Source organism: Devosia epidermidihirudinis (assembly GCF_000971295.1).
GTDB classification, from domain to species: Bacteria; Pseudomonadota; Alphaproteobacteria; order Rhizobiales; family Devosiaceae; genus Devosia; species Devosia epidermidihirudinis.
Genome location: NZ_LANJ01000045.1, coordinates 1 through 115343, shown reverse-complemented (window position 1 = coordinate 115343; position 115343 = coordinate 1). Strand labels below are relative to the sequence as shown.

Sequence of the window (115343 nt, the reverse complement as noted above, 5' to 3'; positions counted from 1 at the left end):
GACGCCACTGTGCCTTAGGTGGCTCATAGCCCACCGGACGCAGCAGGGAAGGGACCTGCGTGGTGTCGATGGCAAAGTGCTGGTTGCGTCGCTCCACGGCTGGGACAGCAGAGATCAGGCGCTTCGTATAAGAATGCTGTGGGTCGGACAGCACAGCCTGCGCTGCGCCGATTTCAACGATCTGGCCGGCAAACATCACCGCAATGCGATGGGCAATGCGCTCGACCACGGCCATGTCATGGGAGATGAACAGATAGGCCAGGCCGAACTCGCGCTGCAAATCGATCAGAAGGTCCAGCACCTTGGCCTGTACCGACACATCGAGCGCTGACACGGCTTCGTCGAGGACGACCACTTCGGGGTTCAGCATCAACGCGCGGGCAATGCAGAGGCGCTGCCGCTGGCCGCCTGAGAACTGGTGCGGATAGCGCGTCAATGCATCTTCGGGCAGACCGACGCGGTTGAGCAGGAATTTCATCCGCTCGCGCAGGGCCTCATCCTTGTGCTGACCATTGGCAATTGCAGGCTCTGCCAGCAACGCTTCGACATTGAGGCGAGGATTGAGGGAAGCGAACGGGTCCTGAAACACCATCTGGATCGGCCGACGCGAACGGCTCGATCGGACGGTGATCTGTCCGCGTTTGCGCGCATTGAGATCGAGAACCGCGCGCGCAGTCGTCGATTTACCAGAGCCACTTTCACCCACAATGCCCAGGGTTTCCCCGGGCATCAGGTCGAAATCGACGCCGTCCACGGCGTGAACAGCGCCCTTGGAACCAAACAGGCCACGGCCAATCGAAAAGCGCACCACGAGATCATCAACAGTGATGACCGGATCGCTATCCTCGGTACGGGGGCTATCGGTGCGTGTGGCGCGGCCGGCGGTAAAATGCGGCACGGCGCTCAGCAGATGCCTGGTATAGTCGTGTTGTGGGGTATCGAGCACCGTTGCGGTGTCACCCTGTTCCACAACCAGCCCGCTCTGCATCACCATGATACGGTCGGCTATGCCGGCGACGAGGCCAATATCATGGGTTATGAAGATCATCGCCATGCCGGTTTCATCGCGAAGTTCAGCGAGCAGTGCCATGATCTGGGCCTGTACTGTCACGTCGAGCGCGGTGGTCGGCTCATCGGCAATGAGCAGTCGTGGACTGCTGGCCAGGGCCATGGCGATCATCACGCGTTGACGCATGCCGCCCGACAACTGGTGCGGGTAGTAGCCCATGCGCGATTTGGCGTCGGGAATACGCACGCGGTCGAGCATGGCCAGCGCGCCGTTACGCGCAGCCTGCCCGCGGAGCCCGCGATTGATGCGCAATGCTTCTTCGATCTGCGCCCCAATCGTGTGGACCGGGTTCAGCGAGGTCATCGGCTCCTGGAAGATCATGCCGACGTCACGACCGCGCACATGGCGCAGGGCGTGTTCATTTGCTCCAGTGACGTCGAGTGCCGTGCCATCAGCGCGCTGCAGCATAATCGAGCCGGAGGTGATGCGGCCGCCGCCGAAATCGACAAGGCGGTTGATCGAGAGAGCCGTCACCGACTTACCCGAGCCGCTTTCGCCGACAATGCCCAAGGTCTGGCCCGCGGCGAGGTCAAAACTGACGCCGCGCACGACTTCATTGGCAACGGGATCGCTGCCAAAGCCGACACGGAGATCACGAACGGAAAGCAAAGGGGTCATGCTGTCCTCCCTTGCGTGCGAGGATCAAGAATATCGCGTAGTGCGTCACCGGTCAGGTTGAAGCCCAAAATGCCCAGCATAATGGTCAGCGCTGGGAACAGCATGAGCCAAGGTGCCTGCTGCATCAGGTTCTTGCTTTCTGCCAGCATCAGGCCGAGCGACGGCGTAGGCGGCTGGGTGCCGAGACCGAGGAAGGACAGACCAGCTTCGGTGAGCAGGGCCCAAGCCAGGGCCAGCGTCACCTGCACGGCAAGTGGCGCAACCAGGTTAAGCAGCAGGTGGCGGGTCAACACATAGCGCTGCGAGCTGCCAAAGGTGCGTGCCGCATCGACGAAGTCGCGCTGCTTGAGCGAAAGGGCAGGGCCGCGCACCACACGCGCAAAGATCGGCGTGTAGACGATGGCGATAGCCGTGACGCTGGTGAAGGTGCCGGGACCGACAATGGCGATGATCAGCAGCGCCAGGAGGATGGCGGGGAAAGCCAGGAGGACATCCATGATCCGCATCATGAGCCCGTCCCACGGGGCGCCCCACCAAGCCGACAGCAGCCCGATCGTGGTGCCGGCCAGCGCGGCGCAAGCCACGGCGGCAAAGGCAATATTCAGCGACTGGCCAATGCCCAGCATGAGCCGGCTGAACGTGTCGCGGCCCAACAGGTCCGTGCCCATCCAGTAGGTGGAGCTCGGTGGCTTCATGCGGTCGATGGCAAACATCTTGAGGGCGTTATGCGGGGTCAGCCCAAGCGCCGCCAGCAAGGCTGCGAGCAGGTAGAGGCCGATGATGATGACGCCAATGCGGCCCGATGGGTGGCGGAACAGGGCGGAAAGAATGCGCATCAGCGACCTCCCAGACGAATACGGGGATCGAGCACGGCATAAGCGAGGTCGACGAGCAGATTGACCACCAGGAAGTTGAACGCGATGAAAAGGACGGTGCCCTGCACCAAGGCATAGTCGCGCTGACCAATGGCATCGAGGACCAGTCGGCCGAGGCCCGGCAGCGCAAAAATCTGTTCGACGATGACGGCGCCGCCCAGCAGATAGCCGAACTCGACCCCCGACAGGGTCACGACAGGGATGAGCGCGTTGGGTAGCGCATGGTGCCAGACGACACTCATCGTCGAAACGCCCTTAGCGCGAGCTGTGCGGACATAGTCCTCGCTCAGCACGTCGAGCATGGCGGAGCGCGAAATACGGGTGACCGATGCCGCAAAGGCAAAGCCCAGTGTAATCGCGGGGAAAATCAACTGACCAAGATTGGCCAGAGGGTCCTGAAACAGCGGGGTGAAAGTGCCCATTGCTGGCACGAAGCCGAAATAGACCGACAGCACGAAAATGATCAGCACGCCAAGCACGAAACTAGGCGTGGATTGTCCGATCATGGCGAGCAGACGAACGCCGAGATCGCTGGGGCGACCATTGCGAGTAGCCGCAAGCACGCCCAGCGGCACGCCGATCGTCAGTGCGATCACCATGGAGAGCAGCGCCAGTTCCAGCGTCAGAGGGAAGCGCTCAAGGATCACCGTCATGACGGGCTTGGCGTAGATTTTAGAGATGCCCAGGTCGCCCTGGAACAGGCCGCCGAGCCAGCTCAGATATTGCGACCAAATAGGTTTATCGATGCCGAAATAGGCAGCCAGGGACGCACGCTGGTCGGGAGTCAGCATACCGGCTTCCGTGCCCAGCATGGCGGTAATCGCATCACCCGGAATCAGGCGGATCGACAGGAAAACCAGGACCGAAACGCCCAGTAGGATCAGCGGAAACGTCAGTAGGCGTTTTGCCAGATAAGTCATCGGTGCTGGTACTCGTAGAGAAAGGGGCTGGCTTTTGACCAGCCCCGTCTGAAAGCTACTGGATGGAGACTTTGGTCAGACCAAACAGTGTGCCGGTTGGCGATGGTTCAAAACCGGTCACGGTCTTGAGCTGTGCGGTGTAGGTGTACGAGGTCGACAACCACAGCCATGGCGACTGCTCAGTCAGATGCTGCTCAAACTGGTGGAAGATTTCCACGCGCTTGGCAGGATCAGTCTCGGCCTGGCCCTGACGCATCAGGCTGTCGAGCGTGTCGTCCACGAAGTTCGAAACCTGGAGCAGGTTGCCGTCCTTGGTGAAGTAGCGGTTGTACATTGGATATGGGTCTGGGCGGCCACCGTTCTGGGCAACAGCCATGTCGAAGTCACCCTTGAGCCAGGTGTCGACATAGACCGACAGTTCCATCATCTGGATGTCGAGCTTGACGCCGATTTCAGCCAGCTGGGCCTGCAGCACCTGCGCTTCGGACGCAGCAACTGGTGGCTCGCCATTGGCGGCGATCACCTTGGCGGTGAAGCCACCGGACATGCCGGCTTCTTCCATCAACTGCTTGGCCTTGGCCACGTCCTGCTTGTAGCAGAACAGGGTGTCTGGATCTTCAGCGAAGGCCGGGGCGGTCAGTGGGCCGGTGACCTTGCCTTCACCCGCCAGCGCCGAGTCGACGATTTCCTGACGGTCGATGGCGCAGGACATGGCCTGACGTACCTTGAGGTTATCCATTGGTGTGCGCGATGGGTTGAGCTGCAGCACGTTGTAGGCAAGGCCGGAAATTCGGTTGAGCTGCAGGTTTGGCTCGTTTGGCACCAGCGTTGCGACCAGTGGGTCATTGATCAGCGCGAAGTCAGTCTGGCCGGCGCGCAGCGAGGCAAGAATTGCGGTCTCGTCTGGCAATACCGTCACTTCGATGCCGTCGATCGCCAGCTTGCCGCCAGCCCAATCCGCATTGGCGCTGAGCACTTCCTTGGCGTTTGGCTCCCAGGAGTCGAGCTTGAACGGGCCTGAGCCGACAGCCTTGGTGGCAATCGTGTCTGCGGTGATTTCGCTCGCAGGTAGAACTGCAGCATTGATCGTGGCCATCGAGGCCAGGATCGGCACGTCAGCCGTGCTCAGATGGAACACAACGGTCTCGGCGTCCGGCGTGTCGATGCTCTCGATCGAGAGGAAGTTCGAGCGCGCAGCGGCAGCGGTGGCTTCGTCGAGCAGGCGCTCGAAAGAGGCTTTGACGTCAGCAGGGGTGACCTGCGCGCCATTGCTGAACTTGGCTTTTGGATCGAGCTTGAAGGTCAGCGTCTTGGCGTCTGGGGCAAATTCCCAGCTTGCGGCGATCGCTGGAACCACGTTGAGCTGGGTGTCGAGGCGCACCAATGGCTCATAGATCAGCTCCAGCAGGCGCAGCGAAGAGAACGCAGTCTGCTTGTGTGGGTCGAGCCCGGTTGCGTCCTGTGCCCAGGCCATACGCAGGGTTGCAGCCTCGACGGGCAGGGCGAATGCCGCCGTCGAAATCGCGGTGGCGACGAAGAGCCCCGTGACCAGTTTGCGCGAATGAGTCCAATTCATTGTCGTTCCCTCCAGTTCTGCCTGCCCTCCACGGCAGACATCAATTAACTATGGTGCACTGCCGTCAATGGCATGGCGCAAAAAGCCGCCAGCCGATTGCAGTGCGTTGCGTGCCGCCTCGACATCGAGGCCGGTAAGGTGGACCAAAATGGCCAATTTGACATCGTTGCTGGTCAGCTCGAGCGCATGCTCGGCCTCCTGCGCAGTGCAGTCCGTGGCCTGCATGACGATGCGAACGGCGCGCGCCAGCAGCTTTTCATTGCTGGCATGCAGGTCGATCATCAGGTTTTGATAGGTCTTGCCGATCCGGATCATGCTGGCTGTGGTCAGCATGTTGAGCACCAGCTTCTGGGCGGTGCCAGACTTAAGACGCGTGGATCCGGTCAACACTTCCGGGCCGACCAGGGGGGAGATGGCGATGTTGGCGATCTCGGCGATGGTCGATGTGGGGTTGCAGGATAGCGCGACCGTGACCGCGCCAATTGAATTTGCATATTCCAGCCCGCCAATCACGTAAGGCGTGCGTCCGCTCACGGCGATGCCAACGAGCACGTCATTGGCTGACAGTTTGATGGCCTTGAGATCTTCGGCACCGAGTTCGGCACTGTCTTCGGCGCCTTCAATGGCGCGGAGCAGGGCAGGTGGCCCACCAGCGATCAGTCCGACAACCATACTGGCTGGCACGCCAAAAGTTGGCGGGCATTCGGAAGCGTCCAATACACCAAGTCGGCCGCTGGTGCCTGCGCCCATATAGACAAGCCGACCGCCGGCATTGAACGCCCGAACCGTTGCTTCGACGGCAAGAGTGATCGCGGGGATGGTGCGCGCAACAGCGTCTGCCACCGTGCTGTCTTCTCGACTCATCGTCGCAAGGATGTCGGGTACCGACATCTGGTCGATCTTCATGCTGGCTGGATTGCGTTCCTCGGAAACCAGCTGAGCCAGTTCGCCCATCAAGGCGCGGCGGTCTGTTATCTCAGCGTTCATCGGGACCATTCCATGCTGTCATACTCGTGCAGAGTGGGCCAAGCCTAGGAAGTTCACTGTCATGTTGTCAATGATTTTCAGAAATCTGGTCACAGCTGAATATTTGTTTCATAGTGACCGAGATCGCAGCACTCCGCCCTAGCCAAAAAGTGCGGAGTCGGGGTACATCCAGCGCGGTGGAGACGTGACCTTGGGCATTCAGTCGAGCATTGAGAATTCGGTGGCGAGCTTCACGCCCACCATGCGCCGCGTTGCCGACGTCATCCGCGCCAATCCCTCTATTGTCCTCGACCAGACCATTTCAGAGCTGGCGGCGTCCTGTGGCACCTCAGTGGCGTCGGTGGTGCGATTCTGTCGGGCATTAGGGCTGACGGGTTATGCGCAATTGCGCATGTCGCTGGCGACCGAGCTTGGCCGCGAGGCGCAGTTTGGACCAGGAATGACGCTGGGCGCCGAGATCGCGAAATCGGACACGCTGCAGGAGGTGGCCTCGAAAGTGGCCCGGCTCGAAATTATGGCGATCGAGGAAACTGTCTCCAGTCTCGATTTTGCAGCCGTGGAGCGTATCGTCACTGCGCTCGACAAGGCGCAACGCATCCTGCTGTTCGGGGTCGGCGCCAGTCACTTCGTGGCGCAGGATCTGCACCACAAGCTGTTCCGTATCGGACGCAACGTTTTCGTCATGGCGGACTCGCACGAGGCCTGGTCGGCAGCCTTGCTGGCCCCACCCAACACCGTGGCCATAGGGTTCTCCCATTCCGGCGCGACGCCCGACACCGTCCGATACCTTGAGATCGCCGGGCAGGCCGGGGCGCTGACTGTTGCGATTACCGGCTCACCAAACTCACCACTGGCAGACGCCGCCGACGAAATTCTGGCGACCCATGCTCGTGAAAGCCATCTTCGCGCCGGCGCCATGGTTAGCCGCATCGCGCAGCTGAGCATCGTCGATTGCTTGTTCCTAGGCGTCGCACGACTGAGCTACGATGAATCCATCGAAGCGCTACAACGCACCCGCGACATCACTCACCCTACCGCCATCAGCTAGCCGGCCAGCTTTCGCGCAATTTGCTAGCAAACCTATGGCGTGGCTGCGGTAACCGGGAACTCGAAATATGTGTCTGGGAATGGTTCGTCGACTAAGGTGTAGTGCCACCATTCCTCGGCGTAGCGTTTGAAGCCGTGGCGCTCCATAACAGTAGCCAGCTTTTCCCGGTTGGCGGCGGCGGTGGGCGTGACACCTGCGGCGCCATGGTGTGCCTTCACGTCAAAGCAGTCATAGCCCGTGCCGAAATCGAGAATGCCGTCGGCAAAGCGCGCGGTTTCGGGCAATGTGCAATCCGCCAGTTCATCGCCCTTTTTCCAGGGGTTTGAATAGGCTTGGTCGAGGGGGCGGATGGCGAGATCCACGGTGCTGCCGCGGCTGTGGCCCGATCGATTGGCGATATAGCCGAGGTCAAATAGGTCGGCCTTGTCAATACGCGGATAAAACTCCGCCTGCATCGCCAGCGCATCCATGTCGTTCGCCCACGCTGCGAAATCGGCAACCGCACGCACGGGGCGATAGCAATCATAGAGCCTAAGGCCCAGCCCTTCTGGCTCGAGATCATTGGCGACCGCCAGCAGGGCCGCTCCGGCCTCTCTGGTCAGGATGCATTCATGGGCATCATAGCCGTCGATGGGGCGGCCGACGAAGTTGTGGCTGCCGAAATAGCGGATGTCTTGCTCGATACCAGACGCAATTGCACTTAGCCGGACGAATCCTTCAGGAAGGTCAGCCGCCAGCGCTGGAAGAGCCAGAAGCTGGATGCCCAAGGCGGAGAACATGAGCTTGGCACGGTGATCCCAGCGGTTATGGCTTAAGGGCATATCGACGTCCTGATCGGTTTGGGAGTGCAGCTCACCGCGTGGCTGCACGAAACTGGAAAGGCGCCGGATTGGCGCCTTTCTCTGTGTTTGCGATGGATGTCCGTCCTCAGGGTAGGCGGCAATCTGTCTCCGGGCCGATCTGCTTCATCAGCGCTGCCACGGCCGCTTCCAACTGCGGGTCGGTGTTGATGCCAACGGTGTTGGGGTCGAAGGGCACCGCGACATCGGGTTCGATCACGTGGTTTTCGTAGTAGGAGCCATCGAGGCGTCGGCTCGGCAGGACCGGAATGGCGTAGTTAAAGCCCGGCACCAGCTTGCTGGCATTTTGGGCCACATAGGTGCCTGTATTGAGCACCGTGTCGCCCACCAGAATGCCAATCCCCGCGTCCTGATACGCCTGCGGGAAGATTGCCGCGTCGGAATAGCCGAAGCTGTCGACCAGCACCGCGCTTGGCCACACCCAGCGGTTGTTCGGCTCGGTCATGGTCGGGCCGCCAGTACGACCAACCTGAGCGTAGGCTGTACCCGACAGCAGCGTGGTCAGTTCCCGGGTCAGATTGCCCCCGCCATTGGATCGCACATCGATCAATGCCGCTTTGGTCAGGTTGCGCGATGAGGTCAGAGTGCCCAGAACATTGAGGTACGAGTCATTATCCATGCCAGCCACGTACTGATAGGCAACGCATGCGTTGGACAGGCGATCAACCATAGCGGCGCGCGCATCAAGCAGACGCGCCCTGGCAAGTTGGATCTGGCTGCCATAGCTGATTGGATCGACATAGATGAAGCGCTCTCCATCCTGTCCCTGATCGAGGACACCAATCAAGGCGCGCTTGCCGAGGTTGACATCAAGTAGCCGTTCCAGGCCGCCCGCCTCGGGAACAGGCAGACCGTTGATCGAGGTAATGATATCGCCCGCATCAATGCCCAGACCCGCGCGGTCCAGTGGCCCGCCTGGCAAAACCGCAGCGACGCGACGCCCAGGGCCCTCATAGCCATAGTCGAGGTAAACACCCAAAGTGTCGTTATGCGTGCCAAGGCCGATATGCGTGCTCTCGGAGCCCGCATAATTGGTGAACAGATGCGATGCGGAGAGCTCACCATACATGGCCGAAACCAGTTCAGTCAGCTCGCGGCTTGTGGCTATCGAGCCGAGATAGGACCTGTACTTGGCGCCGATCGCATCCCAGTCGCGACCTTCCAGTTCCCGTTGATAGTAGCGGTATTTCAGATCGGCCCAGGCCTGTTCGAAAGCGGCTTCACGCCGGCGATCTGGATTGACCGTGGTGAAGATTTTTGCTGGTGAGGTTCTCACCCCGCTGGGGTCATAGAGCGGCACCGACAGCACAGTGTGATCCAGCTTGATATCAAGCTGATACTGGTCCCGCACGAACGATACGGCCTGCCAGCCTGGCGCCTCGATGGTCTGCAGTGCCGTGAGATTGCCGGTGCGCAGGTCAAGCAGTTCGAGCTCTAGCTGGTCGGGGGCGGGTGCCGTCACGAGTAGCAGGTTGGAATAGTCATCCAATGGCGCAAAATAGACGATCGAACTGGCATCATCGGTCAATCGCTGGCCCAGCCGCGCCGACCGCACCGTCTCGATCGGGTAACGCAGCGGCTCGTAAAGCGCATCTTCTTCATCGGAAGGGCTGGTGGGGAAGACACCTTCGCTGATGTCCAAGAAGTCTTGTCGTGCGGCTTCGGACAGGAAGATGCGGTAGAGATCTTCCGACGTGCCGTGCAACTGCGCTGAGCGCAGGCCGAACAGATCGGTCGCGCCAATGACCTGTGTGCCGTCGAGGCTCCAGACGCCGCGTGCAAAATTGTTGACGCCTTGGCTGATCATCTGCGGCGGCCCGCTGCCATCGGCGGGAACAATGGCGATTTTTATCGCGTCGCTACCGCCCTGATAGCGCCACTGAACCATTATGTCTTCAGAGGTCGGCGACCATGCAAACCATAGGTCCCCGTCGCCATAAGACGAGTTGTAGTCCGTCTCGGCAAACAGCGCCGCTACCGTGCCGCTGCTAAGGTCCAGAACCTTGACCTCCCGGCGGTCGGAGATGAACGCTAGGAGTTTGCCGTCTGGCGAGAATTGCGGTTGGAAGGCATTGCCCTCTTCGGGAACATAGAGCGCGATTTCCTGATACTGGATGGCGAGCGGATCATCGCTGCTTTCGATTTGCAGGTCGACAGCGTAAATGCCCCATTCGTGACCGCGCTGCCCGGCATAGACCAGCGTCGACCCGTCTGGAGAAAACGCGACATCCCGCTCTTCGCCCGGAGTCGCCGTAATCTGGCGATAATTGCCTTCGCGATCGAGCAGGAAAACATCCGCACTGGCCACCAGAGCCATGCGTTTGCCATCCGGCGAAGACACGAAACGCGTCGCCTCACCGGTGGGGAAATTGGCGTCGAGAGACGCGCGCTGGTCCAGTGTGAAGATTTCGATGGCCTGAGGCTTCGCGTCCGCTACGCTCTGGACGTAGATACGGCCGTCATAACCAAAGGCAATCGTGCCGTTGTCGGCGACCGAGAGGTCGCGCACCGGCGCGCCCTCGAAGAATGTCAGCTGCTTTTCGACCCCGGTGACGATGTCGAGTTGCCAGGCATTGAGCCAGCCAGACCGCTCGGAGAGATAATAAAGGGCTGCCCCGTCCTTGCTCCAGACGGGGTTTACCCGGTCGATGCCATCCCGGCCGAAGACGTCTTCGTGACGGCCCGAAACGGCATCGTAAATCCAGATCTGACGGGCATTGGCCGCAACACGATGCTGTCGTTCGTCGGGATCGACCGAAGGATTGTAGACGTAGGCCAGCTTGTCCTGGGCTGCGTTCCATTGTGCTTCAAGAGCGTAGTTCGGCAGCACCAGGGTTTCGCGACCGGTTTGGGTATTGGCAGCGTAGAGCTGCGGCTTGAAGGACAGCGCGCCCTGTACGCTGCGCTCGGCGTCACCCAGGCCCAGTGAGGTATAGAGAATGGACTTGCCATCCGGCGTAAAGCTTGTTGGCACTTCATGGGCAGAAGACCAGCTGAAGCGCTGAAGAGTACCGGAGAAATCGGCGACGTAGATATCGTCATTGCCGCCTATATCAGAGGCGAAGGCCAGCCTTTCGGAATCGGGGGACCAGACGGCTCCATAACTGTACGAACCCTGTGCCGTGAGCGAGACGGCCAACCCACCCTCGGCAGGCACCACAAAGATCTGGCCACGATGGGTAAAGCTGATCGTTTCGCCATCTGGCGACAGGGCGGCGAAACGCAGCCAACGCGGTGCCTCGCCCGTGGGTTGAGCATGGGCAGAGGTCATCCCGACCATCAGCGCCAAAAGCGAAATAGCGCTCAATTGTTTCAGCATCAAAATTCTCGATCTGCTTGTTAGTCAGTATTTCACAGTCGCTTCCGACTGCAGGGCCAGTTTGTCCAACGGCTCGCGCTGGCTCGCTGGGTTCCGGGAACCCCGGAGGCACGCGATCAATGGTGAGTTTGCCACGCTAATGAACCGTGAATTCCATGCGTTCAGACTGCGTGAGATTGTTCATGACCCCCATGACAAGGCCGGTGCCAAAGTGCACCTTGGCCGCAACTGGCCTACCTCAGAGTTAGCCTGTGCAGGGGGAGGTCAAGAACAATCGTCTGAACGGGTTGAAATCGCTCAATAATCTCAAATTCGGAGAGAATACTGTTCCGGGCGTCTCACGTTGGGGCGCGGTGTGGGAGGGAGGAGAGGACCGCTACTTCAACGCTGCCAACCAGTGGCTCCAGGCGTGCTCACCGTCAATTTCTGCCTCGGCCGCAAGCGCATCCGCGGCCATTGCTCGATAGGCGCGAGGCGACATTCCAAAGCATTGGCGGAATGATTTGGTAAAGGCCGAAGGGCTGGCAAAGCCCCAAGTCTCAGCAATCTCACCAACCGAGAGGTGGTGCCGGGCAGGATTGGCGAGATCAGCCCGGACGCGATGCAGGCGACGAAGGCGAAGATAGGATACAAAGCCGCCCACCGGTTCCATGATGCGATATAGCGTGGCGCGTGAGATTGAAAAGTGGCGAGCCACCACAGCGGCTGACAGGGCCATATCATGGAGCCAGTCTTCGACATATCGTTTGACGGCAAACAATGTGGCCGCTCTGACTTGCTCGACCTGATCTTCCGCGACGAGGCCATTGAGAGCGGCCGCCGCCAGCGCAACAGTCGCGTCCTGCACCGCGTGCATTTGCGCGACCGTCATGTGGGGAGCTGCCCGGTAGAGCGCTTCGACATGAGCTCGCACCAGTCCGGCAAGGGGCTGAGAGGCGTCATGTCGCCTGCCGCCGTGCGCATCAGGCGCCACCAGCAGGGGAGCCAGCACACGGCGGGGGATGCCGAGATCAATGCTGCGATATCGGGTGGACTCTGTCGCGATCGGCTGTGTCATGTCGACAGTCAGCAGATCGCCATTGCGCAGGATGACGTCATCGCCTCGCGCGGCAGCGCGGCGCTGGCCAGATATGTAAAATTGAAACGCGTAATAGTCGATGCCGTCCTCGGCGATGCGCGCCATTTCCCTGGCGGTGGACTGCGCAGAACTGCTCACTGTACCAAAGACCAGATCGCCGCCGTGGTACAAATCGACAACGGCAGAAAAAGCCTCGTCGTCTACAGAAAGAATGTCCCACACCGGGGTGGCAGCATCACTCCACTGCCTAAGTCTGGCGCGCTCGGGCAGGCGGCGCGTGTCAAAAAGTGATCGCGAAATTAAGGTCAAGCCTGCCGCTCCAGGACACTATCTATTGCAGGTTCGGTGCACCGTCTTCTCGACCCCGGTCAACCGGCGCGCTGTCCGGAGGAACCCAGACATCCCGCAGACGAACCCATACTAAACTGCCACTTTCTCCCTACTAAGTAAGGGAGAAAGTTCTATCAGGACACCAAAAAGCCGGTTGCAGCGCGTTCGGAAAATCCATTCTAAGAAATGGAATGGCGTTCGTCCGGCTATCAACTGCCCACCCCAAAGCGGTGGAGCGTGCGGTAGAATCCACTTGCTTCGAACCGTACCGTACGGTACGCCTGCCTCAATTGGCCGAAATCGTTCGGCGTATGAGGGATTGGGCCGTGCCACTGACCATCAAGGTCAACGAAGAGACATTCACCCCCCGCCAGCAGGCTGTGCTGACGGCGGCGCTGGATTTGCTCGTCGAGAATGGCGATGGTCTGACCATGACTGCCGTGGCGCGCCGTGCCTCGTGCAGCAAGGAAACCCTCTACAAGTGGTTTGGCGATCGTGATGGTCTGCTCACGGCAACAGTGCAGTGGCAGGCCGCCAAGGTGCGTATGCCGCAGGTGGATCGTTCTCACCTCAATGCCAAGGCCCTGCGCCTCAGCATCGAGCAGTTTGCGCGGGATCTGCTGACAGTCATCACCGGCGAAGTTTCAATTACGCTCAATCGGACTGCTGTGACCCACGCGGCGCAGGAGAAAGACAGCCTGGGCACCATCGTTCTTGACAATGGCCCGATGGCAATTCGCCGTCGCCTCAAGCCTATTCTTGAGGCAGGGCGCGATGCGCGGCTGCTGCGTTTCGATTCCAGCGAAGACGCCTACCGTACGTTCTTTGGCCTCGTTGTCCGCGACGTTCAGATCCGCCTTTTGCTGGGCGACAAGTCGCTGACCCAGGCCAACGTAACCGACAATATAGAAGCGGATGTCAAATCCGCGACCGACCAGTTTTTTGCCCTCTATGGGGCGAAAGCCACCCTATAACACCGCATTTTCAGGGAGAAACCCATGCGCGTTTATTACGATCGTGACGCCGACCTCAACATCATCAAGTCCCGCAAGGTAGCCATCGTTGGTTACGGCTCGCAGGGCCATGCCCACGTGCTGAACCTGCGTGACTCGGGCGTCACCGACGTCGTCGTTGCGCTGCGTCCAGGCTCCCCATCGGCCAAGAAGGCCGAGGGCGAAGGCCTCAAGGTGATGTCGGTTGCTGACGCATCGGCATGGGCAGACGTCATCATGATGCTGACCCCAGATGAGCTGCAGGCAGACATCTACAAGCAGCACATCGAGCCAAACATCCGTGACGGCGCAGCGCTTGCTTTCGCACACGGCCTGAACGTGCACTTCAACCTGATCGAGCCTAAGTCGACCGTTGACGTGATCATGATCGCGCCAAAGGGCCCAGGCCACACCGTGCGCGGCGAATATCAGAAGGGTGGCGGCGTGCCATGCCTGATCGCCGTTCATCAGGACGCATCGGGCAATGCCCATGACATCGCTCTGGCTTACGCTTCGGGCGTTGGCGGCGGCCGTTCGGGCGTCATCGAAACCAACTTCCGCGAAGAATGCGAAACCGATCTGTTCGGCGAGCAGGCAGTGCTCTGCGGCGGTTTGGTCGAGCTGATCCGCGCTGGCTTCGAAACCCTGGTCGAAGCTGGTTATGCCCCAGAAATGGCCTATTTCGAGTGCCTGCACGAAGTGAAGCTGATCGTCGACCTGATCTACCAGGGCGGCATCGCCAACATGAACTACTCGATCTCCAACACCGCTGAGTGGGGCGAGTACGTCACTGGCCCACGCATCATCACCTCGGAAACCAAGGCCGAGATGAAGCGCGTGCTGCACGACATTCAGTCGGGCAAGTTCACCTCCGACTGGATGCAGGAAATCAAGGCTGGCGGTTCGCGCTTCAAGGCAACCCGTCGTCTGGCCGACGAGCACCAGATCGAAGCCGTTGGCGCACAGTTGCGCGACATGATGCCATGGATCAAGGCCGGCGCGCTGGTCGACAAGGCCAAGAACTAAGATATTCAGACGGGGGCTTCGGCCCCCGTTTTCTTATGCGGGGGCGGCTCGCTCTGAGGGCGCCGCGCAAAGTCCGGCGCATGCTCCGGGCGCGGGCCGAAGGCGGCAAAGCGTGCGGTGAAGCCAGAGATCGCCGGCAGGATGCGGAGCAGGGCCACAGCAAGCTTTGGTGGCCCGATACGTTTGCCCTCAAAGGCTGGCACGAAGATCAGGCGGTGCAGGATGCGCTGCATTCGCTGGATCAGAACTGTCGGCATCCAGCGTCTCTTCTGTATGGCGGCCAGATCGGCATCCGTCACATTGCCTGCGAGCAGGGGGGCGGCCAGAAGCGCTGCCGCTGCCACTGCATCCTGAATGGCCAGATTGATCCCGACGCCACCTGCGGGAGACATGGCGTGGGCGGCGTCGCCGATGCAGAGCAGACCGGGACGATGCCAGGTGTCGAGCCGATTGAGCCGCACGTCGAGCATGTGCAGATCATCCATGGATTGCAGCGTATCGAGCCTGTCGGCAAAGTCTGGGCGCATGGTGGCGATGCGCTGGCGGAACCGTTCTATGCCTTCGGCGTGCAATCGTGCGTCGGCGCCTTTTTCGGCAAAATAGGCGACCTGATAGAAGGTCTCGCGGGTGAAGGTGAGCATGAGGTCGCGGTCGCCGAAGCGCGGCGTCAGCGTCGCCACGTCGCCCATTTCATCGGAATAGCGGGGCAGGCGGAACCACCAGGTATCAAGCGGCACCTTGAAGTCGCGGGGCACGAACTCCGCCGCGTCGCGCACGATGGAGTGGCGCCCATCGCAGGCGACCACCAGGTCGGCCGATATCTCACCTTCTGCGCCAGTGCGGTCGCGCCAGCGTGCGCCGCTGACCCGGTCGCCGTCGAAGCTCAGGCCGGTGACCTGTGTGTTCATCCTGATGGAAAAACTCGGCTCCAGCTTGGCGGCTCCGACGAGGAAGTCGAGGAAGTCCCATTGCGGGATCATGGCCACATAGTCATAGGGTGGCTTGAGGCGGGCGAAATCGACGAGCAAAAGCGTTTGCCCGTCGGGCTGGGGCAGTTCGAAGTTCTGCAGGCGCGTCTGGGGAAGCGCGCGGAAGGCGTTGCCCAGACCCAGCTCATCCAGCAATTGCACTGTCGCGGCATGCACCGTGTCGCCGCGAAAGTCGCGCAGGAAGTCGGCGTGCTTCTCCAGCACCGTCACTGCAACGCCCGCCCGCGCCAACAGCAAGCCAAGCATGATGCCTGCCGGGCCGCCCCCGGCAATCAAACAAGTGGTCCGCTCCAAAGTGCTGTCCTTTACTGTTTGCGGGCCAAATCATCTGCCGATCTTCCCATTCGGTAAAGCCACTCTACTCAGCGTGCTCTCGCTGTTCTAAAGCTTGTTGAACAGATCGATTTCGAATCGTGGGGAAGAGGCGGCATGGCACTGGAAGACGATATCGCACTGGTGAAGCGTCAGGAGCAGGACCTGGTTTTGCCGGAGTTCAATGAGGACGTGGCGTTTGCGCTTGGCAATTCAATTCGCGCGCGGGCGCTGGCCGAAAATCTCAGCATCGTCGTCGACATCCGCACCTGGGATCGGCAGATGTTTTTCGCCGCGACCGCGGACACGAGTTCAGACAATGCCGAATGGGTGCGCCGCAAGATCAATTCGGTCCGCCGCTTTCAGCGTGCGAGCTATCGCCTTGTGCTGGAGCGTGGCGAGGAGCCATTTTCGCCACAGTCGGGCGCTGATCCGGCTGATTTTGTCATCGCTGGCGGTGGGTTCCCCATTCGGGTCAAAGGCGCAGGGATCATCGGGTGCCTCACCATTTCGGGTCTGCCGGGGCGTGATGACCACTCGGTTGCTGTCGCCGCGCTGTGCGCGCACCTGGGGTTGAGCGTCCCAGACTACGCCCTGTCGCCGGCATAAGGTGTTGTGATGAAGCTCAATTATCTGCTGCTGGATGTGTTTACGCAGGAGCGGCTGAAAGGGAACCCGCTGGCCGTCGTCACCAAGGCCGAGGGCCTTTTGGACGACGAGATGCAGGCGATTGCGCGAGAGTTCAATCTCAGCGAGACGGTTTTCATTCTCAAGCCAAATGCCGAGCGCAACACGGCATCCATCCGCATTTTCACACCAGAAACCGAATTGCCTTTCGCCGGGCATCCAACGGTCGGTGCGGCGGTGGTGCTGGGTCTGCAGAACAAGGTCAGCGCGGTCCGCCTGGAAGAAAAGATCGGTCTGATCACAGCGCTCTTTGAGAAGAGCGACAAGCGTTCCGGTGAGGCCCGCTTTGCCCTGCCACGTCTGCCTGCGCGCCTGGCATCGCTGACGGACCGGCTGGGCATTGCTCAGGCCCTTGGCATCGAAGTTGAAGACATTGGCTGCGATGTGCTGCAGCCCGCCGTGTTCTCCGCTGGCGTCACGTTCCATCTGGTGCCGGTGCAAAACGCCGAGGTGCTGCGCCGTATCAAGGTCAATACGGGCATCTGGAGCAGCGTGTTTTCGCACGATCACAATTCAGCCTATGTGTTCACACGGACCCCGGATGAGTCGGACAATGATCTGGCCGCTCGCATGTTTGGCATGGATGTGGGCGAGGATCCCGGTACGGGTTCTGCCGCAGCCGCGCTGATCGGGTTGCTCGCCGAGCACGCGGACTTGTCCAACGGCCAGTCTGACTTTGTGCTGCGGCAGGGCCACGAAATGGGCCGACCATGTCGCATTAGCCTGCAATTGCGCACCGAGAACGGCGCCCTGATCCATGGCGGTATTGGCGGACATGCGGTCATTGTGGGCGAGGGGACTCTCGATCTTGATCCGTAAGTGAGTGGGCGTCGTGGTTTACGCGGCGCCGTTCATCAAAAAATCACGCTGCGTGGCCGCTTGGGGTTGCGCAGCGGTCAAGTTTGACGCATTCTTCAATTAAATCGAGACCGCACCCATGCAGCGCAACCGCGCAAAAGCCATTGCAGTGACTCAGCGTCAGGCCCAGCAGGCCCGGCTGATGATTGCGGCTGCCATGCTGCTGCTTCCTGCTGCACTCCTTCTCCTTCTTATCAGCCCCTGATCACCGGCAGTTCGCACGAGCGGACGGGTCGTCAGGGGATATCGCCATAAGCCGAACAGTAAATGTCCGGCCTGCAGAGCTGTAAGCTCTGGGCCGATCCGATAGGAAATATTCAATGTCTGCCGAATCCAACAAAGACCGCGTTTTCATCTTCGACACCACGCTGCGCGACGGCGAGCAATCGCCCGGCGCGACCATGACGCTCGAAGAAAAGCTGCAGGTTGCCGAAGCGCTGGACGAAATGGGCGTCGACATCATCGAAGCCGGTTTCCCCATCGCTTCCAACGGTGACTTTGAAGCCGTTGTTGCCGTCGCCAAGCAGGTCAAGCGTGCGACCGTCACCGGCCTCGCCCGCGCCATCACTGCTGATATCGATCGTGCAGCAGAGGCCGTGCGCCACGCCAAGAAGGGCCGTATTCACACCTTCGTTTCCACCTCGCCGATCCATCTGGCCCACCAGATGAAGAAGACCGAGGACGAGGTCATCGAGATCATCGCGCGCACCGTGGCCCAGGCCCGCAACCTGATCGACGATGTCGAGTGGTCGGCCATGGACGCGACCCGCACACCGCTGGAATTCCTCAAGCGCTGCGTCGAGACCGCCATCAAGGCCGGCGCCACCACCATCAACCTGCCTGACACGGTCGGCTATGCCGTTCCCGACGAGCATGAAGCGATGTTCCGCACCATCATCACCTCGGTGCCCGGTGCGGATAAGGCGATCTTTTCGGCTCATTGCCATAACGATCTGGGTTTGGCTGTCGCCAACTCGCTGGCTGCTGTGCGCGGTGGCGCGCGTCAGGTGGAATGCACCATCAATGGTTTGGGCGAACGCGCAGGCAATGCGGCACTCGAAGAGGTCGTGATGGCGCTGCGCACCCGCGCCGACATCTTGCCCTACCACACCGAAATCGAGACCACTCATCTGGCGCGTGCTAGCAAGATCGTCTCGGCGGCGGCCAATTTCCCGGTGCAGTACAACAAGGCTATCGTCGGCAAGAACGCTTTTGCGCATGAGAGCGGCATCCATCAGGATGGCATGCTCAAGAATGCCGAGACCTATGAGATCATGACGCCCGCCAGCGTCGGCATCAAGGAAACCACCTTGGTGATGGGCAAGCATTCCGGCCGCGCGGCCTTCAAGGACAAGTTGAAGGAACTCGGCTACGAGCTGGGCGACAATGCCTTCCAGGAAGCCTTCGTGCGCTTCAAGGATCTGGCTGACCGCAAAAAGCATGTTTATGACGCCGACATTGTCGCGCTGGTCGATGATGAAGTCGGCTCGGTCGGCGATCGCATCAAGCTGGTCGATATGGAAGTCGTCTCCAAGACCGGCGGTGTGCACAAGGCCAACATGACCTTGTCCATCGATGGCGAGGAAAGCTCCGTGTCCTATGAGGGGACCGGTTCAGTCGACGCCATTTTCAACGCCATCAAGCAGGCCGTTGGCCAGCAGCCACATCTGGTGCTCTATGCTGTTGATGGCGTCACCGGCGGCACCGACGCGCAGGCTTCGGCCCATGTGCGCCTGGAACTGAACGGCCGTATCGTCTCCGGCAACGCCGCAGAGCCCGATACCCTTGTCGCTTCGGCTCGTGCCTATCTCAATGCCTATAACCGCCTGCTGATCGAACGCGGCGCTGCTGCTCAAGGCGCAATGGCGGGCTAACATATGTCCCCGTGCCCCGACCCAGCGCGGCCGGGGCAGGGAGGAGAATATGCGATATGATCTGATCGCGGTGAAAGACCCGGCCGATTGGCGGGCCTTTCACGATATTCGTCGGCAGGAGCTGTTTGAGGCCAAGGGGCGATTCGGGATCTACAACGAGAACCATCCCGACGATCACGCGTCCTTCGCCCACCCCTATCTTCTCAAACTCGATGGCGTTCCGATTGGCACAACGCGCCTCGACGTCCGTAGCGACGGCACGGCGATCTTTCGACTTGTCGCTATTACGGCTGCCGAGCAGGGAAAAGGACATGGCCGCGCGATGGAGCGGTTGGTCGAAGAGCGCGCCCGGGCACTTGGTGCGACCACGCTCTACGTCAACGCCGCGGACACGGCTGTGGGGTTCTATCGCAATACAGGCTGGACCGAACATTCCTGGGATCCGATCGAGCTGGTCAATATCTCAGTCAATGCGGTGCAGATGACCAAGCAGATTTAGCTACCCGCGAAGTCCAGCCAGCACTTCACCAAGCGCTTTATCGAACGCTGCCAGATCGGCATCAGTGCCGGCGCTCACGCGAATGCAGCGGCTCAATCCGTCCACGGCAGGCTTGCGCACGAAGATGCCGCGTTGTGCCAGCCCATCCAGAATTGCCTGTGCGTAGGCGCCGTCACGGCCGCAGTCGATGGCGACGAAGTTTGTGGCCGTTTCCAGCGCCACCAGGCCATGTTTGCGGGCGATGGTGCCAATGGCGTCGATAGCGCGCCGAACGGCCGCCAGTGAGCCTTGCAGGTGCTCGCTATCGGCGAGGGCGGCGATGGCTGCGGCTTGCGCCAAATTGGAGATACCGAAGTGGTTGCGAATGCGGTTGAAGGCCGAAATGTTCGCCGCTTCGCCCAACACATAGCCCACGCGGGCACCAGCAAGCCCGTAGGCCTTGGAGAAGGTGCGCATGCGGAGCAGGTTCGCCTGCTGGGCGTCAAAGGCGGGCAGGGTGCCTTGTGGCGCGAATTCGCCATAGGCCTCATCCAGGATGATCATGGTGGTTTCTGGCACCGAAGCGATGAAGCGCTCTATGGATGCCGAATCCCACCAACTGCCCATCGGGTTATCCGGATTGGCGAGGTAGACCATCGCCGCCTGCGTTTCGTGCGCCGCCCGCGCCAGCGCGTCGATGTCTTCGCGATCGTCGATATAGGGCACGGTGTGCATGGCCGCGCCGTAGCCGGCGATGTGATAGTTGAACGTGGGGTAGCCGCCCAGCGAGGTCACCACAGTTGAGCCGGGTGCCGCGAACAGGCGCACCGCCATCCCCAGAATCGCATCCACGCCTTCGCCCGGCATCACATTGGCCGCATCGATTCCGAGATGGTTGGCGATGGCCTCGCGCAGATCGTGATTCTCGGGGTCGCCGTAGTGCCAACTTTCCTGCGCCGCTGCGGCCATTGCCGCCACGACAGAGGGGGCGGGGCCAAATGGGCTCTCATTGGCACCTATACGCGCCACCAGCTCTACTCCGCTGCGTCGGGCTATCGCCTCAGGGCCGACGAAAGGCACTGTTTCAGGCAAGGCGGCGGTGATGGGCGACAGGCTGGGACGGGGCATTGTTAACGACTCGACGTGCGGGATTTCACCCTAGCGGCTAACGCGTGGGCGAGGCCAGCACAGGCGAGGCCGGTTTTGCACAGGCACAATTTGCCGCGATGGTCCGCTCTGCCCCTGAAACCGGGCGTGTGCGGACCGCTCCGAGATAGATGGCATTTTAAACAAATGCGACGCATTCCGGCAGGGTTTCAGAAGGCATGGAAAGGCACCTTCACCGCTGTGCCGAACCTCACGGCGCCCCCAGATTTGATTCTCTCCTAGGAGCTTCGCGCATGCCGCCAACCTATGTTCTCGCCCGAGATCACCTTCAGCGCGCCGCCACAATTCTGCAGGGGCCGGATAGCCGCTCACGTCAGTTGCGCAACATCATCGAACGCACCATTGGCCTGATGGATGATCTGCAAAAAGAGACAGCGTCTATGCCAGAAAACGTACTGGATCTGGCGGCGTTTCGCGCCCGGCAGGCTCAGGCGCGCTTCGAATAGTCTTTCTCGTTCAGGCGTCCGAGCATTTCGGGCGCTCTGTTGATCGGCTGTCAGGATGGATCCTGTCAGTCTGCGGCCTTGCCGCATCTTCCTAAATCACGAGCCGCCGCGGGTGCTGTTTTTCAGCGCCAGCGGCGTCGTGCTTTTTGCTGATTGGTTGACGCACGACAATTCACAGGGGGAGGCGAAAAAATCTTCATTCGCGCTAAGCCCCGGATTTTGGGGACTTTTTCGCCCTGCGACATTCTTTCAAAGCCGCAATGTGAGGAAAGTGTCATCTGGCGCTAGACAGCCGAGAATCCCTTTGCTAGACAGCGCCTACTTTGGAAGCCCCGGCAACGGGCGAGTAGCTCAGCTGGTAGAGCAGACGACTCTTAATCGTCGGGTCCACGGTTCGAATCCGTGCTCGCCCACCAAAGCCTTCTAGGATGTGGCTGTTATGCGGTCGTCCTTTTTGGGCTCCATGTTCCACTTTACCCTATTTAGCTACCATCGCAGACTTGGTCTTTCATGGTTCGCCCTGCGGCTGCTGAATGATTGCTCAAGGTAGGCGTAGAGGCCTCGCCTGATCTCGCACTCGCGCGGAGCGCGAGCAGCTATTTTCCGGACTGTTGAGAGAAGATCAAAAAGACCTGAGAGCTCAGCCACCACGGCAGGAACGGGATAGGGCTTTTTGTCATACTGAGAAGCTGGAAGTGTCGCTCAAGTGTGCGGCGCAACTGCCGATGGTCAAAGCCTTTGTGTGAAGTCAGAATGTTCTCTGCCCGCACCACGTTTCCTCCAAAAAGGCCAATCGCTAGTTCCTTGAAGGAATAGTCGCTCCTCCGTCGAAAAAGAATGGAGCGGCTTGCCTCTTTGATTGGCAGGGCCAAACCTTGCATGACGGGGACGGACACGATGATGTGCCCACCTGGTTTGCATACTCTCCTTGCCTCATCGATGAAGCTCTGCGTGTGTCCTTCGGACAGATGCTCCATCACTTCGTAGGCGCAGATCACGTCCATGCTTTGGCTTGGGAATGCAGACATGGCTGCCCGTGATTCGATGTTCGGATAGGCGAGCTTCATGATTGGCTCAAAAGCGGTCAGTCGAAGGTCCGGGCGCCGCAAGCTTAAGCGGTGTAGAAAGTCGCCCTGTCCGGCCCCAAAATCCAGAAGGGCGCCATTTTCTGGTGTGTAGAGCGCAGCTAAGTCCAACGACTTTTTGTATCTTGATCGGTGAGCGAAACGCGCGATGGGGTTAGGGTTGTCAAACGTCTGCTTCGAATAGTTGATCTCTCGAGACAATGTTTGCGCCCAGTTTCGATTTGCTTCTCGGCGTCGTGAGGAGTGACTAGTAGTTTAGTAGGCGTGCTGTCATCCTCAAGATAGTTTCGTGAATTTACTTTATTCTTGGCCGTTTCTCGTATTGACGGAGACGCTTGCCGCGCAAAGCCGCAGCCATCGTTCAGACGGCAACTCGTAGTCTGTCACCAACCTGTCAGATTGCCCGCAAACCACCAGAAATCCTGAGACTTTCGTCGTTCTGTGTCCGGTTGTGCTTCCCACTGTCGGGGCAGAGGGATATAGCCGAACGTCTGTGCCTCCGACATCTCACAAGGACTCTCCGCATGTTCGGCTTCGATCCGAGTTTTTTCAGCTCGCTCCTACAGGTCATTATGATCGACCTGGTTTTGGCGGGCGACAACGCCGTCGTGATCGGGCTGGCTGCGGCCGGCTTGCCGTCGGACGTGCGCAAGAAGGCCATCCTGATCGGTATTATTGCCGCTACCATCATGCGCATCTGCTTCGCGCTGATCACCACGCAGCTGCTCTCGCTTGGCGGGGGGCTCCTGATCGCCGGCGGCATTCTGCTGCTTTATGTGTGCTGGAAGATGTATCGCGAGCTCAGCGAGCCGCATGATCACGAAGCCGAGGCTCAGGAAGCGCTCGAGAACGCCGATCTCAACGCCGATGGCACAGTTGCCGGCCGTGCGCCCAAGAAGACGCTGCGTCAGGCTGTTATCCAGATCATCATTGCTGACGTTTCGATGTCACTTGATAACGTTCTGGCTGTTGCTGGCGCTGCGCAGCACCACCTTGAAGCGCTGATTTTTGGCCTTGGTCTCTCGGTCGTGATGATGGGCGTGGCGGCGACATTTATCGCGGGCCTCCTTACCAAGCACCGCTGGATCGCTTGGGTTGGTCTGGCCATCATCCTCTACGTGGCTGCCAAGATGGTCTACGAAGGTGCCGATCAGTTGCTGGGCTACACCCTGCCAACCATTCCCTTCGTCTATTCCGGCCATGTGGTCCCCACGCATTAGTCTTTGGTAACCAAGTCCCAGTTTTGCGGCATTTGTTTCGCCCAGCTAGGGAATTACTCATCTTGCCACGATAGCTTTCCGCTCGATAGTTTTGAGCGGAAAGCCTCTTTTGATGTCCGTGTTAGCCGATAGACTGGTCCATGCCGAAGTGGAGGTGCCTTCTGGCGCTCGCGGCGGCGTGACAGCCCTTCGCCTCGACACCAAAATCGTCAGCGGTGCCGAATGGGACCGCGTCATCGCCGACTTCGATGAGGTCTGCCAGGAGCAGCTCCACGTATTTGCGTCTACGCGCTGGCCCGGGGTCACCCAGGAGCCAATGCTGTTTCTGCTCAATGGTGAAGTCGTCGGCGGCTCCCTGATGATGGTGCAGCCCTTGCCACTCCGTTTGGGCAACATCGCCGTGGCGAAATGGGGGCCGATGCTTAAGGACAGTCGTCGTCCTGATGCAGCGTCCATCCATGCAGGCATGATCGAGGCCCTGGTTGCCGATTATGCCGATGCGCGCGGGCAGATGCTGTCAGTGTTGCCAGCAGCATCGATCGATCCCGAGAATCATGACTACCAGCGCCTGATTGCGCGTGGCTTTAAGCGGGGCAGCGAGCTTGGCTTCCCCAATCGCTACATCGTCAACCTGCGTCTCGATGATGCTGCCCAGCGCCGCAGCTTCGACCAGAAATGGCGCTATCACTTGACCAAGTCCGAAAAGGCCGGGCTTACCTTCGAACATGCCGGGCCTGAACGGTTCGGTGAGTTTGAAGAACTCTATACGGCCATGACGGACCGCAAGCAGTTTGTCGACCACTCGGCCTATGACACCGTTTCGAGTCTGATGGCGCTCGATGACCCGCTGCAGCCTGAACTGTTTTTCGTTCGGCACGAGGGTGTGGTCGTTGGGGGTGGGTTGATCTTTAAGGCGGGCGACCGCGCGGTTTATCTCTATGGCGCCACCAATGATCAGGCGCTGCCCCTGCGCGCCGGTTACTTCCTGCATTGGAACATCATTCGCTGGCTACGCGATAACACCAGCGCCACTTGGTATGATCTGGGCGGCACCGATGGCTTTCAGGGCCTGCATCAGTTCAAAAAGGGCATGGTCGGCAACGCGGGCGTTATTCGTCCTGTCCCGCCGGTCGCCAACTACGCCAGCCACAGACGGGCCTACCTAGTGGGCACGGCAGCTTTTGCTGCGCGTGACGCGGGTTACAAGATCAAGCGGGTCATCGACGGTTGGCGCAATCCGAAGACGAAGTCGAATCAGACACCAACCAAAGACAGGGCAGGGCAATGAGCCTCACCAGACGGCTCGCCTCGCAATCTACCATCATTTTCGGCGCGCGGCTTGCCGGCGCGGGGTTGATCTTTGTGGTGCAGGCGTTGATCGCCCGCATCTGGGGACCGCATCTGCTGGGTGAGTACCTCATTGTCACCGCGACCGTGAACCTGATCGCGGTTGTGATGCCATTGGGCTTTCACACGGTTGGTACGTACTTCTCGTCAGAATACCGTGCGCGCGGTGAGCGCCGCCAACTCTGGTCGTTCATTGCGCATGCCTATGGTCACGTGATTATCGCGCTGCTGCTTTTGTTGCTGCTCGGCAAGCCGGTCATCGCGCTGTTGGGGCACGGCGAAAGCGCGTTGTCGCAACACTTCCTGCCCATCGTGATGCTCGCCTTTGGCGCGGCGCTTGTCTATGTCAGCGGCGCGCTGCTGGTGGGTTTCAAGCGCCCGTTCGCAGGGTTCTTCGCCGACGCAGTGTTTCGTCCGCTGATTGTCCTTTTGGCCTTTGGTATCACGGCGAGCTTTTCCGAGCCTGCCGAGGGCTTTGCCACCATGCTGTGGTACATCGCCATCGGCAGCTGCATCGTCTCGATGATCCAGTTTGGCATTGTTATCGTCGCCATGCGCGAGATCCCTGATACGGCGCCGGCCCGTCCGAGTGAGCGGCGGCGCTGGTGGCGCTTTGCGGTGCCATGGGTGCTGATCGCACTGGCCACCGACTTCTTCTTCGACATCGATCTTCTGCTGCTCAGCCAAAGCCTCAGTCGGGAAGAGCTCGCGATTTTTGGTGTGGCGACGCGCATCTTCTCGCTGATGTCGTTTGGCATTTATGCGGTTTATGCGGTCACCATGCCCGACATGTTTGAGAGCGAAGCCAATGACGATCGCGCTGCGTTCAATCGCAAGGTCGGTGACGCCAATATGGTAGCGAGCGCGTTGTCCATTGTGCTGTTCGTGCTGGTTCTGATCGGCGCGCCATTCGCGCTTATGGTGTTCGGCCCGGCTTTCGCGGCTGGCGCGGCGCCTCTGGCAGTGCTGTCGCTGGCTCTGGTGATCCGCTCAGTTATGGGCCCAGCCTCGCTGGTGCTATCCATCCACGATCGGCCTTACGCCAGCCTGCCGTCTGTGGCGTTCGGTATCGTCTCGCTGGCAGTGGGCAACTGGCTTTTGGTGCCCTGGTTCGGGCTCATGGGCGCGGCGCTGTCGGCCATCATAGCGATCACCGTGTGGTCGGTGGGTCTTTGGTACATCGCCCTGCGCACGGCCAAGCTGGACGTGTCGATCATGCAATGGTTTCGCAATCGCAAGGCCCTGACGGTCGCTGCGGAATAAGCCGCGCCGCCTCTAACCCCATCCTCGGACCACTACCGTGCAAACGCCATCTTTAGGCGGCGCAGCAGCTTGTTCTTGATCCCGCCACTTGTGCCGTGGTCATAGCCATCGACTGCCTTGGTCAGTGGTCGTTCGTACAGCTGATAGTCCTCGCCAAAGATGTGGTTCTCCAGCGTTGCGATGTGCTTGTAGCCCGTGCGCGTCATGATCACCGCGGCGGCGTCGTTGCCCTCCTTGGTGTAGGTGGCAATCTTGTGGAACCGTCCATTGTCCCAGTGATTTATGAAGGTCTTCATTGCCCACACGACGCCAGATGCACGGCGGTATTCCGGGAAAAGATAGCTCCAATAGAGCCACAACGTGCCCAGCTCTGGGCCGGAGATCATGAAGCCGACGACTTTGTTGTCGCGTTCGAAAAGCATGACGTGATGCGGGTCTGCATCAATCAGGGCTGCAAGATACTGCTTGGACAGCCTGGCGCTCTCATAGGCTTTGAAGGTCGCGCTGTAGTATGGCGTCTCGGCAATGACCTCGGCCAAGCGATTGCGAACGAGATCGAGGTCTGAATATCGGGCAGGCCGATAACTTGGTTTGCCTGGCGCGGTGACTTCTACGGCTAAACTTGACGCTACGGTATCGGTCATGACGGGCTCCCGCTCCGTTGAACCCTCACAATAGCAGAGCATTTCTGGGCCCCGAAGCGCTCTCCCTCCCGGCAGTTAACGCAGGGTGGCTAAAGTTGCAGTTTCAGGGACTTGCGGGCTGGAGGGTGGCTCAGTAGAACGGTGCCGGGAGAGATAAGGGAGGAAGCCTATGAGCGAGCAGCTCGTATTCCAGCCAAGTGCGGCTGCGATCGCACGCACCCATGTAACCAAGACTCAGTACGAGAGCATGTATGCCCGTTCTGTGTCGGACCCGAACGGGTTCTGGGCAGAGCAGGCCAAGCGCCTGGACTGGGTGCAATTTCCGACAAAGATCAAGAACACCAGTTTCGCGTATCCTGATGTGTCGATCAAATGGTTCGAGGATGGCGTTCTTAACGTCTCCTACAATTGCCTTGATCGTCATCTTGAAACGCGCGGTGACCAGACTGCCATTGTGTGGGAAGGCGATACGCCCGGCACCGATGGCAAGGCCACCTATCGCGAGCTGCATGATCGCGTCTGCCGCTTCGCCAATGTGCTCAAGGCCAATGGCGTCAAGAAGGGCGATCGCGTCACCATCTACATGCCCATGGTCATCGATACTGCCGTGGCGATGCTCGCCTGCACGCGTATCGGCGCCGTTCACTCGGTGATCTTTGGCGGCTTCTCGCCTGACTCGATTGCCGGCCGCGTCATCGACTGCGGCAGCAAAATCATTCTGACCGCCGACGAAGGCCGTCGCGGCGGCAAGACCATCGCGCTCAAGAAGAATGTCGATGAGGCGCTGGCCAAGACCGAAGGCGTTGAGAAGGTCATCGTCGTCAAGGTCACCGGCAATCCGGTGAACATGGTCGAGGGCCGGGATATCTGGTACCACGACGCAGTGGCGACCGTGGATGCCGATTGCCCACCAGAGCCGATGAACGCGGAAGATCCGCTGTTTATCCTCTACACCTCCGGGTCCACCGGCAAGCCCAAGGGCGTGCTGCACACCACTGGCGGTTATCTCGTCTATGGTTCGCTGACCCACCAGCTGAGCTTTGATTATCGCAATGGCGAGGTTTACTGGTGCACGGCTGACGTCGGCTGGATCACCGGTCACACCTATATCGTCTATGGTCCGCTCGCGAACGGCGCGACCACGCTGATGTTCGAGGGCGTGCCAACCTATCCGGATGCCTCGCGCTTCTGGCAGGTCGTGGAAAAGCATAACGTCAACATCTTCCACACGGCGCCAACCGCGATCCGTTCGCTGATGGGCGCTGGTTCGGAATATGCCGACAAGTACCCGATGCCGTCGCTGCGCCTGCTGGGCACGGTCGGCGAGCCGATCAATCCGGAAGCCTGGACTTGGTATCGCACCCATGTCGGCAAGGACCGCTGCGAGATCGTCGATTGCTGGTGGCAGACCGAAACAGGTGGCCACATGATTGCACCTTTCCCCGGCGCCATCGCCACCAAGCCCGGTTCGGCCACCGTGCCGTTCTTTGGTGTGCAGCCTGTTGTGCTGTCGCCAGAGGGGCGCATTCAGGAGCAGACCAAGGCCGAAGGCGTATTGGCGATCAAGGACAGCTGGCCCGGCCAGATGCGCTCGATCTATGGCGATCACCAGCGGTTCGTTGAAACCTACTTCACCCAGTACAAAGGGTACTACTTCACCGGCGACGGCTGTCGTCGCGATGAAGACGGCTATTACTGGATCACCGGTCGCGTCGATGACGTGCTAAACGTCTCCGGCCACCGTCTCGGCACTGCCGAGGTTGAAAGCGCGCTGGTCAGCCACCCGAAAGTCAGCGAAGCCGCCGTTGTTGGCTATCCGCATGATCTCAAGGGGCAGGGCATCTATTGCTACGTTACCCTCATGGCTGGCGAAGCAGGCGATGATGCGCTCAAGGCCGAATTGCGCACTTGGGTCCGCAAGGAAATCGGGCCGATTGCGACACCGGACCTGATCCAGTTCGCGCCCGGCCTGCCCAAAACCCGCTCGGGCAAGATCATGCGCCGCATTCTGCGCAAGGTTGCAGAAAATGACTTCGGTACGCTCGGCGATACCTCGACGCTCGCTGATCCTGCTGTGGTCAACGATCTGATCGAGAACCGCCAGAACCGCTAGGCTCAGGCAAATCTATGACCCGGGAGCAATCCCGGGTCATTGTTTCGACGCCTTTTGACGTGCATCGTTACCCCACGATTCATGTCTGGATATTGCCTTGACCCGTTCCCTGCGCTTTCTGCCCGCCGCCCTCGCTCTGATGCTGTCTGCTACGGCGGCACAAGCGGCGAGTTTGGAACAGATGGCTGGGCAAATGATTGTGGTCGGCTTCAAGGGAACGTCAGCAGACGCGCCTTCCGTGAAAGCCCTGCGCGACGAGATCGCTGCGGGTGAAATCGGCGGGGTGATGTATCTCAAGACCAACATCACCTCCCTCGCTGATGTTTCGGCCATGAACGCCGAGTTCCGCGCAGCCTCGCCAGAGTTGTTGCCCTTCATCACGCTGGATCAGGAAGGTGGCATGGTGGAGCGCCTCACCAGCGCTGTCGGTTTCACTGAAATCCCCAATGCTGAAACCATCGCGGCTGACAACACGCCCGAACAGGCTGAGGCCATCTACGCCAAGATGGCTGAAGGCATTGCCGAGCTGGGCTTCACCGTCAATTTCGGTCCGGTTGCCGATATTAATTTGAACCCTAAAAACCAGATCATCGCCAGGTTCGGCCGGGCCTTTGGCAAGGACGCCGAGACCGTTGCCAGCTATGACGCTGCCTTTATCAAAGGCCACCATGCGGCGGGGCTGCTGACCGCCCTCAAGCATTTCCCCGGCCACGGCTCGTCCACTGGCGACAGTCACGAGGGTTTTGTCGACATCACCAACACTTGGAAGCCTGAAGAGCTCGAGCCGTATCGTGCGCTGCTGGCCGATGGGGATGTCGACATGGTGATGGTGGGCCATCTCTACCACGCCGGTTACTCTGATGCGGACCAGCAGACGCCGTCTTCCCTCTCACCGCAATGGATCACCGGCGTTCTGCGCGACGAACTCGGATTCAAGGGCGTCGTCATCAGCGACGATCTCGAGATGGGGGCCATCCGGAAGCATTTTACGCTGGAAGAGACGGTCGCGCAGGCGGTTCGCGCCGGGATGGACGTGCTGCTGTTTTCCAATACGGCAAAATACCGTCCGGGTCTGGCGACGGAGATTCGCGATATTTTGGTCGCCGAAGCTGAGAGGGACCCCACCTTCGCGGCGCGGATCGAACAGAGTTACGACCGAATTGTCGCGCTAAAGAGCCGGATTCACTGAGAAAACGCAGCTCCGGCACTTTCCCCATCTTCTCGCGAGCGGTGGTTTCCTCTTGGCTCAACCACAGATAGGATGCGCGACCGTTGGCCCCGGTAATGGGGTGCAGGAGACGATGCTTGATGGCGGATGACCGCGAAGTCCGACAGGTCCGGGCCATATTCATTTCGGACGTACACCTGGGCATGAAGCCGATCCGGGTGGGACAGCTCATCGAGTTCCTTCGCGCGCACGACGCTGAGACGATTTATCTGGTTGGCGATATCGTCGATGGCTGGCGCCTCGCCAATTCCTGGCACTGGCCTGCCGAGTACAATGTGCTGATCGAGCTGCTGCTCGACAAAGCCAATGCCGGTACGCGCGTCGTCTATCTGCCTGGAAACCATGACGAATTCCTGCGGGAATACCTTGGGACCTATTTCGGCGAAGTCGAATTTGTCGACCGTACGGTTCACACCACTGCGCAAGGCAAAACCTACCTCGTCATCCATGGCGACCAGTTCGACGTCGTGGTGATGAATGCCAAGTGGCTCGCCCATGTTGGCGACTGGGCATACAATGCGGCCCTGCGCGTCAATATCGCGATCAATTGGGTGCGTCGTCGCCTTGGTCTGCAATATTGGTCGCTCAGTGCCTGGGCCAAGCAGAAGGTCAAGAACGCAGTTTCCGTCATCGGCCGCTTTGAAGAGGCGCTGGTGCATGAGGCCAAGGAATCGGGCGTTGATGGCGTCATTTGCGGCCACATCCATTTCGCCGACATGCATGACCGCCTGGGCATCCACTACATCAATACGGGTGACTGGGTAGAGAGCTGCACGGCCATCGTCGAGACGCCGGAAGGTGAGTTCGAGCTGGTCAAGTGGACCGAAATGGCTGCGGGTGAGCCGCGCAAGTTCCGTCTACGCAAGGCGGCCAGCTAAGCAAAAAATACTGCTTTTCGAGCAAAGTGCGCCCTTTAAGTCGCGGATGTCTTTGGACTGACACAATTGAGGCTATTGCACTTGCCTTAGCGCTGAAGTGGATGCACCAAAGCTACGGGCGCTGATTTGCCCGGAGTTCATTTCATGTCGTCGGCTCTCTCGCGCTTGGCCAGTCCCGAGCTGCGTGCCTCATTGTTCCAGTTCTCAATGTATCTTCCGGGCGCGGTCGCCTCGGTGTTTCTGGGGCTGTGGCTGGATGAACATGGCCTGCCGGCCGATCAGATCGGGCTGGTCAACTCCGTTCCCATTCTCGTTCTGCTCGCCGCCAATCTTTACATTGGCCGACTTGCTGACCGCGCCAATGACTGGCGCACTGTCATTGCCATCATGGCCATATTCGGCGCCGTGGTGTCTTTCGCGCTGATCTTTGTCACCGAGTTCTGGGGCATCGTGCTGGTGTGGACCCTGTGCACGCTCAGCAACGGTTCCATCGCTCCGCTCATTGATGCTGCCACCCTGCGCATGACGCGCCGCAACGGCACAGATTTCGGCGTGGTGCGCGCCTGGGGAACCGTCGGCTACATTGTTGGGGCAGGTGGCATTGGCATGTTGCTGTCGGTGTGGGGCGCTGATGCCTTCGTGCCGCTGGTCATCGCCATGATGGTGCTGCGGGCGTTGCTTAGCCTGCTGTTGCCGCGCTTCCGTGCGCCAAGCCAGAAGGCAACGCTTGCTGCCACCGAGCGCACGCGCCTCAAAGATTCACTCAAGCTCTGGTTTATCCTGCCGCTGCTGGCCTTTGCGCTGGTCAATGCCTCTAACGCACTGATCGGCGGCTTTGGTGCGCTGCTCTGGCATGAGAATGGCGTGCCGGGCTACTTCATCGGGCCGCTGCTAGCCGTCGCGGCCACAGGCGAGGCTGCGTTGATGTTCGCCTGGCGCCGCTTCGGTGGGCGCATCACCGCGCGCAACATGATCTTGGCTGCCTGCGTCGCCTCGCTGATCCGCTTCACCATCATGGCGTTCAATCCGCCCGTGGCCGTGTTGTTCGTCACCCAGCTGATGCATGCCATCAGCTTTGGCCTCGGCTATTTCGGGGTGGTGCATTTCATCGCCAACTGGACCAACGAGTCGAACGCCGCCGAGGCACAAGGCTTCGCCACCATGCTGCAGCAGGGCGCGTCGTTCTCCCTGCTCACGGTATTCGGTTTGTTGGTGGTGCAGTTTGGGGCCGCCTCGTTCTTTGCCTCGTCGCTTTTGGCTGTGCTTGGAATTGGCTGCGTGCTGCTGTCGCTTCGGATGATGCCACCGCGCGAACTGCGTTGACTGGACCTATGAAATCGATATGGCTGTTCGATAACGCCCTATTGATTGTGGTCGGCGACAGCCAGACCCGCACCGAGTTCGACCATGGCATTGCCCGAGGCCCGTCTGCGTCCGTCGCCTGAGCTGAGAACCACTGCGTTCTACTTCACCTACTATATGGGCCCCGGCGCCGCCGTGATGTTCCTGCCGATCTGGCTGAGCGAAAAGGGCATAGGGACCGAACAAATTGGTCTGATCAATGCGGTTCCAGTTTTCGCCATCCTGGCGTTCAATCTGATCATTGGCCGCGTCGCTGACCGCGCCAAGGATTGGCGGCAGGTTATCGTCATCGGCGCACTGATCGCGGGCATCGTCCCGATTGGACTGTTTTTCGTCAACGAGTTCTGGGGCATCCTGTTGTTCTGGACGCTGGCTGCGCTCCCAGGCGGAGCGGTGACGCCCGTGCTCGACGCGGCCACCATGCGCATGACACGCCGCAACGGCAGCGATTTCGGCACGATCCGCGCCTGGGGCACGGTGGGCTACATGCTGTTCAACGCACTGACGGGGTTCCTCGTGGTGTGGTTTGGCTCGGCGATCTTCGTGCCGCTGTTTGTCGGTCTCGCCCTGTTGCGCGCCGCCGCTGCACTGCAATTGCCCGCCTTCCGCGCACCTGCCGATCAGGTCACCGTCGCCTCGGTACGCCCGGTCGCTGGCAAGCTGCGTGAAGTGATCACCAAGCCGTGGTTCATCCTGCCGCTGATCGGATTCTCGATCATTTTCGGCACCCACTACATTCTCAATGCCTTTGCCTCGCTGCTCTGGAAGGAGCAGGGCATTTCCGAGAACATCATTGGTCCGCTGATCGCACTTGGCGCGTTATCTGAAGCCGGCATGATGTTCCTGTGGAGGCGCTTTGGCGGCCGGGTTTCGGCGCGCCACTTGATCCTGGCATCCGCAATCATGTCAGTTCTACGCTGGACCGCCATGGCCTTTTCGCCACCCGTCTGGGCTCTGGTCCTGCTGCAACTCACCCACGGCATAACATATGCCCTCGGATATCTCGGCTGCGTGCATTTCATCGCAAACTGGACCAGCGAAGACATCGCGGCGGAAACCCAAAGCCTTTTTACGGTGTCGCAGCAGGTCATGTCGGTTCTCGCGCTGGTCAGCTTCGGCTGGCTCGTCGGCCTTTACGGCGCGCATGCTTATCTGATCGCGTCGGCAGCCGCAGTGGTCGGTGCGCTGTGCATATGGCTGTCCCTGCGCATGATGCAGCCGAAAGAGGATGTGGCCGTCGGGTAGGTGGGATTGGTGCGGAGACTATCTGGTTGGGGGCATCAATGGGGTGCAAGCTCGCGTCGCCGCTCTATCAAACCCTCCGTAGTCTTTGAGAGCCAATCGAACCATGAGCGCCTGACGCTCGCCTCCAAATTCACATTCCCCCCAGACCCACACCCACAATCGCTGCCCACGGACTTGATCCGTGGGCCTCTCCGACACGGCAAGCGGTGACAGTGACCCGCGGATCAAGTCCGCGGGAAGCGTCAGTGGGTGTGGCATGATTGCGGCCACGCCCGGACATGGACCTGCCAAGATCTCCCCCACCCACATTAGCGCCGCCTCCAGTCCCACTCTTCCACAAACAAAAACGGCCCCGGTTTCCCGGAGCCGTCTGATTTGTCTTGTCGCTGAACTTTAGTGCAGGCGGCCGCTGGCGTGGGCCAGGGTGGTGTAGACCTTGCCGCGATCGGACAGCAGGTACTCGCGGGTTTCCGCGGCAGGGCGAGGGCCGGCGGCGGCGCGCTTCAACAGCTGTTCGAATTCCGACATATAAGCCTGCGCGGTGCGGGCGAATTCGGGATCGCGCTGCAGCTTCTTGCGAACCTCGTCATAGGTGCCCTGACCGGCCAGCGTGTAGATGCGGCGGGAGAACACATTGGACTCACCAGCCTGATAGCGGCCCCAGGCATCGGACAGCGCACCGTCGTCGATTGCGCGGGCGATCTCTTCGGTCAGGCCGGACAGGCTTGCCTGCTGTGGCTGGGCACTCTGCTGCTTGGCCGAGGCGTTGCGCAGCACATCGCGGAGCCAGCCGCCATTGTCGGCCTGCGGCGCTTCCGCTTCGGCTTCAGCAACGGGCTGCGGCTCTGGCTGGCGCTGGGGTGCTGGCTGACGAACGGGTTCCTGCTGACGGATTGGTTCGGGCTGACGCTCCATGGTGCGGATCGGGTCGACCAGTGGCTGACGGGCTGGTTCGCGATAGGCGTCGCGAACTGGCTCCTGGCGGGTCGGTTGATAAACCGGTGCTTCATCGCGCACGATTTCTTGGCGTGGAGCCGGAGCAGGGCGCTGTGGGCGGCGGTCGTTGAAGTCGTTGGTTGCTGGCTGACTGCGCACGATCGCGTTGAGCTCGCTGAGCGCTTCGATCTGCTCGGCCACGACGCGGCGCATGGCAGCGGCGCTGGCGCGGGTTTCTTCGGGCAGCTCATTGACGCCGCGAGCCAGTTCGGCGCGGGTGGATTCGAGCTCGCTACCCACTTCACGGGCCGTCTCGCGCATGGCGCGGGCGGTGTCGTTGAAGCGTAGGGTGGCTTCTTCGATGGCGCGCTGCATTTCAGCGACCATCTGCTGTTGTGCCTGCTGCAGGGCAGCATTGGCACGGCGGCCTTCGGCATCGGCGGCGCCGCGGAACTCACCGAGGCGGTCGGTGACTTCACCCGAGGTTTCGTCCAGAGCCTGGCGGAAGGTTCCGGTAGTCTGGTCGATGGCGTTGCGGAGCTGGCCGGTGTTGGACGCGATGGCGTTGCGCACCGAGATCGAGCTGTCGCTGATGGTGTCGGCCAGCGTGCTGGTCGTGGTGGTGAGCACGTCGGTGACATTGCCAGCAGTGGTTGCCAGTACGTCGCTGACGCGGTGGGCGTTCTCTTCCAGCGTCGAGTTGACCAGATTGGTCTGGTCGTTGAGCGTCATGCGAACCTGCGATGCGGTCTGGCTGAGGGCCAGGGAAGCAGCTTCAGCAGCGCGCTGAACGGCGTTGTCGACCTGGCTGGCATTGGACTGCAGCGAGGTGGAGAAGCGTTCGTTAGTCGCGTAGAGCGCATCGTTGACGTCCGCAGTGGTGGTCTGCAGCGCTGCGGTGATGGTGCCGGTGGTCTGCTCCAGGGTCTGAACCACAGTGCCGGTGGTTGCCGTCAGGGCGTCGTCCATGGCGCGACGGGCGCCGATCAGGCGGCGTTCAGTGTCATTGACGGTATCGGCGATGGTCTGGGCGAACATGCGCATGCGGCCATCGATATCGTCGGCACGGCTGGTGAAGCTCTGGGCCAGAGCATCCATGGCGCCGCGACGGTCTTCGAGGGTCTCGAGAGCCAGCTCGCTTGTGGTCGACAGCGTGTTCGACGCGGTGACGATCTGGCCAGCTTCGGCGTCGAGCTTACCGAGCACGGTGGCGAACTCGTCGACCATCGAGCGGATGGTGGCCTGAAGGGCACCGACATGCTGGGTGACCATTGCGCCGGCCTGTTCGGTCTGGCCGATGGCGTCGCGCACGGTGTTGGAATAGCTCGACGTCTGCTGGGCGACGCTGGTTTCCAGGTTCGCCAGATTGGCCGTCGAGGCATCCAGAACGCGCTGCAGCAGCAGGTTGGAGTCGTTGAGCTTGCCGAGCGCCGAGGTGACATCGGTGAGGATGCGCGAGGTGGAAACCGCCATGATGGCTTCGGCTTCCTTGGCATTCTCGCCGAGTGCATCGCGGAGCAGGTTGCCATGGCTGGCAAGAGCGCCCTGCAGCTGTTCGGTCCGCTCGTTGACCAGTGCGGAGAACGTGCTGGTGTGGTGCTCGACGGTGCTGTTGATGGTGTTGAGGCGGGTCTCGATATTGCTCACAGCATCGACAGCCTTGACCGAAACGATCTGATCGATGTCGGTCGCAGCAGTCCGGATCTGCTCGAGCGCATTGCGGACAGCAACATCCATGCGGGTTGCCGTGTCGGCAACGTCGGTGGAGATGGCATTGGCCGCAGAAGTGATGCGCGTCGCAATGGTTTCTTCGATGCGGTCCGCGCCGGCTTCCAGATCGGCCATCGACTGGGTGATCGAGGTGCTGATCGAGGCATTGAGCGATGCAAGGCGCTCTGCGGTGATGTCGGCGCGCGCCGTGATGGCCTCGGGCAGGGTGCCCAGGCGCTCGTCGACCATGTCGGTGATGGCCTTGCGAGCCGAGTTGACGCCAGTCTCGATGAGGTCGGCGGCAAGGCGTGCGCTTTCGCCCACGGTGGAGCTGGCGGCGTCGATGCGGGCGGTAACGCCATGCTCGGCGTCCGAAATGCGGGCGATGGCGCTGTCCAGGCCCGTGCCCAGATTGGTGTTCACCTCGGCCACCTTGTCGGCGATCACAGCCGACATGGCGGTGACGCGTTCGGCCATGGTGTCGGTCACGCCGCGCAGCGATTCCTCGATCTTGGTGCGCGCGTCTTCGCCCTGCGTTGCGATGGTGTCGGCCAGTTCGGCCGTGCGCAGGCTGATCGTCTCACCCATGGAGGTGGTGTGATTGGCCAGTGTATCGCTGAGCTGCTGAGTGCGACCGCCGAGGGCTTCGCTGAGCTGCTGGGTACGAGTGCCAACGGTCTGAGCCAGCTGCTGGGTGCGGGCGTCCAGCTCGCTGCTGAGCGATGCACTGCGGGTCGAGAGTTCCTCGGACAGCGCAGCCGTGCGGCTTGCCAGCTCGCCGCTCATGTCGGCGCTGCGTGCAGCCAGCTCGTCGGTCAGGCGGGTGCTTTGGGTCGAGAGTTCTTGGGTCAGGCTGGAACTTTGCGATGCCAGTTCGCTTGTCAGCCTGCTGCGCTGGGACGACAGCTCGCTGGTCAGTTCGCTGCTGCGCGCTGCCAGTTCGTTGGTCAACTCGGCGCTGCGTGTCGCAAGTTCGCCCGTCAGTTCAGCGGTGCGTGAGGCCAGTTCATTGCTCAGTTCGGCACTGCGCAGAGCCAGATCGCCGGTGAAGCTCTCTGCACGCTCGGCCAGGTCGTTGCGGAACGAAGCAGCGCGTTCGTCGAAATGGTTGTTGAAGGCGTCGGTGCGCTCGTCAAGCTGGTTGGCCAGCGTGCTGGTGCGACCGTCGATTTCCAGCGACAGGGCAGTGGTCTTTTCCGACAGCGTGTCAGCAAGGCGCTGTGTGCGGCCATGGATGGCCTGGTCGAGGGCCTGGGTGCTCTCGGTCAGCGTGTTGCCGAGTTCGGTGGCACGGGTCTCGATCACGCTGTTGATCTCGGCTGCGCGGGCGCCCAGCAGATCGTTCATCTCGCGGGTGCGGGCAGCAACGACTTCGTCGAAGCGACCAGACTCTTCGTTGAGCGCCATTTCGAGAACGTTGGCGCGGGCGGCAAAGCTGGTGCCCTGTGCGTCGAGACGCTTGATCAGGGTGTCACCCTTGTCGCCGATGACGCCGTCCAGGGCCTGCAGGCGCTGGTCGAGTTCGTTGGCGATCTCGTTGAGGCGGGCATCGAAGTGACCGAGCGAATCCGTGCCGGCGGAAGCCAGCATGATGCGGGCGCGTTCCGAGCTATCGTCCAGTGCGCCGTTGATTTCGATCAGGGTCGACTGCAGGCGGCTATCCATCGAGTTGAGCTGGATGGAGACCGACTCGTCGAGCTGGCGGGTGAGGGCGGAGAGCAGCACTTCGGCTTCGCGCGAGCGGCCGGTGATGTCTTCGGCAATGCGCTGGCCGATCAGATCGAGACCACCGGTGACTTCGTGGCCACGCTCACGCAGCTGTTCGAGCAGCGAGGAGCCGCCTTCGGTCAGCAGGTTCGAAATGGCCATCGTGCGCTCGTCGAGCGCCGAGGTCAGCTGGCTTGCCGTGTTTTCCAGAAGACCGGCAAAGGCTGCACCGCGTTCGTCGAACGAACCGGACAGGCTCGCTGTCTGCTGCTCGATGCGGCGGGTGCGCTCATCGATGGCGTTGGTCATCACCTGCGCCTGGCTGTCGAGCGCGCTGGTCAGCGAGTTGATGCGGCTTTCCACATCGGCATTGATCTGGCTGGCGCGGTTGTCGAGCGAGTTGGTCAACGTCGAGGTGTGATCGTCAAAGGTCAGCGACAGGCGACCGGCGCTGGTGTCGAGCGCGCTCAGGAAGTCGGTGGTGCGATTGTCGACCAGCGCCACGAAGGTCTCGGTACGCTCGCCAAACGAATTGGTCAGCGTATTGCCCGCGGTCTCGAGGGCGCGCGTCAGGTTACCGCCGCTTTCCACGATGGTGCCGGAAATGCGCTGGCTGATCATATCCAGATCGAAGACGAGGCCGGTGTGGCTCTCGGTGATGGCTTCGCGGACACGCTCGGTATTGGTCAGAACGCTTTCGCGCTGGCTGGCCAGCTCGGCGATCAGCGCACGCATGCGCGATTCATTGTCCGAATAGGTGCGTTCGAGCGCGGTGACCTCGTTGTGGATCATCACTTCGAGCTCGCCGGCGCGCGACAGGGCGCGCTCAAGGCCATCGCCCAGTGCGTTGACTTCGCGGCGCACAGCCTGGCCGACTGAGGCAACCTTGTCGGCAGCGGTGACTTCTGGCTCGGCCAGACGGATAGCCGCCTGAGTGATCGAGGAGGCCGCATTGCGCAGGTCCTGCGCGCGACGGAACAGGGTAGCTACGGCAAAGATGCCGAGCACGGGCAGGGCCATGATCGCGACCAGGCCGATGAAATCGATGGTGCCGGCAAACTGACCGAAATTGGACAGCTGCGGGCCATAGCGCAGGTAGCCGCCAACGCCGGAGACGGCGAGCCACAGCGCCGACAGCACAGTGGCCGTCCACATTGGGGCGGTCGAGGAGCGGGTCTGCAGGTTGTAGAGAATTTTGGAGGCCGGGAAGCGATCGTCATTGGCGATCGGGCCGGTCTGCTGGGCGATCTTGTCAGCCGTACGCAGGCGCTCGGAGCGCGCGCTGGAGTCATTGGCCTTCTTTTCAGCAGGTTGCGCGGGCGCACTGTCGAGGTTGAAGACCGAGTCCTTTAGCGCATCCTCCACGGCCGAAAAGGCCAGTGCGGCTGGATCGTTAGATGGGGTCGGGTTCTTCGCCATACTCTTTACAACTCTCGCATCGGCTGGTCAGCACAGGGCGGAAAAGGCGAGTTGACTATGACGTTCACCCGTTGCCGGGAAAACCGCCATTTGGAAACAATTCGATGCAAAAGCCCCGCATCGTCTCCCCAACTCTCGCCGCCGCAAGCTGGTTCAAAGCCCAGTAATACATTCAATTTGATGCAAACCGAGCGCTTTCTTACCCAAAGGTTAATTTTTTGGGGGAGAAGCGTGGGTCTCATCAAACGGGAAAGAACGGCGAAGATGTGGCTTAATCACATGTTCACCCAGCCATCCTAGGGTGCTGAATACGGCATTGTCCATTAACGACGCGTAGCCGTGCGAGTAATAGGATTAGCCAGCATGGCGCAGAATTCAGCGGCTGTTGAAAAAGTCGTTCATCTACAACCCAATCGGGCATCGCGACCGATCGATCTGGTCCATCTAGCCAAGCAGTGCCTTGGCGATGAGCACCTCGAATATGAAATCCTCCGCATGTTCGACACGACTGTGCAAAACTATTTTGCCCGTCTCGAAGTCGCCAGCAGCCAGGACGAGCGCGCCATGGTGTTGCACTCCATCAAGGGTGCTGCTGCCGGAGTAGGGGCCTGGACGCTCTCTGAACTCGCCAAGCTGAGCGAAAGCGACATCCTGGCCGGCCGCGAAATGGCGCCCGAGCATATGTCCGACATCGCCATCGCCATCGAAGAAGTCCGCAGCTTCATCGCCCACATGCTGAGCAACGAGCCGAAGTAGTTTTGGCGTCGGTAACGGGGGCGTGCCACGCCCTCGTCCTTCGACAAGCTCAGGATGAGGTCCGTTGGGAGATCGTGGCGTGATAGCCTGAGAAATGCGGGATATCCCAGCGGACCTCATGGTGAGCCCGTCGAACCACGAGGTCGTGGCGCCTTTGCTCGGGAAAGCTCTGGCAATTTCTCGTACTGCCCGGCAATCAGCGCTTCTTTTTTGCGCCGAGACCATCCCTTGATCTGGCGCTCCCGCGCAATTGCTTCGAGAGCACTTTCGGTGCTCTCCACAAACCTGAGCGACACCGGTCGGCGTGAATGGGTATAGCCCTCGACCACTCCGGCGTTGTGTTCCCACACCCGCTGATCGACAGGTTTCCGCGTCAGCCCCGTATAATATGAGCCGTCCGCGCATTCGAGAATGTAGACCGTGAATGCCATGCCACGCCCTCGTGGTTCGACAAGCTCACCATGAGGTCTACTGGGATATCGCACAAGTCTGGGGCTTTCGGCGTCGGATCTATCATCAGACCTCATCCTGAGCTTGTCGAAGGACGAGGGCGTGGCAAATCCCCACAATCCCCCAGTTTGACGCAAAGCCTCCGCTTGCCTTATAGAACGCGCAATATTTGACGCGATGCGCCGCCTTGGGTGGGCGCCCATAGGCCAAATCTCCATGAGCATGACAAAACAGGCGTCGCCGCAAGACCGCGCCACCGCCGAGCCATTCCGTACCCGCCGCACCTTTGCGATCATCTCGCACCCGGACGCCGGCAAGACCACGTTGACCGAGCGCCTGCTCGCTGCCGCTGGGGCGATCCAGTCTGCGGGTCTGGTGCGCGGCAAGTCAGGCGTGCGCGCCACGCGGTCTGACTGGATGGAAATGGAGCAGCAGCGCGGCATCTCCATCACCTCTTCCGTGATGACCTTTGAATATGACGGGCTGACGCTGAACCTGCTCGACACGCCTGGTCACTCGGACTTCTCCGAGGACACTTATCGCACCCTAACTGCTGTCGACGCTGCGATCATGGTGATCGACTCTGCCAAGGGCATCGAGGCGCAGACCCTCAAGCTGTTTGAAGTCTGCCGTCTGCGCGATATTCCGATCATCACCTTCATCAACAAGGTGGACCGTGAAGGTCTGGCGCCACTCGATCTGATCGACGAGATCCAGAGCAAGTTGGCGCTCGACCTGACCCCCGTGCTGTGGCCCGTCGGGCAGGGCGTGGATTTCCGTGGCTATATCGACCTTCTGGAAAAGCGCGTGCTGAGCCCCCAAGGCAAGACCATCGCTGAATACAATGAGATCGAAGATCTGCTCGACAACGAGACGCTGGTGGACGATCCAACCTTCATGGTTGCGCTCGAGACGCTTGAAATGGCACGCGCTATGCTGCCTGCCTTTGACCTCGATACCTTCCATGCTGGCCATTTGAGCCCCGTGCTCTTCGGTTCGGCTCTCAAGGGCATCTCGGTGGCTGAACTGTTGCGCACACTGGGCGAGTGGGGCCCTGAGCCTCGCCCGCAGCCAGCCATTCCAGCGCCGATTGATCCGTCCGAAAAGAAGGTCACCGGCTTCGTGTTCAAGGTGCAGGCGAACATGGACGCCAACCACCGCGATCGTATCGCCTTCGTCCGCCTGTGCTCGGGCACGTTCACGCGCGGCATGCGCCTGAAGAATGTGCGCTCGGGCAAGGATATGGCTGTGTCCAATCCGATGTTCTTTTTCGGCAATGACCGCGAACTGGCCGAGCAGGCTGTAGCGGGCGACATCGTGGGCATTCCAAACCACGGCACGCTCTCGGTTGGCGATACGCTGACCGAAGGCGCGACGATCAACGTGACCGGCATTCCGAACTTCGCGCCGGAAATCATTCGGCGCGTGCGCCTCACGGATCACATGAAGACCAAGCAGATGGCCAAGGCGCTATCGGATCTCTCGGAGGAGGGCGTTACGCAGGTGTTCCGCCGTGTTGTCGGCGCCGACTGGATCGTGGGCGTGGTGGGTCAGCTGCAGCTCGAAGTGCTCTCGTCGCGCGTCGCCAAGGAATATGGCGTGCCGATCACCTTCGAGAGCCTCAATTACGAAGTGGCCCGCTGGATCGAAAGCGATGATGCCAAGGAACTGGAACGCTTCATTGCCGCCCAGAAGATGAACATTGCCGAAGACCGCACCGGGGCGCCGGTGTTTCTGGCGCAGAACGCTTGGTGGGCCGACCGTGCCAAGCAGGACTTCCCCAAGATCAACTTCCTGACTACGAAGGAACGGCATTGACCGCCCCCGACCGCATCGAAGAGCTGATCAGCGCCACCAAGTCCGCTTTTTTGGATGGTTCACTGGTGCGTCTCCGGCTCGCTGGCTATCACGGCAGCGAGCCCGATCTGAAGTCGGTCGACGTCAAGAAGATCACGGTGAAGGGCGGCGACAAGTTCAGCTTCACCTTCCACTACAAGACACGCGACATCATCAAGAACCTGATCCAGCCCGAAGCGCTGGGCAATCTGCGGATTGCGCTCAAGGATGAGTTCCGCAGCGCGCAGCTGTCGACAACCGGCTTTGACATGGCCTTCGAGCGCAATGGCGACAAGATCCGCCTCAAACGCACCAAAGTCGTCGGACGAGAAGCGGTGTCGACTGACCATAATCGCGCCAAAAACCACCCGCTGGCGGGGGGTAACAAGCCCTATCTCAATGCGCTGGGGATCACCGGCAAGGATGGCGTCGTGCGCAATGATGCGCAGGATAAGTTCCGCCAGATCAACAAGATGGTCGAAATCTTTGCGCCCTTGATTCAAGCGATCAAGGCCGACAAGCCGCGCATCGTCGATATGGGCGCGGGCAAGGGCTACCTTGATTTCGCACTCTACGATTACCTCGCCAATGTCGCCAATCGCCCGGCCGAAGTGGTTGGCGTCGAGATGCGCGACAAGCTGGTGACAGACGGCAATACGACAGCCGCCGAGTCCGGCTTTGACGGACTGAGCTTCGTGCCCGGCACGATTATCGACTACGACGCCAGCGGCGCGGATGCGGTCATTGCGCTCCATGCCTGTGACACGGCCACTGACGATGCGATCTTCAAGGGGATAGCTGCCGGGGCTTCGCTCATTGCGGTTGCGCCATGCTGTCACAAGCAGATCCGCCGCCAGATGGAAGCGGGCAAGGCCGAGGATAAGCTCGACGTTCTGCTGCGCCACGGCATCTTCATGGAGCGTCAGGCCGAGATGGTCACCGACGCGCTCCGCGCCCTGTTGCTGGAGCTCAATGGTTACAAGACCAAGGTGTTCGAGTTTGTTTCGGATGCGCACACGCCCAAGAATAATCTGATCGTCGCCGAAAAGGATGGTCGCGCTGGCCGGGACCGCGACGCGATCCTCAAACAGATCGCCGATACCAAGGCGATGTACGGCATCGAGCGGCATTATCTCGAGGGTTTGCTGGGCCTCTAGGCTTGCCCAGTAGACCTCATCCTGAGCTCGTCGAAGGAGGAGGTCGTGGCACCTAAGCCTTCACTCGTGCGGCCTCGTGGTTCGACAAGCTCACCATGAGGTCTCCGCGGTTCCCGCTCATTGGTGAGCAGGTGCGTCAACCGATCCCAAGGGCAGGGTTCCTAAATTGAGCCCCAGCCCCTATATCGGTAGGCAACAGCAAGCCCATCGAGTGCCATGACCAAGATTACTTTCGTCCAGCAGGACGGCGAACGCATTGAAACCAACGTCCCGAACGGTTCCACCGTTATGGAAGCGGCCATCATGAATGGCGTGCCTGGCATCGTAGCCGAATGCGGCGGCGCCTGCACCTGTGCCACCTGTCACGTCTATGTTGATGACGCCTGGGTCGAGACCGTCGGCGGGCCATCCAACATGGAAGAAGACATGCTGGACTTCGCCTTCGACGTTACCGCCAAGAGCCGCCTCAGCTGCCAGATCAAGGTCAAGGACGCCCTCGATGGTCTGGTCGTCCACGTTCCGAGCCGTCAGGGCTAAGGCACTCGGCCGTACCCGGCCAACGCCAATCTCCCTCCCATCGTCATCACCCGGCTTGTCCGGGTGATCCATCTGCTCTCACAGACCGAGGCGATGGATTGCCCGGACAGGCCGGGCAATGACGATTGGGAAGGGTTTGGTCGTATCAGAGGGTCAGCGAGGCCAAGTAACTGTGCGGTGCCCTCTCATCGCCATCACCCCCACCGCCATCGTCATCACCCGGCTAGTCCGGGTGATCCATCTGCTCTCACAGCCCGGGGAATGGATTGCCCGGACGGGTCGGGTAATGACGCTCGTTTTGAGAGCGCCGCACTTCTGACCAAGAGTAAAATTTTCTCCGCTCTATCCCCCCACAGATTCATTTAGCGGCATTGCGGCATTCCCACTTGCGGCGTTCCACGCAGCGGGGTTGCAGGGAAATATAAAAGCGATTGAATTTCAACGCCTTGCTGAGCAGGGCCGTGTTGGACTATTTTCCCGACTAGTCACAACAGGGTTCCAATGGGTCAACTCAACACATTTCCGTTGAGCTACAAAGTACAGGGTCAGCGTATCGTTATCGTCGGCGGTGACGAAGAAGCCCTCAACAAAGCCCGGTTGGTCACTAAGACTACTGCTCAAGTCGTGATTATCTCCCGCCATATCGAAGCTGACTTCAGCGGCTTTGACGTCGAGCTGACCGAGCGCGCTTTCGCGCCGTCCGACCTTGATGGTGCTGCGTTGGTGTTCGTCGCCGAAGAGGGAGACGATGCCGAGCTGGCTAAGGCCGAAGCGCGCAGACGCGGCATTCCGCTCAATGTGGTGGACGTTCCCGCCGAGTGCGATTTCTACACCCCGTCGATTGTCGATCGCGCGCCACTGACCGTCGCCATTTCCACCGAGGGTGATGCGCCCGTATTGGCGCGGCTGGTGCGTGCCCGCATCGAGGCCATGCTGTCGCCCCGCATCGGCAAAATCGGCAGGCTGGCCGGGAGCTTGCGTCAGCGTGTTGAGAGCCTGATTCACGATGGCGCGGCCCGCCGTCGATACTACGAGGATCTGATCACCTCGACCCGCGTTGAAGCCTCGATTGAGACTGGTCTCGAAGCTGCGCGGCTGGATGCCGAGAGTCTCCTGGACGACCACGCCGCGCGTGGCGCGGCCAGGGGCGTTGTCTGGCTGATCGGTGCGGGTCCGGGTTCAGAAGATCTTCTCACCCTGCGCGCCCAGCGCCTGCTGCAGGAAGCCGACGTCATTGTGCATGATCAGTTGGTGCCCGATGTTGTGGTGCAGATGGGGCGTCGCGACGCCGAGCAAATTTCAGTCGGCAAGGCCAAGGGTCACCATTCCTTCAGCCAGGCACAGATCAATACGCTGATCGTCCGCCTTGCCAAGGAGGGCAAAAAAGTTGCCCGTCTCAAGTCAGGCGACCCCATGATCTTCGGTCGCGCAGGCGAAGAAATCGCCGCGCTCCGTAAGGCCGGCATTGCCTATCAGATCGTGCCCGGCGTCAGCGCTGCGATTGCCGCTGCTGCCGATACGGCAACGCCCGTCACCCTGCGCAAAGTCTCGAGTGGCTTCATCATGGCAACGGCTCATGGTGCAGACGACAGCGAATTGAACCACTGGGCTGCGCTCGCCCAGTCGGGCCTGACCTTGGCGCTCTATATGGGCAAGTCCATCGCGCCGGAGGTTGCGGAGCGGCTGATCGGGCAGGGTGCCAATCCTGCACTGCCCATTGGTATCGTGGTCAACGCCGGTCGTGCCGATAAATCCACCTATTCCGGAACCCTCGGATCACTCGCGGCCAATGCCGTGGCGTTTGTCGATGGTCCGGCAATCATTTTCGTAGGCGAAGCCGTTGAGGCCGGGGATTGGGCAGATGCTGCCCAGCTCTCCGGTATGAGCTTCAAGGTAGCATAGCAGCATGGAAATACTGACTGGCAATGAGCTGACATCGGGTGGGACGGTCTATCTCGACACCCACAATAACTGGGTCGAAGACCTGCAGGCCGCCCGCGTGTTCGCCAAGGAAGAGGAGCCCGAGCGCGACGCTGCCCTGGCTGCCACCAAGGGCGGTGGCCGGGTGATCAGTCTTGAGATCGAGGAAGTCACGCGCGACGGCGACGCCATCGTGCCCAAGCGCCTGCGCGAGCGTATCCGCGCCGCGGGGCCCACTGCGCCACTGACACTGAACGGCGAGATCTATGACCGCCAGCACCTTGGGGAGGACGGTCATGTATCGATATGATGAGTTTGACGCGGCTTTCGTTGCTGGCCGCACTGCGCAGTTTGCCGATCAGGTGCAGCGCCGTCTGAGTGGCGAGTTGAGCGAGGACCAGTTCCGTCCGCTCCGCCTGATGAACGGGCTCTATCTGCAGCTGCACGCCTATATGCTGCGCATTGCCGTGCCCTATGGCACGATGAATTCGCGCCAGATGCGCAAGCTGGCCCATATCGCCCGCACCTATGACCGTGGCTATGGCCACTTCACCACGCGCCAGAATATCCAGTTCAACTGGCCCAAGCTCAAGGATATCCCTGATATTCTGGGCGAGCTGGCGAGCGTGGAAATGCACGCCATCCAGACCTCGGGCAATTGCATTCGTAATACCACGACCGACCAGTTTGCCGGGGCCGCTGCCGACGAGATCATCGACCCACGCCCCATTGCCGAAATCATCCGGCAGTGGTCGAGCCTGCACCCCGAATTCACCTATCTGCCGCGCAAGTTCAAGATCGCCATGACTGGCTCGCCCAATGACCGGGCGGCGATCCGCTTCCACGACATTGGCTTGCAGGCTGCGGCTAATGCCGCGGGTGATATCGGCTGGGAAGTTTGGGTTGGCGGTGGCCTTGGCCGGACGCCCATGATCGGCAAGCTGATCAATAGCTTTGTGCCCAATGAACACCTGCTGGCTTATCTCGAGTCCATCATGCGCGTTTATAACCGCTATGGCCGTCGGGATAACAAGTACAAGGCGCGCATCAAAATCCTGGTCCATGAAGAGGGTCTTGAGACAATCAAGGGTCAAGTCGAGGCCGAGTTCGCCGAAGTGCGCGGTGGTGTGCTGACGCTGCCTGCTGATGAAGTCGACCGCATCACCACCTATTTTGCGCCGCCCGCCTTCAAGGCGCAGTCTGCCGAAAAGATCGATGTGGCCTACCAGTCCATCATCGATCCCGCCTATGGCCGTTGGCTGGACAACAACATCAATTCGCATCGCGAACCCGGCTATGCCTCGATCACGGTGTCGCTCAAGCCCGTTGGCGGCGCCCCCGGCGATGCGACCGATGCGCAGATGGATGTCGTCGCCGATCTGGCTGAGCGCTATTCGTTTGACGAGTTGCGCGTGACCCATGAGCAGAACCTCGTGCTGCCCCATGTCGCCATTGCCGATCTCCGCGCCGTCTACGATGCGCTCGTCGCAGCCAAGCTGGCTGATGGCAATGCGGGGCTGATCACCGACATGATCTGCTGCCCGGGCCTCGATTTCTGCGCTCTGGCGAATGCTCGCTCGATTCCGATTGCGCAGGAGATCACGCGCACCTTCGCAGCGCCCGAGCGTCAGGCTGAAATCGGCGATCTCAAGATCAAGATTTCGGGCTGCATCAATGCCTGCGGCCACCACCATGTCGGCCATATCGGCATTCTGGGTGTCGAGAAGAAGGGCGGCGAGCTCTATCAGATCACGCTGGGCGGCGACGCTACCGAGGCGGCTTCCGTGGGCAAGATCATTGGTCCCGGCTTTGAAGCCGAGAAGGTGCCCGGCGCCATCGAGACGTTGGTCGATACCTATATCGCCAAGCGCACCAGCGCCGAAGAAACCTTCATCCAGGCCTATCGCCGCCTGGGTGAAGCCCCCTTCAAGGAGGCCCTCTATGGCAATGCTTGATCTGTCCTTCACCTCTCCCCTGAGGGGAGAGGTCGGCGCGACCGCGCCGGGTGAGGGGTTCAGTGTTGGTTACGGGTACGCGCCTTCGGCGGACGCTGAACCCCTCACCCCAGCCCTCTCCCCTCAGGGGAGAGGGGGCGATGGAGCCGTACCCGCTCAGCTAGAGGTTCATTATGGCGCAGCCTAGGATCCAACAGGCCCAGCCAGCGCACGACAAGCTACGCGCGCTGGGCATTCTTGCCCTCAACGGCATGTTTGACGAAATGGACGCAGTCGGTGTGCTGCGGCAGGCGTCGAACGAGTTGCTGGTTGGCGACATTGCCATCGTGTCCTCGTTTGGCGCTGACTCTGCCGTGCTGCTGCATCTGGTGGCACAGGTCGATCCGTCCATGCCGGTCTACTTCCTTGAGACGGGGAAGCATTTCCAGGAGACGCTGGACTATGTCGAGACGCTCAAAAAGCACCTCGGCCTGATCAATGTGCACGCGATCCATCCCAATGCCGAGGACGTAAAGCGTTTCGATCCTGCCGGCACGCTCTGGGAGACCGATCCGGACTCCTGCTGCCATATCCGCAAGACCGAACCGCTCGAGCCGATCACTGAGCAATATGGCGGCTGGGTCACGGGTCGCAAACGCTTCCAGACCAAGGAACGCGGCGTGCTGCCGCATTTTGAGCTGACCAGCGATGATCGCATCAAGGTCAACCCTTTGGCCTACTTTACCGACGCCGACGTCAATCAATACAAGATCGACCACGCCTTGCCCGAGCATCCGCTGTTCGCTAAGGGCTATAAGTCCATTGGCTGCGCGCCTTGCACCTCGGTGGTTGCCGAAGGCGAGGACCCGCGCGCCGGACGGTGGCGCGGCCTCAACAAAAAAGAATGTGGCATCCACTATGATTTCAACGGAGCGATTGCCTCGCCGATGACTGCTGCGACCCGACATACGCTGTGGAAGGATGGCGCCTTTATCGCCGATCCATTCCATGAATGGGCCGAGGACAGCGATCCGGCGACTGCGAGCTACAAGCATGTCCCCTTGCCGGTGTTTCTGGCCAATCGGGCAACGTTCCTTGCCAATCCGCATCCACTTGGCCTGTTGGTCTCGCCTGGCGACAACATCGAGACGGTTGCAGACGATCTGGGGCGGTTCGCGTCCGTCGCGATCAAGTTCCCTGCATTCACCGATGGGCGTGGCTATTCAACCGCCCGTTTGCTCGCTGAACGTTACCAGTATGCTAACGAAATCAGGGGGGTGGGTGACGTTTTGCAGGACCAGATTCCGCTTATGCGTCGTTGCGGAATCAACGCTCTTGTTGTGACCCACGAGCCATCGCGTCAGGCGCTGATCGAAAATCGTCTCCCCGAGGTCGCGGTGTTCTATCAGCCCGTCGGCGTCACCGAAGTGCCCCTGGGCACGCGCCCCTTCCTTCGCCGCGTCTCCTGATGTAAGTGGATCGGGTTCGTCAGGATTTCCTTTCGAGGACGTCCATCCATCACCGCGTCATTCCCGCGCAGGCGGGAATTTCTCTCGTCACAGACGGAAATCCCTGCTTTTGCTGGGATGACGCTGATACAAGTTACGGGTTTGGCCCGCAGAAGCTGAGTTTGAAATGAGCACTGAAATCGTCACCGATGTCGTCGTTATTGGCGCGGGCCCCTGTGGGCTGTTCGCGGCCTTCGAACTCGGTCTGCTCGACATCAAATGTCATTTCATCGACATTCTGGACCGCCCCGGCGGGCAGTGCGCCGAGCTGTACCCAGAAAAGCCGATCTACGATATCCCCGGCTTCCCTGTGGTCACAGGCCAGCAGCTGACCGACAATCTGATGGCCCAGATCGCGCCATTCTCGCCTGAGTTCCACCTGAACCGGATGATCAACACCATCCAGAAGCAGCCCGACGGCTCGTTCCGCCTTGAGACCGATGCCGACGAAGTCTTCCACGCCAAAGTCGTGGTGATTGCGGCTGGCGGTGGTTCTTTCCAGCCAAAGCGCCCGCCAGTAGAGGGCATCGAAGCGTTTGAAAACAAGTCTGTTTTTTATTCGGTTCGCAAGATGGATGACTTCCGCGATCAGGACGTCGTTATCGTTGGCGGTGGCGACTCCGCGCTCGACTGGACGCTCAATCTACAGCCTATCGTGCGTTCGCTGACGCTTGTGCATCGTCGCGACGCCTTCAAGGCGGCTCCCGCTTCGGTCAACAAGATGAAAGAGCTGGTGATGGAGGGCAAGATCAACTTCCTGCTCGGCCAGATCGCCAAGATCGACGGCGAGAACGGCCAGCTGAACCATGTTCATCTCACCACTGATGCCGGTGATCTGTCGGTTCCTGCCACGCGCTTGCTACCCTTCTTCGGCCTGACGATGAAGCTTGGCCCGGTCGCCGATTGGGGCCTTGAGCTCAACGACAACACCATCAAGGTCGATACCGAAAAGTTCGAAACTTCGGTCCCTGGCATCTTCGCCATCGGCGATATCAACTGGTATCCCGGCAAGCTCAAGCTGATCCTCAGCGGCTTCCACGAAGCTGCGCTTATGGCGCAGGCCGCCAAGGCGATCGTCTCGCCCGGCGAACGCGTGGTGTTCCAGTACACCACCAGCTCGACCAAGCTGCAGAAGAAGCTTGGCGTCGCCTGAAGTCTTGTAGACGGGACTGCCCGACCATACTAAACCGCATCATTCCCGCTTGCGTGGGAATGAACTTATCCCCGTGCTGCCGGAGGCCGCGTATGATTATCCACGTCACCGACCAATCCGGTGAAAATCACGAGCTCGAAGGGCTCGAGGGTTGGCGCGTGATGGAGGTCATTCGCGACTGGGGCCTCAACATCAAAGCCGAGTGCGGCGGCGCGCTGAGCTGCGCCACCTGCCACGTCTATGTCGACAAAGACTGGATGGAAGTGGTCGGCGCGCCCAGCGATGAGGAAGAGGACATGCTCGACAGCGTCGGCGATGTCCGGTCCAATTCCCGCCTCAGCTGCCAGATCCTGTGCAGCGACGCGATGGACGGTTTGAAACTGACCCTGGCGCCGAGCGCAGCCAAGGACTGACGTTGCTTCAGCCGTTTCGCTCATAAAATTCACAACCACCGTTGCTTCCCTCGTATTTGATCCGAGGGTCTCTGGCTGCCTGTGCCGTGTTGAGAGTGGCCCTCGGATCAAGTCCGAGGGCAGCGGCGGTGGGTGGGGTGACGATTATTCAGCCGCGACGCTCAGCGTACGGTGCTCGCCATGGCGGTCGATCCAGTCGGCGAACTTGTCTGCAAAGCCCGCCAGGAAATCGCGAGATTGATCGTTGGTCACGTCGAAGTGCTCGTCGATGATGCCCGGCGTGAACTGGAAATAGACCTCTGGTTGCCCCATCACGACGAAGCCCAGCAGGGGCATTGTGGTGCGGAGCTGGTTCTGCCCTGCGGCAGTGCCGATGCCGCCCGGGCTGGCGCCTGCGATAGCCAGTGGCTTGCCGGTCCACGAGTTCTGCCCATAGGGCCGCGAACCCCAGTCCAGCGCATTCTTGATCACAGCAGGGAACGAGCGATTGAACTCGGGCATGACGATGAGTACGGCGTCGGCCGCAGCAACGCGGGTTTTGAGATCGGTCACGCTGGCGGGCGGGTTGTCCCATAGGTCGTTGTTGTAAAAGGGCAGGCTGCCGATATCGAGGAAATCGAACTTCAGGCGCTCCTGGGCCAGCTTTTCGATAGCCTTGGCCAGAGCCTTGTTGATGGATTTCTCGCTCAAACTGCCGAGCAGGACGGCGACGTTCTTCATGTCAGGACCTATGGTATCGTTTGGTGACTGACGCTATATGAGTGACTGTCTATTGCGTCGCAAGACCGCACTTTTTCGAACGTCAGGCACTAAAATGAAACTGGATGAAACGCACAATGATTGCCGCCCGGTAGGGGAGATCCTCAACCAGATCGGCGGCAAGTGGACGGTCCTCATCATCAACCTGCTGAGCAACGGCCCCAAGCGTTTTGGCGAGATCAAGCGCATGATCGGCGGGATTAGCCAAAAGATGCTGACCTCGACGCTGCGCGATCTGGAGATGGACGGGTTCGTCACGCGCACCGTCACGCCATCCATCCCGCCGCGCGTCGACTACGAGCTGACCGAGCTGGGCTATGACCTTCAGGTGCCGCTCAAGGCACTTGGCGCATGGGCGGTCGATAATCGGCCCAAGGTGCTGGCTGCGCGCCGGCAGTATTTCGAGGCCCATCCGGACGCGATGCCCATTCGCAAGAGCAACGTCGCGGTGCTCGCTGCCGAATAGCTATTTGGCAGCGTCGCCGGTGACCTTGGTCAGCTCGGGGATGAAGTCGCGCACCATCGGCTGCTTCTGCGTTTCAAAGGGCAGGGGCCGCACCACGCGCATTGCCGCAATACCGACGCGTACGGTCATGAGGCCGTTGACCACGCCCTCGCCCAGTCGCTGGGACAGCTTGGCAGCCAGACCTTGCCCAACCAGTTGCTCGACGATGCCATCGGTGAGAACCAGCCCACCAGTCACAGCAAGGTGCGCCAGAATGGCTCCAGCGAGCCGCCAGAAGCCGAAAAAGCCCGGTCGTGCTCCGTAGAGCGCAGCGATGGCCCCCGCCAGCCTGACGCTCTCGTAGACGACGAAGGCGATGTCGACGAGTGCCCTTGGCGAAACAGCAGTCACAAGCGCCACCCGTCGTGCCGAAGCGGCAGTCAGAATCTTGGCGCGCGCGTCTAGGGGCGCCATCAGGCTGCGCTCGGCGAGGGCGACGATTTCGTGGCCATCGAACAGGTGGTCGACATTGTCGGTCACTGTTTGTCGCGCGCGCGCCAGATCGGGGCGGTCGGCATAGATATGGCCGAGTCTATCGATGACGTGCTTGGCTTGGTGTTGATCGTTCTGCTGTGTCGCCAGCGCGGCGTCACGCTTGAGGGCATCCAACACCCGCAGGCGACGGAGGGCGAAGACCTCTCGGGCGATCAGCGCCAGAATGGCAATGACGAACAGACCCAGCACCACAAGGCTGGCCCAGCCGAGCCATTCGTTGCGGGCGAAGAGATCGCGGATCAGCCGGTCCGCGGCAAGGCTGATGCCTGCGGAAACCAGAATGCCGCCAGCCGTCCAGGCTGTGCGCCCAATCCAGCCCATGCGGCGGGGTGGCAGCGCAACCAGGGCGTCATTATCTCCGGGTTCAAACTCGGGCTCCACCACGACCACGTTTGCCGGTGCAAAGGCGCGGGGGAGGCGGATGGCCTCATCGGTGCTGTTGGATGTGCCGATAGGGCGAGCGATCGGGCGTTTCATGCGAGCCGGTCTCCGATCAGATAATCGAGGGCACGATCAAAGCGGATGTGGGGCAGGACAACGTCACCCGCCGCGTTGAGCTCCAGCTTTTGCGGCGGGGTGAAGCGCAGGAAGTTCAGCGCGACAGGCGTGCCGTCCTCAAACAACGAATCCGGGCGCTCAGGCAAGTCGCCGGGAAACAACGCAATTTCAGTTTTGCCGTCGTAGCTGACGCCATCCAGCGTTTCACCTGCCATTGGCGTGCCGATGATGGTCGGCAAGGTTTGGCCGGCCTCGCTGATTGTGCCTTCGCGCGTCGCCCTTATCCCCGCCAGTGCAATCGAGCGGGTCTCGGCCCCGGCAAAGCGCGCGCGCTTGGAAGCGCTGGCGACAAGACGGTTGAGGATAGCTTCGAGGCGGTCATGGCTGGTGTGGTGCACATGATCGGCCTTGGTCGCGGCAAACAGGATGCGATCAATCCGGCGTACAAAGGGACGCAGCAACGGATTGGTTTCGCCCTGCCGGAAGCAGCCGAGCACGGCGGTCAACGCCGTTTCAAGATCGGCGACGGCCGCTGGCCCTGCATTAAGGGCCCGCAGGGTATCCACCAGCACGATCTGACGATCCAGCCGCGCGAAGTGATCCCGAAAGAATGGACGGACGATCCGATCCTTATAGGCCTCGTAGCGGCTTTCCAGCATGGCATAGAGGCTCGTGCCGCGCACGGCCTGACGCTGGGGCGGCAGCGGCGCGAATGTCAGTGCGGGAGAGCCCTCGAGGTCGCCTGGCAGCAGAAAGCGCCCCGGTGGCAGGGTCGACAGCGCGCCATGTTCGCGGCTGCGGCGCAGATATTCGGTGAAGGCTGCAGCGAGGCGTTCCGCATCGACGTCATTGGCGTCTTTAAGTGGATCGATCTCGGTCAACAGATCGAGGAACGGACCGGCCTCCTTGCCCGAACCGGGGCGGTCAGCGCGGTCCAGCGCCTGTACGCTCCATTCGGCAAAGCTCAGGCCTAGCAGCGGCAGATCCAGCAGCCATTCGCCGGGGTAATCGACGATATCGAGGTTGAGCGTGGATGGTCCGGTCATGCCGGAATACCACTTCTTGGACTGGAACTTCAGCACGACACGCAGCTGGGAAATGCGCCGCGTGCTTTCCGGCCAATGCGGCGCCTTGCCGGTCAGCGCAGCCAAATGCTGCTCATAGGCAAAGCGCGGAATGGTCGCGTCCGGATATTCGGCCAGTTTCGCGCCGATCAGTCGGCCCTCAGCCAACGGCGCAAAGCCGGGGAGGCGACCGCCTGTCAGTAGGTTATGCACCAGAGCCGTGATGAAGATGGTTTTGCCGGCGCGGCTGAGGCCGGTCACGCCGAGGCGAATGGTTGGCGTTATGGCACCGGTTGCCGCATCGGCCAGATTGGACAGGGCAATGCCCAGTTCATCGACCACGGTTGTCGGAGATTGTGCCAAGCCGCTGTTCCCTAACTCGTTTCGCACAAGGTAGGGCTTGGCCGCCCCAATGCAAGGGCGGCCAGTTGCTTATGCGCCGATCTTGTTCAGATCGTAGGGCGTGGTCTGGTAGATTTCGTTGATCCAGTTCTGGAACAACAAGTGGGCGTGGCTGCGCCAGCGGTTCTCCGGCTGGGCGGTTACGTCGCCGTTGGGAAACAGGTTCGCCGGTGGCGGCGTGTTGAGGCCCGCCTTGACGTCCCGCTCATATTCGTCGGCCAGCGAGCGGTTGTCGTATTCCAGATGATTGAGGAAATGCACCGCGCGGTGGTTCTCGTCGCCCAGCATGGACACGCCGACCTCGGCATTGTCGATCAGCACCTCGAGATCGTTGCCGATCGTTGTGCGGTCGATATCATTGTAGCGCGACACCGGGATCATCGGGCTGTCGGAGAAGCCGCGCAGGAATGGCGAGCGCGGGTTCTTCACCTGGTGGCGGAACACGCCAAAGGCCTTTTCGGGCATGCGGTAGCGCTTGGTGCCGTGGAAGTGGTGCAGCGCAGCCTGTGCGCCCCAGCAGATGAACATGGTGTGGTGCACATTGGTCTGCGTCCAGTTCATGATCTCGATCATCTCCGGCCAGTAGCGCACTTCCTCGAAAGGAATGTTGGCGATGGGCGCACCGGTGACGATGAAGCCGTCGAACTTCTTTTCCCGAACCTCTTCCCAGGTCTTGTAGAAGCTCTTCAGGTAATCCTCGGACGTGTGCTTGGACTGGTGATCAGTGATGCGCACCAGCGTCAGGTCCACCTGCAGTGGGGTCGAGCCGATGAGGCGCGTGAACTGGGTTTCCGTCCGCTCCTTATTGGGCATCAGGTTCAGCAGGCCGATTTCGAGCGGGCGGATGTCCTGTCGCGCTGCGCGCGCAGAATCCATCACATAAACGCCCTCGTCCTCGAGGGTCTTGCGGGCAGGCAGGTCGTCTGGAATTCGAATAGGCATATCAGCCCCTTGGGCAGCAATGATGGGAAAGCGATTCAGGCGGGCGCGTCTCCACGGAGGAGGCGCGCTATCGCATTCGCTTCTCGATCGCAGCAGCCATTAGATCGACGAACTCATCACCATCGCGAACCATTGCCAGGTCCGATGCCTCGACCACATAGCCGAATTTGTCTGCCAGCGCCTGATAACGCGGCAGACGGTCATGAAGCAGTGCTTCAAAGCCCCAGGCGCCAAACCCGGCCGGGTCGACGTCGCAATCCTCGGCGATCTTATTCAACGCCTTGTACTCCGCCCACTTCTCAACGAGAAAGTGCGGCTGATAATACATCGGTTTGGGGCTCTTCTTAAAGCGCCGTACCAGCTCGCTGGCATCTTTGTCGGTGCCGCGAATGTAGAGCAGGGCGGTCGACGCCGTCAGCGTCTTGATCACCGGGTCTTCGGGATCGTTGTGGTCGATCACCTCGATCAAGGAGCCACCGGTATCTGCGATAAAGTCATCGTAATCATAGAGCGCTTTGGCGCGGTCAATAAAATACGGAACATCCTGCAGAGCTGCCAGTTCGGCAACGCGATGCTGGTCCTGACGACGCTGATACTCGGCCAGCGGCAGGCCACCCCTCTCGGGATTGCCGGGCGTGCCCAGGTAGGTCGACAGCGGGTCGAGATTGTCGAAGGTGATATTGGACGACAGGTAGATCGAGTCCGAACGCAGAAGTTCGGCCAGGAACGGCACCTTCATGGCTTCGCGCTTGAAGTTGTCGACGATGTATTCGCCCATATAGCGCGTGCCGATGCGGTAATCCGCCGAGTAGTGGAACCACTTGCTGGCGCGCAGCATGTTGGACAGCCGTGTTTTGCCAACGCCAGCCATGCCGAACACGGTCACCGCGCGGCGGGGGGCTTTGACAAACTCATCGGCGGACTTGAACAGCATCGACTGCCTCGGAAATAGCGCTCTTGCGTTTAGAACAGATGCCCCGCGCAGACAAGCAGGCGGCAAAATCTGCCGCGAACTCGGACTCATTTGCCGGGATGCTGCCTTAATCTAGTGCGTGTCGGAGAAAAATGTAAGCAAAATCAATGCGTAGTGCAGTTGGCACTATGTTTGCATTGATGAGGCCTGAACGCGTCCTGAGGCGCGAAAAGGGCTTACGGAGTTTCAGATGGGCATTTATGGCGCTCTTTCCGCTGCGGTGACTGGCTTGCGGGCCCAGTCGCACGCGCTCGAGAATATCTCGGGCAATATCGCCAATTCGCAGACCACTGGTTACAAGCGGATTGAGACGGATTTTCTCGATCTGATCCCCGATGCGCCTCTGTCGCGTCAGGTGCCCGGGGCCGTCATGGCGCAGTCGCGCGGCACCAATGAAGTTCAGGGCGATATCAAGACGGTGTCGAACGAGACTTTCGTTGCTCTGAATTCCAATGGCTTCTTCATTGTTGAGCCTAAAATCGGCCAGTCGGACGGGAATTCGGTGTTTGCTGGTACCAATTTCTATACCCGTCGCGGCGATTTTCAGATCGACAAGGACGGCATGCTGGTCAATGGCGCTGGCTACTACCTGAAGGGTCTGCCGATCGATCCGAAGACTGGCAACGTGTCCGGCTCAGTTCCTGAGGTTATCAAGCTTTCCAACAGCTTCCTGCCGGCCCAGCAGACCACGCGCATCAACTATCAGGCAAACCTGCCGCAGATGCCAAAGACATCGGCGTACAATGCTTCCACGCCAAACAGCGAGCTGCTCAATGCTGGCGCCAATGGTGGAGCTCCAGCGAAGCGGGCGGGCAATGCTGTTTCTGGGCCAACCGATCCAGCAGCCAGCAACGGGTTCGCGGCTGGTACAGATATGACGTTCACCAGCAACACCACGCCAGCACAGACTTTCACTGTAAGCTTTGTTGCGGGTCCAGCAGGTCCTGGGCAGGTGCAGGTTGATGGCGGCGCTACGGTTGAAGACGTGCTGGCAAGTGTGCAGTCTCTCCTGCGGGGCTCCGGCAAATCGGCATTCGCATCTGCCAATGTCGGGCTGACAGGGAATGCCATCGAAGCTTCGCTCGGCAACAACCGCGTCAACAATCTGACGATTAGCGGGTCGAATACGTCGGGCCTGAACGGAACTGCTACCCGCACCGCGGCCGTCGCGCCCGCAACGATCTCTGGCGCTGATGACGTCAACTTCCGTGCCGGGTCTATCGCCGGTGGTGCGATCACCGTATTCGCGGAAAATGGTGCGCCAGCTGCCGTGCAGATGCGCTGGGCGAAGGTCGACAGCGCGGCCTCCGGCGGCGAGGAGGTTTGGGCCCTCTACTACATGTCGGACTCGTCTGCTACGGGCGGCGACACCATGTGGACTCGTGTCAATCAGGACTACAAGTTTGCCTCAAACGGCTCCTTGGATCCCTCGTTTGCCGCAACAACGATCACAGGTCTCAAGGTCAACGGCGTGACAATCGGTAACGTCGAACTCCGCCATGAAACTGTTGGCATGACGCAGTTTGCCGACGTCAACGGCACCGTTAGCGCAAAGGTCAACCAGAACGGTTACAGCGCGGGTGAGTTCGTCTCGGTGGCCATCAATGATAATGGCCGGGTCGTTGCGACTTATTCCAACGGCGAACGCATGGATATGGCGCAGGTTGTGACTGCGGAATTCAACGCCGTAAATCAGCTCAAGCGCCTGGACGGCGGCGTGTTTGCGAGCACGTCCGAGTCAGGTGAGGCGATTGTCGATCTCTCTGGCGGTGGCATCATCGGCGGGGCTCTGGAAGCTTCGAACACCGACATCTCCGATGAATTCACCAAGCTGATCGTGACCCAGCAGGCCTATGCGGCAGGCACGCGTATCGTCAGTGCGGCCGACAAGATGCTGCAGGAAGCCCTCAACATGATCCGCTAAGGCGGGGTCCAAGAACTGGGTTCGAGGCGGTGCCTCGAGCCTGATCCTTTTGTAGGGAGCCCAAGATGGGTTTGACGACGTCACTCACCAATGCTGTGTCCGGCCTGCGGGTCAATCAGGCATCCATTGATATCCTGAGCCGCAACGTCGCGAACTCGGGCACGCCGGGCTATCACCGGCAGGCCCTCAACGTCGTCGACTACAATTCGCAAACAGGTTCCTATGCGCGCGAGGTCGGTACTGACCGCGCGTTCAATACAAGCCTGCAGACCTATTACACCCGTCAGGTCTCTGACACGGCCAACTCCAGTGTGCAGGCGAGCTACCTGAACCGCCTTCAGAGTTTTCTTGGCAAGCCGGGCTCTGCCGGGTCGCTGGATACCCTGCTTGGCAAGCTGCAGAACTCCCTGCAGGGGCTGGCGACTAGCCCTGACGATTACACCGTCCGCGCACAGGCAGTGCAGCAGGCGCAGAACATGGCCGAGACGCTCAATCGGCTGTCGGGCTCCATTCAGGAGCTTCGTCAGGAAGCCGAAGGCCAGATTGCCACCAACGTCAACAACCTCAACGGCATGCTCAATTCCCTATCGGAAGTGAATGGCCGTCTGATGGACCTTGGCATGACCGATGGCGCGCGGGCAGCGCTGCTCGACCAGCGCGATCGCCTGGTCTCGTCCGTTGCCGAGATCATCGACGTGAATGCCGACTATCGCCCCAATGGCACCGTGGCGCTGATGACCCGGTCAGGCGTTGGCTTGCTCGACCAGGGCGTGTCGCGGTTCTCCTTCTCCAGCGCCGGCAATCTGTCGCCAAATTCGACCTTTGATCCGGACGCGTCCAAAACGCGCGTCGGACAGCTGACACTCACGACGCCGTCGGGTTTGACCATCGACCTGGTGGCACAGGGTGTCATCCAGGGCGGGGAACTCGGCGGCCTGTTGACGCTGCGCGACAAAACCCTTGTTGAAGCACAGGACCAGCTCGACGAGATCGCGTCTGGCCTCGCTTTGGCATTCTCGACGAACCCCGCCAACGGCAAGCCATACAGCGATGGCGTCAGCAATGGTTTTGACATCGATCTGACCAAGCTGCAGCCAGGCAATGATGTACTGTTCACCTATTCGGAGAACGGGGTCGACAAGCGCGTTCGCCTGATCAACGGGCCTCCGGCGCCCGCCTATTTCGACGCAACGGGTCAGCAGGTTGTTACGCTTGATCTGGCCGGGGATCCCGCCGCCGTCCAGACCACGCTGGCGGGGCTTTTTCCCGGTCTTGATATCGCGGCGACGGCTGGCAATTTGCGCATTCTCGATGACGGCGCCACAGGACGCACTGACGTCAAGTCGGCGGTGTCGCGCAGTACGTCCACTGCGCTGCAGGGTGACGGTCTGGGCTTCAACCTGTTTGTTGACCAGAGCAATGCCAACTACACCAACAGCATCAACGGCAACCCGCCACAGAAGCAGGGTTTTGCGGCTCGCATTTCGATCAACTCTGCAATTCTGGCGGACAATCGGCTGCTGGTTCAGCATGAGCAGAGCGCGACCCTGGGTGATGCTGATCGCGCAAATTTCCTGATCGCCCAGCTCAAGGACATGAAGTTCGTATCGGGCGGTAGCCCGGCGGCGAATAGCGGCAAGTTCCAGCTGAGCGGCAGTCTCAGTGAGGTTGTCGGCCAGGTGATCGGCTTTCAGGGGGCGTCGATCGGCTCGGCGCTCACCAAGTTTGAAGACCGCCAACTAACGCTGAACACCATCGTTGATCAGATGGAGTCGAATTACGGCGTCAACGTCAATGAAGAGATGGCGCGGCTGATGGAGTTGCAAAACGCCTATGCCGCAAATGCCCGCATCGTGTCGGTGGTCAAGGAACTGCTCGACGCCCTCTACCGTGCGACCTGAGGATTAGTGACATGATCGTCAACAAGACGATGTTTCCAGTGCAGACCGGTTTCGGCGTCATCTCCAAGATGCGCGACCGCTTTGATGCCTTGCAGGTGCAGTTGGCCACGGGGCAGAAGGCCGGCACGCTGTCCGAAATGGGGCGCGATCTGCCAGTCTCGCTATCGGTGCGCTCACGTCTCGACAAGATCGAGGGCTATTCGGCCAATATCGATACCGTCAATCTGCGCCTGGGTTTTCTCAACAATACCATGGCGCGCTTCGACAAGCTCGAAGCCGAGGCCCGGAACGCCTCGATCCAGGGGCAGTACGGCACCAACAATATCAACATGGCGACGCTGCCGGGGCTCTCCAATGCCCGGTTCGACGAAGTCGTCACCATGCTCAACCTCGACGTCGCGGGGCGGTATCTGTTCGGTGGCTCCAATACGGACAAGGCTCCGCTGCCCAGCACAACCGAACTGCTTGAAGGGCAGGGCGGCCGGGACGGTTTCAAGACCGTTGTGGGTGAGCGCAAGGCCGCTGATGCCGGTGTGCTCGGCAATGGACGCATGACGACCGGAGTCTCAAACGGCTCAGTCAGCCTGACGGAAGACGGCCAGCATCCATTCGGTTTCAAGATCCTGCGTGTTACCAGCACCGCGCCTGCCACTGTGGTGGATACCGGCACGCGCTCGGCCTCTGCACCGGTCACGCCGCCCGCAGTCCAGACAGGCAACACGAACTCGATCACCTTCAATGCCGGGGGCGAGCAGATCAAGCCGGGCCAGACGATCACCATTGGCTTGGGATTGCCCGACGGGCTGGACACCCAGATCACGCTGACCGCAATTGCGCCCGAGGATGCGCCTCCCGGCCCCGGTCAGTTTGTTGTCGGCCTCGATGCTGATGCAACTGCGGTGAACTTTGAGAAGGCACTCGGTGAGTCTCTGGTATTTGAAGCCAGTACGAGCCTGGCAGCCGCCTCGACGTTCGCTGCCTCCGAAATGTTCTTCAACGGCCCCGGCGAGCCTGCCTTGCGCGTCGACGGGGATCCCGCGACGGCGCAGGGCCTCCGTTTGGCGACGTCGTCCGACACGGTGCAATGGTATACGGGGCAGACCCCTGCTGTGTCGGCACAGGGCATGGGCCGCCTGGGCATCTCGACGGAGAACAGCACGGTGACCCTGCAGGAAGCCGCGCCGAGTTCGTCGAAATATGGCTTCCAGATCAGTGGCGCTACCATCTCTCCATCGACCTCGCAGATTACCACAAGCCACACCGCCACCAATCCAAGCAGCACCAGTGTTTCCATGCCGAGCAATGCTGGTCCCGGTGATCAGGTCACGCTGACGCTTACCGAACCTAACGGTACGTCACGCACGGTCACGCTGACAGCGGTGCAGGGGAAAGCTGGGGCTGGGCAGTTCAGCATTGGTGCAACGCCAGATGAAACTGCGGCAAACTTTGCCGCATCGCTCGAAGTCGCGGTAACCAACTCTGCCGTGATGGCTGAAGGCAATCCGCGCCAGTCGGTGACGGCACAGGTGGATGACGCAACGCGCGTCAACTACGGCATCCAGGCCAATGAATCCGGCATGCTGCGCTTGATGCGCACGATGGCGTCCTTGTCGGTGGAGACCTATTCTGAGAGCGATCCAAGTGCCAAGGGCCGTTATGACGCCATGGCTGTCCGCCAACAGGCGCAGATGTCGGAAAGCCACAATTCCGAGGCTGGCTCCATCGAAATTCTGACGATGGAACTCAGTGTGGCGCAATCCACGGCCAATAGTGCGACCGCGCGCCACACGAGCTATCGGTTGCAGCTGGAGAACATGCTGAGCGACGTCGAAACCGTCGACAAGGAATCTGTTGCGATGGAGATTCTGGCGCTGCAGACCCGCCTGCAGGCGAGTTTTCAGACCACGGCGATGATCGCCAAGCTGAGCCTCGTGAATTACCTCTGAGGCCAGAAACACAGACAAACGAAAACGGCCCCGGATTTCGATCCGGGGCCGTTTTCGTTTGTTTGCTTAGTTGCCGCGAAGGCCTGCGGCGAGCTGCCGATTGATGTTGATCAGAGGATCAAGGCGCTGGGGGGCTACTGGGTCCAGCAGGATTTCGCGGGTTTCATTCAGAATGAAAATGCCGAGGTTGGCGATGTTCTGGCGGGCGATGGCGGGCAGGGCGTTGTCCTCGCGCGTCACTGACGTCATGAAGATGGTCCAGAGCTTGCGATTGAAGGTCAATGCGCTCTTGAGGACCTGCACGTCGTCTGGCCAGTTATCTCGGAGAGACTGCATGCCCGCCGCCGACTTCATCAGCAGAGCGGCTTCGCGCTCGCGGGGAGTTTCAACTGCCTTTGCCGTCGTCTGGTAAGCTACCGCGCCGTGTTGATGCATGATCAAACAGGTCCTGTTCGTACTGGATCAGCTCTTTGGCTGTCTTGAGAGCTTTGTACAGTTCCCCCGTTAAGATGGAGTTATTGATACGGTCCGCAATTGATAAAGTGGACGGTGCCGCCGCCACGAAGTCGTTGACAAGCGCGAAGTATTGCTCCTGCAGGTCCTTGGTTTCATCGCCAATATACATCAGCTGGACGGCCAGATAGACGCGCCTGGCGGGCGTATCCGCGGTCGCTGCGGTCAGGATGTCCTTCTCCCGTAGAACGGGCGCTGTGCCCTCTATGAAGAGGCGGGCGCGCTGGTCGGCATTGGTGATGATGCATTGCCCCACGAGCAGTTTTTCGCCGGGCTTCAGTTCGACCTTCAGTGCCAAGTGCAACTCCTGTTGCGCGATTGCTAGCCCCGTATCCTAGCCTGAATTGTGGGGCTCTGTCGTTGGGGGAGGGGCAACGAAAAAGGCGGGCCCGAAAGCCCGCCTTTATCTTTGGATGTGCGCCGATTAACGGAGCAGCTGCAGAACGCCCTGGTCGGCCTGGTTGGCCATCGACAGGGTCGAGGACGCCAGCGACTGACGGGTCTGGAGAGCCATCATGTTTGCAGCTTCCTGGTTCATGTCAGCCAGGGTCAGGTTACCAGCACCGGTTTCAAGGGTGTTGATCATCGCCTTGGTGAAGTCCTGACGGTTCTGCACGATCGACAGGTTCGAGCCGAAAGCCGAAGCCTGTGAGCGGACAGAGTTCAGTGCGCCCTTAACCTGGTCCAGGAAGGTGTCGATGCCGGCGTCGCTGTCCAGATCCTTGGCGGTCAGCGTGGTGGTCAGCTTAAGGTTGCCTGCGTTGACAGCCTCTTCGCCTTTGGTCTGGATGTCGATCGACGAGGTGCCGGTTTCGTTGAAGGTAATCTTCAGCTTGTCGCCACGCAGCAGGTTGATACCGTTGAACGAAGCATCATCGGAGAGCTTGTCCAGCTGGTCGCGCAGTTCGTTGAACTGGTTGGCCAGATCGGAGCGAACCTTGTTGCCGTCGATCTTGTTGGCGCCGGTCGAGGTGCCATCGATCACGCCATTGGCCGACACGCCGCCGAGGTTGAGTTCCTGGGTCGACAGGTTCTCGATACGCAGCTTGCCGTTGTCGTTGGACGCGCGCACTTTGCCCTTGAGACCTGCGTGATTGTTCAACTCGTTGACCAACTGGTCTACAGTCTTGCCGGCTGCGGCGGTGCCTGGGACTGCTGGAGTGCCGGGAACTGCAGGCGTACCTGGAGTGGCTGCTACACCGTTGGTCGTCGCGGCGGTGGTGAACCCAAAGTCAGCTACGTCGTCACTAGCTGTGAAGTTAACGCCATCGGCACGAGAAACAGTCAGCTTACCGCTGGCGTCGAATGTTGCGGTGAACCCGTTGCTGCTGAGAGCGGCCTCAATGTCCGCCTTGCCCGAAGCCGCGCCTGCGGTAAACGTTACGGTTTCAGAACCCGCAGTGAAGGTGATTTTCTTGCCATCGAGCGCGGCAACTGCAGCGTCGTCTGCGAATGTAAGGCCGTCAGCGCTTGCTGGAGTCGCGGCTGCGCCTGGAACAGCTGGCGTGCCCGGAACGGCCGGAGTGCCAGTTGTTGCAGCAGAGCCCAGTGCAATGGTGATTGGAGTGCTGCCGATTGCGCCGCCTTCAAAGGTCAGGTTCTGGGCTGACGTCAGGCCGGTGCCGATTTCAAGCGAAGCGGTCTGGAACGACTTGTCCTGGCGAGCCTGGCGCAGGGTCGACTGCATGGATTCCAGGTTCTTGGTGATGGAGGTCAGGCCGTTGTTAGCAGCTTCAATGGTCTTGATGCCATTGGCCATCGAGTCCATCAGCTGGTTCAGGTCGCCTGCGCGGCTGTTCAGCGATGCTGCGGTAAAGAAGTTGGTTGGGTTGTCGAGCGCCGAGTTGACCTTGTTGCCGGTCGACAGGCGGTCCGAAGTCTTGGACATCAGCTGGGCCGTATTCTGCAGCGAGCTGAGGTTGGAGCGGACGGCTTTGGAGAGATTGATTTCTGCCATTTCAAGTTCCCTTTCTAGGATACTCGTATTTTCGACGCCTCTTCTGAGACTGGCGGCAGATTGAACCTGGCCCTATAAAAATCCGTTAATTCTATCGTTCGGTTGCATTGAAAATGCGGGATTTAGCCCCGGGGTTAACAATGGATGAGCGCAAAAGCACAATACCCGCGCAGGCGGTTGCGCGGGTATTGTGCTTTAAGAGTACAATCGTGGACTAGACTTGCAGGTTCCTGAGCCGGAGCTCGGAGCCTTCGGGAATGTCACTGGTGCCGATGCGGGCGTAGAGCTCGCTCAAGGTCTTGGGAGTGGGGGCCAAGGCGCCCGAGAGCACGGCTGCGGCGAAAGTCGTGCCGCTGCCGCCAGTCTGCACGGGCGGCTTGGATTCATTGTTGGTCTTGGCAGGGGCTTCGACCGGCGTAGGTGGGGCGATGCGCTCAACAGCAAGATTTCGCTGCGGTGGCCGAACGAATTCGTTTTGGCTCGCTGCACTGACAGGCCGGTCGGGAAGAGTTGTTACAAACATGATTTCGTCCCTCGAACGCACTGATAGCGCTGCACGTTAGGACGATGAACATTGCAGGTGACTTTATCGCCATCCCGCAAATTGAATCAAATTGCCTGCAACTAAAGCGAACGGTTGATGGCAATGCCGCGAGCGGCGCTCCCTGGGTCTGCCGCAATCGTACCGGCGCGCCCATACGTCTTTGCCTTGTTCTGCTGTCCAACAACTTTAGCCACGTCGGTCAGGATGTCCTCCGTGACGGTGCGGGCGGTTGCCAGTACACGCAGGTTCTCGGCCATTTGAGTCGCAAGGCTTTCATGGCCAAGCTTGAGGCGCTCCACGGCCGTAGGCGCTTCAGCACGGAGGCGGTCGCCTTGGCGCTGAACGGAGCGCGCAAAGCCAACATAGTCCTGCGCCAGGCGCGCCTTGTCAGGTGTGAGGGTGCTGGCCTGCCGCACATGGCCGGCGCGGAGCAGGGTGGTTTCCTCGTTCATCACGTTGACCAGAGCGGACAGGGCGGCCTCGGCCAGCTGGCAAAGCTCGTTGGCAGGTAAATTGTCGAGAGCTGCAAGGCGGTTTGCTGCGGTCATTTATAGTATCCCTGAAACGGCTTGATCGTGTTCTGGTTGTTGGCGGCCTCCTGCATGGCGAGCAGGTCAGGCAGCAATTGTTCGGCAATGCCCAGTCCGCCATTTTGCGCCATGACGGCAGCAAGCTGTTCGGACTGTATGGAGCGCCAAGTCTCCTCGCCAAAACCGCCACCCATGGCGCTTTCGTCTGTCTTGAGGCTGGAGAACATTTCCTTGGTAAGCGTGTTGAGAAACACGCCCTCGAATTCTTCGGCCTGCTTTTTCACCCGATCGATCTGCGTCGCGGTGAGAGACGAGCCCGGGGCCCTGATCGCGTCGACCATCACAGCACCTCGATTTCGGCTTGCAGGGCGCCAGTGGCCTTGATGGCCTGGAGGATGGCGATCAGATCGCGCGGGGAGATGCCGAGCGCATTCAGGCCATCCACCAGCTCCTGCAGGGTCACCGATTCATGGACCACGGACAGAGCGGTGTCGGACAGGTTGGCGTTGAGGGTCGTGTTGGGCTCGACTGCCGTCTGGCCGTTGCTGAATGGCGCGGGTTGGACGATGGTCGGGTTCTCGGCGATCGTGACGGTCAGGTTGGACTGGGCCACGGCAACGCTCGAGACGCGCACATCCTTGCCCATGACGATGATGCCGGAGTTTTCGTCGATGACGATTTTGGCAGGCTGATCGGTTTCGATCATCAGCTGCTCAATGTCGGTCAGCAAGTCGACGATATTGCCGTTGAAGCCGCGGGGCAGGGTGATGCGCACCGTGGATGGATCTTCCGGGGTCGCTGTCGGTACGCCGATGAAGTCATTGATCGACAGCGCGATGCGGCGGGCCGTGGTCAAGTCCGGGTTGCGCAGTGACAGGCGCAGCGACGTTTGCGAGCCGAGGTGGAAATCGATCTCGCGCTCGATCAGCGCGCCAGACGAGATTCGACCAGTGGTGGGCACGCCAGAAATGATGGTGGCGGCGTCGCCCTGGGCCTTGAAGCCGTTGATGCTCACCGGACCCTGAGCGATCGCATAGACTTCGCCATCGGCGCCGAGCAGAGGCGTAACCAGTAGCGTACCGCCTTGCAGGCTTTTGCTGTCGCCAAGCGCAGCAATGGACACGTCCATGCGCGAACCCTGGGTGGCGAAAGGGGGCAGATTGGCAGTGACCATGACGGCAGCCACGTTTGCCGTGCGGACGTTTTCGCCGGCGGTGTTGACGCCCAGACGTTCCAGCATCGACTGCAGCGACTGCTTGGTGAAGGGGGAGTTGTTGAGGCTGTCACCCGTACCGTTGAGGCCGACGACGAGGCCGTAGCCAACCAACTGGTTCTCGCGAACGCCTTCCATATCCACGATGTCTTTGATGCGCGCGGCCGCTGCAAAGGCATCGCCAACGGGCATCAGCACCATTGCGGCGGTCAAAAGGCCCGCCAATAGTCTGTGCATCAGTGGTTTGGTCATCTGGTCGTCCCCGTTTCCGGGCCGCATCATCCCCATGACGCGGCATTCGCATCAGGTATTGCGAAAACCGTGCCAAGTCCGGAATGTCCCGGAAATCATGGGTTTCGTGCGTGGCTTGGGGCTGGTGCAGTTATGGCTAAGCAATTCTTGCCGGGCGTGTTAATGCCTTGTTAAGGCCTTGCGGCAGAATTTGCCGGGGTAAGCACGAACTGATTTGAGTCTCCACTTGCGCATAGAAGGCAGCTCACGAACGTCAGGTGTCAGTAAGGGTGGCGCAACCGGCCGTAGCGGCACGGGTGCGGGCTTTTCGCCGATTGGCGCAGATGGCCCGGCGCGGGTTGCGTCTTCGGCGCCTGTTGCCTCCATGGCGGGGATCGACGCCATCCTGGCGCTACAGGCTGTGGATGGTCCGCTCGAGGGGCGCCGCAAGGCAGTGCGCCGCGCTTCCTCCCTGCTCGACACACTCGATGATATCAAAGCTGATTTGTTGGTCGGGCGGATCAGTGTTGACCGGCTGGATAGTCTTGTTGCCACGCTGTCTGAGCTGCGTGAGCATTCGCAGCCGGGGCTCGATGCAGTCCTCGATGATATTGATCTGAGGGTTCGTGTAGAACTCGCCAAATTCGGGCGATTTCCTGACGCCTGAGCCGCGTTCATCAAAATGTTGTCAATAAAGGGCTATGCGCCTGACACGCGAGTGCTTTCGCATGATATGCACCGCGCACATGCGCGCTTGCGAGGGGAGTCGCACGCGCATATATAGGCCGCCTGAGGGGCGCATTGGAGTTGAGTCTGCTGATGTCTTCGGTTGCTGAAGTAATTGAATACCGGCCCAGTGACGACGAGCCGTTTATGAACCCGCGCCAGCGCGAATATTTCCGCGCCAAGCTCAACGCTTGGAAGGAAGATATTCTTCGGGAAAGCCGCGGGACACTCGAAAATCTGCAGGAAGAGAGCCAGAACCATCCCGACATGGCCGATCGCGCCAGTTCGGAAAGTGACCGGTCTCTTGAGCTGCGGACACGTGATCGCCAGCGTAAGCTGATTTCCAAGATCGATGCCGCCATCAAGCGCATCGATGACGGAACTTACGGCTTCTGCGAGGAAACTGGTGATCCGATCAGTCTGGCCCGGCTTGATGCCCGCCCGACCGCGACGCTGAGCCTGGAAGCTCAGGAAATGCATGAGCGTCGTGAGAAGGTCTATCGCGACGAGTAATCGTCGAGGACCCTGTAAATTAAAGAGGCCCGCATCGCTGCGGGCCTTTTTGTTTGCCGTTACTCGCCCATAGCATGGGCACGTTCCTCGGCCGTTGGTGGAGCCTTGTTCTTGGGGCTGCGCAACAGGAACACGATGGGGAGGGACAAGAACGTCACGATCATCATCAGCTGGAAGTCGTCCAGGAAGGCGAGCATCGCTGCCTGCTGGGTCATCATCCCGCTGAGGGCGCCTGCCACGTTCTGCAGCCCGCCACCGGCCGCAATGAAGTCGCGTAGGGGGCCGGAGTCCAGTGTGAGGCGTTCTGCCAGCTCGCCGTAATTGATGACCTGCATCTGTGCCAGCACGGTGGTGACCAGTGAGATGCCGACGCCCTGGCCGACATTGCGGACCAGGCTGAACATCGAGGTGGCTTCCACGCGGTACTTCGACGAGATGGTCGCGAAGGCCAGCGAGTTCAGCGGCACGAAGACAAAGCCCATGCCAAAGCCCTGCAGGAGACCCGACACGACAATCGGTGTCGTGCTCATGACGACGGTGAATTGCGTCATCATGTAGAGCGAATAGCCCATCAGTAGCGTACCTGCGATGATCAGGATGCGCGGATCATATTTGCCCACCAGGCGACCGACGATCACCATGGAGAGCATGGTCCCGATGCCGCGTGGTCCCATCAGGAACCCTGTTTCGATCACAGGGAAGCCCATCAGGTTCTGAAGCATTGGTGGCAGCAGGGCGAGGCCGGAGAACAGCGTGATACCCGTCACGAAGATCAGGACCAGACCGGTGACAAAGTTCCGATCCTTGAACATGGCCATGTCGATGAATGGATTCGAGCTGGTGAAGCAGTGGATGACAAATACCCACAGCCCGGAGATGGACAGCAGCAGATAGAGCCAGATCTCTGGCGACTCGAACCAATCCAGTCCCTGTCCACGATCCAGCAACATCTGCAGCGACGCCACGGCGACCGCGAGCATGCCAAAGCCGAAAAAGTCGAACTTGCGGATCTTGATGACCGTATTGGGCATCAGGGCAAACAGCATGACAAAGGCGATGATCCCGACTGGCAGGTTGACGAGGAACACAGCGCGCCAGTTGAACGTCTCGGTGAGCCAGCCCCCCAAGGTTGGCCCGATGATTGGCCCAAACATGATGCCGGCCCCGAAGATGGCCATCGACTGGCCAAGCTTCTCGCGCGGGTTGATGTCCATCATGGTTGCCTGTGCCAGTGGCACCAGCATAGCGCCGCAGACACCTTGGATGACGCGGTAGAGCACCATCTGGGTCAGGTTTGCGGCGATGCCACACAGCAGAGATGCCACGGTAAAACCAACGACAGCGCCGAGCAGCAAGGTGCGCCGACCAATGCGATCGGAGAACCATCCCGTCAGTGGCGTCGCGATGGCCGAAGCCACGATGTAGGATGTCAGGACCCAGTTGATTTCGTCCTGCGACGCGCCAAGGCTGGCGCGCATATGGGGCAGGGCGACGTTCGCGATGGTGGTGTCGAGCACCTGCATCACCACGGCCACCATGATGGCCGCGGTCAGTAGACCCTTGTTTTTGACGACAACGGCGGGCGCCGAAATCGCTGGTGCGGGGGCCACCTTACTCGGCCTTCGTTTCTGCTGCGGTGTCGATGCGGACGCCGGCGCTCATGCCTGCACGAAGCAGCTGCTGGTCGGTGCCTTCCAGCGAAATGCGGACTGGAATGCGCTGCACGACCTTGACCCAGTTGCCAGTGGCGTTCTGCGCGGGGATCAGTGCAAATTCTGCGCCGGTCGCTGCGCCAATCGATTGGATGTGGCCCTTTAGTGCAACGCCGGGGAAGGCGTCAACGGTGACTTCAGCGGGCATGCCGATGGTCATCCCCGTCAGCTGCGTTTCCTTGAAGTTGGCTTCGACCCAGGACTGTTCGGTTTCGACCAGGGTTGCGATGGTCACGCCCGTGGCAACAAACTGGCCCACATTGAGGCTACCAACCTGGCTGACGATACCTGCGGCGGGGGCGACAACGGTCGTCTTGTCCAGATTGCGCGCAGCGTTGTCGCGCGCTGCCAGAGCGGCACGCACGGTTGGATGTTCGTCGGTCTTGATCGAGGGATTGCCGCCCAAGGCCGCGGTGGCATTGGCCACATCCTGCTCCTCAAGAGCCACGGTGCTCTGAGCGGTCTGGAGAGCAAGGCGTGCGTCGTCGAGGCTGGCAATAGCGGTCACGCCCTGTGTCTGCAGCGCGGTCTTGCGGTCCCAGTCCTTTTGGCGAATTTCCAGCGTTGCATTTGCCGACTGCAGCTTGGCCTTGGCGACTTCCAGGCCAACGCGCAATTGTTCGACGTTGACGCGGGCAGCTGCCAGGGCGGCGTCGGCCTGGTTCAGTGCGATGCGGTAGGGCTCAGCGTCGATGGTGAACAGTGTATCGCCGGCTTTGACGGCTTCGTTGTCCTTGACCGCGACCGAAACGATGCGCCCCGCAACGTCAGATGACAGCGAGACCTTGGACTGCTGCACATAGGCGTTGTCGGTGTCGATAAAACGACCACCGGTCAAATAGAAGTAAGCACCGCCACCCAGCAGGATGACCGGTAGACCCACCATCAGAGCCAATCGGCCAACTGAACGCTTCTTTTTAGGAGGCGGCGCTTCAACGGTCGCTGCATCTGGGGAGGCGACGGGTTCGGCTTGCTCAGTTGCGGACTTTTTCACGGGAGCATTCATCTTAGGCGTCCTCTGCTTCGGCTTCCTCGCCGAGAAGTTTGTCCCGCATCCGTCGCAGCACGCCCTCAGCAATCGCAGCGTCTTCGCTCGAAATGTCGGCGAGGGCGTTCAAATACATGGTCGCGCCCACTTCGCGGGCTGATTTGTAGACTTCAGCGCCGGCCTCGGTGAGCCGGGCCATCTTGGCGCGGTTATCAGAGGGGTCGGAATAACGGTCGATCAGGCCTCGTTTTTCAAGCCGATCCAAGACGCCTGAAAGAGTCATCGGGTCTGCATCCATGGCCTGTGCCAGGGCAACCTGGGTTACAGAGTCCCGCAAGGCTATCTGCGCCAAAGCGCGCCATTGCGGCAGGGTGATGCCATGAGCCCGAGCTTCGATTTCAAAGCGGCGTTTCATCAGTTTGGCGACCTCATGAACGAGGTAGCCGAGCGGCGCATTCTCCTTGAAGCTTCCGCCCAAAGTGCGAGGGTCGTTTTTCATAAGCGCACATATAATAAGCGTACTTATCAAGTCAATATGACGCCAAAGCACACTTGCTATGCAGAAAACGAAACGGGGCCTGAGGCCCCGTGGATGCGGTAATTGGGCTGCCTAAATCAGAAGCCTAAGACGGTGGTTAGGCTCGACTGGCCATTGCCGTTGTTGGCGCAGGAGCCGTTGGTGTTCTGGCCGAACTGGAACAGCCCGCAGCTATTGTTGTTGCCGGTTTGTTGAACGGTGCCGTTGTGGCCATTGCCGTTCTGGACGATGACGCCATGGTTGCCAGAGCCGAACTGGCCAATGCCTGCGGAATTGCCGGAGCCATTCTGGCTGACATTGCCGCCAGTGGCGGACATGCCCTTGAAGATCGAATAGAGCTGCAGCCCGACCCCGAGGACCTTTTGCTGCTTGGCATTGGTGGGGGTGTAGTTGATCGAAATCTGCCCGGCGGCGTGGGCGGGGGCGGCAAGGGTCGCGGCGCCGAGCGTGGCGATGATCAGTGCGGTGGCGACAGTCTTGATGGTGCTTGTGGTCATGACGGTTCTCCTGGGCGGTTTGTTCGCTGGTCTCCTCCAGCCGTGAATTGAGGCTAGCGGTGGTGGGCTGAACCGGTTTGGAGCACGTCGTTCAGACTCTGTTTAGGTTTAGGTGGCGGGCACGAAAAAGCCCCGGCGCGGGCCGGGGCGGGGTGAGGCTGGGGCATGGAGTTCAGCTATGTGCGGCGCAGTCTATGGTCTTGTTACCAAGTGTAACGGTGAAGCTGACCGTGGTCTTTGCACTGGCATTGAGCTGGACCTGGCCGACGATGACGGGTTCGGCGGCACGAGCGGTGAAGTTGCCGCCCTGATTGATGTTGGAGCTGCCCGAAGGTCCCGAGCTCCGGACGCTGAACTGGTAGGTGCCGTTGGCATTGACGTCGGAGAGGATAATGCCCTGCAGCGACTGAACATTGCCGTTGAGTGTAGTCTGGATCGAGCACTGGGTTGGGCCGGTGCTGGCATTGGCATAGGCCAGGTTGCCGCCGATGAGGCCGACGCCGAGTAGGGCCGGGATGGCGAGAAGCTTGGTGGTGATCATTTCAATCTCCTGATGTGAATGACCGGGCGCCATTGGCAACCCGGCCGTTTCGCAATTCAAGCGGGATCAGGGGCAAACCTGGACGAACGCGGTCACGTTGCCGCTACCGGCCTGGGTGACATTGGCCGAGCAACCCTTGCCGACCTGCACGCCAGCGGTGACGTTGCCGTAGCCGTCCTGGGTGATGACGGCGTTGTGGTTGTTGCCGAACTGGCCGATGCCGGCGGCATTGTTCCAGCCGTTCTGATAGGTGGTGCCGGTATTCTTGTTGCCCTGCTGGCCGATCGCGCTGGTGTTCTTGCCGCCGCTCTGCTGGCTGAAGGACTTGTTCCAGTTGCCCCACTGGGTGGTACCGAACTTGTTGTTCCAGCCGTTCTGATTGCCGCCGACCTGGTTACCCCAGCCGTACTGGTCGATGTAGATGTCGTTGGCCATTGTTGGGGCGGCGGAAGCAGCGATGACGAGTGCGGTGGCGGCAGTGATGATGAACGAGCGGATCATTTGGTTTCTCCTGTTGGGGCGGTCCCTCCGACCGCTTGCTTGATGCCAACAGGTGTAGCCGGGTGATTTGGAACGCCCCCTGACGGGGGAGTTCAGAAATCGTTCATCATGATGACAGCGCGATCTCACGTGTGATCCCGATATTGTCGAGGAAGTCTCGGTCGTGGCTGACGACAAGCAGGGCCCCATCATAGCCGCGCAACCCGGCCTCCATCTGCTCGATGGCGTGGATGTCGAGATGATTGGTGGGTTCGTCCAAAATCAGCAGGTCGGGCGGGTGATTGCCGCCGATGGTGGCGGCGAGGCCGGCACGCAGAGTCTCCCCGCCACTGAGCGTACCGACCAGCTGCAATGCTGCATCGGCACGGAACATGAAGCGGGCGAGGGCAGCACGGCGGGCGTTCTGGTCGGCATCGGGATCGAGCAGCGCCATGTTGTCGGCAATGCTGAGCTCGGGATCGAGCAGGCTGACGGCCTGATCGAGCAAAGCATAAGTGCCGTTGATGCGCACGGTTCCGCTAGTGGGCACGAGCCCACCAGTCAGCAGACGGAGCAGGCTGGTTTTGCCAGAGCCATTGGGGCCGGTGATGGCGACGCGTTCGGGGCCGGTTATGGCGAGGGAGAAGCCCTTGATGATCGGGCTTTCGGGATCGGGTCCGCCCGATAGGCCATCGGCTTGCAGTACGGTGCGACCCGCGGGCAGGCCGGTGCTGGTCAGTTTGATCGAAAGGGGAGTGAGGACTTCGACTTTGGACCGGGCCTCGCTGGCGGCTTCCGCCGCGTTCCCACGCTGGCGGTTGGCCAGTTTGGCATTTTCACCGCTGGTCTTTTCAGAATTGTCCTTCATGCCGCCGAGCAGGATGCGGGGAATATCGCCCTTGGCGGCCTTGCGGGCACCAGCGCCGTCCTTGCGCGCCTTTTTCTCAGCCAAGGCCTGTATTTTGCGGTCGATCTCACCGACCTTGCGTTCGGCTGAGGACAGTGCGTGTTCGGCGGCGGCGAGTTCGAGCGCCTTGCGTTCGGAATAGTGGTCCCAATTGCCGCCATAGGTGGTGGCGCCCAGGCTCGTCAGTTCGACGATGGCGTCCATTTCGCGCAGTAGCGAGCGGTCGTGGCTGACCACGATGGCGCCGCCGCGCCAGCGCGCGAGCAGATCGATCACGGCCTGCCGCCCTTCGGCGTCGAGATTGTTGGTAGGCTCGTCAAGCAGGATCATGTCAGGCTCGGCCAAGAGGAGCCGGGCGACGGACAGGCGGGTGCGCTGGCCACCGCTCAGGCTGGAGAGGGGGCGGGCGGTGTCATAAATCGGCAGGCCAACCTCCCCAAACACCGCTTCGATCCGGCTGGGCAGAGTCCAGTCGGCGTCGCCGGCGTCTTCCACCGAGCCGACGCCCTGTTCGAGACGATCCAGCATGGCGAGCTGGTCGGTGACATCAAGGCCCGTGGCTACAGTGTCATCGGGGGCGACCTGAACCGTCTGGGCCAACATGCCGATGGTGCCGGTAATGGTAACCGAGCCGGAGGCAGGGGGGATTAGTCCGGCAATGATACGGAGCAGGGTGGATTTGCCCGTGCCGTTACGGCCGATGAGACCCGTGCGTTCGCTGCCGAACGAGAGGTTGAGATCGGTGAAAAGCGGCTGATTGTCAGGCGTGCTGTAGGAAAGATTGTGCAGTGAGATGGCGGCGAACATAAGCGGATTCCAGGTGAGCGATGCGGGCGAGGCAGTCGTTCATCGTGAAATCCATGTGTACCGTCCGGTCAGTGCTGCGTGTGCGGTGAAAATAGGCGAGAGGGCGGGGATGTCAAGGTTGGGTGTTTCCGGGGCCTCTTGCCACGACCTCGTCCTTCGACAGGCTCTGGATGAGGCCTACTGGAATTGATGGGCCTTTGCTCCGTCATTGCCCGGCTTGTCCGGGCAATCCATTCCACGTGCGGTGAGAGAAGATGGATCACCCGGACGAGCCGGGTGATGACGATTGTGGGGGCTTTAGGGGCGGCAGAAACTGATTCCGCCGTCCCACCTAACGCTTTGATCCAGCTGTACAACTACGCCAAGTAGCGATTCTTCAAGTGCGCCTTGAAGAAGTCGGCATTGAGGGGTTCGCCGGTGGCGCGGGTGATCAGGTCTGGGGTGGACCAGCGGGAGCCCTGGCTCCAGATGTTGTTGGCGCGCCATTGGTTGACGCCAGTGAAATCGCCGGCGCGGATGTCGTTGCGCAGGTTGGGCTGGGCCTTTTCGAGGGCCGCCCATTGCTGGGCGGCGATCATGGCCCCAAGCGTATAGCTCGGGAAATAGCCGAAGGCGCCGCCGGGCCAATGGACGTCCTGCATCGGGCCGTCTTTGGGGTCGTTGATTGTCGAGATCCCGAGATATTCGGTCATCTTGGCGTCCCAAGCCTCCGGGATCTGGCTGGCTTCGAGCTTGCCATTGACCAGATCCTGCTCGAGTTCGTAACGCAGGATGACGTGCAGCGGATAGGTGACCTCGTCGGCATCGACGCGGATATAGCCGCGCTGTACGAAGTTCACTTCGGCCAGAATATCTGTGATGTCCCAACCGGGAATGGCATCAGGGCCGAGATGCTGATGCACCAGCGGCAGGGCGAATTCCCAGAACTCGGGACTGCGCGACAGCTGCATTTCCACGAACAGGCTCTGGCTTTCATGAATGCCCATGCCGCGCGCCTTGCCGAGCGGCCAATGCGACCACTCCTTGGGCAGACCCTGTTCATAGAGGGCGTGGCCGGTTTCGTGTAGCACGCCCATCAGCGAAGACAGGAACTCGTCGGTACGATAGCGCGTAGTCATGCGCACGTCGGTCGGCACGCCACCGCAGAAGGGGTGATGCGAGACGGCGAGCGAGCCATGGGTGAAATCAAAGCCAACGGCGCGCATAGCGGCCAGGCCAAGTTCGCGCTGCTTTTCAATCGGGTAGGGGCCGTTGAGGCTCTTGCGTGGCCGCTTGGCGAGGCGTTCGTCCTGTGCCGCCAGCGCCTCAGGCACGAAGCCCTTGAGGAAGGCCTTGAGGTCGCCAAACACGGTGTTCAGCTCGGCAGTGCGGTTGCCGGGATCGTATTGATCCATCAGGGCGTCATAAGGCGCGAGCTTGAGCGCATCGGCGCGAAGCTGAGATTCCTCGCGGACCAGCGCAATGACGCCTTCTAGAGCGGGCAGGAAGCTGTCCCAATCGCCCTTGGCGCGCAGGTCGCGCCAGAGCTGTTCGGAACGCATGGTGGCGGCGGTGCGGCGCTCGACGAACTCGGTGGGAAGGCAGGTGGCGTTGATATATTGGCGCTTGAACTCGCCGAGGGCGAGGGCCTGGTCTTCGCTCTCGGGCTTGGCGGCCTCGATCCAGTCGGCGATTTCGGGCGCGGTGGCCTGGGCGTGGTACATGCCGGCCAGATTGGACATGGCCTCGGCGCGCTTTTCGCCACCGCCAACCGCCATATGGGTCGCCTCATCGGCCCCCAAAATGGACAGCGCGTGTTCCAGCGCTTCAAGCTTGCGGCCGAGATCGTCGAGTTTCTGGAAGGACATGGCAGACTCCGAGATTAAGCCCAAAGGTTTTCCATAGCTCGGCGCCGGGAGCAAGACATGCCGATAGGCCCGCCGGGGTTGCCGGACGGTGCGGATGAAGCCAACAGCGTGCATGCGGCGAGCTGCGCCTCATGGTTTTTGTAATAAGTGAAGCGAAACTCGCCGCACGCAATGGGTTTTCGCAGTTGGCGGCATCCTTTGTCGGGGGCCTTCCCCGTCTCCGGTCCACGCAACCCACGGGGTTTACGAACATCCCCCGCTCCCATCTGCCCCCCACGGCCGGTTCGCGCGACCCGCTGCTATCGTGAGGTGGTGAGGGGAGTATGCGGCGGGGTGGCGGTGCGGGGATAAGTTTTTGGTTGGGGATCGGAGTACCCCCTCCTTGCCTCCCCCTGATAGGGGGAGGAATCTGGCTGGTGCATGGGGATAGCAAACACTTGATCTGTTCCTCCCCCCTTTTAGGGGGAGGTAAGGAGGGAGTATTCTTTGCCACCACAAAAGGGGAGAGGCGCAGCCGGGGGACTGCGCCTCTTGAGGGGCTCTATTCTGGAGCCGGCCGGCCCGCACCAATCGGGGGAATGTGCGGAACCGGGAACTGGGAGCCTTAGAAAGGCAGGATCGCGTCCATCACCTGCTGGCCGTAGCGCGGCTGCTGCACATCGGTGATCTGGCCACGGCCGCCGTAGGCGATGCGGGCTTCAGCGATCTTGGAGGAGCGGATGGTGTTGTTGGCCTGAATGTCGGATGGGCGGACGATGCCGGCGACGATGAGATCGCGGACTTCGAAGTTCACGCGCACTTCCTGGCGGCCCTCGATGACCAGATTGCCATTGGGCAGAACCTGGGTGACGACGGCGGCAACCGAAGTGGCAAGGCTTTCCGAGCGGTTGACCGAGCCATTGCCCTTGTTGTTGATGCCGGAGGTGAAGTCGACGGCGGCCGATGGATTGATGGTGCCGCCCGAAGCGTCCTTGATGGCGTTGCCGAGGATGCCGCCCATGCCGGCCGAATTGCTGGAGGCGCGGGTGGCCTGGGTCGTGTTGGCAATCTTGGCGCTGTCATCGATGGTGACGATGACCGTGAGGATGTCGCCGATGCGGTGGGCGCGCTCATCCTTGAAGAAGCCTTTGGCCGAGGTGCGGTAAAGCGAATTGGCCTGATAGGTATCGGCAATCGCTTCGGGCATAGGCATGTGGATCGGCTGGTAGCCGGCCATGGTGGTTGGGTCCTGAATGGCCGAAAGCGGTGGGGCATTGCCCACATTGGCCAGGCGGTCGGTGGTGTTGCAACCTGCCAGCACGGCGGTGAGCGTCAGGAGTGTGGTGAGCTTGAAGAGGTTCATTGGTCGGTTCTCCTGAGTCTCAGAGGCCAGCGAGGGCCAGCGGGTCATTGCTGACTTCCACGGCGCCTGCGGTGAGAGCGGTAGCGCTGATGACGCGCTTGGACATGAGGTTGAGCACCTGCACCGGACCGCCGGTGGCGGCGCTGGTAATGGCCTGGCCGCGCACGGTCAGGGTCATTGGGCCCTTGCGGAAATAGATGGTGACGAGATCGTTCTTGGCGATGGCCATGGGAACGGAGATGTCGGCTGGCTTGAGCATCATGCCATCGCGGCTGGCGCGGGTCAGCGCCTTGCCGACGACGTCTTCCATGCGGGAGATGCCTGTGCTTTCAGCAAAGCGAAGAGATACCGGACGCATCTCGATATTGGCCGGGGAGAGGATGGCACCAGCGGGGAGGTTGGTGGTGAGATGGGGAGCGGTGATCATCAGCTCGATATTGCCGTTGACGTCGATGGGGCGTTCGACGCCGGCCACGACGAAGCGGGCCACGAAAGCGCCTGTGCCGGGGAGATAGCGCAGGCTGGAGACGGTGACGGGGTTGGCCACGGCCTCGGCATTGATCGGGGTGAAGGCGGACGAGAACATGGTGTCCGCCGACATGCCTTCAGTGATGATGCCGCGGCTGATCAGGTCGCGGGTGATGACATTGGCCAGATAGGCCTCGTCGATCACGGTTGCCGCGCGGGTGACGCGGACGCTTTCCAGACCATCGGTGGCGAAGGCGTCGAGACCGACACGGGCGGTTGCGGCGCGAACCGCAGCCAGGGGAACCAAGCCGCTGGTGCCGGGGAGAGGCGCGCGGAACAGGGGGGATTCAGCGGAAAGACCCGCATCATCAAACATGTCGCCGACGGTCACGACGGGGGAGTTGACCAGAATGTCGGCCTTGAGAACAGGGGTGGCGAAGGCGGTGCCCGCAAAGAGCACAGTGGCTACGGCGGCGATAACGGAACGCGTGATCATCAAAACGGACTCCCTTAGCGCAGCTGGCTGGTGGCCTGCATCATCTGGTCAGCGCCCGAGATGACGCGAGCGTTCATCTCGTAGGCGCGCTGGGCAGCGATCAGGTCAGCGATTTCGGTGACGGAATTGACGTTCGACATTTCGAGGTAGTTCTGCAGCAGATTGCCGGTGCCATCGCTATTGGGAACGCTGACCTGGGCAGGGCCGCTGGCCGGAGTTTCCACGAACAGGTTGTCACCCAGCGACTCCAGACCCGACTTGTTGACGAAGCGGGCGAGCTGGAGCTGGCCGAGCTGGGTCGGGATGCTGTCATTGTCGAGATAGGCCGACACGGTGCCATCGGGCGAGATCGCGATGCCGTTGGCATTGCCTGGAACGGTGATGCCTGGATCGATCTGGTAGCCGGTGGAGGTCACGATATTGCCGTTGCCGTCGCGATCGAACGAGCCATCGCGGGTGTAGGCGGTGCGGCCGTCGGGCATCTGGACCATGAAGAAGCCTTCGCCGCGAATGGCGACGTCGAGCTCGCGGTCCGTCATGTTGGCACTGCCCTGGCTCATCACGCGCGGGGTAGCGACGGTGCGCACGCCCGAACCGATTTCCAGACCTGCCGGGATCATCGTGCCCTGGTCGGAGGTTGGGGCGCCCGCGCGGGTGATCTGCTGGTAGAGCAGGTCTTCGAACTCTGCGCGCTGGCGCTTGTAGCCAGTGGTGCGCATGTTCGCGATGTTGTTGGAGATGACTTCGACGTTGCGTTCCTGCGCGCTCATGCCGGTGGATGCGATGTAGAGGGCTTTCATGGCATTTACTCCGGATTACGCGTTGGTGTCGCCGAGGCGCTGGATGGCGGAACGCCGCAATTCATCCTGACGCTGGGTCATTGAGGCCATTGATTCATAGGCGCGGCTGACGCGGATCATCTCGGCCATCTCCGAAACGCCAGAGACGTTGGAGCGCTCGAGAAAACCCTGCATGACGCGGGTATTGGTGGCAGCGACGGGCGTGCCGCCGGAAAACAGGTTCTTGCCTTCGCGGGCAAGGGCCTGCGGATTAGCGAACTCGACAACGCGCAGCTTGCCTTTGGCGCCTGCGCTGGAGCTGACCGTGCCGTCCGCAGCGATCTGAATGCCGGTTTCTTCGGGGCCGAACTGGATGGGGCCGCCTTCGCCGAGAACAGGATTGCCATTGAGGTCGACCAGATTGCCGGCGCCATTGATCTGGAAAGCGCCCGAGCGGGTCCAGCGCTCGCCGCCTGGTGTCTGCACGGCAAAGAAGCCGCCGCCATTGAGCGCAACGTCGAGGTCATTGCCGGTCTGCTCTACAGCGCCAGCGCCCAGGTCGTGAATGGTGGCCCAGTCCTGCACATAGGAGAGAGGCTGGTCCATGGTGGGGAAGGTGCGGTCGCGGGCGACCGGCATGATGTATTCTTCGAACAGCAGCTGCTCGCCCTTGAAACCGGTCGTGTTGATGTTGGCCATGTTGTTGGCCACGACATCCATCTGACGCTGCAGCGCCATCTGGCGGCTGAGGCTGATAAGTTGAGCATTCTCGATCATTGCTGATCCCCGGTGTTCTCTTTCCCCGAAACCGCCTGCTTCCCCAAGCTGATGGCCTCGCCGTTAACATTGCAGAAACCATGCCAAGTCTGAAAGTTTAATAAAATCAGATGCTTGGGCGTTTCGGTGCGTTAATGGAGCAGGTGCGTTGATGTCTTGCTGGGTAAAGGCTGCCCGGCAATTTCTGCCGCTTTAGGTGTGTTGGTAACTATTCGTTAACCATCCGGCGCTTAGCTGGGTACATCGCCGGAATCGTCCGGATTCCCATATGTTTGGCAGGTTCGCATGGCCGCGGAAGCAGAAGTCGAAGGCAGCGCCGCACCCGCCAAAAAGGGTATTCCCAAGCTGTTCATCATTATTGGCGCCGCAGCGATCGTCGTGCTGCTGGCCGGCGGTGGGCTGTTCTTCTTTCTTTCGTCCAACACTTCAAAGGCCGAACACGGCGTCACCGATGAGGCTGGCGCCCCTGTGGCCGGCGCGAGCACGTTTATTTTCAACCTGCCGACCATGCTGGTGAACCTGAACAATGGCGGGGAGGGCGAGTCCTTCATGAAGCTGACAGTGGCCCTGGAAGTGGCCAATGAAAGCGTGATGACGGAAATCCAGCCGCGCATGGCCAAGGTGGTCGATGCGTTCCAGGTCTATCTGCGCGAGCTGCGCAAGTCCGACCTCGAAGGCTCTGCCGGCGTCTATCGCCTCAAGGAAGAGCTGCTGCGCCGCGTCAATGTCGCCATCTATCCCAGCCGCATTGAATCCATCCTCTTCAAGGAAATCCTGGTGCAGTAATGGCGGGCCCAAGCGATCAGGACAAACTGTCGGAGGAGTGGGGGATCGACGATCTTGCCTCCGCCGCTTCCAACACTGAGATGACCGAAGAGCAGCTTGCTGCTGCGGCGACTGCCGAGTGGGCAGCCATGCTCGAGGGCGGCATGGGTGATGCCGATGGTGGCGGCGACCGCGTGCTCAATCAGGACGAAATTGACAGTCTGCTGGGCTTTGATGCCAGCGTTGGCAGTAATGTCGAGCTGACGGGCGTTCAGGCGCTGATCAACTCGGCGCTGGTGAGCTACGAGCGCCTGCCCATGCTGGAAATCGTCTTTGATCGCCTGGTGCGATTGACGACGACGTCCCTGCGCAATTTTACCTCAGACAATGTGGAAGTGACGCTCGACTCCATTTCGTCGGTGCGTTTTGGTGACTATCTCAATTCCATCCCGCTCCCGGCTATTCTCTCGGTCATCAAGGCTGAGGAATGGGAGAATTACGGGCTGCTGACGGTCGACTCCAGCCTGATCTATTCGATGATCGACGTATTGCTGGGTGGGCGTCGCACTGCTGGCAATATCCGTGTCGAGGGGCGGCCCTATACGACTATTGAGCTGGCGCTGGCGCGTCGCATGATCGAGGTTATTCTCGAGGATACCCACCGCGCGTTTGAGCCGGTAACACAGGTCAATTTCAAGCTGGAGCGCATGGAGACCAATCCGCGCTTCGCTGCCATTTCCCGGCCCGGAAATGCTGCCATCCTGATTGAGCTGCGCATCGAGATGGATGATCGCGGTGGCAAGATCGAAATTCTGCTGCCCTACGCCACCATCGAGCCCATCCGCGAACAGCTGTTGCAGATGTTCATGGGTGAAAAATTTGGCCGCGACCCGATCTGGGAAGGCCATCTGGCGACTGAAATCTATTCGGCTGATGTGGAGATCGAGGCAGTGCTGCATGAGCAGGACCTGCCACTGTCGCGTCTGTTGAAGCTCAAGGCCGGCGATACGGTGATGTTCGAGCGCACGCCAACCGACCCGGTGCGGTTGCGATGCGGCGAAGTCGAACTCACCGAGGCCATCATGGGCCACATCGGCAATCACGTATCGGTGCGGGTTACCCGCCCCCTCAATGCTCCAAAGGTCACCATGGCGGCCTTTGAAGCAATCGACGAAAATCTGGAAGGACGATGATGTTCGGTTTGCCCCTGGGCCTTTTTGTAGAAAGCGCGGTCGCTATTCTGCTGGCGCTGACCATCGGATATTGCGTTGTGCTCAACGAGCGCCTGAAGCGGCTACATGCCGATAAGGACATGATGCGTCAGATGGTGGCTGATCTTGTCGGAGCAACCAATCTGGCCAATCAGGCGATCAAGGAACTCAAGCAGACGGCTATCGAAGCCGACCTGTCGCTGAATTCGCGCCTTGAAGAAGCTGAGCGCTTCGGCATCGAGCTGGCCAACCACGTCACGGCCGGTACTGCCGTCATGGAGCGCATCGCCAAGATCACCAGCGTGGCGCGCAATAGCCAGACCATGGCCCAGCCTGTCGAGGAGACCACCAAGGTGCAGTCTGCACTGCAGCAATTGTCTGAGCGTGTTCGCACTCGGGGAGCCGCTGCGTGAAAAACGTCCGCCTGCTCCCTGTTGTCGTGATGGCGGTTGCAGCCCTTTTGGTTCTCAAGACCATTGGGCTGATGACCAACGGCGCCTATGTGCTGACCGGAACGACAACGGCGCAGGCCGCTGGCGCGACACCCGCTGCTGGCAAGGAAGAGGGCGGCGAAGCCGGCATGACGCTCACGCTGCCGGGTGAGCCGACCATCGCCGACACAAGTCCGACATTGAGCGACACCACGCCAACTGTTGCCGGTACGCCCCCCCCGGCCGCAGTTGCACCGGCCGCTGCCGAGCACGGCGCCGCGCCCGTTGTCGAAGCTGCGTCGGCAGAGCATGGGGCGCCTGCCGAACCTGCCCCTGCGGAATTGCCGTTGATCCCCGTACGGGAAACGACCTGTATCGACGTCACCACCACGCTGAGCGATGCGCCTCTGGTGATCGATGCTGCGTCCGGCGGGGAGGGTGCTGCGGCATCCGCGCCACGTCCGGCATCGCCGGCTGGGGACTGTCTGCCATCGGGTGACGCGGTCCCCATGCAGCTGGACGCCAGCGGGCACACGGTTCCGCTGGTGAGTGCGGACGGCTCCACCATGACCGAGCAGCAATTGCTGGAGCGTCTGGCCGCGCGTCGCACCGAGCTGGAAACCTTCGAGCAGAATCTCGCCCTTCGTGCCTCCATCGTCGACGCTGCTGAAAAGCGTATCGAGGAGCGTGCCGCAACGCTGCAGGCATTGGAGGCTCAAATTGCCTCGCTGGTGGACCAGCGCCAGGAGATGGAATCTGGCCAGTTCGCCGGGATCGTCACCATGTACGAGAACATGAAGCCCAAGGACGCGGCGAACATTTTCAACAATCTCGACATGAATGTGCTGCTGCGGGTCGCCAAGACCATGAGCCCGCGCAAGATGTCGCCCATTCTCGCGGTGATGGATGCACAGCGTGCGCAGGAGCTGACGGTGAAGATGGCCGCCCTGGCAGATCGTCCGGCGACGGAAATGACCGTGGATGATCTGGCGGCGCTGCCGCAGATCGTGGGGCAATAGGTCTCTGCAATTGCCATTGAACCCCACAGTTCGGGGTAAGGCCACGTTAAGCCCAAACCGCTAGGGTTGCGCATGAAAATGTAACCCTGGCGTTTCGCGTCGGCCCAGAAATCGGCCACTTCCGCAAATGCCAGAATGCGTCGGGCGGGCAGAAGCCGGTGAAGACTGCGATTATGGTTGGCTGGCACAGGGGCAAACGTGCCCTGGCAGCGGGCATTGCCTTGGCGATGCTCGGTTTTGTCATGCCTGTAGCGGCGCTGGAGCAAGGTCAGCTCTTTGTCACCCAGGAAGAGGGCTATGCCCGACTGATCCTGAGTTTCCCCGGCAAGGACGCCTTGCCCAAATACACCATGCGGATCGAGAACGGCATTCTGTCGCTGGTTTTCGAGGAGCAGGTGTCGGTTGCGTTGCCTGACGTCGGCACGATCCTGCCTGACTACTTCTCCGTCGCGCGCATCGATCCCGACAATCGCGGCATTCGGCTTGCCCTGCGCACGCCGCTCAATTTCAACCGCATCGAGGCGGGCGAAAAGCTGTTCATCGACCTCATGCCGCCGAGCTGGAGCGGCATGCCGCCTGCTTTGCCGCAGGAAATTATCGACGAGCTGGCCGAACGTGCCCGCATGGCCGCGATCCGCGCCGAGCGCGAGCGCAAGGCTGCCGAGATGGCGTCGCTACAGCCGAAGGCCAGCATCCGGGTTGGCCGCAACCCCACATTCATGCGCGTGCAGTTCGATTGGACACAGCCGACCAAGGCGCAGTTCGTGCAGGAGGGCGAGACCGGTCGCATCATGTTCGAATGGCCGGTGGGCATCGATACGCGTGAGCTGGCAATGGACCTGCCACCCGAGATTGCCTCGATTGAGAGTGCCGTGACACCCGACGGCGCCAAGGTGACGCTGCAGCTGGCCAAGGGCGTAAAGCCGCGATTCTACGAGAACAATCCGCGCCAGTATGTTCTGGACGTCGATATTAAGGGTAGTGGGCTGCCTGCATTTGAGCTGGCAAACCTTGCCGATGGCGCTGCGCCGGCCGGCGTACAGTTGGCGGTGGGAGAGACACCCGAGCCGCGCGTTGACATGCTGAAGTCCCAGCCCGAAGCGAAAACCGTCACACCGTTTGTCAGTGTGCTCGGCTCTACGGTGCGTGTGGTGTTTCCGTTCGAGCAGGACACCCCGGCAGCGGTATTTCGCCGTGGCGATACGGTCTGGATGATCTTCGACACGGTTTCGGGCATTGCCGTGCCCAACCAGTCCGAGGCGCTCAACGCGCTGACCAGCGAGTTTGCGGTGGCGGCGGCTGGCGATACGCAGGTGGTGCGGGTCGAGCTCTCCAAAGACCGGCTAGCGACTTTGGGCTCGGAAGGTATGGCGTGGGTCCTGTCACTCGGCGACATCATGCTGGGACCAACCGAACCGATCGAGCTGTCGCGCCGTCGCGATGCTGCGGGTGACTTTGAGGTTGTTGCCGACGTGGCGCGACCGGCCCGCATCCATGACTTCCGCGATCCGATTGTTGGAGACATGCTCAAGGTCGTGACGGCCTATCCGCCTGCTCGCGGCGTGACGCGGACGCTGGACTATGTCGACTTCTCTGCCCTGCGCAGCGTTCATGGGCTGGTGCTCAAGCCACGTAGCGACGACCTCGACGTCGCCCTGGAAAACACGCTGGCGGTGGTGACGACGCCGGGCGGCCTGATCGTTTCTGCGCAGGACAGTCCGCGAGCGCTCAATGCGGCGCAGGCCGAAGCGACACGCGGGAGCTATGTCGATCTGGCGGCGCTGGAAACCAATGATCCGGGCATTTTCACCAAGCGGCGCGATGAAATGATGACGGCGGCGGCCGTGGCTGCCGATGGCGCGGACCTCGACCGGGCGCGACTGACCCTGGCGCAATACTACAACGCCAACCAGTTTGGCCTTGAGGCGCTTGGCACGCTGCGCGTGTTGCAGGCCGAGCTGACGGACAAGTCGCTGGAGCGCAAGGTGCGTATCAATATGGCCATTGCCAACACGATGGCGGGCCGGGCATCCGACGCGCTGGGCATTCTCAACCTGCCGACCATGACGCAGGATATCGACGGGCTGATCTGGCGCACCATCGCGCGCGCCGAAAGCTACGACTTTAAGGGCGCAAAGCTCGATGCCGTCGACGCGCTAGGGATCATCGACAGCTATCCTGACTGGGTGCGAAATCGCTTCTACTTCGCCGCAGTGCGTGCGGGCGTTGAGACTGACGATGCGAGCCTGGCCGAGCGCATGCTGTCCAAGATCGCGTTCAGCCGTCTCGATCCGGAGCAGGTCACGCTCTATCACCTGCTGTCGGGGCGGATCGATGAGGCGCGCGGGCGCAACGATGAAGCCATCGATATTTATGGGCAGGTGATCGCCGCTGATATTCGTCCAACGCGCGCCGAGGCTGTCTACCGCACCCTGCGCCTGCTGGATCAGGCTGGGCGTCTCGACCTCGACAAAGCTTCGCAGACGCTAGCAGTCGAGGCCATGCTGTGGCGCGGCAATCCGCTTGAGGCGGATATGCAGAAACTGGTCGCTGAGCTCTATTTCCGTAACGGTGCTTATCGGCAGGGCTTCGAGACTGTGCGGCAGGCTGTTTCGACTTATCCGGAAAGCCCGCCCATCAATGCGCTGCGCGATGAAGCGGCTGCGCAGTTCGGTGAATTGTTCCTCGATGGCGTGGCGGACTCGCTGGGGCCGATTGATGCGCTGAGCCTGTACTACGACTTCCGCGAGCTGACGCCGCCGGGTGGCCGTGGCGATGAAATGATCCGCAATCTGGCGCGCCGTCTGGTGCGGGTGGATCTCCTGCCGCAAGCTGCGGAGCTGCTGGAATACCAGATCAATAGTCGTTTGCGCGGAGTTGCCCGGACGCAGGTCGCGGCCGATCTGGCGGTGATCTACCTGGCTGACCGCAAGCCACAGGATGCGCTGCGGGTGCTCAATGCGACGCGTCTGCCAGACCTGCCGGAGACGCTCAACCGCCAGCGCCGCGTGTTGGAAGCGCGCGCGATGATCGATGGTGGTCGCGAACAGCTGGGCCTCGACATGTTGCGCGATCTCGATGGCCGCGATGTTGCCTTGATGCGGATCGATGCGAACTGGAAGGGCAGGCGCTACACCCAGGCCGGCGAAATGCTGGAAGGGCTCTACGCCAATGAAACTGGCGCGCTGAGCCAGCCCGCGCGGATGAACATCATCAAGGCAGCCGTCGGCTACGTCTTGGCCAATGACACGTTCGGGCTCTCCCGCTTGCGCGCCAAGTTTGCCGACCGGATGGTGACCTCGCCCGAGTGGCCGATGTTCGATCTCGTGACCGGGCAGATCGAAGTCACCAGCCGCGAGTTCAAGGCCGTGGCCAATCAGGTGTCGGGCGTGGACGGGATCAACGCGTTCCTCTCAGCCTACCGCGAGACCTATGGCAATAACGACGCTCTGGCACCCCTGGTGGCCAGCGAGGTCAAAAGCGGCGATGTGGCGAGTAGGTAACGCGGTGCGATATGGGCCCGAGGGCCACTCTATCCGCTGACGAAACTTCGGACGAGGGAGCCGGCGACGAGATACCAGCCGTCGACCAGCACGAAGAAGATCAGCTTGAACGGCAGCGAGATCACCACCGGGGGCAGCATCATCATGCCCATCGCCATCAGGACCGACGCCACCACCATGTCGATGACGACGAAGGGCAGGAACAGCAGGAAGCCGATTTCGAAGGCGCGACGCAGTTCGGAAATCATGAAGGCAGGCACCAGCAGGTGCATAGAGATTTCTTCGGGCTCTGCCGGAGGCTCTTCCTGGGTCAGGTCGTAGAACAGCTCCAAGTCCTTCTCACGCACATTGGCGCGCATGAATTCGTGGATTGGCGCGGAGCCAAGCTCGACGGCCTCGGTGATCTCGATCTCACCTGCCATCAGGGGCGCGATACCCAGATCATAGGTCTGCTGCAGGGTGGGCTGCATGATGAAAAAGGTGAGGAATAGCGCCAGCGACACCATCACCGAGTTGGGCGGCGCCGTCTGCAGGCCAATGGCCGTGCGGAGCAGGGATAGCACCACCACGATACGGGTGAAGCTGGTGACCATCACAAGGATGGACGGCGCGAGCGAAAGCAGCGTGATCAAGCCGATGAGCTGAACCGCTCGCTCGGTGAGGGTGCTTTCGTCGCCGAAATTGATGGAGAGATCCTGGCCAAAGGCCAGGCTCGGGGTCAGCGCCAGCAGCACCATTGCGGTGATCGTGGCATAGGGGGCAAGGCGACGAGTGCGCTTGGGCGCAGCGTCAGTTCCGGTTTGCCTCGTTGTTGCCGTCGACAAGATCGGTGCCTTCCACGTCCCGCTGAGCACCTTCTTCTTTAGCTGAGTCGGCAGGGGCGGGAGCCGACTTGCCACGTTTTCCCGCAATATCTGCTTTGCCGTCGCCCTCGACAGGGCGGAGCAGGCCAGTGTGGCGCAGTGAGAGGTGGGCGCGCTTGTCGGTGGGCTTGCCCATCTTGCGTAGCTGCTCGATGGCGCTGCCAGGGGCTGCTGGTGGTTCCACTACGGCTTCGGGTGGCACAACCGCTGGGGCCGCTGCCTTGGCAACGGGCGCTGCCGGTGCGGCAGGCGGGGTTGGTTGAACGGGAGGCTGGATTGGCTTGCGCGCAGCTACCATCGGGATGGGACGGCGCGTTTGCTGGGCGACCTGGGCTTCATCGACCGGAATGCCGGTTTCGATCACAACGTCATGTGGCCCGCCGGTGAGGATCAGGTGTTCGACATTGTCGCGGCGGATGATGATAAGCTGGCGCTTTGGGTCCAGCGAAAGCGTATCGACGACGTTGAGGCGACGATTGCGGCCGCGGGCGACGCGGCCAGATGCATTGAACAGCACCTTGAGCAGCCACACACCGAGCAGGATCAGCACAACGACAATGCCGAGTGCAAAAACTGCGGTCAGGGCGGAGTTGCCCGACCCACCGAATAGACTGGTAATGAACTGCATCTTCGCTCCAACTCAGATCGCCGCACGAAGGCGGCATATATTGCCTAGCAGTCTGCGTAAATGTGCAAAATGCGAAGGCGAAACCGGCGTAACGCGTGCCGGTTAACACTTGATTAACCATCGACCGGCAAGAATTGCCCATCGCGCACTTAGACTCGCGGGGGACACGGCCAATGGGCCTGATGAATTTGCCGGTGTTTGCCGCGCTCACGGACAAGATGCGCTGGCACCAGACGCGTCAAGGTCTACTGGCCGAGAATGTCGCCAATGCGGCAACGCCGGGATATCGCGGGCGGGATCTGGCGCAGTATGATTTTGCCGAGAGCCTTAGTGCTTTCTCGTCCGCGAGTGTCACCACGACCGCGACGCAACCCAACCACTTTTCGGTGTCCAGCGGCGAAGGCAGCGCTTTTGGCGCGCAGCGCATGGCCAATTTCGAGATCACCCCGGAAGGCAACGGCGTCACGCTCGAAGACGAGATGATGAAGGTGACGACCAATATGATGGACTATCAGGCGGCTACAGGCCTCTACCAGAAGTCCATCAAGATCCTCAAAACGGCGCTTGGGCGTCAGGGATAAAGTAGGGCTTCATGGATTTTTCGGCCTCGCTCAAAATCGCCGCGACCGGGTTGCACGCGCAGTCTGCGCGCATGCGCGTCATCGCGGAAAACCTCGCCAATGCCGACTCGGCAGGCAAGGCGCCGGGCGACGACCCCTACCGCCGCCGCGTGCCGACCTTTCAGGCTGCCTATGATTCCGCAGTGGGCGGCAAAGTGGTTGAGGTCGGCAAGCTTGCCTATGACATGAGCGAGTTCACCAGCCGCTATGAGCCGGGCCATCCGGCAGCCGATGCGACGGGCTATGTGCAGTACCCCAACGTCAATCCGCTGATCGAGGCGGCAGACATGCGCGAGGCTCAGCGCACATACGAAGCCAATCTCAACGTCGTCAGCGTGACGCGGCAGATGCTCGGGCGCACGCTCGACATCCTGCGCGGCTAATCGATTTTCAGGAGCTAAAGCATGGCAATCAGTGCCCCCTTTAATGCCGCCGCAGCCGCCTATGGCAATGCCAGCCGGCTCGTTACGCAATCGGCAAAGCCTGCCATGGACCTGACCGCCTCGACCGGTGGCACAGGCACGAACTTCGCGCAGGTTCTGGCGCAGACCGTGCAGGGCGTGGTCGACACCGGCAACAAATCCGACAACATGGCCATCGACATGGTCAACGGCAAAGCCAATGTCGTCGACATGGTGACGGCGCTGTCGGAAACCGAAATCGCCATTGAGAGCATGGTGACGGTTCGTGACCGCGTTATCTCGGCCTACGAAGAAATCATGCGGATGCCGATCTAAGCTTCAGTAGACCTCATTCCGAGCCCGTCGAAGGACGAGGTCGTACCGCTGGGGACGCCACTCGCTCGACCTCGTGGTTCGACAGGCTCACCATGAGGTCTTCTGGTATGGGCTACAGGGGAGGGTGTTCCTCACTTTCCGGTGCAAGGTATAATCGCGCTTTCGCGGGAATGGCGCGACGGGCCTACAATGCATGTGGGCGGCGATTCGCCCGACGAGATCCACGATGACCGGCGCCGACGTTCTCGACATTGCCAGCGATGGTATCTGGACGCTGATCATTGTATCGGCGCCGATGATGATTGTTGGCCTGCTGGTGGGTGTGATGGTGGCGCTGTTTCAGGCGCTGACCCAGATCCAGGAGCAGACGCTGGTCTTCGTGCCCAAGATCGTCGCCATCTTTGTGACCCTGCTGCTGGTGCTGCCGTTTCTCGGCGCCACGATGGGCGCCTATATGAGCCGCGTGGTCGATATGATCATCGTGGGCGGCTGATGATTACCGTCGGGCTCGACTGGCTGCCCAATACCGCGTTTCTCTATCTGCTGATGTTCGCGCGCATCGGCGCCATCCTGATGCTGATGCCCGCCTTGGGCGAGAATATGATCCCCGCGCGGATGCGGCTGAGCTTTGCGCTGATGTTCACGCTGGTGGTCTATCCGCTGCTGTCATCGAGTCTGCCAGCGATGCCCGCCGACGTGATGGGCATTGTCGGCCTGTTGTTTCATGAGCTGGTGATCGGGCTGATGCTGGGCGCAATTGCGCGCATCACCGTGATGGCCACGCAGGTGGCGGGCGCGATCATTGCGTTTCAAACCGGGCTTAGCGTCGCGCAATCGGCGGACCCGACGCAGGGCGGCATTCAGGGGGCGGTGTTCGGCAGTTTTCTGAGCTTTTTGGGCATGACGCTGATCTTTGCCACCGACTTGCACCACATGGCGCTGGCGGCGACTTTTGACAGTTACATCGCCTTTCCGCTCGATACGCCCCTGATGTTCGATGATGCCGCGCAGCTTGCCATCCGCACCGTGTCGAGCGCGTTCAATATCGGCATCCAGATGTCGGCGCCGTTCATCGTGTTCGGGCTGGTGTTCAACCTGGGGGCGGGCATTCTGGCGCGCCTGATGCCGGCATTGCAGGTCTATTTCGTGCTGATGCCCGCCAACATCATCGTCGGGCTGTCGCTGATGGCGCTGCTGCTGACCATGATGATGGGGTGGTACATCATGGGCTTTGAAAATCATCTGGCGATGTGGAGGGGCTAGATGAGTAGCGAAGCCCCGGAAAAAGACGCCAAAACAGAAGACCCCTCTCATAAAAAGCTCGAGGATGCCCATAAGAAGGGCGATGTCGCCAAGAGCCAGGAGGTTGTCACCTGGTTCATGTTGCTGGGCTCGGCGATCATTTTTGCCATGATGGCACCCTCCACGGCGACCGCGCTGATGGAACCCCTCAAGGTTCTGATCATGGACGCGGACCGCTTTGAACTGGGCGGGGAAGGGTTCATCTCCTTTTTCAACCGGCTGGCGTTTTCGATCCTGGGCGTGGTTTTGGTGCCGCTGTGCATCCTCTCGGTCTGTGGGATCGTAGCCAATCTGATCCAGCATAAGCCGCTGCTTTCGGCCGAACCGGTAACGCCCAAGCTCTCCAAGATTTCACCTCTGGCCGGGTTCAAGCGCCTGTTTTCCAGCGAGTCTTTGGTCAACTTCATCAAGGGGGTGCTGAAAATCACGGTGATGGGCACCGTGCTGTTCTTTGTGGTGTGGCCCGAACGCGACCGTCTGGACACCATGATGACGGCTGATCCCGCGATTATCCTGTTCGAGTTTCAGGAAATCGGGCTCAAGATTTTCACCGCGACGCTGATCGTGGTGACGCTGATTGCCGGGGCTGACTACATGTATGTCCGCCAGAAATGGTGGAAGCGGCAGATGATGACGGTTCAGGAAACCCGCGACGAATATAAGCAGATGGAAGGCGATCCCAAGGTCAAGGGACGTATCCGCCAGTTGCGGCATGATCGATCACGCAGCCGCATGATGGCGGCAGTGCCGGACGCTACCGTGGTGATCACCAACCCGACCCACTTTGCCGTGGCGCTCAAATATGATCGCGAGATGGGGGCGCCCAAATGCGTGGCCAAGGGTGCCGATGCCATCGCGCTCCGCATTCGTGAGCTGGCCAAAGAAAGCGATGTCCCCATCGTCGAGAATCCGCCCTTGGCGCGCGCGCTGTTCGCAAGCGTCGAAGTGGACGGGTTTATTCCCAATGAGCACTTCAAAGCTGTGGCCGAAGTGATTGGCTTCGTGATGCGCCTGAAAAAGGGCGCAGGGTGGAAGTCGAGCTAACTTGGATGTGCTAGAGTGCCTTCTGTGCCGCACAGAACGTGCTGTCGCGTGTTGAAAAGCGTGATCGGCCTCCCATGGGGGCGGACCATTTGCTAGACCTGACAGGACGCCTGATTCGGGGCGACGCGATGGCTATGGAGCAACCAGACCAATGGCAGCGACGCCGCTCGGCGAGGATAGTTATCCCGATCCCCTGATTGCCTCGGGGCGCAACACCGCAGGTCTATGGCGTGTGGTTGCCCTTGGCGTGGTGCTGGTCGCCATTGCCGTGGCCTTCTCTTTCTTCAGCGATGCCATTCCCGCCGACATCATCATGACCTTTGTGGGCGTGCTGGCCGTGGTGGGGGTGTTCTGCCTGTTCGGGTTGGCCGCGGGCCTGTTCCGCTTTGCCGCCAGCGAAGATCGCCGCACGATTTCCCACGCTGTGGTGGACAGCCTGCCGTTTGGCGCAGTCGTCGCGGACCGGGATGGCAAGATTTCCTACGTCAACGCGCATTACGGCAGCTTTGCCGGGGCGATGACCAATGGCCTGCCGGTGGGTGTGTCGCGCCTGTTTGCCGGTCAATCCGAAGCGAGCGAGGCGATTTATCGTCTGTCGCGCGCTGCCAAGGATGGCCGTTCGGCGATCGAAGATATCCGCATTGTCGGTGGCCTGGGTGGGTCTCAGGCAGAAAGCGCCAAGGCGTTCTGGTATCGCGTCGGTGTGCGTCCGCTGCCCGAGAGCGATGAGACACAGAAGCCGCTGGTCATCTGGTCGGTGGAAGACATCACCCGTGATCGCGACAACAATGAGAGCGCGTTCCGCGATCTGCAGCGCGCCATCGACTATCTCGACCATTCCCCAGCGGGTTTTTTCTCCGCCGACGCACATGGCCGCATCCAATACCTCAACTCCACGCTGACGGACTGGCTGGGCTATGACCTCGCCGAGTTCAATTCGGGTCATCTGAACCTCAAGGACATCGTCCGTGGGGATGGGGACACGCTGTTGATGCGCGGGCGCAGCGATGGCGAAATTCATACCGAGATCATCGATATCGATCTGATGCGCCGCAATGGCACCAGCCTGCCTGTGCGTCTGCTGCATCGCGCCGCACGCCTTGCCGATGGCGAGCTCGGCGAAACCCGGACGCTGGTGCTGGACAAGTCCAATGCGCCGGATACCGAAGAAGAGCTGCGTGCCGCCGAAGTGCGGTTCTCGCGCTTCTTCAACGATACCCCATTTGCCATTGCCACGCTCGACGCCGATGGTCGGATCATCCGCACCAACGCGCCGTTTGGCCGTATCTTCAAATGGTCGGGCGAGGAAAAGAGCCTGGAGCTGCAGCCGCTGCAGGAACTGATCGGGGAGGGCAGTCGCGACAAGTTTGCTCGCGCCGTCGCCGATGCCGCCGCCAATCGCTCGGAAGTCGAGCCCGTCGATGCGCTATTGAGCGTCGAGGGCGATCACGCGGTTCGGCTTTATCTCTCCGCCTCGGAAATGAGCCATGGTTCGCCCGAGCAGGTCAATGTCTATGCCTTGGACATGACCGATCAGCGCAAGCTCGAAGCCCAGTTTGCGCAGAGCCAGAAGATGCAGGCCGTTGGCCAGCTGGCCGGTGGCGTGGCGCACGATTTCAATAACCTGCTGACCGCCATTATTGGCTTCTCCGATCTGCTGCTGCTCAAGCACAAGCCCGGCGATCCGTCGTTCAGCGAGCTGATGCAGATCAAGCAGAACGCCAACCGTGCGGCGGGCCTGACCCGTCAGTTGCTGGCCTTTTCGCGCCGTCAGACACTGCGTCCGCAGGTTCTGGAGCTGCCGCTGATTGTCGACGACCTGACCGTGTTGCTCAAGCGCATGATCGGCGAGAAGAACACACTGGCCGTGGAACATGGCCGCAATATCTGGCCCGTGCGCGCAGACGTGGTGCAGCTGGAGCAGGTGATCATCAACCTCGTGGTCAACGCGCGCGACGCGATGCCCAATGGCGGCTCGATCACCCTGCGTACCTCCAATGTCGAGCAGGCCGACGTGGCTGGCCTTGGCTTTGATGGCATGGCGCAGGCCGATTATGTGCTGATCGACGTGCAGGACACCGGCACGGGCATGAGCCAGGAAGTCATCGAGAAGATTTTCGAGCCGTTCTTTACGACCAAGGAACTGGGCAAGGGCACTGGTCTGGGCCTGTCGACGGTCTATGGCATCGTTAAGCAGACCGAGGGCTATATCTACCCCGTGTCGGTGGTTGGCATCGGTACGACGTTCAAGATCTTCCTGCCGCGTCACGTCGCTAGCGCTACAGAGGAGACCGCAAAGGCGATCGCTGCGGTGGCTCCTGCGCGCGATCTCACCGGCCATGAGCGCATCCTGCTCGTCGATGACGAGGAAAGTGTTCGCGCTTTCTCGGCCCAGGCGCTGCGGGCTACCGGCTACGAGGTGTTCGAGGCTGACGGTGGCGAAGAAGCGCTCGAGGTGCTTGAAGATGAAAACTACAAGATTGACCTGATGATTTCCGACGTCGCCATGCCGGAAATGGACGGGCCGACCTTGCTCAAGCATGTCCGCGAGACCATGCCCAATCTCAAGGTGATCTTTGTCTCCGGCTACGCCGAAGAAAGCGTGCGCCGCGATATTGAGGATGACCAGAGCGTGGAATTCCTGCCCAAGCCCTATTCGCTCGACCAGATCAATTCCAAGGTCAAGGAAGTGCTGCAAAAGCTCGGCAAGGGCGAGCAGTGAACATGATCGGCGGCGTCGAAGGCCAGGGTGAGCTGAACGTACTCGGCGAAGCCCTGCAACCTTGCTCGTCCGACCCGCTCACCGGCTTCTTCCGCACCGGCTATTGTGCCGCCGGGCCAGACAGTGCAGCGGTGCATCTGGTGTGCATCGAGGCAAGCGAAGCGTTTCTGGCTTTTTCCAAAGCGGTCGGAAATGATCTGTCGACGCCCATGCCGCAGTTCGCGTTTCCGGGCCTGGTGGCCGGCAATCGCTGGTGCCTCGTGGCCGGGCGGTGGCTACAGGCTCACGAGGCTCGCATGGCGCCGCGCATCTATCTCCGCGCGACGAACCAGGCCGTGCTTGGCCTGATCCCCCTCGAAGTGCTCAAGCCCTATGCGCTGGATTTGAACTGAGGTTGAACCTCTGGGCGAAGCTCTGTTGTAGCTCGACCTGGTTGCCTGATCTGCCAGCGAGAGCCAATACGCCCTTCACACCCTCCGGCTTGACCCGAGGGTCACCGTCAGCACGGCACAAGCCGTGAGTGGTCCTCGGATCCAGTCCGAGGACAGCGCCGGTGAGTGGGATTTGGTCTGCAACTGGTAGTCACGCTCGGGCAAGACTGAGGGCGCTTCGAAAGGTGTATAGCCCTCGGGTCGGGCCCGAGGGTGATGATTGTGGTGGGATGGGTCCAGCCCCTCATCAGAGCTCATCCTGAGCTTGTCGAAGGACGAGGTCGTGGCACCATTGCGTGCACACCCCCATGGTTCGACAAGCTTACCATGAGGTCTCCGAGGGGGCGGAAACGGTCCCCCGCGCTCCAGTCTCAAATTACGCCCCGATCGGCGTACCCGGTGCCAGCAGGTCCTTGGCTTCCAGTGTCTTCCAGAGCTCGGCTGGAATCTCGACATCCCACCACTCCAGAATGCCATCGAGTTCTGCAGGGGATTTCGGGCCGGGCAGCACGTTGCAGACTGCAGGGTGGAGCAGCGGGAATTGCAGCGCTGCGGCGGGCAGGGGCACGTTGAAGTCCTTGCAAACCGCCTCGAGCGCGCGAACCTTGGTGATGATTTCGTCGGGCGCCTTGGCGTAGTTGAATTTGTCGCCGCCGACGAGAATGCCCGAGTTGAACGGGCCGCCGATGATCACCGATGCGCCGCGCTTGACGCAGGTGGACATGAAGGGGTCGAGCGAGGTCTGTTCGAGCAGCGTGTAGCGGCCGGCGAGCAGGAACGCGTCCCAATCGCCCAGCTCGAAGGCGGCCATCAGCACTTCCCACTCGTTGACGCCGAGGCCAATGGCCTTGATGGCGCCGCCGTCGCGCAGCTCGCGGAGAGCCTTGTAGCCGCCGGTTTCCAGCTGCTTCCACAGTGGCTTATTGCCCTCGACGCCATGCGTGGTGACGCCAATGTCGTGCACAAACAGCATGTCGATGCTGTTCAGCCCGAGGCGCTGAATGCTGTCCTCATACGACCGCATGATGCCGTCATAGGAATAGTCATAGACCTGGTTGAAGGGCAGGGGATCCACCCAGGCGCCCTTGTCCTGTTCCGCGTCGCTGACGGGCGTCAGCAGGCGGCCAACCTTGCTGGATAACACGACGCCGTCACGCCCTTCGCGGAGCACATCGCCAACAAGATGCTCGGATCGGCCAAGGCCATATTGGGGGGCGGTGTCGACGTAATTAATGCCGACTTCGAGGGCATGCGCGACGGTGGCGCGCGCTTGATCGGCCGGGACGCGGCTAAAAATTCCAGCGAGGCTGGCGGCGCCGAGGCCAAGCGTGGTGATCTCAAGCGACGTCTGACCGACGCGGCGTTTTTCGAAGGCGCGAGCCGTCATGGTATCCCTCCAGGAGTGTGGAGGGATAACTGACATGTTAGTCCGCGCGCTTCAAGATCAATAGACGTTGCCGACGATCACAGGATGGTCCTGTTCCTGACGAACCGGATTGCGCAACGCCGCGCCAAACTGGGATTCCTCGATTTCGAAGACATCGTCGGCCTGGGTCTTGATGCCATCGGCAAAGCTGAGCGTCGCCGTGCCGAACATATGCACATGCACATCGCCCGGATTGCGGAACAGCTCATATTTGAAGTGGTGATATTCGAGGTTGGCGATGGAATGGCTCATATTGTCCTCGCCGCTGAGGAATGGCTTTTCCCAGATCACCTTGCCGTCTCGGTAGATGCGCGACATGCCATCCACATGGGCCGGCAGGTTGCCCACGCGGAGCTCTGGGCCAAAGGCGCAGGCGCGGAGCTTGGAATGGGCGAGGTAGAGGTAGTTCTGCCGCTCGGTCACGTGATCGGAGAATTCATTGGCGAGGGCGAAGCCGAGGCGACGCGGCTGGCCGTTCTGGTCGATCACATAGATGCCAGCGATTTCGGGCTCTTCGCCGGCGTCGAGCGCGAAGCCCGGGGAGGGGATCGGGTGGCCGGGATTGATCACCGAATAGCCATTGCCCTTATAGAACCATTCAGGCTGCACGCCCTTGAGGCCCTCGGCAGGTTTGCCGCCCTCGAGGCCCATGCGGAACATCTTCATGGTGTCGGTCAGGCCAACTTCAGCCGAACCGCTATTGGCGGTGTGCATCGCATCGCGCGTGGCGGCGGAGCCGAGATGGGTCAGTCCCGTGCCGGTGACATAGAGATGGGCGGGATCGGGATGGTCGATAGGCGACAGCATACGCCCCTCGGCGAGGATGGCATCGCGGTCGACGATATCGCCGAGGCCCTTGGCCGCGATCAACTCGCCGAGCCCGCCATGGCCGGAGAGGGCCTCGATGGCCAGCTGATAAACGCTGGAGGCACCGATGACCGTTCGGGCAACGCCGCCCTCAACCGAAGCGACGGCGCGCGCGCCATTGGTATCGAAAAACTGGATGAGATTCATGTGCGGCTCCTCCGCCTGCTGCCCGAGGGCCCCGTTGGGCGGCATAGAACGCAACATCGTGTTTCGATGCAAGCTCAAAAATCATACTTATTGGTGCCAACGTCGACGTTGGGCCGATTCTCTGCCAGGTACGGCAATTGATGTTCCGATGTTCTCATTTTGTCCATTGACATGGCGGAAACAAAATGAGAACAAATAGCGCACATTCAATGCATGTCCACCAGCGGTGACGGCGCGTTGCGCAGCCCCTCTGAGCGTGAAATAAGGAGAGAATAGATGGCTAACGCGCCGCTTCGTGTAGTTGAAGGTGGATCGATGGATAAAGATAAGGCTCTTGCTGCTGCGCTCAGCCAGATCGAGCGTAATTTTGGCAAGGGGTCGATCATGCGCCTCGGCGAAGCCTCGTCGATTGAGGTCGAGTCGATCTCCACGGGCTCGCTTGGTCTTGATATTGCGCTGGGCATTGGTGGCCTGCCAAAGGGCCGAATCGTTGAGATTTTCGGGCCTGAAAGCTCGGGTAAGACCACGCTGGCGCTGCACGTTATTGCCGAAGCCCAAAAGGCTGGCGGCATCTGCGCCTTCGTTGACGCGGAACACGCTCTGGACCCGATCTATGCCCGCAAGCTTGGCGTCAGCGTCGACGATCTGCTGATCTCCCAGCCAGACGCCGGCGAACAGGCTCTCGAAATTACCGATACTCTGGTGCGTTCCGGCGCCATCGACGTGCTGGTGGTCGATTCGGTTGCGGCGCTCACCCCGCGCGCCGAACTTGAAGGCGAAATGGGCGATTCTCTGCCGGGCCTTCAGGCGCGTCTGATGAGCCAGGCCATGCGCAAGCTGACCTCGTCGATCTCCAAGTCCAAGTGCCTGGTGATCTTCATCAACCAGATACGCATGAAGATCGGTGTGATGTATGGTTCGCCAGAAACCACCACTGGTGGTAATGCGCTCAAGTTCTATGCTTCAGTTCGTCTCGATATCCGCCGCATTGGCGCGCTGAAGGATCGCGAAGAGATCGTGGGTAACCAGACCCGCGTGAAGGTGGTCAAGAACAAGCTTGCTCCTCCATTCCGTCAGGTCGAATTCGACATCATGTATGGCGAAGGCATCTCCAAGACCGGCGAATTGCTCGATCTGGGCGTCAAGTCCGGCATTATCGAGAAATCCGGCGCCTGGTTCTCCTGGGATAGCCAGCGTCTGGGGCAGGGCCGTGAGAATTCGCGCCAGTTCCTCAAGGACAACCCGGCCATTGCCAACACCATTGAACAGGGTGTGCGGGAGAGCTCGGGTCTGCTCGGTGAAGTGCTGCTGGTGGCCGGTGGCGACGACAGCGCGGCCGACGACGAATAGACCATTCTCCCCATGCAGGGATAATCGAGAGGCATCGCGCAAGCGGTGCCTTTTGGTTTTTGATAAGGCCTTTGTTACGCAATCAAACGGCATTCGTCGCAAACATGCCGCAATGCTGGACATTCCCGCAGGCAGCACGATAGAAAGCCAGCCGAAACTCTATGGCGCCAGCATGCGCCAGTCCCGCGATGAAAGCCTAATATGACCAGCGTAAACGATCTCCGTTCGAGCTTTGTCGATTACTTTGCCCGCAATGGTCACGAGGCCGTGCCGTCGAGCCCATTGGTGCCCCGGAACGATCCGACGCTCATGTTCACCAATGCCGGCATGGTGCAGTTCAAGAACGTCTTCACCGGGGTTGAAAAGCGTCCTTATTCGACCGCAACGACGGCGCAGAAATGCGTGCGCGCTGGTGGCAAGCACAACGACCTGGACAATGTGGGCTTCACCGCCCGCCACCACACCTTCTTTGAAATGCTGGGCAACTTTTCGTTCGGCGACTATTTCAAGGATCGCGCGATCGAGCTGGCCTGGAACCTCCTGACCAAGGATTGGGGCCTGCCCAAGGACAAGCTGATGGTCACCGTCTATCAGGACGATGATGAGGCGCTTGAGCTTTGGAAGAAAATCGCTGGCATTTCCGAGGATCGCATTGTGCGGCTCGGCGCCAAGTCCAACTTCTGGCAGATGGGCGACACCGGTCCTTGCGGCCCGTGCTCGGAAATCTTCTATGACCACGGCGACAAGGTCTGGGGTGGCCCTCCAGGTTCGGCCGAGGAAGATGGCGACCGCTGGATCGAGATCTGGAACCTGGTGTTCATGCAGTATGAGCAGCAGGCCGATGGCTCGCGCATCGCGCTGCCGCGTCCGTCCATCGACACCGGCATGGGGCTTGAGCGCGTCTCGGCTGTCATGCAGGGCGTTCACGACAACTATGACATCGACCTGTTCAAGGCGCTGATCGCTTCGGCTGCTGCCGCCACTGGCGCTCGCGTTGATGGCGAAGGCAATCGCAGCCTTCGGGTGATCGCCGACCATCTGCGTTCCATGAGCTTCCTCATTGCCGAAGGCGTGCTGCCATCCAATGAAGGCCGTGGCTATGTGCTGCGCCGCATCATGCGCCGCGCTATGCGTCACGCGACCCTTTTGGGTGCCAATGAGCCGGTGATCCACAAGATCGTGCCGACGCTGGTGCGTGAGATGGGCCAGGCCTATCCCGAGTTGGTGCGTGGCGAAGCCATGATCGCCGAAACGGTAAAGCTCGAGGAGGGTCGTTTCCTCAAGACGCTCGGCCGTGGCCTGCAGATTCTGGAGACGGAGTCGGCTGAGCTGGGCGAGGGCGACATTCTCAATGGCGCGACTGCGTTCAAGCTCTATGACACCTATGGCTTCCCGCTCGATCTGACGGAAGACGCCCTGCGCTCGCGCGGGGTCAAAGTTGATCAGGCAGGCTTCGATGCTGCCATGGCCCAGCAGAAGGCCGATGCGCGCAAGAGCTGGTCTGGCTCGGGCGAAGCGGCCACCGATACCATCTGGTACGGACTGTCCGACAAGCTGGGGCCAACCGAGTTCCTCGGTTACGAGACCGAAATCGCCGAAGGCGAGATCACGGCGCTGCTGGTTGGCGGTGTTGAAGTTCCCGTCATCGAAGCTGGTCAGGATGGCATCGTCGTCGTCAACCAGACGCCATTCTACGGCGAAAGCGGCGGCCAGGTTGGCGATAGCGGCACCATCAAGGGTGACGGCGTTGTCGCCACGGTGACCGATACGCAGAAGCACCATGGCGTGTTTGCGCACAAGGTCAGCGTGACGTCCGGTTCGCTCAAGGTTGGCCAGGCGCTCGAGCTGCTGGTTGATCATGAGCGCCGCGGCTCGATCCGCTCGAACCACTCGGCAACCCACCTGCTGCATGAAGCCCTGCGCCTCGTGCTCGGCGATCACGTCGCCCAGAAGGGCTCGATGGTTTCGCCAGATCGCCTGCGTTTTGACTTCGTCCACACCAAGCCTGTGACCCCACAGGAACTGGCTGAGGTCGAGGATATCGCCAACACCATCGTGCTGCAGAACACCCCGGTTGAAACCCGCCTGATGGGCGTGGAAGAGGCCAAGGATTCTGGCGCGCGCGCGCTGTTCGGCGAAAAGTATGGCGACGAAGTGCGCGTGGTGGCCATGGGCGAACCAACTGGCAATGGCCTTGGCTGGTCGGTGGAACTGTGCGGCGGCACCCATGTGCGTCGCACTGGTGATATCGGTCTCGTGTCCATCGTCGCCGAAAGCGCCGTGGGTGCTGGCGTGCGCCGCATCGAGGCGTTGACCGGCAAGGCGGCGCGTCATCGTGGCAATACCAATGTGGCGATCGTCGAGTCGGCAGCGGGTCTGCTGCGCTCGGGCAGCCATGAGGTACTCGACCGTATCGCGGCGCTGCAGGACCAGCTCAAGCGCTCCGAACGTGCGCTGAGCGATGCCAAGCAGAAGATTGCCATGGGCGGCGCTGCCGGTCAGGCCGAAGGTCCAGAGACCATCAATGGCGTCAGCTTTATCGGCCGCGTGGTCGATGGCCTGCAGCCAAAGGACCTGCGTGGTCTGGCCGATCAGGCCAAGAAGCAGGTTGGCCAGGGTATCGTGGTGATCGTTGGTCGCTCCGATGACGGCAAGGCCGGTATCGTGGTGGCTGTAACTGAAGAGCTGGTTGGCAAGTATTCGGCAGCCGATCTGGTCAAGGCCGGTTCGGCCGCGCTTGGCGGGCAGGGCGGCGGCGGTCGTGCCGATATGGCCCAGGCCGGTGGGCCGGATGGGACCAAGGCCGACGAGGCGCTGGCCGCAATCCGCGCGCTGCTCTAGGCGAACAAGAATAGCAAAAGGCCCGCATCTCGGATGCGGGCCTTTTTGTTTCTAGAGCCCGGTTCGGAAGAAGAACAGGCGGGGTTTCCAGACGATTTTGACCTTTTCGGTGAGCACGTTGGCCAGCCCTGCCGACAGCACGATGACGAGCCCGATGATCGCGACATAGTCGGGGTATTCGCCAAAGAACGCTGCGCCAAAGACGATAGCCCAGATCAGCTGGCTATATTGCACCGGCGCGACGACATTGGCGGGCGAGCGCTTGGTGGCGGCGATGAGCAGCAGACCTCCCGTGCCGCCCAGAATGCCGATGCCGAGGAAAATGCCCAGTTGTTCCAGCGATGGAACGACGAAAAACGGCAGCATCATCACGCCGTTGAAAATCCCGGAATAGGCCACCTGCAGCCCGACAAGGCTGACCCGGCGTTCCCGAGGCGCGACGTGGCGCAGGATGATGGTGGTGATGCCGCCGAAAAACACGCTGCAGAGAATAGCCAGATGGCCCAGTTGCAGGTCGCGCAGGCCGGGGCGAATAATCAGCACGACGCCGAGAAAGCTGATGATCAGCAGTAGCCAGCGATGCAGCGCCACATGCTCCTTGAGCACCAGCACGCCCAGCGCCGTCACCATGATTGGGGTGAGGAAGCCGATGGCATAGACTTCTGCAAAGGGGATGTGGGTGAAGGCATACATCACGCATGCCGTGCCGGAGATGGCCGTGGCGCAGCGCAAGTGGACCAGCCACGGGTGGCGGAGCTTGTAGCTGTCGCGCCAGCGTTCGCCGCGCTTGGTCAGCATCGCCGGGATGATCGAGAAGCTGGTGGTGAAGAACGCGATTTCGAACACCGACATAGCCGGCCCTGTGGCCTTGATCAGTGCATCGGCCATGGAAAACGTGGCATAGGCCAAAAAGGCCAGAAGGACGCCGACGGGCATCGAAGTACCTGAGAGTACGAGGAAAGACTCGGGGAAGACGCAACTACCATACAAACGGATGTGGGGAGCGTCGACCGGGTCTTAAGTCTAAATTTCAGGTCCCTGAACTTCGGTAATATTGGTCGGTGGGCCGGGGCGATGGGCCCGGTATTCGGCAAAGCGTCCCGCCACGCGGGCGCGCGCACCGTCGACGATCACATTGACCAGCCCCGACAGCACGACGATGGCAAGACCCGCATAAACGAAGAGGTCGGGGTATTCGAAGTAGAAGAATGCGCCGAGGCCGATGGCCCAGACGATCTGCACATATTGAATGGGCGCGACCTGGCTGGCGGGCGCGTTGCGGGTTGCCGCGATCAGCAGCAAGTGGCCCATGCCGATGAAGGCCCCGCTGACTGCAAGCAGGGCAAACTGGGTGGGCGTGGGCATGATGAAGGTCGGGATCATCAATACCGCATTGACCACCACGAGGTAGAGCGCGGGCAGGGCGATCAGGCTGACGCGCTTTTCGTCGCTGGCGACCACGCGCAGCACGGTGGTCGTCGTCGCGCCAAATACGGCACAGCATAGCGCCGCCAGGTGGCCCAGTTCGAGTTCGCGGAAGCCGGGCCGAACCACCAGCATGACGCCGACAAAGCCGAGTGCCAGCATGGCCCAGCGCAAACCATCCACCCTTTCCTTCAGCAACACCACCGACATGACGGTGATGAAGAAGGGCATCATGAAGACCAGCGAGTAGGTCTCGGCGAAGGGGATGGTGACAAAGGCATAGGTGACGAGTACCGAGGAGGCGACGCCGGTGAACGAGCGCAGATGCACCAGTCTGGGATGCACCAGCTTGAAGCTGTCGCGCCAGCGTTCGCCCTTGGGTTTTACGAACAGCGCCGGGATCAGCGAAAAAACCGCAAGGAAAAAACCGATTTCGAAGACGGATAGGCTTTGCCCGAAGCCTTTGATGATGGCGTCGCCACAGGAATAAATCGAATAGGCGGCAATCGCGTAAAACACGCCGACGGGCATAGTAAATCCGGGAATTCGAAGCCTCAATTCCTGCGAGACTAGAGACGTCGGCAGCATCCGTCGATGGGCATTACGTCGAATTAGGCACGTACCTCAATATGAAGCGCTGAATCTGGCCTGTTTGCCTATTCGGCCGCGACGGGTTTTGGGCGACCGCCAACGAGGCCGACTAGCCAGGATTGCGAAGGCCGCTCGATCAGCACATGTGCCAGCCATCCGCTGATGATCGAGATGATGAAGGCAAGCGCGCCCAGGCCGAGCAGGGCCGGGGTAGAATCCGCGTTCAGCAGCTTGCCGCCCACCCCATAGACCAGCATCAGTACTGGCGCGTGCACCAGATAGATGGCGTAGGAAATGTCGCCGAGCCAGACGAGGGCAGGGTAGCGCAGCGGCGTTGGTGTCTGGCTGTGGGCCCGCAGCGCGAGCAGGAACAGAATGGCGATGATGATGGGCCAGAACGCTGCATTGGGCAGGCCGAAATAGCCCGCGGCAACCATCAGGATGAGGCCTGCGAGCAGCCCGCCGTCGATTAGAGGGCCATTGCCGCCCCAGCCGCGGGCCAGCGCGCCATCAAAGGCATAGCGCAACGCCACACCGGCCAGGAACGAGGGGATGATGCGCAGCACGCCACCCTGATAGGTCAGCTCCATCAGGTCGACGTGGAACAGAGCCGTAGAGGCAGCGGCGCAGACCAGAAACACCACCACGCATGCGACCGCGCGCAGACTATTGTTGCCGAGGCGGTCGATGACGATGAGAAAGATCGGAAACAGCAGGTAGGCAAACCACTCTGCGCCGATGGACCATGCAGGCTGGTTCCAGGCGAGTTCAGGGGTCAGCCCTTCGGCATCCAGCATCAAGGCGTTGAGGATGAAAGAGCTGATCGTGGGGTGCCATTCCGGCGACAGGCCAAAGCGGGCGCCCGCGAGAACGATGAGCGCCACGCCGATTAGCGTCGCGGCATGGAGCGGCCAGACGCGGGCAAACCGCTTACCCATAAAGCTCCCATGCCGATAGGTGCCGGCGCGCCAGGCGTCCCGATAGACATGGGTGAGGATGAAGCCGGACAGCACGAAGAAGAAGTCCACGGCAAGAATGCCATAATGCAGAGGCGGGAAAGCTCCGGCAATCGCGCCATTGGCGTAGGCGTTGATGTGGTAGAGCACCACGACGCAGGCAGCGATGCCGCGTGCGGAGGTGATTTCGTCCAACCGCGCTGGCGCTGATTGTGTAAGCCCGTTGCCGCTCATAGCCGCCGTCTCTGTTACCCAGCCATAATAGCGCTTCCGCGCTCCGTATCCTCAGCCCCGCGCACAAAAAAGGCGGCGCTGGTTAACGCCGCCTCGATTTTGGGTGCTGGTGATCGCGTCAGTCGTTCGGATTGGCCTTGCGGAGTTGGCGTTCGATCATCCAGCCGGGATATTCCGCGGGCAGGGCGCTGACCTTGTCGAGGCGCTGAAGTTCGTCGGCAGTCAGGGCCACGTCGACGGCTGCCAGATTGTCGTCGAGCTGCTCGACCGACTTGGCGCCGACGATGACCGACATGACGTGCTTCTGGTGCAGCAGCCAGGCCAGCGCGATCCGGGCTACGGAAACGCCCTTGGCGTCGCCAATCTCGCGCATCACGTCGATGCTGTCGAAAGCGCGGTCCCGGTTGACTGGCGGGAAGTCAAAATTGGCCCGGCGCGAACCGTCCGGTGATGTGCCGTCGCGGTTGTATTTGCCGCTCAACAAGCCGCCAGCCAGCGGGCTCCACACCATCAGGCCGAGTTTCTCCTGCTCGATCATCGGCACGATCTCGCGTTCGAGGTCCCGGCCTGCGATGGTGTAGTAGGCCTGTAGCGTCGAGAAGCGCGCCCAGTTGTTTTTGTCCGCCACGCCCAGCGCCTTGACGATGCGCCACGCTGCCCAGTTGGAGACGCCGACATAGCGAACGTGGCCCTGGCGGACCAGGTCTTCCAACGCCCGCACGGTCTCCTCGACCGGGGTCAGGTTGTCCTGCGCGTGGATCTGGTAGAGGTCGATATAGTCGGTGTTGAGGCGTTTGAGGCTCGCCTTGACCGCATCCATGATGTGGCCGCGCGACGAGCCGCGATCATTGGGGCCGGGCCCCATCTGGCCATTGAGCTTGGTTGCCAGCACTACATCGCTGCGTTTGCGACCGGAGTTGACGATGGCGCGGCCGGTGATTTCTTCGCTCAGGCCTTCGGAATAGACGTCAGCGGTATCAATGAAGTTGACCCCGGCGTCGAGCGCGCGGGCGACAATGCTGTCCGCCACGCCCTGATCGAGCTGACCGATTGCGGTCCAAAAACCGGCGCCGCCGAAAGTCATGGTGCCCAGGCAAATTTCGGAGACGAGCAAGCCCGTTCCCCCAAGGGATTTGTAACGCATGGAAGCGTCCTTCATGAAATAATGACAATGCGTCGACGCCTGAAAGGGCGGGGCAAGACTTCAAAAATGGTGAAGCGCCGGGCAGGAACGGTGTGCCGACGCCAAATCTATAGCACGAAACCGGTATTTCCGCGAAACGAAAACTGTGGGGACGCATTGCGGGCAAACAAAAAGGCCGGGTCAGATGACCCGGCCTTTTCCAATTCATAAGAGCAGCGATTAAGCCGACATGGCCTTCTGCAGGTTCTGGTCGATGGCATCGAGGAAGCCGAGGGTCGAGAGCCATGGCTGATCTGGGCCGACGAGCAGGGACAGGTCCTTGGTCATCTTGCCTTCTTCGATGGTGTCGACGGTAACCTTTTCCAGGGTCAGGGCGAACTTGGCGAGTGCCTCGTTGTCGTCCAGCTTGGCGCGGTGGGCGAGGCCACGGGTCCAGGCGAAGATCGACGCGGTTGAGTTCGTGGAGGTTTCCTTGCCCTGCTGGTGCTGGCGATAGTGACGGGTCACGGTGCCGTGGGCAGCTTCAGCTTCCACGATCTTGCCATCTGGCGTGGCCAGAACCGAGGTCATCAGGCCGAGCGAGCCGAAGCCCTGCGCCACGATGTCGGACTGCACGTCGCCGTCATAGTTCTTGCAAGCCCAGACATAGCCGCCGGACCACTTGAGGGCGGACGCGACCATGTCGTCGATCAGGCGGTGCTCGTACCAGATCTTCTTGGCTTCGAACTGTTCCTTGAACTCGGCTTCGTAGATCTCCTGGAAGATGTCCTTGAAGCGGCCGTCATAGGCCTTGAGGATGGTGTTCTTGGTCGACAGGTACACCGGCACGCCGCGGGCGAGGCCGTAGTTGAAGCTCGAATAGGCGAAGTCGCGGATCGAGTCGTCGAGGTTGTACATGGCCAGGGCCACGCCGGCGCCCGGCGCCTGATAAACTTCGTGCTCAATGACCTGGCCGTCTTCGCCGGTGAATTTGATGGTCAGCGTGCCCTTGCCGGGGAAGCGGAAGTCGGTGGCGCGGTACTGATCGCCGAACGCGTGACGGCCAACGATGATTGGCTGGGTCCAGCCTGGCACCAGGCGCGGCACGTTCTGGCAGATGATTGGCTCACGGAAAATCACGCCGCCCAGAATGTTGCGGATGGTGCCGTTTGGCGACTTCCACATCTTCTTGAGCTTGAATTCTTCAACGCGCTGCTCATCGGGGGTGATGGTGGCGCACTTGATGCCGACGCCATGATTCTGGATGGCATGGGCTGCGTCGATGGTGATCTGGTCGTTGGTCGCGTCGCGGCTTTCCACCGACAGGTCATAATATTCGATCGGCAGATCGAGATAGGGATGGATGAGCTTGTCCTTGATCGCCTGCCAGATGATCCGGGTCATCTCATCGCCGTCGAGGTCCACCACTGGGTTAGCGACTTTGATTTTGCTCATCTTACGGGCTCCCTTGCCATTGCATTTTGGCCCGGGAGGAAGCCCGTGCCGTTTGGTGAGCCCATATATCACCGGCGTAGCCATGCGCAAAGCTGCGATCCGGCATGGGGGCTTGCCGTTGACGCCGTGTATATGCACGGCTATATGCGGGCCATGCAGGATGATTTCAGCCAGTGCATGGTGCTCAATACGCGGATGGCGGCGCGCGCGGTGACGCGGCATGCCGACCACCGCCTGCGCCGGTTTGGCGTGACAGCCGCCCAGTTCAACATCCTGACAACGCTCAATGATCACCCTGACCGCTCGGTCACCGAAATGGCCAATAGCATTGCCATGGAGCGCAGTACCCTGTCGCGCAATCTCGACCTGCTCGAGCGCAAGGGGCTCGTCGCCAAGCAGGCTGCCGAACACGGCAATCGCCGCATCGTGGCGCTCAGCGAGGCTGGCGCCGAACTGGTGGAAAAAATGCTGCCGGAGTGGCGCAAGTGGCAGGCCGAACTGCGCGACACGCTGACCAATCCAGATTTCGAGGGCGCCATCGCCGCCCTGCAACAATTGGCCAAGCTTTAGCGGCCACGGCTTTGCCACACACTTTCATATAACGTGCATATACACTGTTGGAGACCTTCATGCTGAAACCTGATCCCGCCGATCCCATCGTTGTCACTGGCATGGGCGTAGTATCGCCCCTGGGTGTGGGCGTGGCCACCAATTGGGAACGCCTGATCGCGGGCCGCAGCGGCATCGTGCACAACGACCGGTTCGATACCTCGGCCTATACGGCGACCATTGCCGGTCTGGTGCCGAGCAAGGAAACCGACCCGGAGGGTTTTGATCCGCTGGTGGCGATCGACGCCAAGGACATCAAGAAGATGGACCTGTTCATCCAGTATGGTCTGGTTGCAGCGGCGGAAGCCATTGCCCAGTCGGGCTGGAAACCGGTGAGTGAAGAAGACCAGCGCGCCACCGCGACCATCATTGGTTCGGGCGTGGGTGGTTCGCCGGTGATGGCCAAGGCCGCGCAGCTGATTTCCGAAAAGGGTCCGCGCCGTCTGTCGCCGTTCACCGTTCCATCGTTCCTCGCCAATCTCGCCGCTGGCTGGATTTCCATTCGCTACGGCTTCAAGGGCCCGATTGGCGCGCCGGTTACCGCTTGCGCTGCGTCGGCTCAGGCCATCGGCGATGGCATGCGCATGATCATGACCGGCGAGGCCGAAGTGGCTGTGGTTGGCGGCGCCGAAGGCTCCGTCGATCCGATTTCGCTCGGCGGGTTCGGCGCCTCGCGCGCCCTGTCGACAGCCTACAATGACGACCCGACCAAGGCCTCACGGCCATTCGATTCCAAGCGTGATGGCTTCGTGCTGTCAGAAGGCGCGGCGATCCTGGTTATCGAAAAGCTCAGCCATGCCAAGGCACGCGGCGCGACGCCGCTGGCTATTCTGGGCGGTTACGGCACCTCGGCCGACGCCTATCACCTGACCTCCGGTTCGCCTGATGGTGCAGGGGCACAGGTCGCGATGCGCAATGCGCTGTCGATGGCTGGTGTGGCGCCAGCTCAGATTGACTACGTCAACGCGCACAGCACCTCGACCGAGGTTGGTGATGCGGCAGAGATCGCCGGTATCGGTGCGGTGTTTGCCGGTCGCGGCAAGGATCTGGCGGTGAGCGCGACCAAGTCGGCAACGGGCCACCTGCTCGGTGCTGCGGGCGCTCTGGCGGCGATCATCTCCATCGAGGCGATCCGTCATGGCACGCTGCCGGCAACGCTTAATCTCGATGAGCCTGATGCGGCGGCCGACGTGTTTGATCTTGTGCCGAACACGCCCAAGCCAAAAGACATCAAGCACGTTCTCGCTAATGCCTTCGGCTTTGGTGGCGTGAATGCTTCGCTGGTGTTCAGCAAGATCTAGGATTGCAAAGGCTCGGCTGGGAACTCTCAGCCGGGCCACCTATTTTGGCGGCAGGGTAGTGACGAAAGCCCGCGCCCGCTCGATCCAGTCGCTCAGCACGTCATCGTCTTCCAGCACATCGCCGGTGACTTCGACAAAGCCGCCCATGGTTTTCGTCCCCATGCTGACCACCTGTGCGCCGGGAAGGGCGAGGCTTTCGTCATAGGAATCCTTGCCGACGCGGACGAGCAAGCCGCCTTCCTTGAGCGGGCATACCAGCATGTTGCCCGACAGCATGAAGCAGCGGCCACCGAACATCTTCTTTTCACTGACAGTCCTGTAGCGCGCGAGCATGTCGCGCACGCGGTCGGAGAGTTCTTCGGAGGCAAGGCTCATTTGCTGACGTCGGGGCGGTAGGTGTCATGGAGCGGCAGGTGGTCCGAGATCAGGTCCCAGGCCTGGCGGCTGCGCGAGAAAATGACCTGATTGGGTTCAAACCAGTCGTTCTGCCCGGCAAACAGGCCAGCCGGTACAAGCCGCAGCGCTGGTGCGCGCGACGACGCTGCGTAGAGCGTGGTGCCGCATTCGGGGCAGAAGTGTCGCGTGAAGATCGCGCCAGAATCGGCTGTGCGGGAATGGCTCTTTGTCGCACCGATCAGGCTCACAGCGTCGGCCGGCAGCACAACCGGGCTGGCATGACCGCTCCCCGTAATGCGCTGGCAGTTGAGGCACGAGCACAGAAACATCGACACAATCCGCCCCTTGGCGGTCAGTTTGACCGCGCCGCAGTCGCAGCGTGTGGTCAGATTGATTTCGGGATAGTCATGCGTGCTCATTATTTAAGGCTGACATGCGCGCCCCGATGGGGCAAGACCCCGGACTTGCCTTTGTGCGCCGCTCCAGCAAAAGTGCCGGGCCGCCAAACGGGGGAGATGTATGGCGCTTTATCCTGAATATCCGTTGATCAGCGACAGGCTGAGACTTCGTCCCTTTACCCGGGGCGATGTGGATGCCGTCTATACCTATCGGAGCCGCGATGATGTGGCCCGCTATCTGTTCGACGTGGCCCTCAGCCGCGAGGAATGCGCCTTGGCAGTGCAGCAGCGCATCGGGCAGGTGGCGCTGGAAAAGGATGGCGACAAGATTATCCTCGCCGTGGAGCTTCTATCGACCGGCTCGTTGATTGGTGAAGTCTCGCTGACCTGGCACAGCGCCGATGCGCGGCAGGGCGAAATCGGCTGGATTTTCAATCCCGACTATCAGGGCGAAGGTTACGCCACCGAGGCTGCGCGGGCGCTGCTCGATCTGGCTTTTGGTCCTGGCGATATTCATCGCGTGTCGGCGCGCTGCGATGTGCGCAACGGCTCGTCCTGGCGGCTGATGGAGCGTCTTGGGATGCGCCGGGAGGCCCACTTCCGTGAGCATGCCATTTTCAAGGGCGAGTGGGACCAGGAGTTTGTCTACGCCATCCTTCGGCGCGAGTGGCTCTCCCGCTAAGCGGCAAGCGCTGCTCGTTTGAAGAGCGCTTTTAGGATCATTTTCCAGTCCGCGACAGGAACCCTGCTGACTCATCCCACGTTGTATCGGTGGGCTTGAGGGTAAAAAAGCGGAGGAAACTGTCACATGTCTTCATTGAGCTTACCTATCCTTACGGACCGTCTGGAGCTGCGGACGTTCGAGCGTTGCGACGTGGACAGTCTGTGCGAATATCACAGCCTGCCCAGCGTGCAGCGCTATGTGAGCACCCCAACTTATGACCGTGCCGAGGTGGCAGGTGCGCTCAATCTGCTGCGCAGCCAGGTCAACCTGCAGCGGCCCGGCGACACGCTCTCTCTCGCAATGGTCCGACGCGGCGATCACAAGTTGATTGGGCACGTTTCGCTGCTGTGGTCGGATGCTACGGCGGGGCAGGGCGAAATCCGCTTTTTTATCAATCCGAGCTATTCGGGCGAAGGGTACACTGCCGAAGCGATTGCGGCGGTGTTTGATCTCGCCTTTGGCCATTTCCGCATCCATCGCGTCTTTGCGCGCAGCGACGGTCGCAATCACCATTCGATCAAACTGATGCAACAGCTGGGCCTGCGGCTGGAAGCTCATTACCGCGAACACGCCTTGTTTCAGGGCGAGTGGGACGAGGAACTGCACTTCGCTATTCTCGATCGGGAGTGGCAGCGCTCGAGCAAGGTCAAGGATCTCCCCATGCGGGCCCGCGTCGCTTGATTTGCGTCGAGGCGGACAAATAGGTTATGCCGCCTGATCTTGCGAGATTGGGCGCCATGGCCGGAACTGACTCATCTATCGAAATCACCCTGAAGCCGTCTCCGGCGATCATCCTGTGCGAACCGCAGCTGGGTGAAAACATCGGCACGGCTGCGCGCGCCATGGCCAATTTCGGCCTGTGGGACCTGCGTATTGTCCGCCCGCGCGATGGTTGGCCCAATGAACGTGCGGTCAACGCGGCGTCGCGCGCCGACCATGTGATCGAGCGTGTACGCGTGTTCGAGACTCTCGAAGAGGCGATTGCCGACTTGACGCTGGTCTACGCGACCACCGCGCGTTCGCGCGACCTGCAAAAGGACGTGCTGGGCCCTGAAGAGACCGCCACCAATCTCGCCGCCCATATCGGTGCTGGGCACAATGCTGGGCTTCTCTTTGGCCGCGAGCGCTGGGGTCTACTTAATGAGGAAGTTGCGCTGGCCGATGCCATCGTGACGTTGCCCGTCGAGCCCGCGTTTGCTTCGCTCAATATCGCCCAGGCAGTTTTGCTGATGTCCTATGAGTGGCGCCGCCACTCCGAGGCAGGCAAGGCTCTGCCGTTCGGCAATACCATGGCCGACGTTGCCCCACGCGAAGAACTGGTTGGCCTGTTTGGGCACCTTGAGACAACACTGGACGGTTCGGGCTTTTTCACCGCGCCAGACAAGCGCCCGACGGTGATCAACAACCTGCGCACCATGCTGGAGCGCGGAAAGTTCACCAGCCAGGAAATTCGCACCCTGCGCGGCGTGATTTCCTCGATCGATCGCCGTCACCAGCGTCCAAATCCGAACCGCCAGAAGCCCCAGAGCGACAAAGAGGAATAGATTCGATCCAGGCGAACGCTTTGGGTCAATTCCGGCTTTGACTGCGACAATGTGTCATGTCATGGGCAAGCTATGAGCACGCCCATGACTGCCGACCCGTCCCGCCTTGCTTTCAGCTATGTGGGCTTCCGCTTTTTCTGGCTGACGACCCTGTTGGTCAGCTTCGCCGTACAGATCATGTCGGTGTCGATCGCCTGGCAGATCTATGACGTCACTGGTGACGTTTTCCTGCTGGGTCTGGTCGGGCTGAGCCTCTTTCTTCCCGCACTACTGTTGATCCTGGTGACGGGGCTCACGGCTGACCGCTTCAACCGGCGGCTGATCATGACGGTGTGTCTGGGCGTGGAGCTGCTCTGCGCGTTGGGCTTTTTCACCTTCGTGAATGCCGAGGCGCATGAGGTCTGGCCGATCTTCGGTATCCTGATCCTTCTGGGCACCGCGCGCGCCTTCTGGGGCCCCGCAGCCCAGTCGCTGGCGCCTAACCTGGTGCCGCCCAATGCGCTGGCCAATGCCATTACCGTCAATGCCTCCGCCTGGCAGTTTGCTTCGATCATGGGGCCTGCCGCAGGCGGTCTGCTATATGGCATCGCACCGACCGTGGCCTTTGGCACGGCAGGCGCCTTGTTACTGTTGGCGATGGTCTGCGTGCTGCTGATCCCCAAGCCTGCGCAGCGCCAGTCGCAGCAGGCGACCAGTCTGGACACCATGCTGGCCGGTTTCCGCTACATCTTTTCCAACAAGGTGGTGTTGGGCGCGATCTCGCTCGACATGTTCGCCGTGTTGATGGGCGGCGCTGTGGCGCTGCTGCCGGTCTATGCCAAGGACATCCTTCACGCCGGTCCGCAGGAGCTGGGCATGCTGCGCGCTGCACCGGGCATCGGGGCTATTGTCATGGCACTGGTGCTGACCAAGTTCCCGGTGCGCGATCACGCCGGCAAGCTGCTCTTCCTGTTTGTGGGCCTGTTCGGCCTGTTCACCGCGCTGTTTGGTCTCTCGACCACGGTCTGGGTATCGATTCCCGCACTGGCGCTGGTTGGCGCATCCGACATGGTCAGCGTCACCATCCGCGAAACCATCATGCAGCTCTGGACGCCCGAGGAAGTGCGTGGCCGCGTGAACGCGGTCAATTCGGTGTTCATCGGCGCTTCCAACGAGTTGGGTGAGTTCCGGGCAGGGACAGTGGCACACTTCATAGGCCCCGTACCCGCTGTGGTCATCGGCGGCGTCGGTGCCGTTGCGGTGGCCATCGTCTGGAGCCAGCTCTTCCCAGGCCTCCGCACCCAGCGCAGCCTCGATAAGAAGATGGTCTAGGGGCAGGAGCCCAAGGCATACCATCCATCTCCCCACCATCGTCATTGCCCGGCTCGCCCGGGCAATCCACCTTCCTCCCGGCGCCTAGCTGGATCACCCGGACAAGCCGGGTGATGACGATAGAGCGGCGAAAGCGGGCAGGGAGCCGAGGGCATACCGCCCACCCATCCCCCACCACCGTCATTGCCCGGCCCGTGCGGGCAATGACGGTGGTGAGGGATTGG

At 60.8% G+C, this 115343-nt stretch carries 103 protein-coding genes and 1 tRNA gene (1 of these 104 running past the window's edge); 55 read left to right on the top strand and 49 right to left on the bottom strand.

Annotated elements, in window-relative coordinates; all coding sequences use genetic code 11:
• The 5 genes in view from WH87_RS16025 to murQ are tightly spaced (at most 55 nt apart) and all read right to left on the bottom strand, a layout consistent with a single transcriptional unit that may run on beyond the window.
• Window positions 1-1687, bottom strand: the 5' portion of a protein-coding gene (locus WH87_RS16025) for an ABC transporter ATP-binding protein (protein WP_046140544.1). It extends 44 nt beyond the left edge of the window; 1687 of the gene's 1731 nt are visible here — the first part of the coding sequence; the start codon lies at window positions 1685-1687; the stop codon falls past the left edge of the window.
• Window positions 1684-2523 carry an ABC transporter permease gene (locus WH87_RS16020; protein WP_046140545.1) on the bottom strand — a complete coding sequence of 280 codons (840 nt, stop codon included), beginning with the start codon at window positions 2521-2523 and terminating at the stop codon, window positions 1684-1686. The genes WH87_RS16025 and WH87_RS16020 overlap by 4 nt, the downstream gene beginning before the upstream one ends.
• A complete protein-coding gene (locus tag WH87_RS16015; protein WP_046140546.1) occupies window positions 2523-3482 on the bottom strand; it encodes an ABC transporter permease in 960 nt (319 codons plus the stop codon). The genes WH87_RS16020 and WH87_RS16015 overlap by 1 nt, the downstream gene beginning before the upstream one ends.
• Window positions 3483-3537: 55 nt before the next feature.
• Window positions 3538-5058, bottom strand: coding sequence for an ABC transporter substrate-binding protein (locus WH87_RS16010; protein WP_046140547.1), 1521 nt, complete (start codon window positions 5056-5058; stop codon window positions 3538-3540).
• Between the two features lie 48 nt (window positions 5059-5106).
• Window positions 5107-6045, bottom strand: coding sequence for an N-acetylmuramic acid 6-phosphate etherase (gene murQ, locus WH87_RS16005; protein WP_046140548.1), 939 nt, complete (start codon window positions 6043-6045; stop codon window positions 5107-5109).
• A 184-nt stretch (window positions 6046-6229) separates the two neighbouring features.
• On the opposite strand from murQ, the gene WH87_RS16000 reads away from it, so the two are divergent.
• A complete protein-coding gene (locus WH87_RS16000; protein WP_210165694.1) occupies window positions 6230-7093 on the top strand; it encodes a MurR/RpiR family transcriptional regulator in 864 nt (287 codons plus the stop codon).
• Window positions 7094-7125: 32 nt separating this feature from the next.
• Here WH87_RS16000 and WH87_RS15995 read toward each other — a convergent pair whose 3' ends face one another.
• The 3 genes from WH87_RS15995 to WH87_RS15985 form a co-directional block, all read right to left on the bottom strand.
• Window positions 7126-7914: a M15 family metallopeptidase gene (locus WH87_RS15995; protein WP_082092752.1), complete on the bottom strand. Its 789-nt coding sequence runs from the start codon at window positions 7912-7914 to the stop codon at window positions 7126-7128.
• A gap of 106 nt (window positions 7915-8020) precedes the next feature.
• Window positions 8021-11272 (bottom strand): S41 family peptidase, encoded by a 3252-nt coding sequence (locus tag WH87_RS15990; RefSeq protein ID WP_046140549.1) that lies wholly within the window; start codon window positions 11270-11272, stop codon window positions 8021-8023.
• 376 nt (window positions 11273-11648) lie between these two features.
• Window positions 11649-12659 (bottom strand): AraC family transcriptional regulator, encoded by a 1011-nt coding sequence (locus WH87_RS15985; RefSeq protein WP_046140550.1) that lies wholly within the window; start codon window positions 12657-12659, stop codon window positions 11649-11651.
• A 347-nt stretch (window positions 12660-13006) separates the two neighbouring features.
• Here WH87_RS15985 and WH87_RS15980 point away from each other — a divergent pair, with 347 nt between their 5' ends.
• Together WH87_RS15980 and ilvC are read left to right on the top strand one after the other, a co-directional pair.
• On the top strand, window positions 13007-13654 hold the full coding sequence (locus tag WH87_RS15980) for a TetR/AcrR family transcriptional regulator (RefSeq protein ID WP_245622446.1): 648 nt from the start codon (window positions 13007-13009) through the stop codon (window positions 13652-13654).
• A gap of 24 nt (window positions 13655-13678) precedes the next feature.
• Window positions 13679-14698 (top strand): ketol-acid reductoisomerase, encoded by a 1020-nt coding sequence (gene ilvC / locus WH87_RS15975; protein ID WP_046140552.1) that lies wholly within the window; start codon window positions 13679-13681, stop codon window positions 14696-14698.
• Window positions 14699-14703: 5 nt separating this feature from the next.
• Here the strand turns inward: ilvC and WH87_RS15970 are convergent, their stop codons facing one another.
• Window positions 14704-15981 (bottom strand): FAD-dependent oxidoreductase, encoded by a 1278-nt coding sequence (locus WH87_RS15970; protein ID WP_156458262.1) that lies wholly within the window; start codon window positions 15979-15981, stop codon window positions 14704-14706.
• Between the two features lie 135 nt (window positions 15982-16116).
• On the opposite strand from WH87_RS15970, the gene WH87_RS15965 reads away from it, so the two are divergent.
• The 5 genes from WH87_RS15965 to WH87_RS15950 all read left to right on the top strand — a co-directional run bounded on the left by WH87_RS15965 (window position 16117) and on the right by WH87_RS15950 (window position 19917).
• Complete coding sequence (locus tag WH87_RS15965) at window positions 16117-16608, top strand: heme-degrading domain-containing protein (protein WP_046140553.1); 492 nt, start codon at window positions 16117-16119, stop codon at window positions 16606-16608.
• Window positions 16609-16617: 9 nt separating this feature from the next.
• Entirely contained in the window at window positions 16618-17505 is an 888-nt protein-coding gene (locus WH87_RS15960; RefSeq protein WP_046140554.1) for a PhzF family phenazine biosynthesis protein, read from the top strand.
• A 118-nt stretch (window positions 17506-17623) separates the two neighbouring features.
• On the top strand, window positions 17624-17749 hold the full coding sequence (locus tag WH87_RS20260; RefSeq protein WP_281175322.1) for a hypothetical protein: 126 nt from the start codon (window positions 17624-17626) through the stop codon (window positions 17747-17749).
• Window positions 17750-17864: 115 nt separating this feature from the next.
• On the top strand, window positions 17865-19418 hold the full coding sequence (locus WH87_RS15955; RefSeq protein ID WP_046140555.1) for a 2-isopropylmalate synthase: 1554 nt from the start codon (window positions 17865-17867) through the stop codon (window positions 19416-19418).
• A gap of 49 nt (window positions 19419-19467) precedes the next feature.
• Window positions 19468-19917: a GNAT family N-acetyltransferase gene (locus WH87_RS15950; RefSeq protein ID WP_052726632.1), complete on the top strand. Its 450-nt coding sequence runs from the start codon at window positions 19468-19470 to the stop codon at window positions 19915-19917.
• Here the strand turns inward: WH87_RS15950 and WH87_RS15945 are convergent, their stop codons facing one another.
• Entirely contained in the window at window positions 19918-21024 is a 1107-nt protein-coding gene (locus WH87_RS15945) for a pyridoxal phosphate-dependent aminotransferase (RefSeq protein ID WP_046140556.1), read from the bottom strand.
• Between the two features lie 272 nt (window positions 21025-21296).
• Here WH87_RS15945 and WH87_RS15940 point away from each other — a divergent pair, with 272 nt between their 5' ends.
• Complete coding sequence (locus tag WH87_RS15940) at window positions 21297-21509, top strand: hypothetical protein (protein ID WP_046140557.1); 213 nt, start codon at window positions 21297-21299, stop codon at window positions 21507-21509.
• 340 nt (window positions 21510-21849) lie between these two features.
• Window positions 21850-21925, top strand: a tRNA-Lys gene (locus WH87_RS15935).
• Window positions 21926-22105: 180 nt separating this feature from the next.
• On the opposite strand, the gene WH87_RS15930 is transcribed toward WH87_RS15935, so the two are convergent.
• Window positions 22106-22795, bottom strand: coding sequence for a class I SAM-dependent methyltransferase (locus WH87_RS15930; protein ID WP_052726633.1), 690 nt, complete (start codon window positions 22793-22795; stop codon window positions 22106-22108).
• A 323-nt stretch (window positions 22796-23118) separates the two neighbouring features.
• Between WH87_RS15930 and WH87_RS15925 the strand changes: the two genes are divergently transcribed.
• The 3 genes from WH87_RS15925 to WH87_RS15915 all read left to right on the top strand — a co-directional run bounded on the left by WH87_RS15925 (window position 23119) and on the right by WH87_RS15915 (window position 26424).
• Entirely contained in the window at window positions 23119-23814 is a 696-nt protein-coding gene (locus WH87_RS15925; protein WP_046140558.1) for a TerC family protein, read from the top strand.
• Window positions 23815-23926: 112 nt separating this feature from the next.
• On the top strand, window positions 23927-25102 hold the full coding sequence (locus tag WH87_RS15920) for a lipid II:glycine glycyltransferase FemX (RefSeq protein WP_046140559.1): 1176 nt from the start codon (window positions 23927-23929) through the stop codon (window positions 25100-25102).
• Window positions 25099-26424, top strand: a complete 1326-nt coding sequence (locus tag WH87_RS15915; protein WP_046140560.1) for a lipopolysaccharide biosynthesis protein — start codon at window positions 25099-25101, stop codon at window positions 26422-26424. The genes WH87_RS15920 and WH87_RS15915 overlap by 4 nt, the downstream gene beginning before the upstream one ends.
• A 32-nt stretch (window positions 26425-26456) precedes the next feature.
• Here the strand turns inward: WH87_RS15915 and WH87_RS15910 are convergent, their stop codons facing one another.
• Window positions 26457-27068 carry a GNAT family N-acetyltransferase gene (locus WH87_RS15910; RefSeq protein WP_156458261.1) on the bottom strand — a complete coding sequence of 204 codons (612 nt, stop codon included), beginning with the start codon at window positions 27066-27068 and terminating at the stop codon, window positions 26457-26459.
• 169 nt (window positions 27069-27237) lie between these two features.
• Between WH87_RS15910 and acs the strand changes: the two genes are divergently transcribed.
• The 5 genes from acs (at window position 27238) to WH87_RS15885 (ending at window position 33894) form a co-directional block, all read left to right on the top strand.
• Entirely contained in the window at window positions 27238-29181 is a 1944-nt protein-coding gene (gene acs, locus WH87_RS15905) for an acetate--CoA ligase (protein WP_046140562.1), read from the top strand.
• Window positions 29182-29278: 97 nt separating this feature from the next.
• A complete protein-coding gene (locus WH87_RS15900) occupies window positions 29279-30370 on the top strand; it encodes a glycoside hydrolase family 3 protein (protein WP_052726634.1) in 1092 nt (363 codons plus the stop codon).
• Between the two features lie 119 nt (window positions 30371-30489).
• A complete protein-coding gene (locus WH87_RS15895; RefSeq protein WP_046140564.1) occupies window positions 30490-31287 on the top strand; it encodes a UDP-2,3-diacylglucosamine diphosphatase in 798 nt (265 codons plus the stop codon).
• 144 nt (window positions 31288-31431) lie between these two features.
• The gene (locus WH87_RS15890) at window positions 31432-32610 is read left to right on the top strand and encodes an MFS transporter (protein WP_046140565.1); all 1179 of its coding nucleotides are present in this window, start codon (window positions 31432-31434) and stop codon (window positions 32608-32610) included.
• An 84-nt stretch (window positions 32611-32694) separates the two neighbouring features.
• Complete coding sequence (locus WH87_RS15885; RefSeq protein WP_046140566.1) at window positions 32695-33894, top strand: MFS transporter; 1200 nt, start codon at window positions 32695-32697, stop codon at window positions 33892-33894.
• A gap of 393 nt (window positions 33895-34287) precedes the next feature.
• Here the strand turns inward: WH87_RS15885 and WH87_RS15880 are convergent, their stop codons facing one another.
• Window positions 34288-39666 carry an apolipoprotein A-IV repeat region-like domain-containing protein gene (locus WH87_RS15880; RefSeq protein WP_046140567.1) on the bottom strand — a complete coding sequence of 1793 codons (5379 nt, stop codon included), beginning with the start codon at window positions 39664-39666 and terminating at the stop codon, window positions 34288-34290.
• A 363-nt stretch (window positions 39667-40029) separates the two neighbouring features.
• Here WH87_RS15880 and WH87_RS15875 point away from each other — a divergent pair, with 363 nt between their 5' ends.
• Window positions 40030-40422, top strand: a complete 393-nt coding sequence (locus tag WH87_RS15875; protein ID WP_052726635.1) for an Hpt domain-containing protein — start codon at window positions 40030-40032, stop codon at window positions 40420-40422.
• 116 nt (window positions 40423-40538) lie between these two features.
• On the opposite strand, the gene WH87_RS19435 is transcribed toward WH87_RS15875, so the two are convergent.
• Complete coding sequence (locus tag WH87_RS19435; RefSeq protein WP_082092745.1) at window positions 40539-40853, bottom strand: GIY-YIG nuclease family protein; 315 nt, start codon at window positions 40851-40853, stop codon at window positions 40539-40541.
• Window positions 40854-41088: 235 nt separating this feature from the next.
• Here WH87_RS19435 and WH87_RS15870 point away from each other — a divergent pair, with 235 nt between their 5' ends.
• From WH87_RS15870 to WH87_RS15825, 9 genes are all read left to right on the top strand, one after another.
• Entirely contained in the window at window positions 41089-42690 is a 1602-nt protein-coding gene (locus tag WH87_RS15870; RefSeq protein ID WP_156458260.1) for a peptide chain release factor 3, read from the top strand.
• On the top strand, window positions 42687-43865 hold the full coding sequence (locus tag WH87_RS15865; protein ID WP_052726636.1) for a class I SAM-dependent methyltransferase: 1179 nt from the start codon (window positions 42687-42689) through the stop codon (window positions 43863-43865). The genes WH87_RS15870 and WH87_RS15865 overlap by 4 nt, the downstream gene beginning before the upstream one ends.
• A 216-nt stretch (window positions 43866-44081) precedes the next feature.
• On the top strand, window positions 44082-44402 hold the full coding sequence (locus WH87_RS15860; protein ID WP_046140568.1) for a 2Fe-2S iron-sulfur cluster-binding protein: 321 nt from the start codon (window positions 44082-44084) through the stop codon (window positions 44400-44402).
• 501 nt (window positions 44403-44903) lie between these two features.
• Entirely contained in the window at window positions 44904-46304 is a 1401-nt protein-coding gene (gene cysG, locus WH87_RS15850; protein WP_046140570.1) for a siroheme synthase CysG, read from the top strand.
• Between the two features lie 4 nt (window positions 46305-46308).
• Complete coding sequence (locus WH87_RS15845) at window positions 46309-46632, top strand: DUF2849 domain-containing protein (RefSeq protein ID WP_046140571.1); 324 nt, start codon at window positions 46309-46311, stop codon at window positions 46630-46632.
• The gene (locus WH87_RS15840) at window positions 46589-48277 is read left to right on the top strand and encodes a nitrite/sulfite reductase (RefSeq protein WP_407060051.1); all 1689 of its coding nucleotides are present in this window, start codon (window positions 46589-46591) and stop codon (window positions 48275-48277) included. Before WH87_RS15845 ends, WH87_RS15840 begins: the two co-directional genes overlap by 44 nt.
• Window positions 48278-48450: 173 nt before the next feature.
• Window positions 48451-49725 carry a phosphoadenylyl-sulfate reductase gene (locus WH87_RS19430; RefSeq protein WP_082092743.1) on the top strand — a complete coding sequence of 425 codons (1275 nt, stop codon included), beginning with the start codon at window positions 48451-48453 and terminating at the stop codon, window positions 49723-49725.
• A 166-nt stretch (window positions 49726-49891) separates the two neighbouring features.
• Window positions 49892-50917 carry an NAD(P)/FAD-dependent oxidoreductase gene (locus tag WH87_RS15830; protein ID WP_046140574.1) on the top strand — a complete coding sequence of 342 codons (1026 nt, stop codon included), beginning with the start codon at window positions 49892-49894 and terminating at the stop codon, window positions 50915-50917.
• Window positions 50918-51009: 92 nt separating this feature from the next.
• Entirely contained in the window at window positions 51010-51330 is a 321-nt protein-coding gene (locus tag WH87_RS15825; protein ID WP_046140575.1) for a 2Fe-2S iron-sulfur cluster-binding protein, read from the top strand.
• A gap of 144 nt (window positions 51331-51474) precedes the next feature.
• Here the strand turns inward: WH87_RS15825 and WH87_RS15820 are convergent, their stop codons facing one another.
• On the bottom strand, window positions 51475-52050 hold the full coding sequence (locus tag WH87_RS15820) for an NADPH-dependent FMN reductase (protein WP_046140576.1): 576 nt from the start codon (window positions 52048-52050) through the stop codon (window positions 51475-51477).
• A 94-nt stretch (window positions 52051-52144) separates the two neighbouring features.
• On the opposite strand from WH87_RS15820, the gene WH87_RS15815 reads away from it, so the two are divergent.
• On the top strand, window positions 52145-52555 hold the full coding sequence (locus WH87_RS15815; RefSeq protein WP_046140577.1) for a winged helix-turn-helix transcriptional regulator: 411 nt from the start codon (window positions 52145-52147) through the stop codon (window positions 52553-52555).
• Here WH87_RS15815 and WH87_RS15810 read toward each other — a convergent pair whose 3' ends face one another.
• The 4 genes from WH87_RS15810 to WH87_RS15795 all read right to left on the bottom strand — a co-directional run bounded on the left by WH87_RS15810 (window position 52556) and on the right by WH87_RS15795 (window position 56929).
• A complete protein-coding gene (locus tag WH87_RS15810; RefSeq protein WP_046140578.1) occupies window positions 52556-53566 on the bottom strand; it encodes a YcjF family protein in 1011 nt (336 codons plus the stop codon). It abuts the gene before it with no gap.
• On the bottom strand, window positions 53563-55014 hold the full coding sequence (locus WH87_RS15805; RefSeq protein WP_046140579.1) for a YcjX family GTP-binding protein: 1452 nt from the start codon (window positions 55012-55014) through the stop codon (window positions 53563-53565). The genes WH87_RS15810 and WH87_RS15805 overlap by 4 nt, the downstream gene beginning before the upstream one ends.
• 69 nt (window positions 55015-55083) lie before the next feature.
• A complete protein-coding gene (locus WH87_RS15800) occupies window positions 55084-55995 on the bottom strand; it encodes a homoserine O-succinyltransferase (RefSeq protein WP_046140580.1) in 912 nt (303 codons plus the stop codon).
• 67 nt (window positions 55996-56062) lie between these two features.
• Window positions 56063-56929 (bottom strand): hypothetical protein, encoded by an 867-nt coding sequence (locus tag WH87_RS15795; RefSeq protein WP_046140581.1) that lies wholly within the window; start codon window positions 56927-56929, stop codon window positions 56063-56065.
• Between the two features lie 229 nt (window positions 56930-57158).
• Between WH87_RS15795 and WH87_RS15790 the strand changes: the two genes are divergently transcribed.
• The 3 genes from WH87_RS15790 to WH87_RS15780 all read left to right on the top strand — a co-directional run bounded on the left by WH87_RS15790 (window position 57159) and on the right by WH87_RS15780 (window position 62739).
• Window positions 57159-58892 (top strand): flagellar hook protein FlgE, encoded by a 1734-nt coding sequence (locus WH87_RS15790; RefSeq protein WP_046140582.1) that lies wholly within the window; start codon window positions 57159-57161, stop codon window positions 58890-58892.
• Between the two features lie 65 nt (window positions 58893-58957).
• A complete protein-coding gene (gene flgK, locus WH87_RS15785) occupies window positions 58958-60793 on the top strand; it encodes a flagellar hook-associated protein FlgK (protein WP_046140583.1) in 1836 nt (611 codons plus the stop codon).
• A gap of 11 nt (window positions 60794-60804) precedes the next feature.
• Window positions 60805-62739, top strand: coding sequence for a hypothetical protein (locus WH87_RS15780; protein WP_046140584.1), 1935 nt, complete (start codon window positions 60805-60807; stop codon window positions 62737-62739).
• A 66-nt stretch (window positions 62740-62805) separates the two neighbouring features.
• On the opposite strand, the gene flaF is transcribed toward WH87_RS15780, so the two are convergent.
• The 7 genes from flaF to WH87_RS15745 all read right to left on the bottom strand — a co-directional run bounded on the left by flaF (window position 62806) and on the right by WH87_RS15745 (window position 67697).
• The gene (flaF, locus tag WH87_RS15775) at window positions 62806-63174 is read right to left on the bottom strand and encodes a flagellar biosynthesis regulator FlaF (protein WP_046140585.1); all 369 of its coding nucleotides are present in this window, start codon (window positions 63172-63174) and stop codon (window positions 62806-62808) included.
• Window positions 63125-63550: a flagellar biosynthesis repressor FlbT gene (gene flbT, locus WH87_RS15770; protein ID WP_046140664.1), complete on the bottom strand. Its 426-nt coding sequence runs from the start codon at window positions 63548-63550 to the stop codon at window positions 63125-63127. The genes flaF and flbT overlap by 50 nt, the downstream gene beginning before the upstream one ends.
• A gap of 126 nt (window positions 63551-63676) precedes the next feature.
• Entirely contained in the window at window positions 63677-65209 is a 1533-nt protein-coding gene (locus WH87_RS15765; protein ID WP_046140586.1) for a flagellin N-terminal helical domain-containing protein, read from the bottom strand.
• Window positions 65210-65423: 214 nt separating this feature from the next.
• Window positions 65424-65732, bottom strand: coding sequence for a hypothetical protein (locus tag WH87_RS15760; protein ID WP_046140587.1), 309 nt, complete (start codon window positions 65730-65732; stop codon window positions 65424-65426).
• Between the two features lie 101 nt (window positions 65733-65833).
• Window positions 65834-66301 (bottom strand): hypothetical protein, encoded by a 468-nt coding sequence (locus WH87_RS15755; protein WP_052726638.1) that lies wholly within the window; start codon window positions 66299-66301, stop codon window positions 65834-65836.
• Window positions 66298-66624: a rod-binding protein gene (locus WH87_RS15750; protein ID WP_046140588.1), complete on the bottom strand. Its 327-nt coding sequence runs from the start codon at window positions 66622-66624 to the stop codon at window positions 66298-66300. Before WH87_RS15750 ends, WH87_RS15755 begins: the two co-directional genes overlap by 4 nt.
• The gene (locus WH87_RS15745; protein WP_046140589.1) at window positions 66624-67697 is read right to left on the bottom strand and encodes a flagellar basal body P-ring protein FlgI; all 1074 of its coding nucleotides are present in this window, start codon (window positions 67695-67697) and stop codon (window positions 66624-66626) included. Before WH87_RS15745 ends, WH87_RS15750 begins: the two co-directional genes overlap by 1 nt.
• 265 nt (window positions 67698-67962) lie before the next feature.
• On the opposite strand from WH87_RS15745, the gene WH87_RS15740 reads away from it, so the two are divergent.
• Both WH87_RS15740 and dksA read left to right on the top strand, forming a co-directional pair.
• The gene (locus WH87_RS15740) at window positions 67963-68394 is read left to right on the top strand and encodes a flagellar assembly protein FliX (RefSeq protein WP_082092742.1); all 432 of its coding nucleotides are present in this window, start codon (window positions 67963-67965) and stop codon (window positions 68392-68394) included.
• A 152-nt stretch (window positions 68395-68546) separates the two neighbouring features.
• Window positions 68547-68966: an RNA polymerase-binding protein DksA gene (gene dksA, locus WH87_RS15735; RefSeq protein ID WP_046140591.1), complete on the top strand. Its 420-nt coding sequence runs from the start codon at window positions 68547-68549 to the stop codon at window positions 68964-68966.
• A 59-nt stretch (window positions 68967-69025) separates the two neighbouring features.
• On the opposite strand, the gene WH87_RS15730 is transcribed toward dksA, so the two are convergent.
• The 12 genes from WH87_RS15730 to flgF form a co-directional block, all read right to left on the bottom strand.
• The gene (locus WH87_RS15730; RefSeq protein ID WP_281175317.1) at window positions 69026-70576 is read right to left on the bottom strand and encodes a DHA2 family efflux MFS transporter permease subunit; all 1551 of its coding nucleotides are present in this window, start codon (window positions 70574-70576) and stop codon (window positions 69026-69028) included.
• 1 nt (window position 70577) lies between these two features.
• Window positions 70578-71672 (bottom strand): HlyD family secretion protein, encoded by a 1095-nt coding sequence (locus WH87_RS15725; RefSeq protein WP_245622445.1) that lies wholly within the window; start codon window positions 71670-71672, stop codon window positions 70578-70580.
• A gap of 13 nt (window positions 71673-71685) precedes the next feature.
• A complete protein-coding gene (locus WH87_RS15720; RefSeq protein WP_052952332.1) occupies window positions 71686-72165 on the bottom strand; it encodes a MarR family winged helix-turn-helix transcriptional regulator in 480 nt (159 codons plus the stop codon).
• Between the two features lie 116 nt (window positions 72166-72281).
• Window positions 72282-72701, bottom strand: a complete 420-nt coding sequence (locus WH87_RS15715) for a hypothetical protein (protein WP_046140593.1) — start codon at window positions 72699-72701, stop codon at window positions 72282-72284.
• Between the two features lie 172 nt (window positions 72702-72873).
• The gene (gene csgH / locus WH87_RS19125; RefSeq protein ID WP_156458259.1) at window positions 72874-73242 is read right to left on the bottom strand and encodes a curli-like amyloid fiber formation chaperone CsgH; all 369 of its coding nucleotides are present in this window, start codon (window positions 73240-73242) and stop codon (window positions 72874-72876) included.
• A 66-nt stretch (window positions 73243-73308) separates the two neighbouring features.
• Window positions 73309-73743, bottom strand: coding sequence for a curlin (locus tag WH87_RS15705; RefSeq protein WP_046140594.1), 435 nt, complete (start codon window positions 73741-73743; stop codon window positions 73309-73311).
• A gap of 106 nt (window positions 73744-73849) precedes the next feature.
• On the bottom strand, window positions 73850-75436 hold the full coding sequence (locus tag WH87_RS15700) for an ABC-F family ATP-binding cassette domain-containing protein (protein ID WP_046140595.1): 1587 nt from the start codon (window positions 75434-75436) through the stop codon (window positions 73850-73852).
• 356 nt (window positions 75437-75792) lie between these two features.
• The gene (locus WH87_RS15695; RefSeq protein WP_046140597.1) at window positions 75793-77283 is read right to left on the bottom strand and encodes a carboxypeptidase M32; all 1491 of its coding nucleotides are present in this window, start codon (window positions 77281-77283) and stop codon (window positions 75793-75795) included.
• Window positions 77284-77887: 604 nt separating this feature from the next.
• Window positions 77888-78625 (bottom strand): flagellar basal body L-ring protein FlgH, encoded by a 738-nt coding sequence (gene flgH, locus WH87_RS15690; protein WP_046140598.1) that lies wholly within the window; start codon window positions 78623-78625, stop codon window positions 77888-77890.
• 19 nt (window positions 78626-78644) lie between these two features.
• The gene (gene flgA / locus WH87_RS15685; RefSeq protein ID WP_046140599.1) at window positions 78645-79589 is read right to left on the bottom strand and encodes a flagellar basal body P-ring formation chaperone FlgA; all 945 of its coding nucleotides are present in this window, start codon (window positions 79587-79589) and stop codon (window positions 78645-78647) included.
• A gap of 14 nt (window positions 79590-79603) precedes the next feature.
• Window positions 79604-80389 carry a flagellar basal-body rod protein FlgG gene (flgG, locus tag WH87_RS15680; RefSeq protein ID WP_046140600.1) on the bottom strand — a complete coding sequence of 262 codons (786 nt, stop codon included), beginning with the start codon at window positions 80387-80389 and terminating at the stop codon, window positions 79604-79606.
• Between the two features lie 15 nt (window positions 80390-80404).
• On the bottom strand, window positions 80405-81142 hold the full coding sequence (gene flgF, locus WH87_RS15675) for a flagellar basal-body rod protein FlgF (protein WP_046140669.1): 738 nt from the start codon (window positions 81140-81142) through the stop codon (window positions 80405-80407).
• A gap of 288 nt (window positions 81143-81430) precedes the next feature.
• On the opposite strand from flgF, the gene WH87_RS15670 reads away from it, so the two are divergent.
• The 5 genes from WH87_RS15670 to WH87_RS15650 all read left to right on the top strand — a co-directional run bounded on the left by WH87_RS15670 (window position 81431) and on the right by WH87_RS15650 (window position 88074).
• Window positions 81431-81931, top strand: coding sequence for a flagellar basal body-associated FliL family protein (locus WH87_RS15670; protein WP_046140601.1), 501 nt, complete (start codon window positions 81431-81433; stop codon window positions 81929-81931).
• Complete coding sequence (fliM, locus tag WH87_RS15665) at window positions 81931-83103, top strand: flagellar motor switch protein FliM (RefSeq protein WP_046140602.1); 1173 nt, start codon at window positions 81931-81933, stop codon at window positions 83101-83103. Before WH87_RS15670 ends, fliM begins: the two co-directional genes overlap by 1 nt.
• The gene (locus WH87_RS15660) at window positions 83100-83534 is read left to right on the top strand and encodes a DUF6468 domain-containing protein (RefSeq protein ID WP_052726642.1); all 435 of its coding nucleotides are present in this window, start codon (window positions 83100-83102) and stop codon (window positions 83532-83534) included. Before fliM ends, WH87_RS15660 begins: the two co-directional genes overlap by 4 nt.
• Entirely contained in the window at window positions 83531-84571 is a 1041-nt protein-coding gene (locus WH87_RS19120; protein WP_052726643.1) for a MotE family protein, read from the top strand. Before WH87_RS15660 ends, WH87_RS19120 begins: the two co-directional genes overlap by 4 nt.
• 158 nt (window positions 84572-84729) lie before the next feature.
• On the top strand, window positions 84730-88074 hold the full coding sequence (locus WH87_RS15650; RefSeq protein WP_046140603.1) for a tetratricopeptide repeat protein: 3345 nt from the start codon (window positions 84730-84732) through the stop codon (window positions 88072-88074).
• A 29-nt stretch (window positions 88075-88103) separates the two neighbouring features.
• Here WH87_RS15650 and fliP read toward each other — a convergent pair whose 3' ends face one another.
• Window positions 88104-88811, bottom strand: a complete 708-nt coding sequence (fliP, locus tag WH87_RS15645) for a flagellar type III secretion system pore protein FliP (RefSeq protein ID WP_046140604.1) — start codon at window positions 88809-88811, stop codon at window positions 88104-88106.
• A 52-nt stretch (window positions 88812-88863) separates the two neighbouring features.
• Window positions 88864-89565 (bottom strand): flagellar biosynthetic protein FliO, encoded by a 702-nt coding sequence (locus WH87_RS15640; protein WP_052726644.1) that lies wholly within the window; start codon window positions 89563-89565, stop codon window positions 88864-88866.
• Between the two features lie 173 nt (window positions 89566-89738).
• Between WH87_RS15640 and flgB the strand changes: the two genes are divergently transcribed.
• The 8 genes from flgB (at window position 89739) to WH87_RS15600 (ending at window position 96382) form a co-directional block, all read left to right on the top strand.
• On the top strand, window positions 89739-90146 hold the full coding sequence (flgB, locus tag WH87_RS15635; RefSeq protein ID WP_046140605.1) for a flagellar basal body rod protein FlgB: 408 nt from the start codon (window positions 89739-89741) through the stop codon (window positions 90144-90146).
• A gap of 11 nt (window positions 90147-90157) precedes the next feature.
• The gene (flgC, locus tag WH87_RS15630; RefSeq protein ID WP_046140606.1) at window positions 90158-90568 is read left to right on the top strand and encodes a flagellar basal body rod protein FlgC; all 411 of its coding nucleotides are present in this window, start codon (window positions 90158-90160) and stop codon (window positions 90566-90568) included.
• 21 nt (window positions 90569-90589) lie between these two features.
• Window positions 90590-90922: a flagellar hook-basal body complex protein FliE gene (gene fliE, locus WH87_RS15625; RefSeq protein ID WP_197410829.1), complete on the top strand. Its 333-nt coding sequence runs from the start codon at window positions 90590-90592 to the stop codon at window positions 90920-90922.
• Between the two features lie 226 nt (window positions 90923-91148).
• Window positions 91149-91415 (top strand): flagellar biosynthesis protein FliQ, encoded by a 267-nt coding sequence (gene fliQ / locus WH87_RS15620; RefSeq protein WP_046140607.1) that lies wholly within the window; start codon window positions 91149-91151, stop codon window positions 91413-91415.
• Window positions 91415-92185 carry a flagellar biosynthetic protein FliR gene (gene fliR / locus WH87_RS15615; protein ID WP_052726645.1) on the top strand — a complete coding sequence of 257 codons (771 nt, stop codon included), beginning with the start codon at window positions 91415-91417 and terminating at the stop codon, window positions 92183-92185. The genes fliQ and fliR overlap by 1 nt, the downstream gene beginning before the upstream one ends.
• Entirely contained in the window at window positions 92186-93268 is a 1083-nt protein-coding gene (gene flhB, locus WH87_RS15610; RefSeq protein WP_046140608.1) for a flagellar biosynthesis protein FlhB, read from the top strand. It abuts the gene before it with no gap.
• A 151-nt stretch (window positions 93269-93419) separates the two neighbouring features.
• Window positions 93420-95990: a cell cycle histidine kinase CckA gene (cckA, locus tag WH87_RS15605; RefSeq protein ID WP_046140609.1), complete on the top strand. Its 2571-nt coding sequence runs from the start codon at window positions 93420-93422 to the stop codon at window positions 95988-95990.
• Window positions 95991-95992: 2 nt separating this feature from the next.
• Window positions 95993-96382: a DUF2237 family protein gene (locus tag WH87_RS15600; protein ID WP_046140610.1), complete on the top strand. Its 390-nt coding sequence runs from the start codon at window positions 95993-95995 to the stop codon at window positions 96380-96382.
• Between the two features lie 415 nt (window positions 96383-96797).
• Here WH87_RS15600 and WH87_RS15595 read toward each other — a convergent pair whose 3' ends face one another.
• Both WH87_RS15595 and araD1 read right to left on the bottom strand, forming a co-directional pair.
• Complete coding sequence (locus WH87_RS15595) at window positions 96798-97808, bottom strand: aldo/keto reductase (RefSeq protein ID WP_046140611.1); 1011 nt, start codon at window positions 97806-97808, stop codon at window positions 96798-96800.
• Between the two features lie 57 nt (window positions 97809-97865).
• Window positions 97866-98861: an AraD1 family protein gene (gene araD1 / locus WH87_RS15590; RefSeq protein WP_046140675.1), complete on the bottom strand. Its 996-nt coding sequence runs from the start codon at window positions 98859-98861 to the stop codon at window positions 97866-97868.
• A 276-nt stretch (window positions 98862-99137) separates the two neighbouring features.
• On the opposite strand from araD1, the gene recA reads away from it, so the two are divergent.
• Together recA and alaS are read left to right on the top strand one after the other, a co-directional pair.
• Window positions 99138-100211 (top strand): recombinase RecA, encoded by a 1074-nt coding sequence (recA, locus tag WH87_RS15585; protein ID WP_046140612.1) that lies wholly within the window; start codon window positions 99138-99140, stop codon window positions 100209-100211.
• Between the two features lie 201 nt (window positions 100212-100412).
• Window positions 100413-103052, top strand: coding sequence for an alanine--tRNA ligase (gene alaS, locus WH87_RS15580; protein ID WP_046140613.1), 2640 nt, complete (start codon window positions 100413-100415; stop codon window positions 103050-103052).
• 51 nt (window positions 103053-103103) lie between these two features.
• On the opposite strand, the gene WH87_RS15575 is transcribed toward alaS, so the two are convergent.
• The 5 genes from WH87_RS15575 to WH87_RS15555 form a co-directional block, all read right to left on the bottom strand.
• Complete coding sequence (locus WH87_RS15575; RefSeq protein ID WP_046140614.1) at window positions 103104-103988, bottom strand: DMT family transporter; 885 nt, start codon at window positions 103986-103988, stop codon at window positions 103104-103106.
• Window positions 103989-104075: 87 nt separating this feature from the next.
• The gene (locus WH87_RS15570) at window positions 104076-105008 is read right to left on the bottom strand and encodes a DMT family transporter (protein ID WP_046140615.1); all 933 of its coding nucleotides are present in this window, start codon (window positions 105006-105008) and stop codon (window positions 104076-104078) included.
• Window positions 105009-105133: 125 nt separating this feature from the next.
• Window positions 105134-106258, bottom strand: coding sequence for an acyltransferase family protein (locus WH87_RS19115; RefSeq protein ID WP_082092741.1), 1125 nt, complete (start codon window positions 106256-106258; stop codon window positions 105134-105136).
• Between the two features lie 118 nt (window positions 106259-106376).
• Window positions 106377-107402, bottom strand: a complete 1026-nt coding sequence (locus WH87_RS15560) for an aldo/keto reductase (protein WP_046140677.1) — start codon at window positions 107400-107402, stop codon at window positions 106377-106379.
• Window positions 107403-107621: 219 nt separating this feature from the next.
• Window positions 107622-108836, bottom strand: a complete 1215-nt coding sequence (locus tag WH87_RS15555; protein ID WP_046140616.1) for an NADP-dependent isocitrate dehydrogenase — start codon at window positions 108834-108836, stop codon at window positions 107622-107624.
• Between the two features lie 132 nt (window positions 108837-108968).
• Here WH87_RS15555 and WH87_RS15550 point away from each other — a divergent pair, with 132 nt between their 5' ends.
• Both WH87_RS15550 and fabF read left to right on the top strand, forming a co-directional pair.
• Window positions 108969-109406, top strand: coding sequence for a MarR family winged helix-turn-helix transcriptional regulator (locus WH87_RS15550; protein WP_052726647.1), 438 nt, complete (start codon window positions 108969-108971; stop codon window positions 109404-109406).
• Window positions 109407-109465: 59 nt separating this feature from the next.
• The gene (gene fabF, locus WH87_RS15545) at window positions 109466-110746 is read left to right on the top strand and encodes a beta-ketoacyl-ACP synthase II (protein WP_046140679.1); all 1281 of its coding nucleotides are present in this window, start codon (window positions 109466-109468) and stop codon (window positions 110744-110746) included.
• Between the two features lie 39 nt (window positions 110747-110785).
• Here the strand turns inward: fabF and WH87_RS15540 are convergent, their stop codons facing one another.
• Together WH87_RS15540 and WH87_RS15535 are read right to left on the bottom strand one after the other, a co-directional pair.
• Complete coding sequence (locus WH87_RS15540) at window positions 110786-111121, bottom strand: TfoX/Sxy family protein (protein ID WP_046140617.1); 336 nt, start codon at window positions 111119-111121, stop codon at window positions 110786-110788.
• On the bottom strand, window positions 111118-111561 hold the full coding sequence (locus WH87_RS15535; RefSeq protein ID WP_046140618.1) for a GFA family protein: 444 nt from the start codon (window positions 111559-111561) through the stop codon (window positions 111118-111120). Before WH87_RS15535 ends, WH87_RS15540 begins: the two co-directional genes overlap by 4 nt.
• A gap of 100 nt (window positions 111562-111661) precedes the next feature.
• On the opposite strand from WH87_RS15535, the gene WH87_RS15530 reads away from it, so the two are divergent.
• The 4 genes from WH87_RS15530 to WH87_RS15515 all read left to right on the top strand — a co-directional run bounded on the left by WH87_RS15530 (window position 111662) and on the right by WH87_RS15515 (window position 115119).
• A complete protein-coding gene (locus WH87_RS15530; protein ID WP_046140619.1) occupies window positions 111662-112222 on the top strand; it encodes a GNAT family N-acetyltransferase in 561 nt (186 codons plus the stop codon).
• A 126-nt stretch (window positions 112223-112348) separates the two neighbouring features.
• Window positions 112349-112945, top strand: a complete 597-nt coding sequence (locus tag WH87_RS15525) for a GNAT family N-acetyltransferase (RefSeq protein WP_046140620.1) — start codon at window positions 112349-112351, stop codon at window positions 112943-112945.
• Between the two features lie 56 nt (window positions 112946-113001).
• A complete protein-coding gene (locus WH87_RS15520) occupies window positions 113002-113808 on the top strand; it encodes an RNA methyltransferase (RefSeq protein WP_046140680.1) in 807 nt (268 codons plus the stop codon).
• Between the two features lie 84 nt (window positions 113809-113892).
• Window positions 113893-115119 carry an MFS transporter gene (locus WH87_RS15515; protein ID WP_407060050.1) on the top strand — a complete coding sequence of 409 codons (1227 nt, stop codon included), beginning with the start codon at window positions 113893-113895 and terminating at the stop codon, window positions 115117-115119.
• The last annotated feature ends 224 nt before the right edge of the window (window positions 115120-115343 follow it).

Bases quoted from the DNA above. Each gene is read 5' to 3' on its own strand.
- WH87_RS16020 (WP_046140545.1), bottom strand. From the start codon at position 2,523: ATGCGCATTCTTTCCGCCCTGTTCCGCCACCCATCGGGCCGCATTGGC.
- WH87_RS16015 (WP_046140546.1), bottom strand. From the start codon at position 3,482: ATGACTTATCTGGCAAAACGCCTACTGACGTTTCCGCTGATCCTACTG.
- WH87_RS16010 (WP_046140547.1), bottom strand. From the start codon at position 5,058: ATGAATTGGACTCATTCGCGCAAACTGGTCACGGGGCTCTTCGTCGCC.
- murQ (WP_046140548.1), bottom strand. From the start codon at position 6,045: ATGAACGCTGAGATAACAGACCGCCGCGCCTTGATGGGCGAACTGGCT.
- WH87_RS15995 (WP_082092752.1), bottom strand. From the start codon at position 7,914: ATGCCCTTAAGCCATAACCGCTGGGATCACCGTGCCAAGCTCATGTTC.
- WH87_RS15990 (WP_046140549.1), bottom strand. From the start codon at position 11,272: ATGCTGAAACAATTGAGCGCTATTTCGCTTTTGGCGCTGATGGTCGGG.
- ilvC (WP_046140552.1), top strand. From the start codon at position 13,679: ATGCGCGTTTATTACGATCGTGACGCCGACCTCAACATCATCAAGTCC.
- WH87_RS15965 (WP_046140553.1), top strand. From the start codon at position 16,117: ATGGCACTGGAAGACGATATCGCACTGGTGAAGCGTCAGGAGCAGGAC.
- WH87_RS15960 (WP_046140554.1), top strand. From the start codon at position 16,618: ATGAAGCTCAATTATCTGCTGCTGGATGTGTTTACGCAGGAGCGGCTG.
- WH87_RS20260 (WP_281175322.1), top strand. From the start codon at position 17,624: ATGCAGCGCAACCGCGCAAAAGCCATTGCAGTGACTCAGCGTCAGGCC.
- WH87_RS15955 (WP_046140555.1), top strand. From the start codon at position 17,865: ATGTCTGCCGAATCCAACAAAGACCGCGTTTTCATCTTCGACACCACG.
- WH87_RS15950 (WP_052726632.1), top strand. From the start codon at position 19,468: ATGCGATATGATCTGATCGCGGTGAAAGACCCGGCCGATTGGCGGGCC.
- WH87_RS15945 (WP_046140556.1), bottom strand. From the start codon at position 21,024: ATGCCCCGTCCCAGCCTGTCGCCCATCACCGCCGCCTTGCCTGAAACA.
- WH87_RS15940 (WP_046140557.1), top strand. From the start codon at position 21,297: ATGCCGCCAACCTATGTTCTCGCCCGAGATCACCTTCAGCGCGCCGCC.
- WH87_RS15925 (WP_046140558.1), top strand. From the start codon at position 23,119: ATGTTCGGCTTCGATCCGAGTTTTTTCAGCTCGCTCCTACAGGTCATT.
- WH87_RS15920 (WP_046140559.1), top strand. From the start codon at position 23,927: ATGTCCGTGTTAGCCGATAGACTGGTCCATGCCGAAGTGGAGGTGCCT.
- WH87_RS15915 (WP_046140560.1), top strand. From the start codon at position 25,099: ATGAGCCTCACCAGACGGCTCGCCTCGCAATCTACCATCATTTTCGGC.
- WH87_RS15910 (WP_156458261.1), bottom strand. From the start codon at position 27,068: ATGACCGATACCGTAGCGTCAAGTTTAGCCGTAGAAGTCACCGCGCCA.
- acs (WP_046140562.1), top strand. From the start codon at position 27,238: ATGAGCGAGCAGCTCGTATTCCAGCCAAGTGCGGCTGCGATCGCACGC.
- WH87_RS15895 (WP_046140564.1), top strand. From the start codon at position 30,490: ATGGCGGATGACCGCGAAGTCCGACAGGTCCGGGCCATATTCATTTCG.
- WH87_RS15890 (WP_046140565.1), top strand. From the start codon at position 31,432: ATGTCGTCGGCTCTCTCGCGCTTGGCCAGTCCCGAGCTGCGTGCCTCA.
- WH87_RS15885 (WP_046140566.1), top strand. From the start codon at position 32,695: ATGGCATTGCCCGAGGCCCGTCTGCGTCCGTCGCCTGAGCTGAGAACC.
- WH87_RS15880 (WP_046140567.1), bottom strand. From the start codon at position 39,666: ATGGCGAAGAACCCGACCCCATCTAACGATCCAGCCGCACTGGCCTTT.
- WH87_RS15875 (WP_052726635.1), top strand. From the start codon at position 40,030: ATGGCGCAGAATTCAGCGGCTGTTGAAAAAGTCGTTCATCTACAACCC.
- WH87_RS19435 (WP_082092745.1), bottom strand. From the start codon at position 40,853: ATGGCATTCACGGTCTACATTCTCGAATGCGCGGACGGCTCATATTAT.
- WH87_RS15870 (WP_156458260.1), top strand. From the start codon at position 41,089: ATGAGCATGACAAAACAGGCGTCGCCGCAAGACCGCGCCACCGCCGAG.
- WH87_RS15860 (WP_046140568.1), top strand. From the start codon at position 44,082: ATGACCAAGATTACTTTCGTCCAGCAGGACGGCGAACGCATTGAAACC.
- cysG (WP_046140570.1), top strand. From the start codon at position 44,904: ATGGGTCAACTCAACACATTTCCGTTGAGCTACAAAGTACAGGGTCAG.
- WH87_RS15845 (WP_046140571.1), top strand. From the start codon at position 46,309: ATGGAAATACTGACTGGCAATGAGCTGACATCGGGTGGGACGGTCTAT.
- WH87_RS15840 (WP_407060051.1), top strand. From the start codon at position 46,589: ATGACCGCCAGCACCTTGGGGAGGACGGTCATGTATCGATATGATGAG.
- WH87_RS19430 (WP_082092743.1), top strand. From the start codon at position 48,451: ATGGCGCAGCCTAGGATCCAACAGGCCCAGCCAGCGCACGACAAGCTA.
- WH87_RS15830 (WP_046140574.1), top strand. From the start codon at position 49,892: ATGAGCACTGAAATCGTCACCGATGTCGTCGTTATTGGCGCGGGCCCC.
- WH87_RS15825 (WP_046140575.1), top strand. From the start codon at position 51,010: ATGATTATCCACGTCACCGACCAATCCGGTGAAAATCACGAGCTCGAA.
- WH87_RS15820 (WP_046140576.1), bottom strand. From the start codon at position 52,050: ATGAAGAACGTCGCCGTCCTGCTCGGCAGTTTGAGCGAGAAATCCATC.
- WH87_RS15815 (WP_046140577.1), top strand. From the start codon at position 52,145: ATGAAACTGGATGAAACGCACAATGATTGCCGCCCGGTAGGGGAGATC.
- WH87_RS15810 (WP_046140578.1), bottom strand. From the start codon at position 53,566: ATGAAACGCCCGATCGCTCGCCCTATCGGCACATCCAACAGCACCGAT.
- WH87_RS15800 (WP_046140580.1), bottom strand. From the start codon at position 55,995: ATGCCTATTCGAATTCCAGACGACCTGCCTGCCCGCAAGACCCTCGAG.
- WH87_RS15795 (WP_046140581.1), bottom strand. From the start codon at position 56,929: ATGCTGTTCAAGTCCGCCGATGAGTTTGTCAAAGCCCCCCGCCGCGCG.
- WH87_RS15790 (WP_046140582.1), top strand. From the start codon at position 57,159: ATGGGCATTTATGGCGCTCTTTCCGCTGCGGTGACTGGCTTGCGGGCC.
- flgK (WP_046140583.1), top strand. From the start codon at position 58,958: ATGGGTTTGACGACGTCACTCACCAATGCTGTGTCCGGCCTGCGGGTC.
- WH87_RS15780 (WP_046140584.1), top strand. From the start codon at position 60,805: ATGATCGTCAACAAGACGATGTTTCCAGTGCAGACCGGTTTCGGCGTC.
- flaF (WP_046140585.1), bottom strand. From the start codon at position 63,174: ATGCATCAACACGGCGCGGTAGCTTACCAGACGACGGCAAAGGCAGTT.
- WH87_RS15765 (WP_046140586.1), bottom strand. From the start codon at position 65,209: ATGGCAGAAATCAATCTCTCCAAAGCCGTCCGCTCCAACCTCAGCTCG.
- WH87_RS15760 (WP_046140587.1), bottom strand. From the start codon at position 65,732: ATGTTTGTAACAACTCTTCCCGACCGGCCTGTCAGTGCAGCGAGCCAA.
- WH87_RS15755 (WP_052726638.1), bottom strand. From the start codon at position 66,301: ATGACCGCAGCAAACCGCCTTGCAGCTCTCGACAATTTACCTGCCAAC.
- WH87_RS15750 (WP_046140588.1), bottom strand. From the start codon at position 66,624: ATGGTCGACGCGATCAGGGCCCCGGGCTCGTCTCTCACCGCGACGCAG.
- WH87_RS15745 (WP_046140589.1), bottom strand. From the start codon at position 67,697: ATGGTGCTGATGCCCGTTGGCGATGCCTTTGCAGCGGCCGCGCGCATC.
- dksA (WP_046140591.1), top strand. From the start codon at position 68,547: ATGTCTTCGGTTGCTGAAGTAATTGAATACCGGCCCAGTGACGACGAG.
- WH87_RS15720 (WP_052952332.1), bottom strand. From the start codon at position 72,165: ATGAAAAACGACCCTCGCACTTTGGGCGGAAGCTTCAAGGAGAATGCG.
- WH87_RS15715 (WP_046140593.1), bottom strand. From the start codon at position 72,701: ATGACCACAAGCACCATCAAGACTGTCGCCACCGCACTGATCATCGCC.
- csgH (WP_156458259.1), bottom strand. From the start codon at position 73,242: ATGATCACCACCAAGCTTCTCGCCATCCCGGCCCTACTCGGCGTCGGC.
- WH87_RS15705 (WP_046140594.1), bottom strand. From the start codon at position 73,743: ATGATCCGCTCGTTCATCATCACTGCCGCCACCGCACTCGTCATCGCT.
- WH87_RS15700 (WP_046140595.1), bottom strand. From the start codon at position 75,436: ATGTTCGCCGCCATCTCACTGCACAATCTTTCCTACAGCACGCCTGAC.
- WH87_RS15695 (WP_046140597.1), bottom strand. From the start codon at position 77,283: ATGTCCTTCCAGAAACTCGACGATCTCGGCCGCAAGCTTGAAGCGCTG.
- flgH (WP_046140598.1), bottom strand. From the start codon at position 78,625: ATGAACCTCTTCAAGCTCACCACACTCCTGACGCTCACCGCCGTGCTG.
- flgA (WP_046140599.1), bottom strand. From the start codon at position 79,589: ATGATCACGCGTTCCGTTATCGCCGCCGTAGCCACTGTGCTCTTTGCG.
- flgG (WP_046140600.1), bottom strand. From the start codon at position 80,389: ATGAAAGCCCTCTACATCGCATCCACCGGCATGAGCGCGCAGGAACGC.
- WH87_RS15670 (WP_046140601.1), top strand. From the start codon at position 81,431: ATGGCCGCGGAAGCAGAAGTCGAAGGCAGCGCCGCACCCGCCAAAAAG.
- fliM (WP_046140602.1), top strand. From the start codon at position 81,931: ATGGCGGGCCCAAGCGATCAGGACAAACTGTCGGAGGAGTGGGGGATC.
- WH87_RS15660 (WP_052726642.1), top strand. From the start codon at position 83,100: ATGATGTTCGGTTTGCCCCTGGGCCTTTTTGTAGAAAGCGCGGTCGCT.
- fliP (WP_046140604.1), bottom strand. From the start codon at position 88,811: ATGGTGCTGCTGGCGCTGACCCCGAGCCTGGCCTTTGGCCAGGATCTC.
- WH87_RS15640 (WP_052726644.1), bottom strand. From the start codon at position 89,565: ATGCAGTTCATTACCAGTCTATTCGGTGGGTCGGGCAACTCCGCCCTG.
- flgB (WP_046140605.1), top strand. From the start codon at position 89,739: ATGGGCCTGATGAATTTGCCGGTGTTTGCCGCGCTCACGGACAAGATG.
- flgC (WP_046140606.1), top strand. From the start codon at position 90,158: ATGGATTTTTCGGCCTCGCTCAAAATCGCCGCGACCGGGTTGCACGCG.
- fliE (WP_197410829.1), top strand. From the start codon at position 90,590: ATGGCAATCAGTGCCCCCTTTAATGCCGCCGCAGCCGCCTATGGCAAT.
- fliQ (WP_046140607.1), top strand. From the start codon at position 91,149: ATGACCGGCGCCGACGTTCTCGACATTGCCAGCGATGGTATCTGGACG.
- fliR (WP_052726645.1), top strand. From the start codon at position 91,415: ATGATTACCGTCGGGCTCGACTGGCTGCCCAATACCGCGTTTCTCTAT.
- flhB (WP_046140608.1), top strand. From the start codon at position 92,186: ATGAGTAGCGAAGCCCCGGAAAAAGACGCCAAAACAGAAGACCCCTCT.
- cckA (WP_046140609.1), top strand. From the start codon at position 93,420: ATGGCAGCGACGCCGCTCGGCGAGGATAGTTATCCCGATCCCCTGATT.
- WH87_RS15600 (WP_046140610.1), top strand. From the start codon at position 95,993: ATGATCGGCGGCGTCGAAGGCCAGGGTGAGCTGAACGTACTCGGCGAA.
- WH87_RS15595 (WP_046140611.1), bottom strand. From the start codon at position 97,808: ATGACGGCTCGCGCCTTCGAAAAACGCCGCGTCGGTCAGACGTCGCTT.
- araD1 (WP_046140675.1), bottom strand. From the start codon at position 98,861: ATGAATCTCATCCAGTTTTTCGATACCAATGGCGCGCGCGCCGTCGCT.
- recA (WP_046140612.1), top strand. From the start codon at position 99,138: ATGGCTAACGCGCCGCTTCGTGTAGTTGAAGGTGGATCGATGGATAAA.
- alaS (WP_046140613.1), top strand. From the start codon at position 100,413: ATGACCAGCGTAAACGATCTCCGTTCGAGCTTTGTCGATTACTTTGCC.
- WH87_RS15575 (WP_046140614.1), bottom strand. From the start codon at position 103,988: ATGCCCGTCGGCGTCCTTCTGGCCTTTTTGGCCTATGCCACGTTTTCC.
- WH87_RS15570 (WP_046140615.1), bottom strand. From the start codon at position 105,008: ATGCCCGTCGGCGTGTTTTACGCGATTGCCGCCTATTCGATTTATTCC.
- WH87_RS19115 (WP_082092741.1), bottom strand. From the start codon at position 106,258: ATGAGCGGCAACGGGCTTACACAATCAGCGCCAGCGCGGTTGGACGAA.
- WH87_RS15560 (WP_046140677.1), bottom strand. From the start codon at position 107,402: ATGCGTTACAAATCCCTTGGGGGAACGGGCTTGCTCGTCTCCGAAATT.
- WH87_RS15555 (WP_046140616.1), bottom strand. From the start codon at position 108,836: ATGAGCAAAATCAAAGTCGCTAACCCAGTGGTGGACCTCGACGGCGAT.
- WH87_RS15550 (WP_052726647.1), top strand. From the start codon at position 108,969: ATGCACGGCTATATGCGGGCCATGCAGGATGATTTCAGCCAGTGCATG.
- fabF (WP_046140679.1), top strand. From the start codon at position 109,466: ATGCTGAAACCTGATCCCGCCGATCCCATCGTTGTCACTGGCATGGGC.
- WH87_RS15540 (WP_046140617.1), bottom strand. From the start codon at position 111,121: ATGAGCCTTGCCTCCGAAGAACTCTCCGACCGCGTGCGCGACATGCTC.
- WH87_RS15535 (WP_046140618.1), bottom strand. From the start codon at position 111,561: ATGAGCACGCATGACTATCCCGAAATCAATCTGACCACACGCTGCGAC.
- WH87_RS15530 (WP_046140619.1), top strand. From the start codon at position 111,662: ATGGCGCTTTATCCTGAATATCCGTTGATCAGCGACAGGCTGAGACTT.
- WH87_RS15525 (WP_046140620.1), top strand. From the start codon at position 112,349: ATGTCTTCATTGAGCTTACCTATCCTTACGGACCGTCTGGAGCTGCGG.
- WH87_RS15520 (WP_046140680.1), top strand. From the start codon at position 113,002: ATGGCCGGAACTGACTCATCTATCGAAATCACCCTGAAGCCGTCTCCG.
- WH87_RS15515 (WP_407060050.1), top strand. From the start codon at position 113,893: ATGACTGCCGACCCGTCCCGCCTTGCTTTCAGCTATGTGGGCTTCCGC.